Here is a 113,856-nt window from a genome sequence, read left to right as displayed (position 1 = left end):
CCTCACCGCGACCCGGGGCACCACCGTCGAGCACTGGTCGTCGGTCGAGCGCAAGCCCTTCTACCACTTCCGGCCCGGCCTGCCACTGCTGACGCTGGCCCCACCGGGCTGCTCGTTCCGCTGCGACTACTGCGTCAACCACCGTGTCTCGCAGTACGGCAGGGACCCGGACAGCCGCGTCGCCCCCCGCGACACCGACCCCGAGGCCCTGGTGCGCTCCGCGGCCGAGCGGGGCGCCGGCATCGCCCTGTCGTACTCCGAACCCTCCCTCGCCGCCGAGCTGACAATCGAACTCGGTGCACACGCACGTGAGTTGGCCGTCCCGGTGGTCTGGAAGAGCAACGGCTTCCTCACCCCCGAAGCCGTGGACCGCGTCGCACCCGTCCTCTCCGCCGTGAACATCGACCTCAAGGCGGCCGGCGAGGAGGAGCACCGCAGGCTCACGGGAGCGCCGCTCGCCCCGGTCCTGGAGACCCTGCGGTCGCTCACGGCCGCGGGGGTGTGGGTCGAGGTCAGCACCCCGCTCATCCCCGGGGCCAGTGCCGAGGACGAACAGCTCGCACGGATCGCCGAGTTCGTCGCCGGACTCGGCCCCGACATCCCCTGGCATCTGCTGCGCTTCACCCCCACCTACCGGATGAGCCGCCAACTCCCCACCTCACCCGAGCGGTTGGGGCGAGCGGTGCGGATCGGGCGGGAGGCGGGACTGCGGTACGTGTACGTCGAGCGGGCGCTCGGCGCGGAAGGGCGCGCCACCCGGTGCCCGGGATGCGGCGCAGAGGTGATCACGCGCGGGGTGTGGGGCGAGGCGGAGAGCCGGGTGCGGGACGGCGGCTGCCCGGGATGCGGGGAGCGGATCGCCGGTGTGTGGAACGCGGACCGACTGGAGGGGAGCCGAGGATGAGCACCGAGTACCGCTTCGTGGAGGATCTGCCGGACCTGATCGACGCGTCCGAGTACGACGACCATCCCGACGGACGGCTCGTACGGCTACGGATCACCTGGGACGAGCAGGGCGTCGAGGTGCTGGGCGACGCCTTCCGGCCCGACATGCTGGAAGCGCTGCTGGAGAAGATGGGACCGGACGAGGTGGAGCAGATGCTCTGCGGGTGACCCGGGGCATCGCCCGGCTCCGAAGCCGGATGCCCGTACCTAGAGCCGCCCCAGGATCTGCGTGAGCACCCGCCACAGCTCCTCCCCGTCCGGTTCCGGCGCCAGCACCCACGCGTCCGGCCCGTCGGGCGGCACCGGGTGCCGCGGATAGTGGACCCGCAGGGCCAGCGCGCCCGGCACGGGCAGCGGCGGCTCGTGGGCATGGGTCAGGAGCAGGGTGCGGGGCTCGCCCGTGTCCACCGCGGCCAGGTCGCGCGCCGCCTCCCGGGCCAGGGCCGCCGCCCGCCCCGGTGCCGCGGGCTCGGGCGGGACCGGCGTCCACAGGTGCCGCAGATCCCCCACCGACGTCAGCCGGGCGGGCGCGGCCAGCCCGTCGAGACGTACCAGGGCCACCGCCCGCTCGGCAGCCAGCAGCGCCGCCGCCAGCAGGTGTGCGCACAGCCGCAGACAGCTGCCCACCTGGCCCTGTGCCGGGGCCCCCGTGTCGAGGACGAGGACGGCGTCCCGCTCGGTCCACGGCAGCCGGCCCCGCCGTGTCCGGTACAGCAGGGCGTCCTGTGCCCACAGGGCGTTCAACAGCGGTGCCGGGAGCGCCATATGGCTCGGGACGAGACGGTCCGGCGGGCCGTGCCGGGCCCACTGGGCCGGGGCTCCTGCGGTGGTCGGGCCGGGGACGTCGTCGCCGAGCGGGACGGGCAGCCGGGACGGCAGACCCGGGAGCCGGGCCGCGGCCTCCGCGGCCGAGGCCCACGGCCCGTTCGCGAGCCGCAGCGGCAGTGCCGGGTCCTGGCACACCGCGTCGGGGCCCAACAGGGCGAGCAGCGGCAGGAGTTCGTGGTGCACCCGGTCCAGGGCCGCGGCCAGCCCGGCCGCCGTCACCGAGGGCCGCTCCGGCTGCTCGCCGCTGCCGCGCAGCCCCCACTCCAGCGTCGTCCGCAGCTCCTGGAGCGGGACGCCCGGCGGCGGGGCGTAGCGGGGGTCCGGGGGCAGGCGCGAGGCCACCACCGCGCTCAGCGCCGGGTGCGCGGCGCGCGGCCAGTCGAGGTCCCGCAGCGCGCGGGCGGCCGGGCTCTGGTGCACGAGCCGCCGGCCCGGAGGCGTCGCCGGTCGCAGCAGCGCCGAGACGTCCACGAGGGCGTCCAGCGGCACGGCCGCCTCGACCGCGGCGGCCATGGTCCCCAACTCGGCCAGATACTCGGGTGATTCGGGCAGCGGCGGGCCGGGCTCCGTGGTCTCCTCGGAGGTCAGCACCTCCCACAGGACGGTACGGCCGCCGCTGTACGTCGTCGCCAGCCGGCGTCCGTCGGGGGACCAGCGCACGGACCACAACGGCCCCGGCGGGGGACCGTCGGGCTCCAGGGCCATCGCCACCGTGCCCCGGCCCACGTCCCACACCTCGACCACCGTGGTCGCCTCACCGGGGCCCGGTGCGGCGAGCAGGGAGCCGTCCGGCGACCAGGCAAGCGCCGGTGCCCAGCCGCGGCCGCCGGGCGTGCCGAACTCCCGCTGCACCCGCCAGGTGAGCGTCGACCACACCACCAACGGCCCCTGCCCGGCGGGCGGGGACACGGCCAGCCGGCTGCCGTCCGGCGACCAGGCGACCCGTGCCCCGAACGCGCCGGAGGGCAGGGGGAGTCGACGGGCCCGTTCCAGGCGCGGCATGTGCCACAGCACCACCGCGCCCGCGGTGCCGGCCGCGAGCAGCGTTCCGTCGGGGGACCAGCCGGGGCGGCCGGTGCCCTGGGGGAGGTGCAGACTCCGGAGCGGCCGTGCCGGGGCGCCCCGGGCGTCCAGGGTGTGCACGTACAGATGGGTCGGTGCGGGTCCGGGCTCGGGGACCGCGAGCGTCGCCGTGCCCTCACTCGGAGCGGGGCACCACGCGGGTGCCTGGCCGCCATGGAGTACGGCGGGGGTCTCCGTGCCGTTCGGGGCGAGGACGGTGAGGCCCGTCTGTCCGTCGCGGGAGGCGCAGACGAGTAACTCGGGTGCTCCGGCGGAGAGTTCGAGGTCGTGGGCGCCGCCCGGTCCGGTGGCCGCCGTGGCCGTCCAGGCCGTGCCGGGCCGGCCGGGGGCAAGGGCGGCGAGGGTGCCCGGCTCCGTCTCCAGCAGGCAGCGGCCGTCCCGCGCCGACCAGGCGACGGCCGGGGCCCACAGCCGGTCCCCGCCATCGTGCAGCAGCGTCGGGCCGGTGATCCGGGGTGCGCGGTCGCGCAGCGACGGCAGCGTGCGGCCGACGGACCGGCACATCGCCGCGGCCCAGCCACGCAGTTGTATCCCGACCCGGCGCTCCGAGGGGTAGGGGGCCGCGTCCGGCAGCTCCCACAGCTCCGGTCCCACCAGCACCCGCCCGGTGGGCGACACGCTCAGGTCGCGGGGTGACGCAGCCCGCACGGGCAGCAGAGCCACGGGTTCCAGGGCGCGGTCGAGGATGTGCAATGCCCCCTGATCCGTGGCCGCCACCAGGAACCGTCCCGTGCGGCTGAACCCCAGACCGACCACCGCCCCGTCCGTCGCGGCATCCGCGAGCGGGCGGCCCGTGGCCCGGTCGACCAGGTGGACGCCGGTCGCGTCCGCGAAGGCGAGCGCGTCCCGGTCGGGGGACCAGGCGAGGGCGGTGACAGCGGTGCGGCCGGTACTGGGCGCGAAGTCCATCCGGACCGGCGAGACGCTCCACAACTGCACGGCGGTGGCGGTGGCCAGGCACAACTGACGGCCCTGCGGGTCCCAGGCCAGCGCGACCACCGGGTCCACGGTCGGCAGCGCGGCCGAGGCGAGGGTGCCCCGGTGGTGGACCAGCACCCCGCCGCCGGCGCAGGCCACCCACAGCCCGTCGGGCGACACGGCGAGCGTGTGGGCGCCGGTGGGCACCGCGAACCCGTCGTCGGCGGGGGCCCCGCCGTCCCCGTCGTACACAGCCACTCGCCCGCCCCGGAGCACGAACACCTCGCCGCCGTCCGGCCCCCACGCCACCGCCTCGGGCAGTCCCTCGCCGGGCGCCGACCACAGGACCCGGCCGGTGTCGTCACGGCAGGTCAGGGCCTGCTCCGCGAGCTGGAGGAAGGCGGTGCCGTCGCGGGAGAGCCCGGTGCAGGGGCCGTCGCCGGCGAGGGAAAGGAGACGTCGGGGGGCGGGTGGCGCGGGGGTGCCGGGAGGTTCGGTCGCCGACGTGATCGCGGTCGCGGTGTCGCGCGGGGCGCCCTGTGATGCGGGCGCCGTCACCGGTCCTCCGCCACGTCCAGGGCCGCCGCCTCGTACAGTCGCGCCGCCTCCAGCAGATCGCCCGCGGACCGGTAGGCCTCGGCCGCGCCCTCGTGGTCGCCCAGGGTGCGGAGGCGGGTCGCGCGTTCCAGGGCCTCGCCGGGGTCGTGCGGGGTGGTCGGTCCGGCGGGGTGGGGCGTCGGGCTCGTGCCCGCCAACACCTCCAGGGCGTCCAGGAGTTCACGGCCCGCCTTGGACAGGCCGGTGGAGACCTCGACCGGGTCCGGTGGGGCCCACAGGGTCCACAGGGGCACCATCGGGGCGAGCGGGAAGCGGTGCCGACCGCCCTGTCGGCAGACCACCGCCGACTCACCGTCCAGGGCGAAGAGGCGGGCGCGGGCCGACGGCGGCAGCGGCGGTGTCAGGGCGTGCCCGGACTCCAGGAACAGGGCACCGGGGCCGAGCCGGCGCAGCGGTACCCCGAAGGGCAGGTCCCGGGCCAGCCCCGCGGGTTCCAGGAGCAGATGGCAACCCGGCCCCGGCAGCAGGAACCCGGTCTCGCCCAGCGGACGGCCCGGCAGATAGCGCCGTAGCAGCGGGAGTTCGTCGTCGTGCAGCAGCACCGCGTCCACGGCCCTCTCCGCGTCCGCGTCCGCCACGACCCGCACCGGCACCGACGGTTCCCGCGCGCTGTCCGGCAGTCGGTGAGCGGCGGGCGGCGGTTCGGCGGGGACACCCACCAGTTCCGCCGGTACCGGCGCGGGCGGGCCGAGCGGCACCAGCCGCAGCGGGGGCCACTCCGCGCGGTCGCCGACGAGCCACAACTCCCCTTCGGGCACGGGGGAGTACAGCAGGGCGTCGGACACGGGAGAGTGCAGTCGTACGTCCAGCAGCAGCCGCTCGCAGGCCGCGACCGGACGGCACACCGCGGTGCGGGGGAGTGCCGACAGAGCCACCGTCAGGGCCGGCGGGACCGGCTCGGCATCCTCCAACGCCACCAGGACCGTCTCCCGTTCAGCCGGGTCCGTCCCGTCCAGGGAGCGCACGCGTACGGCGAGCGTGGACACCTCCACGCCGAACGCGAGCGCCTGGCGGACGACCGAGGGGAGCAACTCCGGTGCGGTGAGCACCTGGAGGGTGCGGTGGGCCGTGGTGCCGGGCGGGGCGAGCGGCAGCCGGGAGACCAGGTCCACCACGTCGAGCCGGGGCCAGGCCAGTACGTCGTCCAGCCGGCCCGCGCCGCCCGCGAGCGCTCCGTGCTCGAGCACGGGCCGGGAGGTGGCCCCGTGCAGGGTCAGCAGCTCGGTGCCGAGGGCCGGACCGATGGTGCTGAGCAGCCAGACCGCCCCACCGCCGGGCTCCGCGTGACAGCTCCACTCCACGGCCCCCGCGCCCTGAAGCGCCTCGATCGCGCCGAGGGCTCGATGCCCGGCCGGGAAGCGCCCGGCGAGCCGCCAGTCGACCACCGGGTGCGGCGAGTACGGCACCGGCGGTGGTTCCGGAACCTCCGCGTCCGGAGGGCTGGCCGGGCGCACGCTGAAGCGGATGCCGTGGTCGTGGTGGCCACTCGGCGGGTGCGCCGGCGGCGTCGGCGCGGGTACGCCGCGGGGCGCCGGGCGGGCGACGAGCGGGCTCGGCGGGGTGCCGTTCTCGGCGGCGGCGTCGCTCTCCGGGCTGATGCGGTTGAGGAGCCGGCGCAACGGACTCTCGGGACGGTCCATCCGTCAGCGACCCTCCGCCCGGCCCGGGGCCGGACCGGCGGGCGGTCTCGATGATGGTCGGGCCGTGGGAGCGAGGGGGTGTGTGGCCGCGGGCATCGCCGGGGACGTGTCGGGGTCTGCGGCGGTGGCCGAGGGGAGCCAGGACGTCGAGCCGAGGCGGTCGGTGGCCCAGTGGCGCCAGGTGTTCAGTACGTCGTCGCCGCCCTGGCCGTCGTAGGCCGCGCGGAACAGACGGGCGCCCCAGTCGAAGCGTTCGACGCGGTCCGCGGCCTCGACGCCCCAGTCCAGCATCAGCCGGCGTTCCGAGCGGGCGGCCAGGGTCGGCAGGCGGGCCTCGATGCGCGGGAAGAGGTCGAGCAGGGGGCCGGCGGGGCCGCCGCCGAGGCGGTCGGTGAGGGCGCGGGCGAGTTCGAGGCGCAACTGCTGCGGGCCCTTGCCGACGGCACCGGCGGCGGCCAGTAACTGTCTGGCCCTGGCGATGTCGCCGGCGAGCAGGAGCTCCCAGGCGGCTTCCAGTCGGCGGCCCCGCTCCTGCCAGCAGCGGGCGGCCAGTTCGGGCCGGCCGAGCAGGCGGTAGCAGCGGGCGGCCTGCTCCGGGTGCCCGGCCTGACGGTAGGTGCGGGCCGCGAGCTCCAGGTCGCCCGCCCGCTGGTAGGCGTCGGCCGCCGACCACTGCCAGCCGAGGAGGTCGTAGCAGCGGGCGGCCTCGGTGTGGGCCTGGGCCTCGGAGTAGCAGCGCGCGGCCTTGAGCAGCAGCCGGGTGCGCCGGCTCACGAGCGCTCCTGCTCACCCGGCTCGGGACCCTCGACGTCCTCGTCCGTGGACCGGAGCCCGGCCGCCGGTCGCGGGTCGTGCCGCCACAGCGGCGGCTCCTCCAGCGGGGAGACCTCCTCGACCTCGGGTCTGCGCGCAAGGACCTGCCCCAGTTCGGCGCTGATCCGGTCGTGTTCGGCTTCGTGCTCGGGACCGGAGCCGGCGCCGATGTCGTCCACCTGGAACAGCTCGACCTCTCCGGTGTCCGTGTTGAACCGGAACCGCACCCGCACCCGCATCGGTCAGTTCTCCATCCCGAGATCGAGCTCGAACTCGATCTCGATGTCGTCCTCGGACTCCTCGTGCCGGACCCCGGTCGCGCCGTGCTGCCGGGCGAAGTCGAGCAGCGCTCGCTGATAGGCCGTGGCCAGGACGCCGTTGACCGCGCGCAGTCCGTCCCGGCCGAGCGCGGTGATGCGTTCGCGGTTACGGGTGTCCAGGTCGGCGCGCACCCGGTCGCGCTCCTCGGCCAGCCGGGCCCGCGCGTCGTCGTCGGCGGCGCGCTGGAGCCGTGACTCCGCCGCGGCGGCGGCCGTCGCGGACTCCTGGTCCGCCTGCATCCGCAGCCGACCGGCCAACTCCTGCGCCCGGCGCACCGCGTCGGCCTCGGCCGCCACCTGGGCCTCGCGCTCGGCGACCTCGCGGGTCCGCCCGGCGAACCCGTCGGCGTAGTACCGCCCTTCGGCGCTGCCGGTCGCCTGTTCCCGCACCGCGCCCCGCAGGGTCTCGGAGGCGTGACCCTCGACGGTCACGGAGTCCTCCAGGCGGGCGGTGACGACGAGTTCACCGGTGCCGGGGTCGTAGCGGACCCGACCGTCCGGCAGGGTCAGTACATGACCGCCCTGTTCCTGGTGCCAGCCCTCGGCCGTGGTGAGCGTGTGCTCGAAGACCAGGCGGGTGGCCCGGCCCAGCGTGCCGCCGAAGGGATGGCGCACCTCCAACTCGCTGACCACGGAGTCGCTCGCGCTGGCGCGGCGTTCCAGCGCCAGCTCCCACGCCTCGACGACATCCCGGGTGGCCTCGACACGGACCCTGCGCGGATTGCACATCTAGCCGGCGTCCCCCTCATTCCACAGCGAGGCGTGCCAGCAGCGCGCCCTTCGGTGTGCGTCAGCCCTGGTCCAGCAACTTCAGAGTCTCGTCGATGATACGCGCGACCTCCCTCTCGCCCTCCTGATTGCCCGGAATCGCCCGCCTCAACTCCAGTCTCAGGGAGTTGAGTTGCCGCAGCACGCGTTCGACCGCGGCGGGCGGCGCGGCGGCGTCGACCTGACGCCTGAGGATCCGCGCCTCGGAGACCAGACGGCGGGCGGCGCGGGCGGGCTCGTCGGGGTCCTCGTCCGGTCGGCCGGTGCGGCGCCGTACCGCCTCCCGGACCACCGTGGCATGGGCCGGGTCGGACCAGAAGTGCTCCAGCGGCCACAGGTCGGCGGGTTCGGCCCGGACCCGCTCGGCGCGCAGGGCGGCGGCCGCCACCAGGCGCCGGCCGCGGATGATCCGGCGGTCCGACAACGTCACGCCCTGGCCGAGGAGTTCGCGGACGAGTTCGGCGTACTCCGGGGTGACCGCGTCGAGATCGGCGTGCGCCAGTTGACGGCCCAGTCGGCCCAGCGCGGCCGGCTCGACCCAGCTGTGTGCCTCGCCGTCGCCGGGGGTGCCCCGGGCGGGCGCGGACCCCTTCGCCAGCAGCTCGTCCAAACGGTCGGCGGCCACGGGCGGGATCGTCAGGCGCAGCAGGAAGCGGTCGGCGAAGGCCAGCAGCGACGGGTCCTGGGGCAGGCTGTTGGCGGCGCCGACGAGGGTGATGAGCGGGACGGACTCGACGGCGTGGCCGTTGTGGAAGACCCGCTCGTTCATCACCGTCAGCAGGGTGTTGAGGATCGGGCTGCCGCTCTGGAAGATCTCGTCGAGGAAGGCGACCTGTGCCGTGGGCAGCATGCCCTCGGTGCGGAACCGGTACTGGGCGCCGCTCTGGAACGCCGGCACGTCCAACGGCCCGAACAGCTCCGCCGGTTCGGTGAACCGGGTCAGCAGCCGGACGAACGGGCGGCCGCCCAGACCCGCCGCGAACCGGCTGACCAGGTCCGTCTTGCCGGTGCCCGGCGGCCCGAGCAGCAGCACGTGCTCATGCGCGATCACCGCGACCTCGAGCAGATCCAGGGCGAGCCGCCGCCCCACGAAGTGCTGCTCCACGCTCCGGCCGAGCGCCTTCAGCCGCCGTACGGCCGAAAGGTCCTCCTCGCTCCACGTGGCGGCGGGCGCGGTCGTCATGGGCGCTCCGGGGGTGTGGGGGTGGAAGTGGCGCTGGACAACTGCTCCGGCAGCGTCACGGTGGTCATCGGCGCTCCGAGATCATTTCCAGGCGCCCTTGCTGGAGCTGGCCCACCAGCCAGCCCAGGCGGCGCGCGTCCGGTTCCATGCCGTGCATGTGGCGGCCGACGAACGCGTCCCGCATCAGGGAGCGCAGTTCGTCGCCGTTGCGGCCCGCGGTGGCCTCCGCGATCAGCTCCAGCACCTCGTCGTCCAGGGAGATGTGATAGCGGCCGGCGTGGTGGCGCAGGATCGCCCGACGGGCCGTCACATCGGGCAGCGCGATGGCGATCGAGCGGAACCGGCTGGGCCGTAGCAGCGCCTTGTCGATGATGTCGATGCGGTTGGTCGTGCCGATCACCAGCATCGGCACCTCGGGCCGGAAGCCGTCCATCTCGGTGAGGATCTGCGCGACCACGCTGTTGCCGGCCCGGGTGCCGCCGTCCGGGCGGCTGCTGCGCTCCATCGTGATCGCGTCGATCTCGTCGAAGACGATGACGGAGGGCGCGCTGCGCCGCGCGGAGGCGAAGATCTCCCGCACCTTGCGCTCGCTCTCGCCGACGTACATGTCGGTGACCTCGGGCCCGGACACCACCTGGATGGTGGCGTTCATGCCGTTGGCGATGGCCTTGGCGAACAGGGTCTTACCGGTGCCGGGCGGGCCGTAGAAGATGATGCCGCGCGGGACGAGTTCGGAGCGCACCTCCTCCATGTCGTCGGGGAGGCTCTGCGCGCCGCTGATGATGGCGAGCGTGCGCCGGATCTCGTCCTTGACCTCCTCGTAGCCGCCGATGTCGTCCAGCGTCACATTGGGCACCTCGAAGTGGGAGGACTGCTGTGCCTTGAACGTCAGCAGCGTCTCCCGCAGGTCCTGGAGCGTGGCCCGGTCCTCGCGCTCACGGTGCCTCTCGTGGGCGTACCGCATGGCCTGCCGCAGTCGTACGGGGTTCATGCCGGCGACGTGCTTGTAGAACTCGCGCGGCTGGAACCCCGTGAAGGTCTCGGCCTCCTCCCGGGTGACCAGGGCGACGCCCAGCAGGGTCTCCTCGTGCTCCGGGGTGCTGATCTTCGGCGGCAGACCGCTGATCGGCACCCGGGCGCTGAAGCGCTCGGCCAGTACGTCCGGCAGCGGCAGGGTCGGGTCCGCGAAGGCCAGGACCAGCTGGTCGGGGAAGGCGTACAGCAGCTCGACCAGCTCGCGGGCCTCGGCGTGCCGGCCGAGGTCGGCGCTGCCGGCCAGCAGGTCCAGGTGGGTGAGGACGATGACGTCGCCCTCCTTCAACTCCTCCAGCTGGGCGCGGAGTCGGGCCAGTCGCCGCTGGCGGGTGTTCATCGACGCGGCGGACAGGTCCGCGACCGGATCGTCGGACGGGCGGCCACCACGGCCACGCCCTCCGCCTCCGTCACCGCCGCCTCCGCTGCCCCCGCCGCCGCTCCCGCCGCCTCCGCCTCCGTCCTCGGCCGAGTCGTCGTCGAGGCGGATGCCCCGGCATCCGGCGAGGGTGACCATCTCCTCCCACAGGTGGGTGACCACGAGCTTCTCGCTGATGACGAGGACGGGCAGTCCGCTGCGCAGCAGGGAGGCGATGGCCTCGATCTGCGGGTAGTAGGCGAGGCGGACGGCCTCGGCGTCGGTGATCTTCTCCGGGTGGGCGGCCGGTCCGGGGGCGGCGGAGGCCTCGACTCCGGTGGCCGACCCGATAGCCGTTTCGGTGGCAGTTCCGGTGGCCGTCTCCGGGAGGGCGCTGGACTCCACGCCGGTGGCCGGTGGCGGCGACTCCTCCTTGACGAGCGACCTCACTCCCGGCGGCGCGAACAGCGGGGTACCGGGCGGGAGTTCGGCCCGCAACCGGATGTCGGGGCCGAACTCCGACCAGGGCCGCTCCAGCAGCTCCGCGTCGAGCGGATCGAGGAGCCACACCGCGCAGCCGGCCAGCACCTGCCGCAGCGGGCGGTCGCCCGGGGCGCCGAGCAGGTCCATCCGGTCGCCGTGGTCCGCCGTGGCCAGGCGCAGGGGTCGGGTCATCGGTCCAGCACCTCGCGCAGTCCGTCGAACTCCCTCGCCCGGCCGTAGAGGTGGTGCAGTGTGACGCCCGCGCGGTACCCCTCGAGCATCCTGCGGCGGCGCAGCTCCCCGGGGTGGCGCCGGGCGACGACGGCCAGGGGTTCCCACCAGTCGAGCATGGCTCGCGCCCACTGTCCGCGCTCGTCGTCCGCGAGCAGCCGGGCCGGGTTGTCGCTCGCCAACTCCCTTATGCCGTTGGTGAGTCGGCGGTAGTGCGCGCCGTGGTGCAGCAGCGCCGTCTCGTACACCTCGTACACGACTGTTCTCTCCCCCGGGGTGAAGCGGAACTGGCGCAGCAGCGCCGCGCGGTGGCGGGCGGTCTCGGGCGAGCCCGGTGGTGCGGCGAGGGCGGCGACCGCCGTGCGCCGGCCCTCGGGGTGGTCGAGGAAACGGTCGAGGAGCTGCCCGCACCGCTCCCGGGCGTCCGATGGGGGATGGTCGAAGAGCGCGGTGACGGGGGAGGCACGCAGCAGGTCCGCCCGCAGCTCGGCGTCGACCGGCGTCGCCGACAGCGCACGCCCGACCAGACCGTGACGGCACATCAGATCACGCAGGGTGCCCGATCCGCTCACCTCGAACACCGCCTGGCGGGCGGTCGCCGGGTCGTCCCGCAGGGCCAGCGCGGCGGCGACCATCAGCGGCTCCAGGCCCGTCGGCCCGCGGTCGCCGAGGGGCGGGTCGGACAGGTGCAGCCGGGCCGCCGTGACCCGGGCCAGCCGCTCCAGCAGGACGACCGGATCGTCCGAGGTCGCGGACGGCGGTGCCGAGGTGGTCGGGGGCGGCGGGTGGGTGCCGCCGGGCGCCGGTTCAGTGATGGCCCAGTGAAGGATGCGCACTACGGTGCTTGTCAGCGTCGTCATCGAGGTTCCGGATCGGACAGGGGGCCATCCAGTCGTCGGAGGAGGCGTAGCAGGTCAGGATCCGCCGTCGCGAGGTGAGGTTGATGAGCGCGGCCACCTGCCAGGGGCGCCGGAAGGTGTCCCGGTGCAGGTCGATGTCGGTGCGGGAGAGGCCGATGGTGCGTTCGGTCTGGAACAGGTGCGTGTGGTACCAGCCGACCAGCTGACGGTCGCCGAGGGTCCGGTTCATCGCGCCGAACGAGTCCCCGGTGAACGTGAAGTGCGTCAGCGAGGCCCCGGAGTGCTCGGCCGGCAGCACCTCGTCGACGATCACCGCGTGCAGCTCCGGGGTGTCCGCCCGCCGGAAGGCCCGCCCGACCAGGAACCCGCCCTCCTCGATCTCGGTCGACAGCTCCATCTCCATCAGCCGACGCCGCACCCCGGCGCCGAGCAGCACGGTCACCGGCGCCTCGGTGTCGGTGAGTTCCACCCCGTGCTCCGCCAGATCGAGCAGCGGGATCTGGGGTTCGGCCGCCGGACGGATGCCGAACGCCAGCCGGGTGGAGCGCGAGGTGTCGATGTCGTCCGTACCGACCACCACGGGGGGCAGCCGCTGGGCCGACTCCTCGCCCTCGGGCATGTCCTCGGGCGAGGGCAGCCCCGCGATACGGAACGCCCACCGGCGCTCCTCGGGCGCGATCTGCCGGGCCAGCCGGGCGAGTACGGGGCCGACGAGACCGTTCACGGAGTAGGGCTTCTGGTAGACCACGCGTCCCTCCATGTGGATCGCGACATGGATGTACCCGAAGTCGGCCCGGAGATTGGTGAGTTGAGTCTGGTCCCCCTGGTAGGTGTCGGGCCCGGGGTCGTTGCGCAGCCTCAGGACGAAGCGGGGGCGGCCGCTGAACGGTGCCGTCTCCGCCTCGAAGACCGGCTTGAGCAGCGCGATCAGCGGTTCGGTGCGGACCAGCTGCCGGTCCTCGCCCTGGAAGAGCTCGACGTCAAGGGCCATCGGCCACCCCGTCCGTAGGCCGTATCCGCAGCGCGCCGACGCGCAGGGCGCCCTCGTCGGGAGGCGGGGCCGCCACCGGCGGCTTGCCCCCGATGGCCTCGATCATGGCCGCACCCTCCTCGGTCATGGCCCAATACGCCGCAATCGGGTTGAAACTGTCCGTGATCTCGTAGTTACGATACCCAGCCATGTCCACGAGCATCTGGCACAGTTGGCCGAAGTCCAGGGCGGGCCGCCAGGAGTGCGCCAGTACACCCAGGCACACCGCTCCTTCGGCCTGGGGGTACTGCGGATCGGGCCCCTTGATGTTCGGGTGGAAGATCGGGCTCAGCCAGAAGACGGCCGGCGCGACGAGTGGGAAGTCCGGGCCCAGCAGGATCAGGGCGTTGTGCTTGTCCTGCTGCTCGGGGCGCGGCAGCGCGTTCGCGCTCTGCTGGTCCGGCAGGCGCAGTCCGGGTCCCTTGAAGCGGATCTCGTAGTCGGTGGGGAACTCCGGGTCGTCGGTGTCGACGATCTCGAAGTCCGTGTGCTGGTCGGCGTAGCGGTGCATCTCCTCGCGGACCCGGATGATCGCCTGCATCCGTAACTGGGCGTTCCCGGCGGTCGCTTCGGGATAGACGTTGAGGGTGTCGCCCTCCCGGACCCCGGCGTCGTGCAGGGACTGCGCGGGGTCGAGGCGGCGGAAGCTGCCGTCCGGCTGCTGGTGGTCCACGACGGTGCGCGGACGGCGTCCCATCCGGCCCTCGTAGTGGGCCAGTACGGCGGCGGCGATGTCCCGCACCGGGGTGATCGACGGTACGCCCGCCAGGTCGTACGGCTGCTGGTCGGGGCCGTTGACCCGGAGCGCCTCCAGCAGATACGGCCGGTGGTCGTAGACCTCCTGGAGGAGCTCCAGATCCGCGGGGGCGCCCGCTCCGACCAACTGCCCTCGCAGTGCGTCGATCTGACCGGGCGCCAGTTCGGTGGTCAGCGACATCGCGATCTGTCCGACCTGGGCGTCCTCGCCCTGGCTCACGAAGAACATCTCGGCGCGGGGATCGAGGGCGCGCACCTCCTCGATGAACGCCGCGTGGTGCGTGCTGCACACGAAGACCAGGGTGGGGTAGGTCTCCGAGCCCGGCTCCGCGTGGGGCACCGGGCCGGAGGGCGTGGCGTGCGGTTCGGGTCTGCGCGGGGACGGCGGTTCGGTGACCGGCTCCAGCGCCTCGACGGAGGCCCGGAACAGGGCGTTGCCCGGGTACTCGTTGTGCACCGCGCGGGCCAGCAGGGCCTCGCCGTCCACGAGCACACCCGCGTCGATCAGCCGGCGTGCCTCGGACCAGTAGACCCGGGAGGTGGCGTCCACCGACGGCAGCCGGGCCTCCGGGAAGCCCATGGTCCGCAGGATGATCTCGCCCTCACGGGGGTTGATCACCCGCTCCAGCTCGTTGTACAGCTCGTCCCTCACCGGACACCCTCCGTTGTCGCAGCGTGTTCCCGGGCCGGCTCACCCGGCCGCGCGCCTGGTGGGAGCGAGCTCTCGGCCGACTGATCCCGCATGCCGTCCTGTTCCCCGGCTCTCCCGCCCAACTCGACGTACCGCAGCCCCGATCCGTCCCGTCGGGCCACGGGCAGCACTTCGCGCGGCGCCACCCCCAGTGCGCTCAGCCGCGCCGAGGCGGGCGCGGACCGCAGCCGGGTGGCGACGGCGCGCACCGCTGCCCGTCGCCGCACCGGCCTGCTGAATCCTGCCCAGGCGAGCGGCTCTTCGTGCATGTCCACGTGGTCCAACAGCTCGGCCACCGTCGCCCCGTGGTCCAGCGGCAGCACCGAGACCCCCTCGGGAAGCCGCTCGTGCAGCGGGCAGTCCGGGTCCGGCCGGTCGCGCGGCGCGGTCCCGGACAGCGGTACGGCGAGACCGGCGGCGTCGATCCGCAGCGGCGCGTCCGGCACGGACAGCCCGAGCACCAGTCGTACGGCGAAGTTCGCCAGCCAGGTGCCGACCAGCGCGGACACCGGGGCCGACGCGCCCACCGCGGCGGCCGGATCGGGCGCCGCGCACGACCAGGGGTCGTCCTGCACCGCCCGCTCGGCCGCCCGGAGCCCGCACGCCCAGCAGCGGCCCCCGGGCGGCCACCAGGAGACCTCGCCGCCCCACGCGTGCGTGCCGCCGTCGAGCATGCCCGTCCCGGCGAGGGCGCACCGCCCGGCCAGCGCGATCCGGGCCGCCCGGCTGTCCAGCGCGCTCACCACCAGGTCGGCCTCGCGCAGTTCGGCCAGCCCGGCTCCCGAGACATGGGGCGCCTCGCGTGCCTCCACGACCGTGCCGGGGGCCAGTTCGGACAGTGCCTCGGTGAGCACCCGCGCCTTGGGCCGGCCCACGTCCGCCGGGCGGAACAGCGGACAGCGGCTGAGATTGCTGACGGCGACCGTGTCCGGGTCGCACACCACCAGGCGGCCCAGGCCGGCCAGGGCGAGCGTCTGGGCCACCGTGTTGCCCAGCGCCCCGGCCCCCGCCAGCACGACCGTCGCCCCGGCGAGCCGCTTCTGGTCCCAGCCGGGGATCAGCGCGTGCCGGGCGAACCGGCCCTCGGTGGACGGCGGTTCGGCGTCGGCGATCCCCCGGGGCACCGCATGTCGAGCAGCCGGCCGCCCCGCGTTCCCCGTCACCGGCTGTCCCGCAGGGAGTTGAGCATCAGACAGGGCACCCCCGGATGCTGGGCCTTCCAGTCGTCGTAGCAGACCAGCCCGTGGTCCGGGTCGCGGTGGACGGCGCTGGCGCAGGTCGGGGCGTGCGGCGAGCAGGTGCAGTGGATGACCACCTCGTCCGGCCGGAAGGTGTGACCGCACACCCAGCACCGGTGGCGGGTGGGCGCCCCGTCGCCCGGGCCGGGGTGGAGCCGCAGCAACGGGTGGTCGCGGTGCAGCCGTACGGTGCACAGTTCCGGTGGCGGCGGGTTCGCCTCGTCGAGCCCCGCGTGGAACAGCGCGGCCGTCGCGGAGGACCGGGCGGCGGACTCGGGGTTGAGGCAGTCGAGGAGCCGGCTGCGGTGCTTGAGGACGACCCCGGGATCGGTCTCCGACCGCTTCTGCGCCCGTTCGATGGAGATCTGCTCGCCGAGCCGGAAGGAGTGGTGGCAGACGGGGCAGGTCGTGCCCGCCGAGCCGAGCTTGCGCAGCAGTTGGGAGGTGACCACGGTGACCTCCTCACCGGGCGCGTCGTCCCAGTCGGTGCCGGCTCCGGAGTCGCGACGCCCGCCCGCCTGCCCGAGCAGGAAGTCGTACGCCGCCTGGCTCGGTCCGCCGGCGGTCTGTGTCCCGGTCTCCGCGCGCTCCCGTTCCTGGCTGCGGCGGCGCCGCTCGGCCACGTTGACGCCCTGCGGGACGTGCACGCTCACGGTGCGGCGCGGCGGGTCCGTCATACCGTGTCGCCCTCCCGGGCTCGCACCTCGCGCCGCAGGTCCGGTAGGCCGCGCGGGCCCAGACCGGCGCCCGCCCGGCCCCGGTCGAAGGCGCCCTGCCAGGACTCGCCGAGGGCGAGCGCCGCGTAGTAGTTCCGGCAGAAGGCCAGTGCGTCCTCGTCCGCGAGCCGCTCGGGGGAGCCGATGACCTCCCGCGCGTGCGCGCCGATCACATCCAGATAGCGGCCCAGGTGGCAGGCGTTGAGGACCACCACGCTCACTCCGCCCACGGCGTCGAGGACCGCGGCGAGGGCCTCGGCGCCGACCGGGGCGACCGAGCCGTCGTCCTCCTCCAGCAGCAGATGGCCGCTCGGGGCGCCGTGCCCACCGAAGTGCAGTACGTCCGGCTTGTGTTCGGTGAGCGCCGGGATCACGTCCTGCCGACGGGTCGCGGCCGACAGCCGGATGTCGAGGGTGCGCTGTCGCCCACGGCGCGAGGCCTCCTCGATGGTGCGGTACTCGTGCCGCAGCTGGAGCCGCGAGGCCTCCTTGGGTCCCGCGAGCAGGCACAGCACGGTCAGTTCGGCCGGCGGGGCGTCGGCGGTGGCGCCGGGCCCGGCCGTCGCCGAGTGCAGGACCGCGTTGCCCGGATAGTCCCGGGCCGCCTCCGCCAGCAGATCCTCCAGGGTGAACCGGAACGCCCCGTGCTCGATCCTGCGGCAGACCTCGAACCAGGTGCTGAGCGGAGCCTGCGAGCCGCCGAAGTGCGGCAGCCGCGCCACGTCGGCACCGAGCCGGTACAGGAGCTGCTGGGCCTCGACCGGGTCCGCGTACAGCGTGGCGACCTCCCGCAGCACCCCGTCGCGGTGCAACTGCCCCGCCGTCAGTGCCGCCACGGGCGCCCCCTCCCTCGTCGTGCCTCGACTGTACCGGCCACGCGCGATCTCCGACTCGCCTTCGAGCAACCGAAGTTGATCAGCCGTCAGAGGTTTACGGACGGCAACCGCACTCGTTCAGATGCTCTGTCTGAAGCAGGGTCCGACAGGGCAGCGTTCTGTGATAGTTGGTCTTCAGCGTGGTCAACGGGGAGGGGACGCTGGGGTGGTGGAATTCCGGGGGCGACGGCCCGGATCCGGAGACGGGGAAGAGGCGGTCTTCGACCTCGAGGCGGAGACGGGGGAGCGCGCCGCGTTCGAGCTGCCTCCCTACCAGGTGCGGCGCTACCGCCGGATGCCCGGCCGGCACCCGGTCATGGTGCAGGAGGCGATGGGCCCCGAGGCCGAGCGGCAGATGCGCCGCCACTTCGAACTCTTCGGCAGCGTCGTCGACTTCCACGGCCCGCACGTCCCCCGGCAACTCGCCCACGTCCTCGCCCACTCCTGCGACGACCCCGAGCGCCCGCACCGGCTGCTGCTGGACTGCCGCGGCGAACGCCTGGCCGACCTCGCCTCCCCGGACCGGCTGCACGGCCCCCGGCTGCGCACCGTCGTACAGGACCTCTTCGAGGCCGTCGCGGCCCTGCACCGGGCGCGGCTCGTGCACGGCCGGATCAGCCCCGAGCACCTGTGGTGGGACGAGGCCGAGGGACTCCAACTCGCCGGTCTGGAGGGCGCGGTGTACGCCACCGAGCCGCTGCCCGACCGGCCGGTGACCCGCTGGGACGCCCCAGGTTTTCGGCCCGGCATGCTCGCCGCCGCCGACCAGGACGTGCTCAGCGCCGCCCTGGTCGCGTTCTGGATGGCCACCGGCGAGAACCTGCCGCGCGGCGCCTCGCACGCCTACCTGCACAGCCTGGCCGCACAGGGCCACGAGGACTGGCTCCAGGACCTGATCCGCTCGGCGTTCCCGCTGGGCTCCGACGTGTCCCCGCCCGCCCGCGAGCTGGCCCGCCGCCTCGCCGACGGCGCCGTCCCGCAGGGCCTGCTGGAGCGGCCGATCGCGGACCGGGAGCGGGAGCGCGAGAGCCGCGGCCGCGAGGAGTTCCGGGCCCTGCGCGCCCGGCAGCGGGCCGGCGCCGGGAGCCTGCGCTCCAGACGGTCCGCCACCGTCACCGGACCGCCCGCGTGGTGGCTCAGGGCGGCGCGGCGGCTGCGGATCCTGCCGGACCGCCCGCTGCACGGACTCGGCGCCGTCGAGTGCCCGATGTGCCTGCGGGCGCTGGACTGGGACACCGCCGAGCGGGTGGTCCCCGACGCGTCCGGCGACATGGTGCCCGAGGCGGACCTGCCCACCCACTCGGCCGCCGAACGGGACGCCCAGCTCGCCCGCACCTATGTCGTCTGCCCGGGCAACGACGACGTACCCCGCCACGAACTCCCCGACCGCTACCCGATGTTCGGCACCGAACCGGTGCGCATCGGGCTGGTCGGCGCCTCCTCCACCGGGAAGTCCCATCTGCTCGCCGCGATCATCGACCAGGCGCGCAAGACCACCGTCATGCGGCACTACGGGCTGCGCGTCGAGGCGTTGGACCCGCAGCGCTACCACCACTACCTCAACGAGGTCGTCGCGCCCTTCGTCGACCGCCGCGAGGAACTCCGGGCCACCGCCGATCGCCCCGACCTGCGCTACGCCACCGGTCTCGTCGTCACCGACGAACACTCCGGCCGATCGCACAGCGTGATCTTCTTCGACGTGGCCGGCGGCCGCCTCGAACGCCCCGGCCGGGAGGCCGACTTCCTCAACCGGCTCAGCGCCCTGCTGTGCGTCGTCGACCCCACCCGCATCCCCGGCCTGACCACACAGAGCGGTACGACCGGCCGCGACCCGGCGTTCGAGCACGTCCGCCAGCGGCTGCGCCAGCAGGCCGACCCGGCCGTCCCCCTGCTGTCGGTGCCGTGCGCGCTGGTCGTGACCAAGAGCGATCTGCTGCGCTTCCGCGGCTACCGCGAGATCGACGACTGGCTGCACGAGAAGCCGGACGCCGAGAGCGATCTGAGCACCGTCGAGCGGGAGAGCGAGGACGTGTACGCCTTCCTCGCCGCCCGCGGCGGCGGCGACTGGCTCCAGCTCGCAGGCGAGTGCCAGGGCTCCACCCTGCACCTCGCCTCCGCCACCGGAACCGGCCCCCGCGCCCAGACCGACCCGGCGGCGGCCCGTCGCTTCGACGAGACACTCTTTCGTCAACACCGGGTGCTGCGGCCGCTGTTGGCGCTGTTCGCGATGAAGGGCGTCATGACCGGACCGGCCGCGGACGCGCTGCTGCGCGCGGGAGGCCACGGCACATGAGCCCGCCCGCACCCGGCGGCCCGCGCGCCGACATCACCGTCTACCGCTGGTCCGAGCGCTCCCTGACCGGCCGCGGCGACGTCGGCCCCGTCACCACCTCCCTCGACCGCGAGGCGCTGCTGCGCTGGAACAGCCGTATCGAGAACATGGTGTGGGCCACCCAGGAGCACCCCGGAGACACCGCCCCCGGCTTCGTCTACCTGCGCTACGGCCCCGAGGCCGCCGTGCTGCGCAAACTCCCGGTGCGCGACCCGCACGGCCGCGCCGGCTCCACCCTCACCCACGTCCTGACCGGCCCCGCCACCGGCATCGACCTCCACCTCGCGCTTGCCGCCTGCCGCAGCGACTGGGACGACTGGCTGCCCCCACAGGTCCGCCAGGACGCCCTCCTCGACGGCGACGGACCGCGGGAGGCCGCCGCGGAGAACCCGCAGCGCGTCCCGCTGGACCTGCTGCGCCGACTGCTCCTGGAGGAGAAGCGGCTCCTGGACGCCCTCGACACGGCGGCCGCCGACCTCCCCGACGAACTCCTCCTGCGGCTCGCCGAGGCGCTGATGGAGGAGCCCGGAGCGCCCCTGACCGTGCTCGGCTCGCCCGTCGACGGCGAGGTCGTCGTCCACGCCCTGGCCGGGCTGCTGGGCCGGGTCGTCGCCGGCAGCTGGAGCTTCGCGACCCGCGAGGAGAACGACGGGGCCAAGGACCTGCCCCGGTTCGTCTTCGTACGACGTGACAGCGCCGGCACCCTGCAACCGGGCCGGCGCCGTATCGACGCCGAGGCCGCCGCGGGACCCGGCGGCCCGCTGCGCGACCAGGCCGCGCGACTGGTCGCCTTCCAGCGCCGCCGGGGTGGGGACGCGCTGTCCCGGCTGGCGCCCCCGCAGCCGATGGCCACCTCCGCGCAGATCCGCGACTGGGCCGCCGGGCACCAGGTGGCCCCCGGGCTGATGAGTGACGTCACGAGCCTGCTGGAGGCCGCCCCGGACGGCGACCTGTCGCAGAAGGAGGACGCCTATCTGCGCAGCCCCACCTCGCTTCCGCGCGTCCAGCTGGAACTGGACCGGATGACCGACGGGCAGCTGGCCCGCCTGGTGTCCCGGTGGCGGCCGGACATCCTCGCACTGGACCCCTACCGCCACCTTCGGCCGGAGATCCACACCTGGGCCCTGCACCGCTGCCTCGACTCGGCGGCCGGCGGCGCCCCCGACCTGGTGCGCGAGCTCGCCGTGCGGCCGCCCGAGGACCGGGTGGCGCTGCGGGTGCTGCACGAGCGGATGGAGCGCGCCGCGCACCGCCGGACCAGCTTCGACGTGCTTCCCCTGCTGCGCACGGCCCAGGAGATCGGTGTCTCCCGGACCGCGCTGGCCGACATGATGAAGGTGATGGTGGAGCGCTTCGCGATGGCCGCCCTGCTGAGCGAGGTCGACCGCATCAGCCGGGTCGCGCCGGACCAGGCCCGCACCCTGCTGGAGAACTGCACCCGGCGCCGCGACCTGGCCAGGGAACGCCGCGACCCCTTCGACGTACTGCGCCGCACCGGGTTCCTCGCCGACGCCGTGGACCGGATGGCACCCCAGAGCCCCTGGCGGGCGGTCCATTTGTACCGGCTCGTCCTGCTGTGCACGGTGGGGGAGTCGCCCGGCCAGCGCGAGGTGCTGGAGGTCCTGGACGCCGCCGGGCGCACCCCCTCGCCCTACCTCCTTCAGGCGCTCACGGACTGCTGCCGCCGGGGCAAGGCGCAGGACACCGTCCACGCCGCCGTCGTCCAGCAGTACTTCCGCGAACATCTGCCCGCCCGGCCGGACGACGGACACGGCCGTGACACGTCCCGCCGCGACCCCTGGTACTGAGGAGAGGTTTTGGCCAGCAGGAAACCCACCCGGCACCAGCCCGCGCCACCCACCCCGGAGCCGCTGTCCCCGCCGTCCGAGCCCGGGCATGCGCCGCCCGCCCCCGAGCCCTCGCTCGCCCTGCGCACGGCCGCCGACCGGCTGGCGGAGCTGGCCGAGGGGTGCCCCGAGGACAGCGCCGGCCGCTCCGTGCTGACCTGGATCGCCGACGACGCCCGGGCGGGCGGCCGCGCCCTGTCCGGCGTGAACCTGCTGCACGCCTATCCGCCCGACACGCTGGTGCCGGACGAACCGCCGCGCGACCGCGGCCTGATAGCCGTGGTGTCCACGCTCCGGGACGTGGCGGTCTTCCTGCCGATCGTGCTGACCTGGCTGTCCCTGTGGTTCGCGTTCCGGGACTTCGAGGACGCCGAGAAGGGCACCAACTTCCTCACCCTGTGGGCCTCGGGCCTCGGCGGCACCGCGGTCCTGCTCGTCGTCGTCCTCATCGGCGGTGTGGTCCTCGCGACCCTGTGGCTCCAGCGCCTGCAATGGGCCGCCGAACGCGATGGTTCCCGCGAGCGGTTACGCGGGCAGGTCGCAGGCCAACTGGCCGTCCTCACCATGGAGCTCGCCAAGTACGCGGTCCTGGAGGCGCAGGCCGTGCCCGCGGGCCAACTCGTCGGCATCGCACGGGACATCACCCGCAGCACCGCCGAACTCTCCCGCACCATGTCGGACAGCGCCGACCGGATGGCGAGGATCTTCGAGCCCGGTCCGGAGGGCAGGTTCGTCACCGCGATCGACAAGTGGACAGAGTCGGCGGGCGAGTTGGGGGCGATGGGCCGCTCCCTGACCGTCCCGCACGAGCTGTTGCGGGACTTCGCCGCGATGCGCGACGACCTGCGCGCCGACGAGGCGGCGACCCGGGAGTCCCTCACCCGGCTGCTCGGCGAACTGCGCAAGGCGGCGGGCAACTCCCAGGAGGCCAACCGGGTGCACGCCACGGTCGCCGACGAGGTCTCGGAGACCACCCGCAAGGTCGGCGTGGCCATGCAGTTGCTGAGCGACAACAGCGAGCGGATGTACTCCTACATGGACGCCCTGGAGCGGGTCCTCGCCCTGCTCCAGAACGACCGGCCGGGCGGCTTCGCCCCGCTGCCGATGTCCAACTCCGACGGTTCGCCGAACGGCTCGTACAACGGCCACGGCACGGGCGGACGCGGCAACGGCCACGTCGGCCCGCCGCCCCCGGCCGAGACCCCGCAGTCCAACGGCGGTGGCGCGACCCCGCCGCCGCGCCGCCCCGGAGACGACTGGTACGGCGAGGGCGGCCAGGGATGAGGCGCCGCCCGACGGGTACCGGCGTCGCCCCGCGCCATCTCGCGGGGTGGCTCTTCGCGGACCTGTTCCTGGTGCTGTTCCTCGTGGCGCTCGGCATGGTGGCGTCCGACGGCACGGACGAGGCGTCGGGCGCCGGAAAGTCACCGCGTCCGTCCGCCTCACCCTCGGCCGGGTCGCCGTCCCCCTCCGGAACGGCCAAGGGCCCCTTGGGACTCGACCCGAAACGGCACACCTTCGCCGTCTCCCTCTCCTCGGGAGCGACCGGCCGCGCCGCCGGCAAGGGAGGCCTCGACGCGGCCGACCGCAAGAAGGTCGTCGCGGCCCTGGACAGGGAGATCCGCGAGAGCGGCGACGGCCGCCGCATCGGCATGGTCATCACCTTCGGCGTCGCACCCCAGGCCCAGCTCGGCCCGGCGACCGACCTGGCCGAGGACGTGAACGCCACGCTCAAGTCCCGTCGCCCGGAGGCGTTCTGCGGGGGGAACGTGGGGACACGGCCGTTCTGGTCCGGGGGGTCGGCGGACCGGGTGGAGGTCGAGCTGTACTACATCAACGCGTGCGACGGGGGCCGCTAGCGACCGTGAGCACGGCGCGTCCGGTGTCGGCGACGAACTCGGCGTACCGCGCGTTGGTCACCGCGCAGGCGTCGATCCGGAAGGGCTCGACGCGTGGACCCGGCGGGGCGCCAGCGGGGGGCCGCTCCTTCAGGGCCGGGCCGCCCTCCGACGGCATGCGACAGGGGGCGGGGGACCTGACTCGTGCCTGCCGTGGGGCTGGGTGAGGTTGCTGTGTCAGCCGAGCCGGGGGATCTCGATGGCGGGGCAGAAGTCCATGACCATGTCGAGACCGGCCGCGCGGGTACGGTCGTACGCCGCCTCATCGATGACCCCCAGCTGGAACCAGACCGCCTTCGCGCCCCGGGCGACCGCCTCGTCGGCGACCGGGCCGGCCAGGTCGCTGTTGACGAACACGTCCACGACGTCCACCGGGAAGGGGATGTCCGCGAGGGAGGCGTACCCCTGCTCGCCGTGGACGGTCTCCGCCTTGGGGTGCACGGGCACGACGCGCTTGCCGTAGCGCTGGAGCACGTCCGCGACGCCGTAGGCCGCGCGCCGCTGGTTCGACGACAGGCCCACGATCGCCCAGGTGTCGCCGAGCTCGGTGAGGATCTTGCGGATCGTTGCTGGGTCGCCGTACACGCTCGGCCTCCTCGTGGGTCCTGCCAGGAATGGTGTGCGCGACAACAGCGCGCGCGGCGCGGGGATTCCCCGGGTGACGGGGCGGCGGCCGCTACCGGCGGAGCGGGGGGCGGTGACCGGAATCGGACGAAGCCCACCGGGACCGCGCCGAGGCCGCCGAAGCGTGCCTCGGCCCTGCCCGGCGGTCAGGGTCATGCCCCGTTCTTCGCCGCCATGCGCGTGGCGGCGTCGAAGACGAGCTCGGCGTGCAGTTCGAACATGGCGACGAGGTCGACGGCGTCGCCGTGGATCTCCCGGTGCACGAACAGACCGTCGGCGCCCGCCACGGCGTAGGTGGTCAGGGTGTGCACGGAGGCCTCGTCCAGCTCCGGGAACAGCAGGTGGCCTGGTGAGTGCAATCAGCGCCGAGGACAGAGCCGAGGCCGGCGCCGGGGACAGCGCTGGGGACAGCGCGTACGACGTGGCGGTGATCGGGTACGGGCCGACGGGTGTCGCGGCGGCGAACCTGCTGGGGTCGATGGGCCTGAGGGTCGTCGTCCTGGAGCGTGACGCCGACTTCCTGCGCGTCAACGAGCGCCACCACTCCATCGCCGTCGCCGCCGTCCGGGGCCTGCCGATCGACCCGATCCGCACCCGCGTCCAGCACCTCAACATCCAGGCCGCGTCCCTGGACGACCTGGCGCAGAGCTACGACCGCGTGCACGAACTCGGCTTCGACATGGCCCTGTCGGTGGGCCGGCACACCAACGACAAGGAGCTCTCCACCAGGGCATCAGCATCTGGGGCCACCGGCCCGTCGGCCGGACGATCGTCGACCTGCTCGACCCGTTCCAGTACGGCGCCCGCTCGCTCGCCCACCCGGAGGCGACCGTGCCCACGCTGAGCGGCAGCGGCATCCCGGACGACTGACCAGCGCGAACGCCGGGTCGGCCTGCTGTGGGGTGCAGCGGGTAGGGCGGTCGGCGGCGCGGAGGTGGCCGCTGCCGGGATACGCCGCGCGCGTCGCGCCGGGCCCGCCTGTACGAGGTCGGCTCGGGCAGTCGTATGCCCCGCGGAGCCGCCGCCGTGACCGGAATCCGTGCCACCTGCCTGCGCACGGCTCCCACCCCGCCTACGCTCACCTCGTGCTGAGCATCATCGACGCCCGAACCGGCGACCCCGTCCCCGCCCGCCGAGGCCTGACCCGCGTCGAGGCGCATGTGCCGGGGTACGACGCCACGGCCCTGCGCGTCCTGCTCGTCGCCGACGTCCTCGTCCGCGCCCTGGAAATCGGCGGCACCCAGGTCTGGACGCTGCTCGGCGCCGGACGGGACCGGGCGGAACTCCGCGCGGCCGGCGCGGCCCTGGGCATCCGGCCCTTCGAGGACGGCGGGGACACCGGCTCGGGACCGGGGGAGGGACGGGTCGTCCATGTGGTGAGCGAGGGAGGGGCGGCGCCGGACGGCGTACGGGTGGCGGTCGCACCCGTCGAACCGGCCGATGCCTTCGAGGACGCAGCGTCGACACCTGGAGTCCTGGCCGGCGCCGACCCGGGCGATCTCCGCCTGGCCCTGCTCGCCCGCCGCCACGGCCTCCCCGTGCGCCTCGACGCCGCCGCGCTGGACGACGCCCACGACACTCTCGCCCGCTGGCGCCGAGCCGTCGCCGGATGGGCGCGGCAGCCGTCCAAGCCGGTCCCCGACGAGGTGCGCGAGGAACTCCGCAGCGCATGGGAGGACGACCTGGACGTACCCGGCGTGCTCCGCGTCCTGCGCCAGGTCGAGACCGCCGACCTGCCCGAGGGTGCCCGCTTCGAGACGTACGCCTACGCCGACCGGCTCCTCGGCCTGGAGCTCACCCGCGACCTGGGAACCCTCGCGTGATCGCGCGCGCCGGAGCCGGTCCGCTGCGCCGTCTGGTCGTGCTGCGGCACGCCAAGTCCGCCTGGCCCGAGGGGGTCCCCGACCATCGGCGGCCGCTCGCCCCGCGCGGCCGTCGGGACGCGCCCGCCGCCGGACGCGTGCTCGCCGAGGCCGACTTCCTGCCCGACCTCGCGCTGTGCTCCACCGCCGTACGGGCCCGCCAGACCTGGGACCTCGCCTCCGCCCAGTGGGGCACCCCGCCACCGGTCCGCCACGACGCGCGCCTGTACGGCGCCGACGTCCCCGAACTGCTGGAGGTCGTGCACGAGGTCCCCGCCGAGGTCGAGACGCTGCTGCTGGTCGGCCACAACCCCGGCCTGGAGGAACTCGTCCTGCACCTGGCGCGCGACGGCCTCGACGACACCCTGGAGCGGGTCCGCCTGAAGTTCCCGACCGCGGCAGTCGCCGTACTGGCCTGGCGCGGCACGGCATGGGAGGCCCTCACCTCCGGCACGGCACTGCTGACATCGGTGACGGTGGCACGGGGCAGGAAGGAGTGAGGTGGCCGCGGCGGCACCGACCGGCGTGGTCCACAGATCATCCGCCCACCTGTGCCCCTCGCCCCCCTCCTCGGGGGCGGGCGACCCGGGACGCTCCGCATAGGGTGGCCGGATGCCGGACGAGTACCGCACAGTCGCCCACGCGGGCGTGCACGAGACCGAGGTCAACCGCTCCCGCTTCCTGTGCGCCCTCGCCCCCGCGGCCACGGAACAGGAGGCCCAGGACTTCATCGCGGGCATCCGCAAGGAGCACGCCGCCGCCACCCACAACTGCTTCGCCTACGTCATCGGCGCCGACGCCGCGATCCAGAAGGCGAGCGACGACGGCGAGCCCGGCGGCACCGCCGGCGTCCCCATGCTCCAGATGCTGCTGCGCCGTGACATGCGCTACGTCGTCGCCGTCGTCACCCGCTACTACGGCGGGGTCAAGCTCGGCGCGGGCGGCCTCATCCGCGCGTACGGCGGCGCGGTCGGCGAGGCTCTGGATGTCCTCGGCACCCGCACCCGCCGCCGTTTCCGCCTCGCCACGGTGACGGTGGACCACCAGCGCGCGGGCAAGGTGCAGAACGACCTGCGCGCCACCGGCCGCGAGGTCCGCGACGTGCACTACGGCGAGGCGGTCACAATCGAGATCGGCCTGCCTGACGCGGACGTACCCGCCTTCGAGACCTGGCTCGCGGACGTCACCGCCGGGACAGCCGGGTTCGAACTGGGCGGAGAGGCCTACGGCGATGCCTGAAAGGCGTGACATCGCGAGCCGGGACCGCGGAAAACCTGGTGTGCGGGGTCGACGGCACCGGGTAACGTCACGGTCATGTTCTTCCAGACGCCGATTTACGAGTGAGAGCGTGATGGGCCCCTGCTGACGTCCTTCGACGTCGCCGCGCCCGTCCCCCACCGATGAATCCGTAGATCACTTCACATCATTTCGGGAGAACCCGTGAGCAAGAACATCAACAACCCCGTGGGCATGGGCGGCGGCCAGCGCAAGAAGCTGTCCCGCGCCGAACGGCAGAACAACGGCCCGCACCGCAACCTCGACCGCCAGGGTGCCGCCGACCAGAAGGCGGAGCTGGTGCGCAAGATGCGCGAGAAGACAGGCGCAGCCGAGGGTGCCGGGCAGACGGGCGAAGACCCCGCACAGAGCTGACGCATCGCATGAGGCAGGGCCCGGACCGCGACACGTGGTCCGGGCCCTGCGGCAGTCCCGGGATCTCCGGAGCGCCGCGATGATCGCCTTGGCCGAAGGGATTCTGCCGGGCGGAGGGTGTACGCGTGGTGACGATATGCTCACATGCCGGCGCGGAATCCCCGGCGTGCCGTCGTCGACGGGTGTGGGGGACGGGGAAAAGTGCCGGCTGAGAGGAGCGCGGAGGCCTTGGGAGGCGATGGGATGCGGCAGGCAGGCGTGCTCGATGTCGGGTGCCACAGTGCTCTGCTGACGGTGGTGCGGCGGCGTCCGGGTACGGTGCTGGAGCCGGTGTTCTCCCGCAAGGTGCGGCTGAGTCTGCACGAGACCCTCGACCACGACGGGCGGCTGGAGAAGGCCGGCATGAAGAGTGTCGAGCGGGCGGTGGCCGAGGCCGTCGCCGCGGACCCGCGTCTGCGCGGCCCGGAGGTGTTCGCGTTCGCGACCTCCGTCATCCGGGACGCGCCCAACCGCGACGAGGTCATCGCGCGAGTGGCCCGGACCACCGGCACCCGCCTGCGTGTGCTGACCGGCGAGGAGGAGGCGCGGCTGGCCTACGTGGCCGCTCGCCAGTGGGCCGGCCCGACGGACGGGGAGTTGCTGGTCCTTGACATCGGCGGCGGCACCGTGGAGATCGCCTCCGGCACCGGAGACCGGCCCCGCGTCGTCAACTCGCTGCCGCTGGGCGCCCGGAGGATCACCCGGGACTGGCTTCCCGGCGGCACCGCGCCGTCCCCACGCCGCCTCACCAAGGTCCTGCAGCACCTCCGTGAGTCTCTGGAAGCCGTCCCCGACCTGCCGCGGGCCGAGCCGGGAGGGCGGGTGCTGGCCTGCTCCAAGACGTTTGAACAACTCGCCCGGCTCGCCGCCGCCCGGAGCAGGACACGGCGCACAGGGCGACGCCTGACGTTGCCCCAACTGCGCACGGCAGTCTCTCTGTTGGCCGATGCGCCACCGTCCCGTCGTGCCAAGCTGCCGGGCATCTCCCGGCACCGCGCCGAGCAGTCCCTGGCCGGAGCCTTGGTCGCGCAGGCCCTCATGGAAGCCTGCGGGGCCAAGAGCGTCGAGATCTGCCCCTGGTCCACCCGGGAAGGGCTGTTGCTCGAACACCTCGGCGTGACTCGCACCCCGGCCGACCGCCCCCGCCTCGCCGGCTGAGCCCAGCGGACCCGGCCTCCCTGGCCGATTACAAGGCCGCCGAGTCCGCGCGGCTGATCCACCGGCCTTGCCCGGGCGCCCGGCCTGACCCGGTCGAGAAGTCGGCCGCCCGGTCGTCGGGGAACGCGGTCGCTCGATCCCTGGGGTGCCGCCGGAACTGTCGCTTCGCCCGTGGCGCACGTCCGTGGTGCGATGGAAGGGGGGCGGAAAGGAGAGCGATCATGTCCGCAGCGAAGCGCACGGGTGTCGCCGCCTCGGTCCAGATCCGCCCGCTGGTCGAGCCGGACCTGGACCGGGCCGACGAGATCTTCAGGGTCGCCTTCGGGACCTTCCTCGGGTTCCCTGAACCGGAGACGTTCTTCGGGACCGCCTACTATGTCCGCACCCGCTGGGCGGCGGATCCACAAGCGGCCTTCGCGGCGACCGTCGAGGGCGAGGTCGTCGGATCGAACTTCGCCGCCGACTGGGGCAGCGTCGGGTTCTTCGGCCCGCTGACCGTTCGTCCGGATCTGTGGGACCAGGGCATCGGCAGGCACCTCATGGAACCGGTCATGGCCTGCTTCGACACCTGGGAGAACCGCCACCTCGGCCTGTTCACCTTCGCGCACAGTCCCAAGCACCTCGAGCTCTACCGGCGGTACGGTTTCTGGCCCCGATTCCTTACAGCCATCATGAAGAAACAGGTCGTCGCCAGTGCCCCGGTCCCCGGCCGCGTGCTGTACGGCGAGCTGACAGCCGCCGAGCGGCCCGACGCGCTGAGCCGCTGCCGCGTCCTGACGGGAGCCGTGCACGAGGGCCTGAGCCTGGAGCGCGAGATCATGGCCGCACAGGCGCAGGGGCTCGGCGACACCGTCCTCATCGAGGGCGCCGACTCCGGTCTCGACGGTCTGGCTGTCTGCCACTGCGGAGCGGGATCGGAGGCCGGCGAGGACGTGTGCTTCGTCAAATTCGGCGCCGTACGCCCTGGCCCGGGCGCCGCGGACCGGTTCGAACGACTGCTGGACGCGTGCGAGCAGCTGGCCGCCGAGAAGGGCCTGGGGCAACTGGACGCCGGAATGAACCTGGCCCGCCAGGACGCCTACCGGCGCATGGTCGACCGCGGGTTCCGTACCTGGCTGCAAGGCGTGACCATGCACAAGCCCAACGAACCCGGCTACAGCCACCCGGACGCCTACGTGATCGACGACTGGCGCTGAGTCGACCGCCCTGTCCCACCCGACATCGTCCCGGAGTCGGAGCGGCTGTCGGCCGTCTGGCGTAGGCGAGGTTTCATCTTGACCAACTCATGTGCCAAACAGGCGATTTGGGCAATAGTGGACTCATGAGCGGGGGGACACAGAACGGCATGCACGGTATTGGACTCGCGGAGGCAGTGGCCGCGTTGCGAGCGGAGCTGCTCACAGCCCTGAGCGAGGGCGACGGCTCACGGGTCCGGTTCCGGGCGAGATCCGTACAGGTGGAGTTCGAGGTCCAAGTGCAGCGCACAGCGGCAGCAGCGGGTGCCATCAAATTCTGGGTCGTATCGGGTGACGCGTCGGCGGCGTCCGGACGATCGGCGGCTCACCGGGTGGCCCTGGAACTGGAACCGGTGGACACCGGCGGCGCCGGCGATCCGCACGAGTTGATGATCGCGGGCGCGCCCACCCCGCTTCCCGATTGACGCCTGACTGATGCGCGGGCTGGATCCCGGACGCGTGGTCGAGCTGTGGTCGGGAGTCCCGGGTTCCGGGTACCTGGTGGGGCCTCGGGCGATCCTGACCGCACGGCATGCTGTCGCTTCCGGGCCGGCGGCCGACGGGGAGATACGGCTGCGGCTGCTGACACCGGCCGGCGCCGCGGTGCCACGCGGCTGGAGCCGGGGGCACGTGCTGTGGGAGAGCGAGGAACTCGACGCCGCCCTGGTCGTGGCCGGTATCGACGCGGTGCCCCGGTCGGTCCCGGAGGTCGCGTGGGGCCGGCTCGAGGATCCCTGGCCGTTGCCGTGCACCGCGGTGGGCTTTCCGGAGCGGGCCCGCGTCGGCGGCACCCGCGACGCGGACCAGCTGGAGGGCGTGATCGTGCCGGTCGCCCAGCACAAGCAGGGCCGGATCGCGGTCGATGTACGGGGCGCGGGACAGGGTGGCACGGACTCGTGGGGCGGCTTCTCCGGGGCCGGCCTGTTCGCCGTCGACCGGCTGATCGGCGTCGTGAGCGCCTTGGCGTCATCGCCGTCGTACGGGGGACGCCGCCTGCACGCCGTACCTGTGACGGCGCTCTGGGACGATCAGGGCTTCCGGGCAGCCGCGCGGGAGTTGGGACTGTCGGGGGCGATGACCGCGGTCGTCCCGGTACGTCCCTCGGCGCCGCCTGGTGACTTCGGGCCGAGCGCGGTTCCTCCTCCGTGGCGGCTGTCGATGCTCGACGTGGTGGACCGCCATTGGATCAAGGGATCACTGGAGCGGTCGTTTCAGGAGACCGTACAGCTCGATGTCGCCTGCTCCAGGGTGCCGGATCTGGAACCGGACCCCTGGGAGCAGGACGACGGCTGGGACAGCGGGGCTCCGCAGCCCGCGGCGCCCCTCACCGTGGATCAGGTGGTAGCCGAGTGTTTGGTCCCGCCTTCCGGCAAGCGGATGTTGATCGTCGGAGAACCCGGTTCCGGCAAGACCGCGCTCCTGCTGGGCATCGCGGAACGGCTGCACGGATATGCCCTGCAGGATCCGCGAGAGCCCCTCCCCGTTCCTCTGCTGCTGCAGAATTGGCGAGATCCGAAGGAGCCGTTCGCGGCCTGGGCAGCCCAGGAAATTGCCCGCCGGTACGGAGTTCCTCAGCCGCAGGCGGCCAAATGGCTGGCCGGCGGCGCGCTGTTCCTGCTGGCGGACGGCCTCGACGAGATTCCCGCAGGGTCTCGAGAACAGTGCCGTGCCGCGCTCGCGGCCTTCCTGGCCGACCCGTCCTATGCCCAGGTCGGGATGGTGCTCACCTCACGGGAGACCGAGTACCGCGACGGGCCGCCGCTTCCCGTCACCGCAGCCGTCCGTATCGAGCCGCTGAGCCGCCAGGCAATCCTTGACCGGCTCGCGGAAGCTCCGGGGGACTACCGCACCCTGTCGCAGGCCGTGGCCACTGACGACACACTCGCCGAGCTGCTCACCACACCGCTCATGCTCGGCGTTGCCACCGCGACGCTGCGGGACATAGACCCCGAGAACGCGCACGTGCTGCCGCACGGCAGCAGCGACGAGCGCCGCAGGCAGCTCTACCGCCGCTATCTCGAACACCTGCTGCGACGTCCTCGTGCCCTACGCCCCAGAGTGTCGACGGGATCCGCCCGAGCCACCCTCGCCGCCGTACGGCACCTGGTGCCGCTGGCCCGGATGATGCAGACCCGCAACGAGGCCGTGTTCCTCCCTGACTGGATCACTCCCGAGTGGAATGCCGCAGGCTATGCCGCCAGATCTCCCTGGCAGCCGGGGATACGCCACCGGGCGGGCACCCTCGCCGCCATGCTGATCGCTCCGGCCCTGTTCGCCCTGGTGGGTATGCCGCTGTTCACGGGCGCCGGCGTGCTGGCGCATCGAGGCACGGACATCGCGGTGCTCACAGCGGCAGCGGGCACCCTGGCCTTCGCGCTGGGCCGCGGTTTCCAGGTCGTGCCGGAACGGGCCTGGGCGAAATGGAGGTGGTACTGGGCGGCGGCGAGCGGCGGCGCGCTGATCGGGGCCGTCATCGCTCTCGGCGTGTGTCTGGTGTCCAGCATGACTCTGGGATCGGTATCGGACACCCCTCTCGTCCTCTACGCGGTCTGGGGGCTCGGCAGCGCCGTAGTGGTCGCGATCACCCTTGCCCTGAAATCGGACTGGGAGTCGATCGATCTGCTGCACCGGGCGCCGGCATTGGTGACGGGAGCACTGGTGGGCATCGAGACGGGCGGTGTCCAGTCCCCTTGGAACGATGCCTTCTCGTACGAGGGCCTTTTGGAGAACCGCGACGAACCAGGTCTCTTCGAAACGCTGGGGCACGTGATCGTTCATTTTCCGGACCCGTTCTTCGACGGCACCAACGTCGGTCTCGTCGCCGGGATACTCGGAGCGATCGCGGGCGGCTGGGCAGGCGGTGTCGCGTTCGGGTTCACGTATGGCCTCATGGGAGCCGTGCCGGGCGGGCTCTCCATGTGCATCACCTTCGCCCTCGTCAGTGGCCTGGTGCCGGACGAGGAGGCGGTTCCCTCCGCTCCTTCACAGGCACTGCGCGCCTCGGCCAAGGTGGCGTCGCGGTTGTGCCTGGGGTTCGCGGCCATTGCGCTGGCCGTGCTGGTGGTGACCGCGGGGCTGGATGGTCCGGCGGCCCAGGTCGGTGCCCTCCTGTTGGTCGCTTTCGCGCTGTTGGTCGGCAGCGGCCCCGGTAGGACGTGGCTGGCCTACTGGTCGACGCGTTGGGAACTGGCAGCCCGCCGGGTGCTGCCCTGGCAGCTGCGGACTTTCCTCTCGGATGCGTCGGAGAGAGCCTTGCTGACCCGGACAGGAGGTGGGTTCCGGTTTCTGCATGTGAGCTTCCGCGACTACGTCGCCGGCCTCGGCGAGGACGCGGTGACGCGAACCGGCAAGCTGACGGATCAGGCAGATCCTGCCTGGTCAGTACAAGCAGTACACCCCACGAGCTCGGCGGGCGGATCGGCGGCAGATCTGGCGGTGCTGCGCGCATGGTGGCAGGAATCCTCGACCGGCGCCCTGGTGGCCGCACTCGGGCGGGCACTGGGACACGGTCTGCTCCGGCTGCTGCCGTCCGTCGGCGGGGGATACCTGCTGACCTCCATCATCACCCTGCTCTTCGGCATCGGGGACGACAGTTTCTGGCTTCTCATGCTCCTGTGCACGCCGATCGCCGGAGCTATCCATCTCGCAGTGCGTTTCGGCCTACCGGCCCGACTCGGGGTTCAGCCGCGAGACGTCGGACAGCGTTTCAAGGGGTGGCTGAGCTCCTTGGACGCGCAGTACCCGGTCCTTTACCCGACAGCAGTGCGGACTCTGCTCGGCGCGTTCGTCGGCTACGTGCTCGGCGGTGTCGTCGCCGAGCTCACCGGCAGCGGCCCGAGCACCGGCGACATTCTCGGCTACCTACTGGCAGGAATGGGGGCAGCCGCAGCGCTGCTGCTCTCACTCCGGCGTCGGAACACAAGGCATCGATGATCAACATCACCCTCTACAACGGACGCCGGTTGCTGCACGGCCTCTAACGGTCGTCTCAGGTTCGCTCAATAAAACGTACGCATCAGATGAGCGACGCAACCCGTATGTAGGAGGCCAGTGATGGCAGTCGACGCAGTGCCGTCCCGGGAAGCACCGGCCGGTCGGTTGGCAGGTCGGTGGGTGCCGTGGTTAGTGATCGGCTTGTGGTTGGCGCTGGCCGTGTTCATGGTGCCGCTGAGCGGAAAGTTGAGTTCGGTCACCACCGACAGCGCCGTGGACACCCTGCCGGCCAGTGCCGAGTCCACCAAGGTCGCGGTGCTGGACGACAGTCTCCCCGAGGGTGACGCCAGCGAGTTCGTCTTCGTGTACCACCGCGACGGCGACATGACCGACGCCGACCGCGCGACGGTCGAGCGCCACTACGACACCCTTGCCAAGCGGTACCCGCCGAAGGCGACGGCGACGGCGGAGGCCGACGAGGACGACGAGGGCCCACCGGTGAGCCGCTCCGCCGACGGCAGGGCGATGACGTTCACCCTCGAGGTGAGCACGACCTACGGCGCACCGGAGGACATCGTCGGCCCGTTGCGTGACGCCGCGAAGGACCGCCCCGCCGGCCTGGAACTCGACGTGACCGGTCCGGGCGCGATCGACGGCGACATGGACGCCGTCTTCGACGGCATCGACGTGCAGGTCCTGCTCACCACCATCGCCGTGGTCACGCTCCTGCTGATCCTCACCTACCGCAGCCCGGTGCTGTGGATCATCCCGCTGGTGGCTGTGGGCGCGGCCGCACTGACCTCGATGGCGACCGTCTACCTGCTCGTCAAGGGCTTCGGCATCGTGGTCAACGACCAGAACTCGGCGCTGCTGACGATCCTGGTGTTCGGCGTCGGCACGGACTACGCGCTGTTGCTCATCGCGCGCTACCGGGAGGCACTGCACCACCACGAGAACGTCCGGGTCGCGATGGTCCACGCGCTGCGCGGCGCGGCGCCGGCCATCGTCGCGTCCGCGGCCACCGTGGTCGCCGGCCTGCTCTGCCTGCTCGTCGCCGACCTGAACAGCACCAGCGGGTTGGGCCCGATCGGCGCGGCCGGCATCGTGTGCGCGCTGGTGGCCATGCTGACGCTGTTCCCGGCGGTGCTCGTGGTGCTCGGCAGGCGGATCTTCTGGCCGGCCGTCCCGCGGGTCAGCACGGCCGTGGAGGAGAAGCCGGGGTTGTGGGGACGGCTCGGCACCGCCATCAGCCGCCGCCGGTGGGTGGCGACGCTCGGCTCGCTCGGAGTCCTCGGCGTGCTCGCCCTCGGGCTGGCGGGCAATACCGGCAACCTGCGGGAGCAGGACCAGTTCCTGTCCGCGCCGGAGTCGGTCACCGGCTTCACCGTTCTCCGCCAGCACTTCCCTGAGCTCGGCGGCCAGCCGATGACGATTTTCACGCGGCCGGCGCACCAGGAGCGGGTGCTCGACATCGTCAAGGACACTCGCGGTGTGGCCCAGGCCGTCCCGGAGCAGACCAGCGGTGGCTGGGCCAACATCTCCGTGTTCCCGAAGGACGCGCCGGACACCGTCGCGGAGTACGACACGATTCTGCGGGTGCGCACAGCCGTGCACGCGGTGAGCGGGGCGGAGGCGATCGTCGGCGGGCCGAGTGCGGAGAACCTCGACACCGAGGTGACCACCAAGAGCGACGAGAAGCTGGTGATCCCGCTGGTGCTCGTCGTCGTCCTGATCGTCCTCGGGCTGCTGCTGCGCGCGATCCTGGCCCCGCTGGTCCTGATGGCCACCGTGATCGTCTCGTTCGCCGCGGCCTTCGGCGGCAGCGTGTTCGTCTTCGACACGATCCTCGGGTTCAAGGGCATCGACAATTCGGTGCCGCTGCTGGCGTTCCTGTTCCTGGTGGCGCTCGGCGTCGACTACAACATCTTCCTGGCCAGCCGGGCCAGGGAGGAGACCGTGCGCCTCGGCACCAGGGAGGGCATGCTCAAGGCACTCTCCGCCACCGGAGGCGTCATCACCTCGGCAGGCGTGGTCCTGGCGGCAACGTTCGCGGTCCTCGTCACGCTTCCGCTGGTGATGCTGGTCGAGGTCGGGTTCCTGGTCGCCTTCGGCGTGCTGCTCGACGCCCTGCTGGTGCGGTCGGTCCTGGTGCCCGCCCTCACCCTGCTGATCGGCCGACGGATCTGGTGGCCGAGCCGGCTGTCCCGGCCGGCGGCGGAGCTGCCGGACAGCCAACAGCCGCTCGCCGACGCCGAGGAGGAGCCCGCGCTGCAACGGTGAGCGCGGCGGCACGGACGAGATCCGGGACGGGGCCAAACGCCCGTCCCGGATCTTTTCGTGGGCCCGACGGCCGCCGCCCCTTGGTCCTGCGCCACGCGCCGGGCTGGGATTGGCGCATCGCGGTGTCCTGCCCGGCGGTGGACCGCCTTGGTCCTGTGCCGCGCGGCCGGGCCGGGGTTGGCGCATCGCGGTGTCCTGCCCCGGCGGTGAGCCGTGCGGGGCCATGCCTGAGGGCGGCCGGTCCCTTGTCCTGTGCCGCGCCGCCCGAGGCGGGTCAGCGGGTCGCGGTGTCCTGCCCGGCGGTGAGCCGTGCGGGGCCATGCCCGAGGGCGGCCATCCCTTGTTCTGTGCCGCGCCGCCCGAGGCGGGTCAGCGGGCCGCGGTGTCCTCCCCGGCGGTGAGCCGTGTGATCGGGGCGGGCGGGGCCGCGGCCGGAAGCTCGACCCGAAGCAGCGCGCCACCGCGTGCGGAGCGGGCGACGCCGGCCCGGCCGCCGTGGGCCTCGACGACCCGCTGCACGATCGACAGCCCCAGACCGGAGCCCGGCAACGCCCGGGCGCTGTCGGCACGGTAGAACCGGTCGAACACCCGCGGTACGTCGGCGGCGTCGATGCCCGGCCCGGCGTCGTCGACCTCGAGCACCGCCGACGCGCCCTCGGCACGGAGCCGGACCTGGACCGGCTGGTCCGCGGGGGACCACTTGCCCGCGTTGTCGACGAGGTTGAGCACCGCCCGCTGGAGCGCGGCGGGACGCCCGCTCACCCACACGGAGGTCACGTCGAGCGCCACCTCGACGTCGGGCACACGGGAACGCGCCCGGGTCGCGGCGGCCACCACCACGTCGGCGAGGTCGAGCAGCTCGGTGTTCTCGTCGCTGACGTCACCGCGCGCCAGGTCGGTCAGCTCGGCGACCAGGGTGCTCAACTCGGCCACCTGGGCGCCGACATCGTTGAGCAGCCGGGTCCGGCTCTCCGCCGGCAGTGCGCTGTCCAGGGTGCCGCGCCGATCGAGCCGGATCAGCAGCTCGGCGTTGAGGCGCAGGCTGGTGAGCGGGGTCTTGAGCTCGTGGGCGGCGTCCTCGGCGAGCAGCCGCTGGGCCCGCCGGGAGTCCCGGAGCGCGGCGAGCATGTCGTTGATCGACCGGATCAGCCGCCGGATCTCCCCACCGCCCTCGTCCGGGATGTCGGCGTCGAGATCCCGGGTGTCCGCGACACGTACCGCGGCGGCGGTCAGCCGGTCGATCGGTGCCAGCCCGGTCCGCGCCACGGTCCGCCCGACCAGGGCGCCGCCGGCCACGCAGAACAGCCCGATCAGCAGCATGCCGAACCCGAACCGGTTGATCGGGCTGTCGTCGGCGAGGCGGGCCACCTGAACCGCGCCGTCGCCCGCCCGCAGCGTGTAGACGAGGTAACCTTCCTCGCTGTCGTCCGACTCCATCAGGTCGGCCGACGCGCCCCGCGCCACGCGCTCGGCCTGCTCGCTGACGGGGGGCAGCGCGGGTTGGCCGGCCGGCGTCCGGGTCGAGCCGTCGGGCAGGACGACCCGCACCAGCCGACCGGATCCGGGATACGGCGGTAGCTCGACCTGCGCCGGACCGGCGCGCCGCGCGTCCGTCGCAAGGACGCGGGAGTCGGCGCGCAGCTGATTCTCGGCGGTGTCCCGCAGCTCCCGGTCCATCAGCTCGCTGGCCACCTGGAAGGCCACGAACACGCTGACCGCGATGGCCGTCGCCGCGATCACCGTCAGCCTGGTCCGCAGGGACCGCCGGCGCCACCATCGGGTCAGCCGGCGCGGTTCCCGGCCGGCGCGCCCGCTCACGGAGGAGTCTCCCGCAACGTGTATCCCAGGCCGCGCAGCGTGTAGATCAATCGCGGTTCACTCTCGGCCTCCATCTTGCGGCGCAGGTAGCTCACGTACACCTGGAGGTTGTTGGCGGTGGCGCTCATGTCGAAGCCCCAGATCGCCTCGAACAGCGCGTCGCGGGTCAGGACCCGGGTCGCGTTGCGCATGAGGACCTGCAGGAGGGAGAACTCGGTCCGGGTCAGGCGCAGCGGCCGCTCGCCCCGCCACGCCTCGAACCTGTCGGGATCGAGCCGGACGTCGGCGAACGACAGGATCTGCGACTCCTCGTCGGTCGACGTGCGCCGGCGCAGCAGGGCCCGCACGCGGGCCAGCAACTCCTCGGTGGCGAACGGCTTGGGCAGGTAGTCGTCGGCGCCCGCGTCCAGCCCCGTGACCCGGTCGGAGACCTGGTCACGGGCGGTCAGCATCAGCACCGGCAGATCCCGACCCGCCGCCCGCAACCGCCGGCAGGTCTCCAACCCGCCGAGGCGGGGCATCATCACGTCGAGGATCAGCAGATCCAGCGTGTCACCGTCCGCCCCACCGACCCCGTCGAGCACGGCGAGACCGTTGGTGACGGTGCTGGTGTCGTAACCCTCCACCTGGAGCACCCGCTCCAGCGACTCACGGATGGCCGCTTCATCATCCGCGATCATGATTCGCACGCCGGCCCGCCCCCTTCCTGTCGACGTTTTTGCCGCCCATTGTTCCCGACCAACCTGAAGCCAGGATTAGCGCGTCGCCGGGTACCGCGCGGTGTGAGTGATCAGGGCGCGCAACTCGGCTGCCGCGTCCGTGATCTCCGCGGCGAGCGTCCACTTCGACCACGGTCGTCGTGGTCTGTAACATCGACCAACCTTACGAACAAGGCGAGTTGACCTTCGCCGCAGCCGAGTCTCAGGGGGATCGATGCGTAAATGGGGGAGTGCGGCAGCACTGTCGCTCGTGCTGACCACGGGAGCGATAGTTGCCGCTCCGCCGGCCGCGGCGGGTGGAATGGCGTGTGCCTCGGTCATCGCGTCGAGGCTGGACCCCGGTGGCGGGCGTCCGAACTTCATCACGGTCGAGAACTGCGGCTCTCAGACCCAGTCCTGGCGCTACAACCTGAACTCCACGGGCTGGAAGTACGTGTCGATCGCGCCGGACAAGCGGAAGACCACCAACTTCCCCGCCACATGGAGCAAGCTCCAGATCGACTTCAGCTGGTAGGCCCGGCGGGGACAAGAGGCTCCGGAGGGTTGTCCGGGGCCTCTTGCGTAGGGGGCGTCTGCTGGTCGGCGCCACTCCGTGGTGTGAGGTCGGTGAGGAATCGGGTGTCGGCAGGCGTTAGCGTGGTGGGTGCCGACCGGCGTGGTCGTGCTGGTCTGTGCTGGTTCTAGGGGCGTCGCGGGGGTAAATGTGCAGGTCAGGGTGATTTGATGAGAATCCTGCACACTTCCGACTGGCATCTCGGCCGGGCGTTCCACCGGGTCAACATGCTCGGGGCGCAGGCCGATTTCATCGGCCACCTCGTCGCGACCGTGCGTGAGCGCGGCGTGGACGCCGTGGTCGTGTCGGGAGACGTGTACGACCGGGCGGTGCCGCCGCTCGCCGCGGTCGAGCTGTTCGACGACGCCCTGCACCGGCTGGCCGAACTCGGCGTGCCGACGGTGATGATCTCCGGGAACCACGACTCCGCCCGCCGCCTGGGCGTCGGCGCCGGCCTCATCGACCGCGCGGGCATCCATCTGCGGACCGAGCCGGCGGCGTGCGGGACGCCCGTGGTGCTCCAGGACGCCGACGGCGACGTGGCCTTCTACGGGCTGCCCTATCTCGAACCCGCCCTGGTGAAGGACGAGTTCGGGGTGGTGAAGGCCGGCCACGAGAGCGTGCTCGCCGCCGCCATGGACCGCGTCCGCGCCGACCTCGCCGCGCGCGCGGGTGGATCGAGCAGGACGCGGTCCGTCGTCCTCGCCCACGCCTTCGTCACCGGCGGCGAGGCCAGCGACAGCGAGCGGGACATCACGGTCGGCGGAGTGGCCGCGGTGCCGGCAGGCGTGTTCGACGGCGTCGACTACGCGGCGCTCGGGCATCTGCACGGCTGCCAGACCATCACCGAGCGGGTCCGCTACTCCGGCTCCCCGCTGCCGTACTCCTTCTCCGAGGCCGACCACCGCAAGAGCATGTGGCTGATCGACCTGGACGCCGAGGGCGCGGTGACCGCTGAGCGCGTCGACTGCCCGGTGCCGCGCGCGCTGGCCCGGATCCGCGGGACGCTGGAGGACCTGCTCGCCGATCCGCGGCTCGCGCGGCACGAGGAGGCGTGGGTCGAGGCCACCCTCACCGACGCGGTCCGCCCCGCCGACCCCATGGCCCGCCTCACCGAGCGCTTCCCGCACACCCTCAGCCTCGCCTTCGACCCGGAGCGGGCCCCGGACGACCCCGACGTCTCCTACGCCCAGCGGCTCGCGGGCCGCAGCGACCAGGAGATCGCCGAGGACTTCGTCGCCCATGTGCGGGGCGCGGGGCCCGACGAGCGTGAACAGGGCGTGCTGCGGGACGCGTTCGACGCGGTGCGGGCGGACGAGGCCGTACGGGAGGTGGCGCGGTGAGGTTGCACCGACTCGAGGTCACCGCCTTCGGGCCCTTCGGCTCCTCCCAGACCGTCGACTTCGACGAGCTGTCCGCCGCCGGGCTCTTCCTGCTGCACGGACCCACCGGCGCGGGCAAGACCTCCGTCCTCGACGCGGTCTGCTACGCCCTCTACGGCTCCGTGCCCGGCGCCCGCCAGTCCGGCCAGGGCATGGCCCTGCGCAGTGACCACGCCACCGCCGCCACCCGTACCGAGGTTCGCCTCGAACTGACCGTCGCCGAGCGCCGGTTGGAGATCACCCGCCAGCCGCCCTGGGAGCGCCCCAAGAAGCGCGGCTCGGGCAGCACGCTCGACAAGGCCCAGAGCTGGCTGCGCGAGTACGACGCGGCGGCCGGCACCTGGAAGGACCTCAGCCGCTCGCACCAGGAGATCGGCGAGGAGATCACCCAGCTGCTCGGCATGAGCCGCGAGCAGTTCTGCCAGGTCGTGCTCCTGCCCCAGGGCGACTTCGCCCGCTTCCTGCGCGCCGACGCCGAGGCGCGCGGTCGGCTGCTGGGGCGGCTCTTCGACACCCACCGCTTCGCCGAGGTCGAGAAGCGCCTCGCCGAGCGCCGCCGCGCCACCGAGGCCCAGGTGCGCGACGGTGACACCGAACTCCTCGCCGACGCCCACCGTATGCAGCAGGCGGCCGGCGACGCCATGCGCCTCCCGGACGTGGCCCCGGGCGAGCCGGGTCTCGCCGACGCCGTGATGGCCGCGGCCGCCGTCGCCCGCAGTACCGCCCGGGAACAGCTCACGATCGCCCACAGCCGTCTCTCCGGCGCCGAGTCCGCCCAGGCCGGCGCCGAGCGCGCACTGGCCGACGTACGTGAACTGGCGCGGCTCCAGCAGCGGTTCACCCAGGCGCGGGAGCGGGCAGCGCTGATGGAGGAGCGCTCCGAGGGCTACCGGCAGGCACAGGTCCGCATGGAGCGGGCCCGTAAGGCCGAGGCCGTGGCGCCCGCGCTGGAGCTGCGGGAGGCCGCCGACGCCGAGCACGGCAGGGCGGCCGCCGCACAGGTGCGGACGCGTGCCCTGTTGCCCGACACCTTCGCGGACGCCGGCGCAGCCGGGCTCGCGGCCGCCGCACGCCGGGCCGCCGAGGAACTGGGCGGGCTGGAGTCGGCGCGCCGCGGTGAGCGGCGGCTGGCCGAACTCGCCGCGCAGCGCGCCGACTTGGACCGCCAGGAGCGGGCCGACGAGGACGTCCTCCAGGAGGCGGACGCCTGGCTCGCGGGCTGGGAGACGGCCCGGGCCGGTCTGCAAGCCCGCATCGACTCCGCCCAGGAGGCCGCGAGCCGGGCCGAGCAGCTCGGCGTCCAGCGCGACCCCGCGCAGAAGCGGCTCAACGCGGCACGGATGCGTGACCAGTTGGCCGGCGACACGGACACCGTCGCCGAACAGGTCCGCCTCGCCCGGGAACAGGCACTCACCGCCAAGGCACACTGGCTCGACGTCAAGGAGCAGCGCCTCAACGGCATCGCCGCCGAACTCGCCGCCCAGCTGGCCGACGGCCGGCCCTGTGCCGTCTGCGGTGCGACCGACCACCCCGCCCCGGCCCGCAAGGACGCCGGGCACGTCGACCGGGAGGCCGAGGAGCAGGCGCTGGCCGCCTACCAGCGGGCGGAGGAACGGCACAGCGAGCAGGAGCGGCGCCTGGGCGTCGTACGCGAGGCGCTGGCCGCCGCCACCGCGGAGGCAGGTGACACTCCCACCGTGCGACTGGCCGAAGCGGCGGAGGAGTTGGAGCGGCTCCACACCCTGGCCCGGCAGGAGGCGTCGGCGCTGCATCCCGCGCACGAGGAGCTGCGGCGGGCCGAGGCCGAGCACCAGCAGCGGACCGCCGACCGGCAGCAGGCGGCGGTGCGGGCCGCCTCCCGGGTGGGGCACCGCGACCGGCTGGACCAGGAACGAGCTCTGCTGGAAGCGGAGTTGGCGCAGGCGCGGGGTGCCGCCGACAGTGTGGCCGCGCGGGCCTCACAGCTGGAGCGGCAGGCGGCCCTGCTCACCGACGCGGCCGACGCCGCCCGTGCCGCCGAGGACACCGCCCAGCGGCTCAAGGACGCCGACGCCCGGCTCGCGGACGCCGCCTTCCGGGCCGGCTTCGAGACCCCGCAGGCCGCGGCCGCCGCCCTCCTCGACGACGCGGCCCACCGCGACCTCCAACGGCGGCTCGACGCCTGGCAGTCGGAGGAGGCCGCCGTGCGTGCGGTCCTCGCGGAGCCCGAGACCGCGGCCGCCGACCGGCAGCCGCCCGCCGACCTCGCCGCCGCCGAGCAGACGGCGGCCCGCGCGGACCTGCGGGTGCGCGAGGCGGCCTCCGCGCGCGACGCCGCCGCCCGGCGCTGCCACGACCTCGACCGGCTCTCCGCGCGCGCGACCGTCTCGGTCCGCCGGCTCGCCCCGCTGCGTGAGGAGTACGACCGGGTGGCCCGTCTCTCCTCGCTCGCCGCGGGCACCTCGGCGGACAACGAACGCAAGATGCGCCTGGAGTCCTATGTCCTGGCGGCCCGGCTGGAACAGGTCGCCGCCGCCGCGACCGTACGGCTGCTGCGGATGTCCGCCGGCCGCTACACCCTGGTCCACTCCGACGACCGGGCCGGGCGGGGCCGCAGTGGGCTCGGACTGCATGTCGTGGACGCGTGGACCGGCCGGGAGCGGGACACCGCCACGCTGTCCGGCGGGGAGACCTTCTTCGCCTCGCTGGCCCTCGCCCTCGGCCTCGCGGACGTCGTCACCGACGAGGCCGGCGGGGTGCGCCTGGACACGCTCTTCATCGACGAGGGCTTCGGCAGCCTCGACGAGCAGACCCTGGACGAGGTCCTCGACGTGCTGGACTCGCTGCGCGAACGCGACCGCAGCGTCGGCATCGTCAGCCATGTCGCCGACCTGCGGCGGCGCGTCCACGCCCAGCTGGAGGTCGTGAAGGGCCGGGCGGGGTCGGCGCTGCGGCAGCGCGGGGCCGGGTGAGTCAGCGGCCCAGCGGGCGGCGGGGGAGCGGTGAGGAGTAGACGACGCTCGTGGTCACCGAGCCCAGCGAGCCGATCTTGCCGGACACCTCCTCCAGGTGCTGCATGGAGCGGGCGGTGACTTTGATGACAAAGCAGTCGTCACCCGTGACGTGGTGCGCCTCCAGGATCTCCGGCGTCACCTCGACGAGGTCGTGGAACGGCTTGTAGTTGCCGTTCGGGTACCGCAGCCGCACGAACGCCAGGATCGGCAGGCCCAGTCGCTCGGGGTCCACGACGGCCGCGTACCCCCTGATGACGCCCGCCTCCTCCAGTCGCCGCACCCGTTCGGTTACGGCACTCGGGGACATCGACACGGCACGGGCGAGCTCGGCGAAACTGGCCCGGCCCTCCCGCTGGAGGACTTCGAGGATGTGCCAGTCGGTGGCGTCCGGGGAATACGCGGTCATGTCCGAGGAATAGCAGGGGAATCACCGGCTGATCAAGGACCACTCCGTGGAATGACCCTTCCTGTTGATGATCATCGACCGTAGATTTCTCGCCATGACGACTTCTGACACCCTCACCGTGAACCCCGTCCTGCGCGTCGCCCCCGCGGCCCCGGCCGAGGCCGCCGCCTACTTCCGCGCGAGCCTCGTCTTCCACGCCGACGTCTCCGACGTGGCCGCCGCCCTCGCCGCCGACGGCGACCCCGGCTTCGTCGTCCTCGACTCCCGCTCCACCGAGGCCTGGGACCAGGGCCACATCCCCGGCGCGGTCCACCTGCCGACCGCGCTCATCGCCGAGCAGGCCGAGCAGCTCCTCGACAGGAACGTGCCGGTCGTGACGTACTGCTGGGGGCCCGGCTGCAACGGCGCCACCCGCTCCGCGCTCGCCCTCGCCGAACTCGGCTACCAGGTCAAGGAGATGCTCGGCGGCTTCGAGTACTGGGCGCGCGAGGGCTTCGAGTTCGAGACCTGGGAGGGCAGGGAGCGCCGGGACGCCGATCCGCTGACGGCGCCCGTGGGCGCGGAGAACTGCGGGTGCTGAGCCTGGCGTTACGCCGTAGGGTCACGCTCCTGAACCGGGCGGTGCGTCATAGGGTCATGCTGCTGAATCGGGCATTCCGGATGGGGCTGCGGTAATTCGGGGCGCGAGGGCTGAATCCAGTGTTCCGGTTATTGGGATCCATCGGCGCGGGATGACATGCACGCGGTAGATTCCGCGCCATGGTGCGATACGCGGAGCCGGGCCTGGTGGAGTGGGTGGAGTCGGCCGGCGGGCCGCTGATAGCGGTGCCGGAGACCGTCCTGCCGTTCTGGGCGGGCGCCGACGGCGACGAGCTGGCCTCGGACTACGACCGGGCCTGCGAGGTGGACGGGTACGTTGGCCTGCTGCCCGTCGGCGACAGCGCGGCACTGGTCCTCGGCGACGAGCCCGCCTCGACCACCTATCTGGCGGAGCACGGCATCTTCGTACGGTGGTCCGCGGGGGAGTCCGAGGAGCAGCTGCTCGCCGAGGTGCCCGCGGCGCTCGAGACCGCGGTGTGGGGACCGGAGGTGGCCTGGAACGTGCCCGGCCCGGTGCTGCTGTTCGACGCCGCGTGGCCCGGCAACGACTCCCTGCGCACCGACCATGTGTGGATCGCGCTGGACCCCGGCCGCTACGCGGTGCGCGCGGCGCATGTGCGGCCCGGCCCGGAGACGTGGCTCGGACTCGTACAACTCAGGCCCCTGGCGCACGGATAACCACGTGCGCCGCACGGACGGCCCGACCATCATGGTCGTCCATGCCCCGACTTCCGCACCCCGCCCCCGAAGACCTCCGCCGCGACCCGCTGCCCCTGCGCGGGCGGACCGCCCTGGTCACCGGTGCCAGCAGACGCGGCGGCATCGGGCACGCGGTGGCCCGGCGGCTGGCCGCGTACGGGGCGAGCGTCTATCTGCACCACCATGTGCCGCACGACGCCGCCCAACCCTGGGGCGCCGACCGTCCCGAGCAGATCGTGGCCTCCGTACGGGCGGCTCGCACCGATCCTGAGGCCCGGGTCGTCGCGGGCCCCGGCGACCTGTCCGACCCGGCCGCACCCGCCGCACTCGTCGACACCGCCGCCACCGCGCTCGGCGGCGGCCTCGACATCCTCGTCGCCAACCACGCCCTCAGCGGCAGCGACGGCACCCTCGACGAGATCGACGCGGCGATGCTCGACGCCCACTGGGCCGTCGACACGCGCTCCGTGCTGCTCCTCGTGCAGGCGTACGCCCGGCATCGCAAGGACTCGTCGGGCGGCCGGGTCGTGATGATGACCTCCGGCCAGGACATCGCGAACGGCATGCCCGGCGAGATCGCCTACGCCCTCCAGAAGGGCGCCCTCGCCTCCATCACCCGCTCCCTGTCGACCACCCTCGCCGAGCGGGCGATCACGGTGAACACCGTCAACCCCGGCCCCGTGGACACGGACTACCTCACAGGCGAGGCGTACGAGGCGGTGGCCGCGATGTTCCCCGCCGGCCGCTGGGGCATGCCCGACGACCCCGCCCGCCTCATCGCCTGGCTGGCGACGGACGAGGCGGGCTGGGTCACCGGGCAGGTGATCGACTCGGAGGGCGGCTTCCGGCGCTGACCGGTGAGCGGTGACCGGGAGGGCCTACGGCTCGGTCAGAGCGCGGAGAGCTCGTCCACCAGGTCGTCGAGGCCGAGGGAACCCTGCGAGAGGGCCGCCATGTGCCAGGCCTTGAGGTCGAAGGCGTCTCCATGGCGGCTGCGCGCGTTCTCCCGGCCCAGCAGCCAGGCCCGCTCGCCCAGCTTGTAGCCGATCGCCTGCCCCGGAATCGTCAGATAGCGGGTCAGCTCGCTCTCCACGAAGTCCGCCGGACGACTGCTGTGCGCCCCGAAGAACTCCTGCGCCAGCTCCGGCGTCCAGCGCTCACCCGGGTGGAACGGCGAGTCCGCCGGGATCTCCAGCTCCAGATGCATACCGATGTCCACGATGACCCGAGCCGCCCGCATCATCTGCGCGTCCAGGTACCCGAGCCGCTGCTCCGCGTCCGTCAGGAAGCCGAGCTCGTCCATCAGCCGCTCCGCGTACAGCGCCCAGCCCTCGGCGTTGGCGCTGACGATGCCGACCGTGGCCTGGTAGCGGGACAGGCTGTCGGCGACGTGCACCCACTGTGCGAGCTGGAGGTGATGGCCGGGCACGCCCTCGTGGTACCAGGTCGACACCAGGTCGTACGCCGGGAAACGGGTCTGCCCCATCGTCGGCAGCCAGGTGCGGCCCGGGCGGGAGAAGTCCTCCGACGGGGGCGTGTAGTACGGGGCCGCCGCACCGCCGGGCGGGGCGATGCAGGACTCCACCTTCCGTACCCGCTCGGCGAGTTCGAAGTGCGTGCCGTCCAGCGAGTCCATCGCCTGGGACATCAGCCCCTGCAACCACTCCCGCACCTCGTCGACGCCCTCGATGTGCAGACCGTGCTCGTCGAGGTGCGCCAGCGCCACCCACGGCGTCTCGGCGCCCGGCAGGATCTTCTCGGCCTCCTTGCGCATCTCGCCGAGCAGCCGGTGGTACTCGGACCAGCCGTACGCGTACGCCTCGTCCAGGTCGAGGTCCGTGCCGTTGAAGTAGCGCGACCAGCGCGCGTAGCGCTCCCGGCCCACCGTGTTCGGCGCGCCCTCGATCGCCGGCACGTACACGTCCCGCATCCAGTCCCGCAGCTCGGCGACCGAGGCGGTCGCGGCGCGGGCGGCCTCGTCCAGCTCGCCCCGCAGTGCCTCGGGCCCCGCCGCCGCGAAGTCCTCGAACCAGCCGCGCCCCTCACCCGTGTCCGCCCACTCGGTGAGCTGCTCGACGAACGTGGCCGTCGGGCGCGGGGCCGCGTACAGCTTGCGCTCCAGGCCGAGCGCGAGGGAGGCGCGGTACCCGGCGTACGCGGTCGGCACGGCACGCAGCCGCTCGGCGATCGCGGCCCAGTCCTCGTCCGTCTCCTGGGGCGTCACGGTGAACACCTCGCGCACCGAGTGGGCGGCCGTCGCCATGTTGCCGACCGAGCGCAGACCCTCGTCCGCCTCGTGCACGGCGAGCTCCGCGGTCAGCCGCTCGCGCAGCAGCCGGGCGCAGCGCCGCTCGATGTCACTGTCCGCGCCGGGCCGCCGCTCGGCCTCGTCGAGCCGGGCGAGGGTGGCCCGCCCGAGCTCCGCGAGCGCCTCCTGGCCCGCCGGTGAGGTGTCGGGCAGCCGGCTCGAACTCTCCTTCACTCCGAGGTAGGTACCGGTGACCGGGTCGAGGGCGATGAGGGCGTCGACATAGGCGTCGGCCACCTCACGGGGCAGCGGGCTCTTGGTCTCTGACATGCGGACCATCCTCGTACGCTGGGCCGCCGCCCGTCACGCGGATTGAGCCGAGGGCGTAGGCGGCAGCATGGGCCCGCAGTCCCACTGCTGGAAGATCAGCCGGGTCTCCACCCGGGCCACTTCGCGATGGGCGGTGAACTCGTCAAGGACCAGCCGCTGCAGATCCGTCATGTCCGCCACCGCGACATGGACGAGGTAGTCGTCGGGACCGGTCAGATGGAAGACGGTCCGTGACTCCGGCAACGCCCGGATCCGCTCCACGAACGGTCCCACCAACTCCCGCCGATGCGGCCTGACCTGCACGGACAGCAGTGCCTCCAACCCCCGCCCGAGCTTCGCCGGATCCAGCCGCAACTGATGGCCGAGAATCACCCCGGCCCGGCGCAGCCGGGTCACCCGGTCCAGACAGGTCGAAGCCGCGACCCCCACCTGGGCGGCGAGGTCGCGATAGGTGGCCCGGGCGTCGTTCTGCAGCAGCCGCAGAAGATGAAGGTCCACCGGATCCAGTACGACAGATTCGGCCATCGGCCGAACGTAGCACGGTGTTCGATTCCCCTACCCCGGTCGGTGTTCACCCTTGCCCGCATGGAGACGACGCCTGTGCCCACCAGAGCCCTGGCCACCGAGGCCGTCCACGCCGGTCGCGACGACCTCGCCCGGCAGGGACTGCACGCCCCGCCCATCGACCTGTCGACGACCTACCCCTCGTACGACAGCCGCGGCGAAGCCGCCCGCATCGACGCCTTCGCCACCACCGGCGCCGACCCGGAGGGCCCGCCGGTCTACGGCCGGCTCGGCAACCCGACCGTGGCCCGCTTCGAGACCGCCCTCGCCCGCCTGGAGAACACCGAGGCCGCGGTGGCCTTCGCCAGCGGGATGGCCGCCCTCAGCGCGGTCCTTCTCGTACGGGCCTCCCTGGGCCTGCGCCATGTCGTCGCCGTCCGCCCCCTGTACGGATGCAGCGACCACCTGCTGACCGCCGGGCTCCTCGGCTCCGAGGTGACCTGGACCGACCCGGCCGGCATCGCGGAGGCGCTGCGTCCCGACACCGGCCTGGTCATGGTCGAGTCCCCGGCGAACCCCACCCTGGCCGAGGTGGATCTGCGGGCGGTGGCCCACGCCTGCGGCTCGGTCCCGCTGCTCGCGGACAACACCTTCGCCACGCCCGTCCTCCAGCGGCCGGTCGAGCAGGGCGCGCGGCTGGTGCTGCACAGCGCCACCAAGTACCTCGGCGGCCACGGTGACGTGATGGCGGGCGTGGTGGCCTGCGACGAGGAGTTCGCCGGACGGCTCCGCCAGGTCCGGTTCGCCACCGGCGGCGTACTGCATCCGCTGGCCGGCTATCTCCTGCTGCGCGGCCTGTCCACCCTGCCCGTCCGGGTCCGCGCCGCCTCCGCCAACGCCGCCGAACTCGTCGGCCGCCTCGCCGCCGACCCCCGGATCGCCCGGGTCCACTACCCGCGCATCGGCGGCGCGATGATCGCCTTCGAGGTCCACGGCGACCCGCACGAGGTCATCGCCGGCGTCCGTCTGATCACCCCGGCGGTGAGCCTCGGCAGCGTGGACACCCTCATCCAGCACCCGGCGTCCATCAGCCACCGCATAGTGGATCCGACCGACCGCCGAGAGGCCGGCGTGAGCGACCGGCTGCTACGGATGTCGGTGGGGCTGGAGGACGTGGAGGATCTCTGGACGGATCTTGACAACGCGCTGGGTATGACGCGCCCCGACAGGGGCGCGGGGAACTGCGCGACAAGCCACAGCGAACCCGCACCCGCAATCAGCCACTAGCCCCTACGGCGCTCAGGCGAACCTGCGCTCACCTGCTTCACAACCCCCTCAGAAGCCAACCGTGCAGTGATCACCAGGGTCCCCTCCTCGATCTGATAGTCGAGGGGGAGCCCCAACCCCCGCATCGCGGCGACCATGCCCGTGTTGGACGCCTGCGTCACGGCATACACACTCTCGCACCGCGCCGACACAGCCATCTCCACCAGCCTGCGGAGCAACTCGCTGCCGATGCCCCGCCGCTGCCACTCGTCCTCGACGAGCAGCGCCACCTCGGTCTCGTCCCCGTCCCACAGCAGATGCCCGAGACCGACGAGCCGTCCCGACGCGGTCTCCACGGCGAGCGTCCGCCCGAACCGCGGACTGAGCAGGTGGTTCAGATACCGGTCGGCGTCACCGACCGGTCCGTGGTACCGCATGCCCAGCGTCCGGGGAGTGCACCGCTCGTGCATCGCCTTCGCGGCGTCCAGGTCGTCGACATCGGCCCGGCGTACGGTGATGTCGTTGCCCTCGGGCAGCGTCAGCACGTCCTGGCTGCGCGGCACCCGCGGTCCGAGCACCGCGTCCAGCTCCACCAGCGCCCGCGCCCGCGCGAACTCGGTCGGGGTGAACGGCAGATACGGCCGCTCCACGGTGATCACTCCGCCTTCCGGCGCCCGCAGCCTCATCACGGAGTCCTCCAGCGTGCCCTCGGCGGGCACGTCCTCGGACCGCGCCCCGGCGGGCGACTGCCTGATGGTGCAGCGCCCCAGCAACTGCCGCAGCGCCAGCGGCAGTTCCGCGGCGTCCAGCGCGGTACGGGCCGCCAGGCCGAGCACCCGGGTCGGCGCGTCGACCAGGTCATGGGCGTCGGCCCGCTCGATCCACGTCCCGGTGCCCCCGGCCAGGGAGACCGCCCGGGTGATCCCGGACGCCTCGAGATCACCGGGGGCCCGCAGCAGGAACTCGTCCACCGTGCCCTCGGCCAGTGGATGCGTCTGGAGGCTCAGGATGTCCACCCGGTGGCCGGCGAGCGCCGTGCACAACGCGGCCAGCGAGCCGGGGGCGTCGCGCACGGTCGTCCGCATCCGCCACAGCGTGCTCGCCCCGGCGTCGGCGGTCGGCTGCCCGGTCTGCTCCGAGGGGAGCGACCGGGCACCGGTATCGGTGTCGCTCACCGGCGGTGCGTGACCGTGGTGGCGTGCCCACCAGGTGTGGAACGCCGCCGTCGCGACCAGCACGACCGCCGAGATCAGCAGCAGTGCCGGACCGTCGGGGCCGTGCCCGACCAGGTTGGCCACGGCGTCCGCCACCGCGACCGCCGTGAACAGCGCGGCCAGTTCGATGACATCCCGGCGCCAGTGGTGCACCGGACGTCCGTGCCTCGCACGCGTCACATCAGACATTTTTCGACTCATGCAGCCACTGTGAAGGAAAGGTGTTGCGTGATCACGAACGCTTTGTGACCGGGCGGTAAAGAGTCGATCCGGCCGTTTTGTTGTTCTTTGTACCTTCGAGGGGGTGAGGGTTACTGCCCCACGCGACCCGGCTGAAGCACCTGGGTGAACAGCACGGTGCCGTCCGACTCGCGCAGCCTGACCGTCAGCTCGCCGCTGTCACCGTCGATGTCGACCTCGCCGAAGAACTGGTAGCCGCCCGCGGGCGAGACGTTCGCGGCCGTCGGCGCCTTCACGAACACCCGCTCGGGACCGAACGTGCCGTCCAGCGTGTTGGCCGGGAAGGCACCGGCGTTGAGCGGCCCGGACACGAACTCCCAGAACGGCTCGAAGTCGGTGAAGGCAGCCCGGGACGGCTGGTAGTGCTGGGCCGAGGTGTAGTGGACGTCGGCGGTGAGCCACACCGTACCGGTGATCCGCCGGTGCTTGATGAACCGCAGCAGCTCCGCGATCTGGAGCTCACGCCCGAGTGGCGCACCCGGGTCGCCCTGCGCCACCGCCTCGATGTTCGCCTTGCCCTCGGTGGTGTCGGGTACGACGAGGCCGAGCGGCATGTCGGAGGCGATCACCTTCCACACCGCCCGCGAGCGCGACAGTTCCCGCTTCAGCCACTCGAGTTGTTCCCGGCCGAGGATGCCCTGTGGGTCCACGGTCTGGTCGTCGGCCGAGTTGGCGTTGCGGTACGTCCGCATGTCCAGCACGAACACGTCCAGCAGCGGGCCCTGCCGCAGCACCCGGTGGACGCGGCCCTCGCGGGCCCCGGGCCGCAGCGTGGAGATCGGGAAGTACTCGCTGAACGCGCGACGGGCCCGCGCCGCCAGCACGTCGATGCGCTTCTCGGTGTACCGGGTGTCGGAGTCCAGGATCGTCTGGCCCGGGTACCAGTTGTTGCGCACCTCGTGGTCGTCCCACTGGATGATCGAGGGGACCTGGGCGTTGAACCGCCGGAGGTTGTCGTCGAGCAGGTTGTAACGGAAGTTGCCGCGGAACTCGGCCAGGGTCTCGGCGACCTTGGCCTTCTCCTCGGTGGTGATGTTCCGCCAGGTGCTGCCGTCGGGCAGGGCGACGGACGCCGAGATCGGGCCGTCGGCGTAGATGTTGTCGCCGCTGCAGATGAAGAAGTCGGGGTCCAGCGCGGCCAACGCGTCGTAGATCCGGTAGCCGCCGAGGTCCGGGTTGATGCCCCAGCCCTGGCCCGCCAGGTCGCCCGACCAGACGAAACGCACTCCGTCGCGGCGCCGGGCCGAGGCAGTGCGGAACGTGCCGTCGACCGGCTCACCGGTGCGGCGCGGGTCGTCGGGGTCGGCCAGCAGCACGCGGTAGTGGATCTGCTCGCCGGGCGGCAGGCCATGCAGCCGGGTCGTACCGGTGAAGTCCGTGTCCGCCCCGAGCAGAGGACCGTGCCATCTGCGGGCGTTGCGGAACGACTCGGTCGCCGACGTCTCGACGATCATCCGTGCCGGACGGTCCGACCGCGCCCAGACCAGCCCCGAGTGGGCGGTCACATCGCCCGTCTGCACGCCCCACCCCGCCTCCGGGCGCCCCGACAGGGCGAACGCCGGTGCCGAGCCGGCCACTGCGGGCAGGGTCAGGGCCGCCGACGCGACGAGGGAACCGCGCAGGACGGTGCGGCGGTCGGGGAGCGGACGATGCGACATGGATGCGCCTCCAAGGACGGGATCCGGCCAGTGTGCGATGCCACAACTACTCGTGCGCCGCAGCGCACACGCAAACCACAAGTGAACAACTGACCGCAACCGCAGGGGAACCGACGCGCGGCCGGTCCTCACCTGGCCGAGGCCATCAGCCGTACCCCCTCGACGATGCGCGCGGGGGAGAGGTGGGCGTATCCGAGGACGAGCCGGGTCTGCGCCGACGTGTCGGTACGCGTGTGCGTGCAGTCCGACAGCGGGCGTACCGCGACTCCGGCCGCGACCACGCGCGCGAGGAACCGTTCCTCGGGCCCGTACCGCTCCGGCAGCGTGGCGATGACGTGCAGTCCCGCGGCGATCCCGGACACCCGCGAGCCGGGGAAGTGCTCCTCCAGCGCGGCCACGAGTGCGTCGCGCCGCTCGCGGTAGGCGCGCTGGCAGCGGCGCAGCTGGCGGTCGTAGTCGCCGCGCTCCACGAACCGGGCGAAGAGCGCCTGGTCCAGGGTGGGATGGCCGAGGTCCATGGTCCGCTTGCGCTCGATCACCTCCTCGGCGAGCGACTCCGGCACGAGCAGCCAGCCCAGCCGCAGCCCCGGGGCGAGGGACTTGCTGACGGACCCCGCGTAGGCCACACGGTCGGGGTCGAGCCCCTGGAGCGCGCCGACGGGGGCACGGTCGTAGCGGAAGTCGCCGTCGTAGTCGTCCTCCATGACGAACCCGTCCACGGACCGCGCCCAGTCGAGCAGTTCGGCACGACGGCGCGCGGAGTACGCGATCCCGGTGGGGTACTGGTGGGCGGGCGTGGTCACCACGGCCCGTACGCCCGAGGCCTTCAGCGGTCCGACGGCGAGCCCCTCGTCGTCCAGCGGCACGGGCACCGCGCTGACGCCGGCGGCGGCATAGAGGTCGTCGTGCTGCGGGCTGCCCGGATCCTCGACGCCCACCTCGCGCAGCCCGCGCGCGTGCAGCGCGAAGCCGAGCAGGGTCGACGCCTGCGCGACCCCCGACACCACCACGATCCGCTCCGGATCGGCGACCACGCCCCGGCGGCGGGCGAGGAGTTCGGCGAGGGCGGTGCGCAGCCGGGGCAGTCCGCGCGGATCGGGATAGCCGAGCTCGTGGTGCGGCAGCTCCGCCAGTACCCCGCGCTGCGCCGCGGCCCAGGAGGCTCGCGGGAACAAGGACAGGTCGGGCGTCCCGGGTACGAAGTCCGCGCGGGTGCCGGGGGAGCGCGGCGCGAGATCACGCGCGCGTGGCCGGGCGGACCGCACCGCACCGCCCACCCAGGTCCCCGCGCCCCGTCCGCTGCGCAGATATCCCTCGGCCGTCAGCTGTTCGTACGCCTCCGTGACCAGACCGCGCGACACACCGAGGTCCCCGGCCAGGTCCCGGCTCGACGGCAACCTGGTCCCCGGTACGAGCCTGCCCGATCGGACCGCCTCCCGCAGGGCCGCCTGAAGGGCCCGCCCACGCGCGCGTGCGGGCGCGGAGACGGCGGGGAGAAGCAACTCCCAGGCGACCGAGCCGGTTCGCTCGCCCGACGAGGAGGCGGCCCGGTTCCCCGCCCCGGCAGCTCGCTGTCGATTGGTCTCCGATGACGTCATGGAAATGGACCTTAATGCGGACCACCGTGCTCCCTAGCGTCGTTTCCATGAACGCCACCACCACCCGCGGAGCCCTCCTCGCCGCACTCGCCTGTGTTCTCGTGGGCGCCTCCTTCACGGCCAACAGCGTCCTCGGCGACTACCCCTACGCGGGCGGCCAGTTCCTGCGCTACGGACTCGCCTGTCTGTTGCTCGTGCCGCTGGCGGGACGCGGCGCGGTGGCCCGGCTGCGCTCGCTCGGACCCCGGCGGTGGGCCCGCCTCGCGCTGCTCGCGGCCGTCGGCATGGTCGGCTTCAACATGGCCGTCCTCGCCGCGGAGCGCACGGCCGAGCCCGCCGTACCCGGGGTCTTCGTGGGCTGCGCGCCGGTGGTGGTGGCCGTTCTCGTGCCCCTCCTCGACGGGCGCCGGCCGCAACGCGCGGTGCTGTACGGGGCGTTGCTCGTGGCCCTGGGGGCCTGCACGGTTCAGGGGTGGGGTCGGACGGACGGCGCGGGGCTCGCCTTCGCGGTGTGCGCGCTGGCCGGAGAGGTCGGCTTCGCGGTCCTCGCCGTGCCCGTGCTGCGGCCCCTGGGGCCACGGCTGCTGTCGGCGACGGTGTGCGGCGTCGCCGCGCTCGAGTCCCTCGCGGCCGGACTGATCGTGGACGGCACCGCCTGGCTGCGGCAGCCCGACCGGACCGAGACCGCCGCGCTGCTGTGGCAGGCGGCGGTCGTCACGGTCGTCGGGTTCGTGTGCTGGTACATGGGCATGCAGCGGATCGGCGCGGAGCGCGCCACGCTGTTCTCCGGTCTCATCCCGGTCGCCGCCGCCTGCACCGCTCCACTCGTCGGGACGGGTTCCTACGGCGCCGCGCAGGCCGTCGGCAGTGCCCTCGTCGGTACCGGGGTCGTCCTCGGCGCCTGTGTGTCGTCCAGGTCGGTGGCCGGGTCAGCGGCTGCCGTCGAGGATCACGCGCGCGACGAGCGCCGGGTCGTCGTTCATGGGGCAGTGCCCGCAGCCGGGCAGCCGCACGAGGCGGGCCTTGGGAATGATCTGCTTGGCGCGCACCCCCTGCCGGCGCAGGAGCAGCCGGTCCTTGCTGCCCCAGGCCACCGTGACCGGAAGACCGGGGACGTCGTCGACGAACTGCACGGAGCCACCCGCGCGGAGGGTGTCGGCGAAGCCCGTCGCCTGCACCAGGGCGAGCGTCTCGGCGACGACGGCCTCGGGTGAACGGCGGCCGGGACGGGCGTAGATGGTGCTGGTGAGCGCGGTGCGGCCGGCCGCCGAGCGGGACAGGCGCTCGACCATCGGCAGGGGCATCCGCAGGGCTATCCCGCGCATCGCGAGCAGCACGGCGAAGGCATAGCGCCGCTCCGCCTCCGACCAGAAGCCCGCAGGGGACAGGGCGGTGACGGATCGCACCAGCTTCTCCCGGCCGAGTTCCAGGGCGAGCAGACCACCGAGGGAGTTGCCCGCGACATGCGGACGGTCGAGCTCCAGGGCCTCGCAGAAGGCGCCGAACACGGCGGTCGTGGTGGACAGGTCGTAGGTCAGTCCGTCCGGGAGTCCCGGGGAGGCCCCGAAGCCGGGCAGGTCCACGGCGATCACGTCACGCTCGGTCGCGAGGATGTCCACGACCGGGTCCCAGGCCTGCCGGTGATGGCCGATGCCGTGCAGCAGGAGCAGCGGTTCACCGCTGCCCACGCGCGCGTAGTCGACGGTCACGGTCCGCGGGCCGTGCGGGGAAGGGACCTTGAACGAGACGGTGTCGGCCATGGGCGTGTGCTCCTCGTCGGGACCGGCTGACGGACGGTGTGTAGACAGCTTGTCAGCAATTGCTACCGACGGGTAGCCCCCTTCTGTGCGGTGTGGGCACGAGTCGCCTGGACAGTACGGGACGCGTCGGCTGGGATGGTCTCGTGAGCACCGACACCGTGACCGACGTTTTCGAAGAGCACCGTCCCGTCCTGCTGGGAGTGGCCTACCGCATGCTGGGGCGGGTGGCCGACGCGGAGGACGTGGTCCAGGAGGCTTGGCTGCGCTGGTCCGGCGCCGACCGCAGCGAGGTGCGCGAACCGCGCGCCTATCTGGTGCGCGTCACCACACGCCTCGCCATCGACCGGTTGCGCCAGGTCCAGGCGCGCAACGAGGCCTATGTCGGCCCCTGGCTGCCGGAGCCCTACGCCACCGACTTCGGGGACACCGTCCCGGACACCGCCGAGCGGGCCGTGCTCGCCGACTCCGTCTCCCTCGCCGTCCTCGTCGTCCTGGAGTCCCTGTCCCCGCTGGAGCGGGCGGTGTTCGTGCTCAGGGAGGCCTTCGGCTACCCGTACACCGAGATCGCCACCATGCTCGACCGGGGCGAGCCCGCGGTGCGCCAGCTCGCCGGCCGGGCCCGCAAGCACGTCGAGGAGCGACGGCCGCGGTACGACGTCGACCCCGTCCAACGCCGGGACCTCACCGAACGCTTCCTCGCCGCGGCCGCGGAGGGCGACCTGGCGGGGCTCATGTCGATGCTGGCCCCGGACGTCCGCCTCGTCGGTGACAGCGGCGGCAAGTCGCGGGCTCCGCTGCGGGTCATCGAGACGGCGGACAAGGTGGGCCGCTTCCTCATCGGCGCCGGCCGCAAGGGGGTCTCGGACCAGTCCTTCCGCTTCATAGAACTCAACGGCGGCCCCGCGGTGGTGGTCCTGTCCGGGGACAAGCCCGACTCGGTGTTCCAGCTGGACGTCGTCGACGGCCGGATCCAGTCGGTGTACATCGTGCGCAACCCCGACAAGCTCCAGTCGCTCGCCGCATAGCGACCCGCCCTTCGAAGCCCCCGTCCGAAGCCCTCGCTTCGCGACGGGGGCTTTGCCGTCGTGTCACGAATGCCGCCGCGTACGAACGCCGCATGAACCCTCCGCGACGCCGAGCCCGTGCGGTGCGCAAGCGATCGAGGATTGGTCTTGACCAAGGGTGGGGGCCGTCCTATGGTCGCAGAGAAGTGCAACAACCTTTAATAAACAAGGGCGCTAAAAAGCCGCCGGACCACGGCGATTGCGGAGGACAGGGTGGGGACCACGCAGCTGGAATCGGTGCCGGAACCGAAATACTGGCACCTCAAAACGGTGCTCACCGAGGCGCTGGACTCCGAGTTCTCGGTAGGTGAGATCCTGCCCAACGAGCGGGACCTCGCCGCCCGGTTCGGTGTCGCCCGCGCCACGCTCCGGCAGGCGCTCGAACAGCTCGAGCTGGAAGGCAGGCTCCAGCGCCGCCGCGGTGTCGGTACGACCGTCGCCCCGCCCCGCGTGGGCGTCGCCGTCGGCACGGAACAGCACGCCTGGCCGGGCACGGCCACGGACGCCTGGCAGTCCGTCGACAGCACGGTGGAGGTCCCGTCGGCAGCCGTCGCCGCGGCACTGGAAACCGGCCACGACGAGCCCGTGCACATCGTCCGCCGCTCCCGTATGACACACGGTCAGCCCGTCGCCGCGGAGCTGCTCTACGTCCCGCAGTCCGCGGTGCCCGACCTCTCCGCCATAGACGCCCCGTCCGGTGCGGCACGCGCGCGTGCCGTGCTGCGCGAGCTTCAGCGTCTTGAACTGGAGGGCCAGGACAGCGCCGTGGAGCTCGGCTCGGCCCGCGCCGACGACGCCAAGCAGCTGGACCGGCTGCCGGGGGCGCCCGTCCTCGTCGTGACGACCCGCTTCTTCTCGGCGGGCCGTACCGCCGCCCTGTCCGTCGCGACCTACCGCGCCGACACCTGCCGGCTGACCTTCGGGGACTCCGGCGGCGTGGAGATCCACGAGGACCCGGAACGCCGGGCGTCCTGACCGCCTTCTCGCAATGCGCCGTGTGCCCCGGAGCCACTCCGGGGCACACGGCGTTTCGACTTCAACGACAGAAACCCCGCCGCCGACAACAGCCCCGTCAGCGCCGCGCGGTCACCGTCCCCTCCACCGCGAAGAGTTGCTCCTCCACATGGTCCAGGGCCAGCCGCAGCGCGCCCGTCGCCACGGCCGCCTCACCGAGCAGCGACAGCGTCACCCGCGGCGGCCGCAGGCAGTAGCGCGCCAACTCCTGGCGCAGCGGCTCCAGTACGTCGTCCAGTCCGGTCGCCCAGCCGCCGATGACGACGAGTTCGGGGTCCAGGGCCAGCGAGAGGGCCGCCACGTCGTGGACGAGCCGCTGGATGAAGCGGTCGACCGCCGCGCGGGCCCGCTGGTCGCCCTCGCGCGCCTGGGCGAAGACCTCGGCGACGGCCTGCTCGTCGAGCGGGTGCAACGGCTCGTCGGTGGTGGACAGCAGCTTCTCCGGCGTCACCCCGCGCCCGAGCAGATGCAGCGCCCCGATCTCGCCGGCCGCCCCGCCGTACCCCCGGTGCAGCCGCCCGCCGATCAGCGCCCCCGCGCCCGGGCTCAGCCCCGCCAGCACGAACACGATGTCGTCGGACTCGGTCGCGGCACCCTTCCAGTGCTCGGCGACCGCCGCGGCGTTGGCGTCGTTCTCGACCAGCACCGGGCACTTGAAGGAGCGGCTCAGACGCTCGCCCAGGCGCAGCCCCGTCCACTGCGGCAGCGCGGCGCACAGCCGTACGGTGCCGTCCGCCTCGACGATGCCGGGCGAGGCGACGCCCACCGCCCGCAGCGACTCCCGTGCCACGCCGGCCCGCCGCAGCAGTTCGGCCACCGCGGTGCGCAGCCGCTCCAGCCGCTCGTCGGCGGACGCGGTCTCGGCGACGTCCTTGGCGACGGCGCCGAGCACCCGGCCGTCCAGGTCGGAGAGCAGCGCGGCGACCCGGTGGGGCCCGATGTCCAGCCCCAGCAGATGCCCGGCCTCGGCACGGAACCGGAACCGCCGCGCGGGCCGCCCCTGCCGCCGTACGACGCTCTCGTCGGCCGCCTTCTCGACGACGTAGCCCGCCTCGATCAGCCCCTCGACCACACCCTCGACGGTCGGCCGGGACAGACCGGTCACCCGCGTGATCTCGGTCAGCGTCGCGCAGTCCGTGGCGCGCAGCGCGTGCAGCACCACCGCGGAATTGATCCTTCGCAGCAGCGAGGGATCCCCGCCGGTCAGCCGCCCCAACGTCCGTCCTCCCAGCTCGTGCGCGTGTTGGCCGGATCGTACTCGTCGGGGCGGAGCCGGGCGAGTGCGGGGACAGCAGAGATCGCTTGCTGTCCGTGTCAGCCGGGTGCCACGAAGCCCGACTCGTACGCCGCGATCACCGCTTGGGTCCGATCGCGTGCCCCCAGCTTCGCCAGGACGGCGCTCACATGGGACTTCACCGTCTCCGTACCGACCACCAGCCGCTCGGCGATCTCCGCGTTGGACAGCCCCCGCGCCATCAGCCGCAGCACCTCCGCCTCGCGCTCGGTCAGCTGCGCCCGCTCCATCGCCGCCCGGGCCACACGATTCCCGCCACCCTCGCCGTACTCGGCGGCGAGCTGCCGCACCGACGCCGGGAACAGCAGCGACTCGCCCTCGGCGACCAGCCGGACCGCGTGCACGATCTCGGCCGGCCGGGCCCGCTTCAGCAGGAACCCGTCGGCGCCGGCCCGCAGCGCCTCGTACACGTACTCGTCGTTCTCGAACGTCGTCACCACGAGGATCTTCGGCGGCTCGTCGACCGACCGCAGCACCGCGCGCGTGGCCTCGATCCCGTCCAGCAACGGCATCCGTACGTCCATGGCGACCACGTCCGGCCGCAGCTGCCGTACCAGCGGGATCACTGCGGCCCCGTCCGCCGCCTCCCCGACGACCTCGATGTCGGGCTGCGCCTCCAGCACGGCCCGCAGACCCGCGCGTACCAGGGGTTCGTCGTCGACGAGGAGAACGGTGACCGGCATCCGGCCAGCGTAGATCAGCGCAGCGGCAGCTCCACCAGCACCTGCCAGTCGCCCAGGTCCGGGCCGGTCCGCGCGCGGCCGCCGAGCAGGGCCGCGCGCTCGCGTATGCCGCGCAGGCCGCTGCCGCGCCCAGGGCCGGGGACGTCGGCCGTCAGCGGGTTGCGGACCTCCAGGGTCAAGGTGTCCGGCGTGACGTCGACGCGGATCCGTACGGGGACGGCGCCCGCGTGCCGCAGCACATTGGTCAGCGACTCCTGGAGGATGCGGTACCCCTCGCGGGAGACCGGGCCGGGCACGGTGTCCACGGGGCCGGTCAGTTCGGCGTCCACCTTCGCGCCGGAGGCCCGCGCGGACTCCAGGAGCCGGTCGGAGTCCGTCAGTGTCGGCCGGCCGCTGACCGGCCGCTCGGACTCGCGCAGGATGCCGAGGACCCGTTCCAGATCCTCCAGGGCCGCCCGGCCCGTCTCCTCGATGGCGCCCAGGGCGCGGTCGGTGAAGGCGGGGTCACCGGCCGCGCGGGCGGCGCCCGCCTGCACGACCGCCACGGTCAGGGCGTGGCCGATGGAGTCGTGGAGTTCGCGGGCGATGCGGGTGCGCTCCAGGAGTTGCTCGGTGCGTTCCTCCAGGGCGGCGAGGCGGTCGGCGGGGGAGGGGCCGAGGAGCCGGTGGGCGAGCGCCGTGATGATCCGGCCCGGCACGACCACGGTCACCGCCAGGGCGGCCAGCGCCAGGGGCGCGAGCAAAACATGCCACCAGGCGTGGCCGTCGAGCGGGACCAGCAGGCCGTCCCCGACGGCACGGCCGAACCCCGACGACACCAGGTCGATGGCCGCCAGCAGGAGTTGGACGCTCAGCATCGAGGTCGCGCAGCCGAGGAGCAGCCGCGCCTCCAGCCACACGACGACCCGCCCCCGGTCGTTCCAGGACGCGGACGGCGCGACGACGATGTCGGTGCTCGCACTGTCGTGCCGGTCGTCGGTCAGCAGCAGCCTGGCCTGGAGCCCCTCCACGGTGCGCATCGCGGGCACCAGCCCGACGGGGGCGAGCAGCACGGCGGCCACCACCCAGGTCCACCAGGCCTCCTGGATGAAGAGCAGCATGCTCGGCCACACGATCGCGATGAACAGATGCAGCAATCGTGTGTACGTCACCGCCCGACCGAACGGGCGCAGCAAGCGGACCATTTGGTCATCGTGCCAGCCGCCACTGACACCGGGCCTCCCCCGCCCGGGGGAGACGATCTCCACCCACGGGGGAGGCCCGGCCCCCGCCCCACCGGCCAGGCTGCTGCCATGACCAGCATCGAAGTCCAGAACCTCACCAAGGAGTTCGGCAGCAGACGGGCCGTGGACGACCTCACCTTCACCGTCCTCCCGGGCCGCGTCACCGGCTTCCTCGGCCCCAACGGCGCCGGCAAGTCCACCACCATGCGGCTCGTCCTCGGCCTCGACCGGCCGACGTCCGGCACCGCCACGCTCGGCGGCCGCGCCTACGCCACGCTCGCCGAACCCCTGCGCCACGTCGGCGCCCTGCTGGACGCGCAGGCCGCGCACGGCTCCCGGACCGGCCGTGACCACCTGCGCACCCTGGCCGCGAGCAACCGCGTCCCGGACGGCCGTGTCGACGAGGCGCTGGAGGAGACCGGCCTCGCCACGGTGGCCCGGCGCCGGGTGAAGACGTACTCCCTGGGCATGCGCCAGCGGCTGGGCATCGCGGCCGCGCTCCTCGGCGACCCTGAGGTGGTCATGCTCGACGAGCCCTCGAACGGCCTCGACCCGGAGGGCATCATCTGGATCCGCGGGTTGCTGCGCCGGCTCGCGGGGGAGGGGCGCACGGTCCTGGTCTCCAGCCATCTCATGAACGAGACCGCCTCGTTCGCCGACCATCTCGTGGTCCTCGGCAAGGGGCGCCTCCTCGCCGACACCCCGATGCGGGAGTTCATCGACGCGCGCGTGCAGCCACGGGTACGGGTCCGCACCACCGACCCCACCGCGCTGAAGGCCGTCCTCGCCCACCACGGCCACGAAGCCGTCGCGCACGAGGACGGGCACTGGACCGTGCACCACGCGCGCGTGGACGAGATCGGCCGTCTCGCGTCCGGGGCGGGCATCCCCCTGCTCGAACTCGCTGCGGAGCAGGGGACGTTGGAGCAGGCCTATCTGGACCTGACGTCCGCCGCAGCCGAGTTCACCGCACAGCCGCAGGAGGCCTGACATGTCGTTCGCACCCGTTCTGCACGCCGAGTGGCTGAAGATCCGGACGCTGCGCTCGCTCCTCGGGGCGCTCCTCGCCCTGTTCGCGGCGACCACGGCGTTCTCCGCGATCGCCGGTGTCTCCGAGACGTCCGACCCGGATTTCGACCCGCTGTTCACGGCGTTGTCCGGGGTAGCGCCCGGTCAGATCGCCGCGATCTCCTTCGGCGCCATGGCCGTGTCCTCGGAGTTCCACGGGGGTGGACTCCGGCTCTCGCTCAGCGCGGTGCCGCGGCGCGGGCGGTGGTTCGCGGCGAAAGCGGTCGCGATCGCCGTACCGGTTCTGCTCGTGGGGTGGGTGACCGCTCTCGCCGCGCTCCTCGTCGCGAAGGCGGGACTGGGCGAGGCGGCCGCCGGCCTCACCGCGGGCGAGCAGGCGCGTGGCGTCGTGGGCTGCGGGGTCTACCTCATGCTGATGGCGCTGTTCGCGGCCGGTCTCGCGGCCCTGCTGCGCAGCGGGGTGGGCGCGCTGTCCCTGCTGATCCCGTTCGTCCTCGTCGTCTCGTTCGTGATCGGGGACGCGGCGGGCGGCGCCACGGACTTCCTGCCGGACCGAGCGGGACAGGTGGTGCTGTACCAGTCGCACGGGGGTCCGCTGGGACCGTGGACGGGGCTCGCGGTGACCGCACTGTGGACGCTGGGCGCCCTGGCCGCGGGCGCGTGGAGCGTACGGAGCCGGGACGCCTGACGGAGCGCCTGACGGAACGCCAGTTGTCAGTGGGGCGGGGTTTACTGGATCGCATGGACATCGCGCAGTGCCTCGCCACGATCGACCTGCTGTGCACCCGGGACTTTCCCGCGGTGCACCGCAGGACGGACCTCGGCACGGCGGGACCCGGCTACCACATAGCCGAGTTAGCGACGAGCGGCGACTTCCACGAGGACGACGGGACCGAGCGGGAGGAGACCGAGGCGCAGTACGAGTCGTACCGGGACGGTCTGGCCGAGCGCTTGACCGAGCGATGGGGCGCGGCACAGGAGGTCAGTCTGTACAGCGTGTTCGAGCGGTCCACACAGGGCGAGGAACTGGTGGAACCCTGGGCATCGCTCAGCGCGCACGTGCCCGACGTCCACCTGTGGAAGTGCACGGACACGGGCCGCTGGATAGCGCTCGGCGTCTCCCAGTGGGACACGGAGCTGCCGTTCCAGCTCCTGGCCGTCATCACGGAGATCGACCCGGAGTGACCCGCTGAGCCACCGCCCCGAGGCACAGCCGGCGTACCTCTCTAGGCCTCTCTAGGCCCTCGAGGCCCCTCTAGGCCTCCGCCGCCAGCCGCAGCCGGGCGAACTCCTCGGCCATGGTCGCCGCCGTCCAATGGGCGTTCAGTCCACTGGGGTTGGGCAGCACCCACACGCGCGTGTCCCCGAACACCCGCTCCTGCGGGCCCACTCCGGCCTTCTTGTCCTCGAACGCCGCGCGGTACGCGGTGACGCCGACCACCGCCAGCCACCGCGGACGCAACCGCGCCACCTTCGTCGCCAGCAGGCGCCCGCCCTCGCGATACTCCTGCGCGCTCAGCTCGTCCGCCCGCGCGGTCGCCCGGGCCACGACGTTGGTGATGCCGAGCCCGTAGGAGAGCAACTCCTGCTGCTCGGACGGCTTCATCAGACGAGGTGTGAAGCCCGACAGATGCAGCACCGGCCAGAAGCGGTTGCCGGGACGGGCGAAGTGATGGCCCGTCGCGGCGGTCATCAGGCCGGGGTTGATACCGCAGAACAGCACACCGAGGCCGTCCGCGACCACGTCCGGGACGAGCCGGTCGCGGGCGGCCTCCAGTTCCGCCTGAGTGAAGCGCGTCATCGCGTCGGACGCGTCAGAGGATCGCCCCGGGCGTGTAGCCCGCGGCCTCCGGGTGCTGCTTCACGATCTCCTCGATACGCCCGACGACCACGCCGACCTGCGCGGCCGCGGCGCCCGTGAAGGACAGCTTGTCGGCCATCAGCGCGTCCAGCTGCGCACGGTCGAGCGGGATGCGCTCGTCGGCGGCCAGCTTGTCGAGGAGCTCGTTGCGCTCGGCGCCCTGCTCGCGCATCGCCAGCGCGGAGGCGACGGCGTTCTCCTTGATCGCCTCGTGCGCGACCTCACGGCCGACGCCCGCGCGCACCGCGCCCATGAGCACCTTGGTGGTGGCGAGGAACGGCAGGTAGCGGTCCAGCTCACGGGCCACGACCGCCGGGAAGGCGCCGAACTCGTCGAGCACCGTCAGGAACGTCTCCAGCAGACCGTCGAGCGCGAAGAACGCGTCCGGCAGCGCGACCCGGCGCACCACCGAGCAGGACACGTCGCCCTCGTTCCACTGGTCGCCCGCCAGCTCGCCGGTCATCGAGGCGTAGCCGCGCAGGATGACCATGAGGCCGTTGACGCGCTCGCAGGACCGCGTGTTCATCTTGTGCGGCATCGCGGAGGAGCCGACCTGGCCGGGCTTGAAGCCCTCGGTCACCAGCTCGTGCCCGGCCATCAGCCGGATCGTCTTGGCCAGCGAGGACGGCGCCCCCGCCAGCTGCACCAGCGCGGTCACGACCTCGTAGTCCAGGGAGCGCGGGTAGACCTGGCCGACCGAGGTGAACGCCTGCGAGAAGCCCAGGTGACCGGCGATCCGGTCCTCCAGGTCCGCGAGCTTCGCCGCGTCGCCGCCGAGCAGGTCAAGCATGTCCTGCGCGGTGCCGACCGGGCCCTTGATGCCACGCAGCGGGTAGCGGCCGAGGAGCTCCTCGACGCGGCCGTGGGCGACGAGCAGCTCGTCGGCGGCGGTCGCGAAACGCTTGCCGAGGGTCGTCGCCTGCGCGGCCACGTTGTGCGAGCGGCCGGCCATGACCAGCTCGGCGTACTCGCCGGCCAGCTTGCCCAGACGCGCCAGCACGGCCACCGTACGGTCGCGCATCAGCTCCAGGGAGAGCCTGATCTGGAGCTGCTCGACGTTCTCGGTGAGGTCGCGCGAGGTCATGCCCTTGTGGACGTGCTCGTGCCCGGCGAGGTCGTTGAACTCCTCGATCCGCGCCTTCACGTCGTGCCGCGTGACCTTCTCGCGCTCGGCGATGGAGGCCAGGTCGACGGTGTCGAGGACACGCTCGTAGTCGGCGATCGCCGCGTCCGGAACCTCGATCCCGAGGTCCTTCTGGGCGCGCAGCACGGCGAGCCAGAGCTGCCGCTCCAGCTTCACCTTCTGCTCGGGCGACCAGAGCGTGGCGAGCTCGGCGGAGGCGTAGCGTCCGGCGAGGACGTTCGGGATGCGGGGCTTGGCGGGAGCGGAAGTCACGTGACCAGATTCTACTGGCGATTCGTGCAGGCCAGCGCCGGGGTTCCGTTCGGCGGAACCTACGAGACCCGCGTCACGCCCCCGGCTCCTCGTACGGCAGCAGCTCGGCCCGCTTCGGCGGCAGCCCGTCCCCGGACGACCGCCCGGTCAGCCGCCGTCCGATCCACGGCAGCAGATGCTGCTTGGCGAACCGGGCGTCGGCGATCCGGCGGGCGACCCACTTCGGCGGCACCGTGGCCGCCATCGGGGTACGCCACTCCGTGTCCTCGGGGTCGTAGCCGAGCGCCTGCCAGACCGCCTCGGCGACCCGGCGATGCCCCTCGGCCGTGAGATGCAGCCGGTCCACGTCCCACAGGCGCGGATCGCCGAGGGACGGCGCCCCGTACAGGTCGACGACGATCGCGCCGTGCTTCTCGGCCAGCTCGTCGACGCAGGCGAACAGCTCCTCCATACGCGGCCGGAAGCGCGCCAGGACCGGTCCCTGGCGGCCCGGGCTGCGCATCAGCACCAGCTGCTCGCAGGCGGGGGCGAGCCGCTCCACGGCCTGCGTGAGGAGGTCGCGGACCCGGACCATGTCGCACTTGGGCCGCAGGGTGTCGTTCAGCCCGCCGACCAGCGTGATCACGTCGGGCTTCATGGCCGCGGCCACATCCACCTGCTCCTCGACGATCTGCTGGATCAGCTTCCCGCGCACCGCGAGGTTCGCGTACCGGAAGCCGGGGGTGACGGCGGCCATCCGGCCGGCGAGGACATCGGCCCAGCCCCGGTAGGTGCCGTCCGGGAGCACGTCCGACATGCCCTCGGTGAAGGAGTCGCCGACCGCGACAAGGCTGGTGTGTGTGGGGTTCGTCTGCATGGCGGAGAAAATGCTAACCCGTTCACATACCCGACGGTCGGTCGCCCCGGTCGATCCAGTCACCTGGCCACCCCGGTCGCCCGGGGCTACGCGCGCTGCCCGAACAGCTCCCGCAGCACGTCCTCCATCGTCACCAGCCCCGCCAGCCGCCCGTCGTCACCGAGCACCGCCGCGAGATGCGTACGGCTGCCCCGCATGGCCGTGAGCACGTCGTCCAGTGGCGTGTTCTCCCGTACGCGCGCGATGGGCCGCATGTCCCGCACCTGGAACGGCAGATCCCGCGGGGAGGCGTCCAGGGCGTCCTTCACGTGGAGGTAGCCGAAGAGGCGCCTGCCGTCGTCCACCACCGGGAAGCGGGAGAACCCGGACTCGGCCGACAGGCGCTCCAACTGCTCCGGAGTGACGCCCACGCGCGCGTAGACGACCCGTTCCAGCGGGAGCACCACGTCCCGGACCGGCCTGCGGCCCAGTTCCAGGGCGTCGTGCAGCCGCTCCCGGGTCCGGTCGTCGATCAGGCCCGCCTCGTCGGAGTCCTTCACCAGCCGGGCCAGCTCGGCGTCCGAGAAGGTCGCCGCGACCTCGTCCTTGGTCTCGACCCGCAGCAGCTTCAGCAGCGTGTTCGCGAAGGCGTTGATCGCGAAGATCACCGGGCGCAGCCCCCGGGACAGCGTGACCAGCGGCGGGCCGAGCACCAGCGCGCTGCGCACCGGCTCCGCGAGCGCGATGTTCTTCGGCACCATCTCGCCGAGCAGCATGTGCAGATACGTGGCCGCGGTCAGCGCGATCACGAACGACACCGCGTGCCCGGCGCCCTGCGGCACACCGAGCGCGTGGAACACCGGCTCCAGCAGATGCGCGATCGCCGGCTCGGCGACCACACCGAGGATCAGGGTGCACAGGGTGATGCCGAGCTGCGCCGCCGCCATCAGCGCGGACACGTGCTCCAGACCCCACAGCACACTCTTGGCACGCCGGTCGCCCTCTTCGGCGTACGGCTCGATCTGCGAACGCCGCACGGAGATCAGCGCGAACTCGGCGCCCACGAAGAAGGCGTTGACGACGAGGGTCGCCAGACCGATCAGCAGTTGGATCGCGGTCATTTCCCGGCCTCCCCTTCGAGCGATGCGGACGGATCGTCGAGCGGCGCGTGCAGCAGCACGCGCGCGGCCCTGCGCCCCGAGGCGTCGACCACGTCCAGCCGCCAGCCGACGACCTCCACCGTGTCGCCGACGACCGGGATCCGGCCGAGCTCGGTCGCCACGAGACCGGCCAGCGTCTCGTACGGCCCCTCGGGCGCCCGCAGCGCCACGCGCGCGAGCTGGTCGATACGCGTCGAGCCGTCGGCGGAGTACAGCACGCGGCCCTCGTCGTCGGTCCCGGCCGGGGCGAGGTCGGGGGTCTCGTGCGGGTCGTGCTCGTCACGGACCTCGCCGACGACCTCCTCGACGATGTCCTCCAGCGTGGCCACCCCGGCCGTACCGCCGTACTCGTCGATCACCACGGCCATCGTGCGCTTGCCGGAGAGCCGGTCGAGCAGCCGGTCCACGGTCAGCGACTCGGGGACGAGCAGCGGCTCGCGCATCAGCTCGGACACGGGCACCCGGGCCCGCCGCTCGGCCGGGACCGCCAGGACGTCCTTGATGTGCGCGGTGCCCACGACCGAGTCCAGGTTGCCGCGGTAGACCGGGAACCGGGACAGCCCCGTCGCGCGCGTTGCGTTCGCGACGTCCTCGCAGGTCGCCTGGGCGTCGAGGGCGATGACCTGGACGCGCGGAGTCATCACGTTCTCCGCGGTCAGATCGGCGAGGTTCAGGGTCCGTACGAAGAGTTCGGCGGTGTCGGCCTCCAGCGCGCCCTCCTTGGCGGAGTGCCGGGCAAGCGCCGCGAGCTCCTGCGGTCCGCGCGCGGCGGCCAGCTCCTCGGTGGGCTCCACGCCGAAGAGCCGCACGATGCGGTTCGCCGTGTTGTTGAGGTGCGTGATGAACGGGCGGAAGGCGGCACTGAACCAGCGCTGCGCGTTGCCCACCCGCTTGGCCACGGCCAGGGGCGAGGAGATCGCCCAGTTCTTCGGCACCAGCTCGCCCACGACCATCAGGACGACCGTCGACAGGGCGGTACCGAGCACCAGTGCGACGGACGAGGCCGCCGAGCTCGATATGCCGAGGGACTCCAGGGGACCGGCGATCAGCTTGGCGATCGACGGCTCGGAGAGCATGCCGACCACCAGGTTGGTGACGGTGATGCCGAGCTGCGCCCCGGAGAGCTGGAAGGTCAGGTTGCGCACGGCCTTCAGGGCGCCCGACGCGCCCCGCTCGCCGCGCTCGGCGGCCCTTTCCAGGGCGCCCCGCTCGACCGTGGTCAGGGAGAACTCCGCGGCGACGAAGGCACCGCAGGCCAGCGAGAGCAGGATCGCCACGAGCAGGAGGAGCACTTCGGTCATCGGGTCACCTCCGTCCCATGATCGGACAGGGTGCGGGGGATCGCGCGATCTCGCGTACTACTGGGAGGCTCGCCCATGGGCGGACGCTCACACCTTTCATTGGAGGACCGAGTGGTCCCCCAATGGTAAAGGACGGGCAAAGGGCCCGGCCGATGAGGGGCCCGGCGGCCGGAGGTTACAGCGGCTTGACCCAGCGTCGCCAGTGGTCTTCGCGGTGGTAGCCGCCCGCGGCCCAGGCGTGGTGGGCCTGTTCGTTGGCCTCCAGAACCATGGCGTCGACACGCCGTCCACCGAGAGCGGCGAAGCGTTGTTCGGCTGCTTCCAGGAGGGCGGTGGCGATGCCCTGGCGGCGGTGGTGGGGGTGTACGGCGAGTCGGTAGGCGGAGCACCGCCATCCGTCGAAACCGGCGATGACGGTTCCGACGAGCACGTCGTCGCGTTCCGCGAGCAGCAGGGCCTCGGGGTCCCGGGTGATGAGCCGGGTCATACCGTCGTGGTCGTCACTGATGCTGGTTCCTTCGGCGGCGTCGCGCCAGAACCGCAGCACGGTGTCGATGTCGGCGAGGGCGGCGTGGCGGATGTGGAGATCGCTCATGGGGTGAGCCAAGCAGAGCGCCCATCTGTCGGGCGACCGGTTTCCCTGAAGATCGACGGCGCCTTACTGCGTCGATCATCTGTTTCCGCAGCTGGGCAGGACCGCTTTGTCGATCCTTGGTATGTGCCTTGCTTTCCCGTGAATCTGTCCGGCCTAAGGTCGCAAGGTTGGCATGTGCACATAGCGAAATGCGGGGGGTTCGGGTTCATGGGGGATCTCGGCAAAGACGCGGCCTCGCTGCACAGGGCCGCCGTAGGGCTGCGAGCGGTGGGGCTGCACACGGAGAAACCGTTGCAGGAGTTCAAGGCCGAGTCGCACGACTTGGACGCCCTGGGGGCCCTGGGCTCGCTGCTGGGCGCCAAGGAGGAGATACGCGAGGGCATGACCACTCTGGCCAAGCTCACTCGGGATCTGGAGGAGGAGTGGGAGACGGAGGCGAAGTTCATGGGTGACGTCTCCGATGCCTTCGACCTGCTCGACATCCTGCTGACAGTCGCGGCCCGCGCGAAGAAGGGCTGAGCCGAGCGTGGTCGACCTCAACCCCTTGCACTACGTCAACAAGTTCAATCACATGTTCGGCGACAACCTCGCCAGCGGCCTGGAGTTCCTCGGGATCACCGACCCGGCCGTGGATCCGGACGGCGTGCGCGAGGTCGCCAAGAAGTGGCGGCACCTGGCCACCGGCCTGGACGACGCGGCAGAGGCCGCCCGCAAGGCCCTGGCGGACGTCGAGTGGGAGGGAAAAACCGCCAAGGCCTTCCACAAGCGCTCCAAAGCCGCCCGTGAACAGGCTACTGACATGGCCGACGCCCTGCGCGAGGGCGCCAAGGCACTGGACGACTTCGCCGACCAGGCCCACGAGTTGCTCACCGAGATGGGCGTGCTGGTCGCGGAGATCGCCGAGTTCGAGATCGCCGGCCTCGCGTTGTCCGTGCTGACCGGCGGCACCTCCGCGGTCGTCTCCTCCCTGATGGCCGGTTCGCGAGCGGTCAAGGTGGTGGCGCTCGTCGCGCGGATCGAGAAGGAGGGCACGGCACTGGCCTCCGCGGTCCGCGGCGTCATGGAGGTCATCCGTGCGGTGGAGCGTGCACTCAAGGCGCTCAAAGAGATCCGCGGCGTCGCGGCGGCCGGCCGGATGGCCAAGGAGGGGATGAAGTTCTCCGCCTTCGACACGCTGCTGCAGGATCCGGCCGCATTCCGGGATCCCGAGAAACTGGCAGGCATCCTCACCGAGGGCGCGCTCCTCGGCGTCGGCACCGGGGTTCTGTTCAAGGGGCTCGGAAAGGGGCTCAAGGCCCTCAAGCCAAGCGAACTGTCCAAGTTGGCCAAGGCGTTGAAGCTGGATGGTCCGGGCCTGTCCAGGCTCAGGCTGCGCCCCTCTGAGTTGGATGAGCTGCCCGCGTCCATCCGGTCGGCGTTCAAGAAATGTGATCTCGATCCGATCGACGTGGCCACCGGCGACATGCTGCTGCCCCAGGTGGATGTGCAGCTGTCCGGGGCGCTTCCACTGGTGCTGAGCAGGACGCACCTCTCCTCCTATCGCTGGGGCGGCTGGTTCGGCCCGACGTGGGCCTCCGTGCTCGACCAACGCCTCCAGGCCGACGACGACGGTGTCGTCTATGCCGCCCCCGACGGCGCCCGCCTGGTCTTCCCGCTGCCGGCGCCCGAGAGCGCGGAGCCCGTCCACCCGAAGACCGGTACCCGCCTCGCCCTGTCCTGGGACACCGAGGTCGACGGGGCGCTGCGCCTCACGGACCCCGACACAGGGCTCGCCCACGTCTTCCACTCTCCGTGGCCGGTTGCCGATGAAGAAGCTCTCGACCTGCCATTGCAGTTCATCGAAGACCGCAACGGGCAGCGAATTACAGTCACTTACGCTGCCGACGGCTGTCCGGCGGAGATCGTCCACTCCGGCGGCTGTCGCATAGCGATCGAACACGATCCCGACCTGCCCCGGATCAGGGCCTTCCGGCTCCTCGATCCCGAACGCCCCGAGGCCGCAGGCACGCCGCTCGTCTCCTTCGGCTACAACGCCGACGGGCACCTCGCCGAGGTCGGCAACTCCTCCACCCTGCCCATGCGTTTCACCTATGACGCAGCTGGGCGGATCACCTCCTGGACCGACCGCAACGACACCCTCTACACCTACGCCTACGACGATCGAGGGCGGGTCGTGCGCACCGAGGGCAGCGACGGCTTCCTCTCCGGCACCCTCGCCTACGACGATGCCACCCGCACCACCACGGTCGTCGACTCCCTGGGGCACGCCACCCGGTACGAGCACAACGGAGCGCTGCGCCTCATCCGGGAAACCGACGCGCTCGGTCACACCACGCACCAGGAATGGGACTCTCAGCACCGGCTGACGGCGGTCACCGACCCCCTTGGACATACCACCCGGTTCTCCTACGGCGAGAACGACCGGGTGACCACCATCGTGCGCCCCGACGGCCACACGGCGCGTGCCGAATACAACCATCTCGGCCTGCCCGTCACGGTGACCGGACCCGATGGTGCGACATGGCGCCAGGAGTACGACGAACGCGGCAACCGCACCACCGTGACCGACCCCATCGGCACGACCGCTCGATTCTCGTACGACGCGAGCGGCCACCTGAAGATGTTGATCGACGCCCTGGGCCACACCACCCGGATACGGTGCGACCGGGCCGGACTGCCCGTCGAGGTCACCGATCCGCTCGGTTCGGTGACCCGCTTCGAGCGTGACGGGTTCGGGCGCACCGTCGCCGCCACGGACGCGTTGGGCGCTGTCACTCGCCTGGAGCGGGGAGTCGAGGGGCAACTGATCCGCCGGGTCGCCCCGGACGGCACGAGCGAATCATGGACCTACGACGCCGAAGGCAACGTCACTTCCTACATCGATGCCATGGGCGCGGTCTCCCATGTCGAGTACACGCACTTCGACCTGGCCACGGCCCGAACCACCTCGGACGGAACCCGCTACCGCTTCGCCTTCGACACGGAGCGGCGCCTTACCGAGGTCACCGATCCCCAGGGCCTGACATGGCATTACGGCTACGATCCCGTGGGGCGGCTCGTCTCCGAGACGGACTTCGACGGGCGGACCGTCACCTACACCTACGACCCGGCAGGCCGGCTCACTTCCCACACCAACGCCCTGGGCCAGACCGTCGTGTATGAGCGCGACGTACTGGGCCAGGTGATCCGCAAGGACGCCGGGGAAACAGTCACCACCTACCGCTACGACCTCGCAGGCCGGCTGGTCCGAGCGGTCGGCCCGGACGCGGTGCTGGAACTGCAACGCGATGCCCTCGGCCTGGTGACGGCGGAGACCGTGAACCGTCGCACCACGACCTACACGCACGACGTCCTCGGTCGTCGCGTCCGCCGAACGACGCCCAGCGGCGCCACCAGCACCTGGAGCTACGACGGGGCCGGCCAGTGCACCGCACTCGCTGCGGGCAGGCACATCATCGGCTTCGAGCACGACGCGGTGGGCCGCGAAACGGGCCGCCACATAGGAGACACACTCACGCTGGCCAATGGGTTCGACCCCCGAGGCCGGCTGACCACGCAGGCGTTGTCCGACGCTGCGGGCCGTGACATCCAGCGGCGTGAGTACGACTACCGGGCCGACGGCGGTCTGGTGCGCGTAGAAGACCAGTTGAACGGCAGCCGCCGCTTCGACCTCGATCCCGCAGGCCGCGTCACCGCAGTTCACGCCGCCGGTTGGACCGAACGCTACGCGTACGACGCGGCGGGCAACCAGCGCGAGGCAGCGTGGCCCGAAACGCACCCCGGACATGAGGCCACCGGCACCCGTACCTATGTCGGCACCCGTATCACTCATGCCGGCAGCGTTCGCTATGAGCACGACCCCCTCGGCCGCACCACCCTGCGCCAGAAGACCCGCTTGTCCCGCAAACCGGAGACCTGGCGCTACGCCTGGGACGTCGAGGACCGTCTGATCTCCGTCACCACGCCGGACGGAATCCACTGGCGCTACGCCTACGACCCGCTCGGCCGCCGCATCGCCAAACAACGGCTGCTTGCGGAGGACGGGGCCGTTGCCGAGGAGGTGCGTTTCACCTGGGACGGGACCACACTCTGTGAACAGACCTCCGTGGACCCGCGGTCGCCGAACTCCACCATCCTCACCTGGGACCACCGGGGCCTGCACCCCATCGCCCAGACAGAGCGCATCCTCGGGGGAGACAGCACCCAGGACGAGATCGACTCGCGCTTCTTCGCCATCGTCACCGACGTCGTCGGCACCCCCACCGAACTCCTCGACGAGTCCGGCAACATCACCTGGCGCGCCCGCAGCACCCTCTGGGGCATGACTGCCTGGGCCTCAGGCGGCACCGCATACACACCCCTCAGGTTCCCCGGACAGTACTTCGACCCCGAAACAGGCCTCCATCACAACCATTTCCGCCACTACGACCCTGAGACCGCCCGCTACCTCACTCCCGACCCCCTCGGACTCTCACCGGCGCCGAATCCCGTCGCCTACGTCCACAACCCTCACACCTGGGCCGATCCTCTTGGGCTGAAGTGCCCCGACCTGCGGGAGGGATACTCCTCGCAGCCGGCCTTCAACGACCCCTACCACCCGAGTGTCGTCGACGAGCGCATCCGGGACATGCGCAAGCTGTACGGGATCAAGGAGCCTCCGCCCGCTGCCGCCCCCAGCGGCATGATCGGCGCCAACGGCACCCAGGTGACCAGCAAAACGATGTGGAACCACGGTCCATACCGCATCGACGTCGAGAACCCCAACCCCGGGCAGCGGGCCGGACAGTTGCACTTCCAGGACCAGAGCAACCTCACGGCCAAGTACCAGTACAATTTCGAAACCGGCATATTCGAGGGACTCCCGCGTTCGATCGAGAAAGAAGTCGGCAAGCACCCCGGATTCCAGGCCGGAATCGACAAGGGGCTGAAAATGCTGGGAGAGAAAAGACCGTGAGAACCAACGCCCAGATGTCCGAGTTCCTGCGAGCGGTGGAGATCCGCGTCCGGGAGGAGGACATGCCGGATCAGTTTCGCGCGGTCGTCGAGGCCGGCTGGACCCTCGAAGAGGAGGCACGCCTCCTGAGGGCCCTGTATTCCGGCTATTCCGGAGTCGGTCGAGCCGAATTCGATGACGTTGTCCACTTCGAGGCCGTTGTCAACGGACGCGGCATGATGGACTACGACCTCCCGGACGCGGGCTCCGAGAGGCTCGGACCACTGTTGCGTCGCTCCCTCGGTTACGCCTGCACGGCTCTGCTGTCCGTGCCGTCTGATGGGCTCTGGCCGGTACTCGGCTATATCTCGCTGTCAGAGGGAGGACTGAATGACGACATGCTCACCGCACATGTCACTTTCTGCTCACAGCGCCCGGATCTGCCTCCCTACGTGCCGGATGTGGAATCGCATAAACAGGGGGCATTGATGGAGATCTCCGAGAGGGACGCGGCGGACCTGCTGAAGAGATAAGGAGGCCCGACAGGTCCCGTGGCACCGCAAATACGCCCAGTTGGAGCGCGGTGTCAGGAGATCGATGAGGCCGGTGGGGTCCAGCGGTGGGTGCGGGGGAGTGTGGTGGGCATGCCGTAGTCCTGCTTCAGCTGTTCGGGGATGGCGTAGTGCATGACGCGGCCGCGAGTGAGGGAGGACAGTTCGAGGACGCTGGTGAGGTGGCCGAGGCGGTCCAGGGCCCAGGCGCCGAGCGGGGAGCGGTCCTCGATGGTCTCCAGGATGCCCAGGAGGTGGGGGACGGCCTTGACGAGGGTGTCCCAGGGGGTGCGGGGCACCTGGAGCCAGTCGGAGCAGGTGTCGCCGACGAGGTGGCGGATCAGCGCGGAGACGATGGGGTCGAAGAGGGTGCCGGGTACGACCTCCTCGTAGAGGTCGATGAGCTGGCGGGTGAGGTGCGCGCCCTCCTCCGAGGGCCCCATGTGCCGGATCATGTACTGGTCGAGGAACCGGCGTGCTTCTTCGAGGGACTTGGGGACGGCCTCCTGATCGACGCCGAGCATGGCACCGACGACGCGCCAGGCGTAGTAGTAGGCTTCCGCGCCCTCCTGGGACATGTGGATGCCGAGGCGGTCCAGGCTGTCCAGCACGAGCAGGGAGAAGAACATCTGCCCGCCGATCATGTCCTCCTGACAGATCGGCGTACCGAGCGCGGCGGTGTCCCAGCGGTTCTCCCGGGTCAGGTGGTGGCGGATCGAGGCGTGCAGGAGACGGACCTTCTGCGCGGCCGGGATGAAGCGGCCGCCGGCCTCGAAGGCGTCGGGCTGCATCAGGTAGACCGTGAACTGGCCGGTCTCCGCCATGCGTTTGGAGGGGTACTTCAGTCCGTGCGTGGCCGACAGGAGCTTTGCCACGTGCGGGACCACGTAACAGGCCGGCATCGAGGCGAACGACAACGCCGTGGAGATGTGCACGTTGTTGTCGATGAAGAACAGCCGGGCCTTCTCCATCTCCGCCCAGTCCACCCAGGCCGGCGGGGTGCGGGTGGCTTCCAGGTACTCCCGTGCGGCGTCGGGCAGCCCGTCCGGGAGGGGAGCGCCGGCGGTGGAGACGTAGCGCATCAGGGTGTTGAACGTGCCGACCTCGCCGCGTTCGAAGAGGGCGGCGACGGTGGCGTCGGCGAGTTCGTCGCCGGACTGCCGCAGGGAGTTCATGGAGGTCTCGGTGGGGTTCATGCGGAGTTCCTTGTCTCGCGCGGCTGAGCGTGGGGTCAGGACAGACGGACCGTCGCCGAGTGCGCCAGCGCGGTCAGGGCGGCGACGGCCGGTACCGGTACGTCCAACTGGTCCAGAACGTCCAGGGCTTGTGCGACCCGCGCGGTGATCATGTCCTCGATACGGTCGGGGGCCCCGACCCGGCGCATCGTCGCGCGTACCGCGTCCAGGCCCTCGTCGGCCAGGTCGTGGCGGCCCAGGAGGGCGCGCAGGTGCTCCCGTTCGTCGTCGTCGGCGAGGTGCCAGGTCTCGGCCAGCAGAGTCGTGGGCCGGTGGCCGCGTACGTCGTCGGCGTTGTCCTTGCCCGTGTGTTCCCGGTCGCCGAACAGGCCGAGCAGATCGTCCCGGAGCTGGAACGCCTCGCCCAGCGGCAGCCCGTACGCCGAGTAGCCCTCGCGCAGCCGCGCGCCCGCGCCGGCCAGGGCGCCGCCGATCAACAGGGGTTGCTCGACGGTGTACTTGGCGGTCTTGTAGCGGATCACCTTCAGCGACGCCGCGGTGTCGGGGTCCGCTCCGGTGCGCAGGATCTCCAGGCACTCACCCGCGATCAGCTCACGGGCCAGCACCCCCCACAGCGGGCGGGCCCGCGCCAGATACGCGGCGGGCAGACCGCTGGTGGCGAACAGCTGCCCGGCCAGCGACATCAGCAGGTCCCCGACCAGCATCGCCAGCGACCTGGCAGCCGCGGCCGCGCGCGGGCGACCGTCCACGGCATCGCGCAGGGCGATGTGCGCGGTCGGTCTGCCGTGCCGCAACGGGCTGTCGTCGATGAGGTCGTCGTGCACGACGGCGGCGGCATGCACCAGCTCCATCGAGGCCGCCGCACGCACCAGCGCGCCGCTGTCCGGCTGCCCCACCGCGCGCCAGCCCCAGTAACAGAACGCCGCCCGCAGCCGTTTGCCGTCCGCGACCGCCGCTTCCAGTTGCTCGGCCACCGGGTTCAGGGCCGCGTCGATCGCCGCGAACCGGTCGGCTTCCTGGGCCACCACCTGGTGCAGTACCTCGTCGACACGAGCCTTGAACGCGGCCGGTTCCCACCGGTCAGACGTCATCCGCGGCCTTCCGGGCCATCGCGTGCCGGGCGAGTACCTCCAGATGCGGCGGCGGTGCGGCCGTGTACCGGTCCATCACCAGGCGCCCGCGCGCCATCAGGTCCCGCTCCGCCGCCGTCGCCAGCTCCGCCGCGTCCGAGCGGCGGAACAGCCCCCGCACGGTCCCCAGGACCGAGCCGGCGGTACTCACCGCCAGGTCCGCCAGCCCGGCGACCAGCAGCACCGCCCGCTCGTCCAGACCCCCGCGCCGTCCCGCATCTTCCGTCATGCCACTCCCGCACTACAGCCCGCCCGGTCGGAGCCGGTCACACTCCGTCCGTCCCAGCATCGCGACAGACCGGACACAGGAGCGGGTGAACTCACGATCGAGTGATCACATCGCTAGACCGTACGGATTGGGGTCGTACGGCGAATTCCGGTGTGCGGACGGTCACTTGCCGCTCAGCTCGGCGACGACCGGGGCGAACGCCTCCATGTACGGCTCCAGGACGGTCAGATAGGTGAAGCCGTACTTCTCGCGCTGGGCCAGCACCTGCGTGGTGATCTGTTCCAGGGTGCCGACCAGCAGGATGGGCAGGTCCAGGGCCTCTTCCACGGTGGCGTCCCGCACGCGCTCGACGAGGGGTGCCACGGCCGCCGCCCGGTCGTCGGTGACGACCACCATCTGGATCAGCAGGTTCAGCTCGGCCGGCTCCTCGCGGCCCGCCGCCAGCGTCCGGTACCGGACGAGGCGTGCCTCGAAGTCCTCGTTGCCCAACGGGACCAGCTTTCCCTCGGTGTTCCCCGGCACCAGGTGCGCGCCCGTGAACGCCGCGATGTCCGCGTACTCGGCGGTGAGCCGCAGCATGCGTTCGCCGTTGCCGCCGATCATCAGCGGCACCCGGTCGTCGAGCAGCCGCTCCAACTCCTCGACCGTGCGCCGGAGATGGTCCACACGCTCGCGTGGCGAGCCGAAGGGCAGCCCGGCCGTGTCGTGTTCGGCCTGTACGTACCCGGTGCCGAGGCCCAGTTCGAGACGCCCGTCCGTCAGCGCGGCCGTGGTCGCCACCTCGCGGGCCAGCAACGCGGGGTTCCAGAAACCGGCGTTGAGCACGAACGTGCCGAGCCGCGGCCGTTCCGTCACGGCGGCCGCCGCCACCAGGGCCGGGAACGGCGCGGGCATGTCCAGATGGTCGGGGACCAGGATCACGTCGTAGCCGAGCCCCTCGGCCCGGCGGCACTTGGCCCGCCACTCCTCGGCGGGAGCCGGGTCGATGAGGCTGACTCCGAACCGGAACGGACGCGCCATGAACTCTCCTCGGACGAAGACGACTTGGGATCCCGGTGATTCCCTTACCCGCGTCCGACCGCCCCTCTCACCCCTGCCCGTGCCGACCACCTCACCCGCACCCGGCCGCCCCCTCACTCGTGCGCAATCGCCGCCAACACGTTCATCCGCGACGCGCGCAACGCCGGCAACAGCGCCGCCACGACGCCCACCACCGCCGAGCCGACCACGACCGCGACGATCGTGCCCCAGGGGATCGCCAGCGCCGACATGCCCTGCAACGCCAGTACCTGCTGGATGCACACCCCCCACACCAGGCCCAGCGCCAGCCCGAGGACGGCGCCGAAGACGGCGATGACCACGGACTCCAGGCGGATCATCCGGCGCAGTTGTCGCCGGGCGAGTCCGATCGCGCGCAGCAGCCCGATCTCCCGGGTGCGCTCGACCACCGACAGGGCCAGGGTGTTGACCACGCCGAGCACCGCGATGACGATCGCGAGGCCCAGCAGCGCGTACACGAGATAGAGCAGGACGGCGATCTGGTCGTGGACCAGGTCCTTGTAGTCGGCGATGTCCCGCACCTGGACCTGCGGATACGGGTCGAGCGTCTTCTCCAGGTTCGCGCGCAGCGTGTCCGCCCCGGTGCCGGAGGCGGCGTTCACGTAGAGCCCGGAGTCCTGGCCGCCCGGTGCGTACCGGCGCAGCGTGTCCAGGCCGAAGTAGATGCCGCCCTGCGTGCCGAAGCCGTCGGCGGACTCCTGGTCCGTGAGGGCGCCCACGGTCAGCTCGGCCGTCTTGCGGGTCTGGAACTCGACCGGGATCGTGCTGCCGACCTTCACATCGTGGTCGCGCGCGAAGTCCGCGTCCATGGCGATGTGCCCGGGGGCCAGCGCGGCCGCCGTGTCGCCCTGCGCGTACTTGATGTTGGCGACCTCGTCGAGCTGCGGGTCGTAGGCCGCCGCGGTCGTCTTGACGCGGTCGCCGTCCGGCAGTCGTACGGCGATCGGGGCGAACTGCGAGCCGACCACGAGCCCCACGCCTTCCGTGGCGCGGACCTTGTCCGAGACCTCCTTGGGGAAGGGCACGAAGTTGCTGTTCTGGATGACGAAGTCGGCGCCCAGGGTGTCGTCGATCTGCTGGTCGAAGGACTTGGTCATGGAGGCGCTGGCGACGGACATCCCGCCGACCAGGGCGAGCCCGACCATGAGCGCGGCCGCGGTGGCGCCCGTGCGGCGCGGGTTGCGCAGGGCGTTGCGCTGGCTCATCCGGCCGATCGAGCCGAACAGCGCGGGGAACGCCCCACCGAGGACCCGGATCACCGGACGCACCAGCAACGGGCCCGCGATCACGGTGGCGAGGAGGGTGAGGACGACACCGAGGCCCAGCAGGGAGGCCGCGGACGAGGTGTCCGACGACAGCACGCAGCCCAGCAGCGCCGCCGCCCCGGCCGCCCCGATCACGCCGCCCACCCAGGCGCGCGTCTTCAGCGGCCGACCCACGCCCGCGATCTCGGCGTCCGCCAGCGCGGCCATGGGGGAGACGCCCGCCGCGCGCCGGGCCGGCAGATACGCCGCCACGAAGGTGACGCCCACGCCGACGACGTACGCGGCGACGGGCGTGCCCCAACCGATCACCATCTCGCTCGACTTGATGTTCATGCCGAGCGTGTTCATCAGCGCGATGAGCCCGGCGGCGAGCCCGATGCCGGTGGCGAGCCCCAGGGTCGAGCCGACCACGCCGAGCAGCATCGCCTCGGTCAGCACCGAGCGCCGGACCTGACGCCGGTCGGCGCCCAGGGCCCGCAACAGGCCGAGCTCACGGGTGCGTTGGGCGATCAGCATGGAGAAGGTGTTGACGATGAGGAAGACGCCGACGAGGACGGCGATGCCCGCGAAGCCGAGCATGACGTACTTGATGACGTCGAGGAATCCGCCCAGGGAATCGACGTCGGACTTCGCCTGTTCGTCGGCGGTCCGGATCTCGTAGTCGCCGGTGCCGATCGCGGCGGCCACGCGCTGCTTCAACTGCGCGTCGCTGACGCCCTCCTTCGCGTCCACGGAGATACCGGTCGCCGCGTCGGCGTCACCCAGCAGCTTGCTCTGCGCGGTCGGGGTGTCCAGGAAGAGCAGCGTCGCCCCGGGGTTGGTGGTGGTGAACGTGGCGATACCGACGAGCCGGACCTTGAAGGTGCCCTGCGGGCCGATGACGCTGAGCGTGTCACCGATCTTCAGGTCCTTGCGGTCGGCGGACTCCGAGTCGAGCAGGGCCTCGCCCGCGCCGTGCGGGGCGTGACCCGAGGTGAGCTCGACGGGACTGCGCGGACCGGGGCTCCAGTCGGTGCCGATGGTGGGGGCACCGGTGGTCGAGCCGACCGCCTCGTTCTCGCTGTCGGCGACGGTGATGTTCTGGACCTCGGCCTCCAGACGCGCGTCGGCGACCCCGTCGATGCGGGACACCCGGTCCAGGAGCGAGGCGGGCAGGGTGGGCGTCACGCCCGAGGGGATCGCCTCGTCGAGTTCCTCGCGCGGGCTGACGGTGACGTCCGGCGCGGTCGAGGCGAAGAGCCGGTCGAAGGTACGGCTGAGCGTGTCCGAGAAGATCAGGCTGCCCGCGACGAAGGCCACGGACAGGACGACGGCCAGCGCGGACAGCAGCAGCCGTCCCTTGTGGGCGAGGAAGCTGCGGAGCGTCGCCTTCAGCACGGCCTCAGTCCTTGTCGAGGGAAGGGGCGTCCGCGGTCGCGGTCCCCGGTGGCGGGCTCTGCTCGGACTGCCCGCGATGTACGTCGAACCGCTTCATGCGTTCCAGCACCGCCTCCGCCGTGGGTCGTTCCATCTCGTCCACGATCCGTCCGTCCCCGAGGAAGAGCACCAGGTCGGAGTGGGCGGCGGCGCCCGGGTCGTGGGTGACCATGACGACGGTCTGGCCCAGCTCGTCGACGGCCTCCCGCAGGAAGCCGAGGACCTCCAGACCGGCCCGTGAGTCCAGGTTGCCGGTCGGCTCGTCGGCGAAGATCAGCTCGGGCCGGGAGGCCAGCGCCCGGGCACAGGCCACGCGCTGCTGCTGGCCGCCGGAGAGCTGGGACGGCCGGTGCTTGAGCCGGTCCCGCAGGCCCAGGGTGTCGATGACCTGGTCCAGCCACTTCTCGTCCGGCTTCTTCCCCGCGATGTCCATGGGCAGGGTGATGTTCTCGGCCGCGTTCAGGGTCGGGATCAGGTTGAACGACTGGAACATGAACCCGATCCGGTCCCGGCGCAGCCGTGTCAGCTCGCGCTCCTTGAGCCCCGTGATCTCGGTGTCGCCGAGCCAGACCTGCCCGGCCGACACGGTGTCGAGCCCGGCCAGACAGTGCATCAGCGTGGACTTCCCGGAGCCCGAGGGCCCCATGACCGCGGTGAACCGGCCGCGCGCGATCGCCACGTCCACCGAGTCCAGGGCGAGCACGGTCGTCTCGCCCGAGCCGTATGCCTTGGTCAGACCGTGGGCGCGGGCCGCGATCCCGTCGGCCGACGCATGGCCCGGGGCGTGCTCCGCAGCAGGTGTGGACAAGGCCGCCTCCTCGTGGCTCCCGACTGACTCGCTGGTCCCCGCCGAGGGTAGTGTGATCCACCCCACACCCGAAATCCCCCTGTGGTCCCGGTCGGCCTCCGTCCCAGGTCGGGTCCCTGATATCGATGTAAGGGGCACTTTCCACCTGTGGGTGGACTCCCGGCGCCCTTGCCTCTGCTAGCGGTTCGGCGCTAGCGTCGAAGTATGGCGAAGACCCAGCTGAACGTACGAGTGGACGAGGGCACCGCCCGCGCCGCTCGGGAGCGCGCCCTGGCCCGCGGGATGAGCGTCAACCGCTACATCGAAGAGCTGGTCAGACAGGACACCGGGGAGGTCGGCCACACCTTCGTGGAGGCCGCCGCCGACTTCATGAAGCAGTACGAGAGTGTCTTCGCCGAGGAGTTCGGCGCGGAGCGCGAAGGTCGCCGCTGATCCCTTGAGCGAACTCCGGATCGACCTCGCCTGGCTCCTCATGCTCGCCGAACACCACACCCCGGGAGACCCCCAGGTCAGCGACTGGGGCGCCCTCGTCGCCGCCGTCGCGCGCCACGAGGCCGAGATATTCGACGTCCCGGTCTACGACAGCCCGCACGCCCGCGCCGCGGCCCTGCTCCAACTCCTGATCCACGTACCGGCCCTGGAGCGCTCCAACGCCCTGTTCGCCTCCGCCGTCGCCTACGCCTATCTGGCGGCCAGCGGTCTGAAGGTCGTCACCTCGCCCGAGCAGGTCCGCGACCTGGCCCGGCTGGTCAAGGGCGGTGAGGCGTCCGTGCACGACATCGCGCGGGAACTGCGCCAGTGGAGCCTGTGATCAGCTCTCGGCGGGGCGCCACGCGGTGCCCAGCACGCAGTAGGAGGAGGGCAGCTTCGGCCCCTTCTCCGGCATCAACACCTGCCGGTAGGGGCCGAGTTCGAAGCCGGCTTCCCGCAGGGCCGCGATCGGATCGCGGGACAGGTGGCAGCCACCGCTCAGGGGCGGCCACACGGTCCGGTCCAGGGTGCGCTGGGTGAGACGCATCGCCTGCCCGCCGCCCCGGCCGTGCTCGAAGAACCGCACGACACCCCCCGGCCGCAGCACCCGCCGTATCTCCGCCAGGGCACGTGGCAGGTCCCGCACGCTGCACAGCACCAGCGAGACCACGACGGCGTCGAAGGCCTCGCTCTTGACCGGCAGCGCCTCCGCCGCACCCGGTACGACGTCGACGGGCACTCCGGAACGCAGGGCGGCGTCCACCGCCAGCCTGCGCAGCGTGCTTTCCGGTTCGATCGCCACGACCTCCGAGACGGTGCCCGGATAGTGGGCGAAGTTCAGCCCGTTGCCCGCGCCGATCTCGATGACCCGCCCGGACAGTCCGGCGAGCAGTCGTTCCCGCACGTCGGCCATGCCGGCGCGGGTCTCGGCGGCGACGCTGACACGGGCGTAACAGCGGGCGAAGAGCGGGTGGTGCACGGGATCGTGCGGCAGCTTGCCGGAACCGGCGGACCGTAGCGGCATGACGACCTCCCGGACGGGACGGGGTCCACTGTGATTCTCCCCCGGATACGTCCCGCGCACCCCCGCTCGCGCGCTACGCGACGAAGTCGCGGACCTGCTCGTACACGCCGTGGTCGTTGTTCATGTCGGTGTGCGAGATGCATCCGACCTCGACGTTGGTCGCACCGCTGAGGATCGCGGTGGTGTCCGGGGTGAGCGCGTCGTCGCAGTTCGACCAGTAGCTGGCGTACGAGACGCTGCCCGGTGTCTCGTCACCGGAGTTGAGCGAGGTGAGGAACGAACTGCCCGTGTACATCTGGGCACATGACGTGTACAGCCACGAACACCAGGAAGCGGTCGTCGTGCCGTGGTTGACGCCCGCGGTCGACACGAAGTCGTCCACGTACGCCGTCCCGCCGAGGTTCTTCAGGTAGTAGCGGGAGTTGAGCGCGCCCATGGAGTGCACGACGAGGTCGACCTTGGAGGCGCCGGTCTGGGAGAGCACGCTCTGGATCTTGGTGGACAGCTGCTGGGCGGTGGTGACGTTCGACTGCGTCCAGTCGTACGACCACGCGAACAGCTCGGAGGACGAGTAGCCGTCGGCCTTGAAGTCCGCGATCCAGTCGTCCCAGCTGTCGGCCGAACTGCTCAAGCCGTGGACGAAGACGATCGGATTGTGGGTCGCGGCCTGAGCGGGGGTCGCGGACAGGGAGAGTGCCAGAAGGAGCGACGAGACGACGGCCGACACGGCCGCTGAGATGCGACGCTGGGGGCGCTGCATGATGCCTCCTGATACGGGTGGGGTTGTCAGGAGTGTCAAGCGGGATCTACGCGCGCCGCATCGGCGAAATCGCCGGTCTTTACGTGTCAATTAACTCGCCAGTAACGTCGAAGGCGTGCTGACTCCTGTAACCCCACCGCCCCTAGAGGGCACTTCGTCACCGCGACGCGCGGAGACGTGGCAGGACCTGGCCTCCGGGCTCCCCGAAGGCGTCCGGGTGCGGCTGCTCCATGCGGTGTACGGCGATCCGCGCGCCGCCGCCGAGGCCGTACGGCTGCTCGGCCCACGTCAGTCGGCGGGCCTGGACCCGCTGCCGACCGAACCGGCGGAACTGGCCCCGGCGTTGCTGCGGGCCCACCGCGCGGAGGTCAGGAAGCTCCCCGACGACACCCGGCTGCTGCTGCTCCTGGCCGCGGCCGACCAGTACCCGGTCGCCACCCACGCCTTCCTGCGCGCGGTCGCCGCCGCCCGGCTCGACACCCGGCCCCTGGAGGCCGCGGAGGCGGCCGGCATCGCGTACGCCACGGCGGCCGGGGTCGTCTTCCGGGACACCTGGACGAGGATCGCCGCGTACGAGACGGGCTCGCCCGCGGACCGCCGGGATGTGCACCGCTTGCTGGCCCGGGTCCTGCGCACCGACGGCGAAACGTCTCTGCGCTCCTGGCACCGCGGCGCGGGAGCGCTCGGCCCGAGCGCCCGGCTGGCCGCGGAACTCGGCGCGGCCGCCGCCCGGTCCCGGGACGGAGGCTTCCCGCACCTCGCACGCGCCCTCGCCGAACGAGCGGCCGCGCTCTGCCCCGACCGGCCCGGCCGCGACCGCCTGCTGGCCGGAGCCGCGGTCTACGCCTGGCAGGCAGGGGAAGGCGACCGGGCCCGCCGGCTCGTCGCACTCACCGACGACGACGCACTGACCGGCGTGCTCGCGCTGCGCGCGGGCAACTCGGCGGAGGCGTTCGACGCCCTGCTGACGGCCGTGGTGACGGAGGAGGACGCGGGTGTGCAGGGGGAGGTGGAGGGCCGGTCGCTGACAGACAGCCGGTCACCGGAAGGGGGCCGGTCGCGGGAAGGGGGCCGGTTGTCGGGAGGGGGCCGGGCGCAGGAAGGGGGCCGGTCGTCGGAAGAGGGCTGGTCGTCGGACGGGAGTCGGTCACCCGAAGCGGGGCGGTTGCCGGAAGAGGGCCGTGCCGCGGTCGGCGGCTTCGAGGCGTCCGTCCCGAGCCCGGGCCGCGAGCCGGCCGTGCGTACGGCACCCCTGCCGCTGTCCGTCCTCCCGGAATCCCCGGTCCCCCTCCCGCCACGCCCCCTCACCGCGGTCCTCGACATGCCCGACCCTGCCCTCCATCTCCTCGCCCGCGCCACCGAGGCCGCCATCTACACCGGCGACCTGCGCCGCTGCCGGGAGGCGGCGAGGGTGGCCCGGCGGATGGGGATCGTGCCGCCGGGCACGCTCGGCGGGCTCGCGGCGGCGTTCGAGGGGCGGTACGAGGACGCCCGGGACCTCCTCGCGGCGGCGGCCGGCCGGTGCGGGCCCGGCGGCGACCCCACCCTCCTCGTCCACGCGGGCATAGCCGCGCTGCTGCTGGGCGACCACACCCGCGCCACCGCCGCGACCGTACGCGCGGCCGCCTCCGCCCGGATGCGCGGCGAGACGGTCACCGTGGCGCAGGCGATGGAGTTCCGCGCCTACGCCGACTTCTGGACCGGACGCCCCCGCACCGGGGAGGCCGCCGCCACGGACGCCCTGTGGCAGGCGCACGTCACCGGCCAGGACAACGGCGCCTGCCATCTCCAGGCCGCCCTCGCCATGTTCGCGGCCCTCACCGGCGACGCGGACGTCTGCCGGGAACGCGCCGCCACCGCACGGTCGTACGCCCTCGCCCGGGGCCTCGGCCTGCCCGCCGCCCTCGCCCAGTGGGCGCTCGCCTATCTCGACCTCAGCAGCGGCAGGTTCGCCGCCGCGGCGGCCCGGCTGCGCGCCCTCGCCGGCTTCGGCCCGGGCCACGGCCACCGGGCAATCCGCCATCTGGCCACCCCGCACTACGTCGAGGCGGCCGTCCGCACCGACGACACCCGGGTCGCCCGGGTCGCGCACGCCGACTACGACCGCTGGGCGAGCGTCGTCCGCAGCCCCGACGACCTGGCGCTCAGCGCCCGCTGCCGGGCCCTGCTCGCCCCCGGCGCCGAGGCCATCGAGCACTACCGCACCGCACTCGACCTGCACGCCCGCGGCACCCGTGACTTCGAACGCGCCCGCACGGAGCTGCTGTTCGGCAGCGCGCTGCGCCGGCTGCGGCACCGCACCGAGGCCCGCGACCGGCTGCACAGTGCCCTGGAGGCCTTCGAGCACTTCGGCGCCCCGCACTGCGCCGCCCAGGCCCGCACCGAACTCCGCGCCCTCGGAGCCCCCGCGACCCCCGCCCGGGGCGCCGCCGAGGACCCCACCGTCCGCCTCACGGCCCAGCAGCTGATGGTCGCCCGCATGGCCGCCGACGGCGCGACCAACCGCGAGATCGCCACCCGCCTCGCCCTGAGCCCACGCACCATCGACCACCATCTGCGGGGCGTGTTCACGCGGTTGGGGATCCGCTCGCGGATCGAGCTGGTGCGGTTGCTCGGGGAGGGGGAGGGAGTGTGATGATGCGCCGATGCACTACGAGGATCTGACGGCCTACGACTACTTCGACGCGGACGCCTTTCGCAGGAGGGCGGGCGAGCACGTCGAGTACGTCAGCTTCCGTCCCGACTACGCGCGGCAGAACGTCGGCTGGCTGGAGGCCGGGCAGCCGTATCCGACCGGCCCTGTCCCCGAGGCTTTCGTCGAGAAGTTGGCAGCAGTGCAGGCCGTCCAGTGGATGAACGTGTGCCGGGGCTTCCACGTCTGCGACCTGTGCCCATGGGGTGAGGGGCCGACGGGCAACGGCGAGATCCGGATCCCGGGGGAACCCGGAGCCGCCTTCGCCGCGCCCTTCCTGATCGGCCACTACATCGGCGCGCACGCCTACAGTCCGCCGCAGGCCTTCGTCGACGCCGTCATGGCCGTGGACCTCGACGCCTGGGCGGCCGCCGAGGTGCCGTTTCCCTGGATCCCCGGCGACGCCCGGCGCGTCTAGTCAGCCGGCCTCCCGGCCCCGGAACGCCTCCGCGTCCCACGTCCCGTGCAACCGCGGGGCCAGCCAACCCGGCGCCGCCGCACGGAAGTCGGTCGGGACGAGCCCTCCGGCGCCCGCGGGCAGCGCCCCGAGCAGCGGAGCTCCCGCGACCACCGGCAGGTCCGCCAGATTGCAACGCGACGCCAGATCCGGTGAATCGGGCCAGCTGCCGATCACGACACCGAGCAACTCCACCTCCCGGGCCCGGAGTTCACGCGCCGTCAGCTCCGTCGTGTTCAGCGTGCCAAGCCCCGCCGACGCCACCAACAGCACCGGCGCGCCCAGCAGTTGCGCGGCGTCCGCGAGCGTGCCGCCCGCCTCGTCGAACCGTACGAGCAGTCCGCCGGCCCCCTCCACCAGTACCAGGTCGTGCTCGGCGGCCAGCTTGGCGGCCGCCTCGGCGACGTCCCGGGGTCGCACCGCAGCGCGTCCGGCCCGCCGGGCCGCCGTGGCCGGGGCCAGTGGCTCGGGGTAGCGGGCGACCTCGGCGGTCGTCACCGCGCCCGCCAGCCGCGCCACCTCCTGCGCGTCCCCCGGCTCGCCCGGACGTACGCCGGTCTGCGCCGCCTTGAGCACGGCCACCGACCGGCCCGCCGCGACCGCCGCGGCGGCGACCGAGGCGGTGGCGATCGTCTTGCCGACCTCGGTGCCGGTGCCCGTGATCACCAGTACAGCCATCTCAACCCTCCCGAGCCGCGGCGCACACCGCGCGCGCGATCCGTGCCACGTCCGCGTCGCCCGTGACGAACGGCGGCATCGTGTAGACCAGGTCGCGGAACGGCCGCAGCCACACACCCTCGCGCACGGCCGCCTCCGTGGCCGCCTTCATGTCGACCTCGTGGTCCAGCTGGACGACCCCGATGGCGCCGAGGACGCGGACGTCCTTCACGCCCGGGATGTCCCGCGCCGGGGCCAGCCCCTCGCGCAGGCCCCCCTCGATCCGCTTGACCTCGGCGAGCCAGTCCTGGCCGAGCAGCAGCTCGATCGAGGCGCAGGCCACCGCCGAGGCGAGCGGGTTGCCCATGAACGTCGGTCCGTGCGCGAGCACCGGGACCTCGCCCCGGGAGATGCCGTCGGCCACCTTCGACGTGCACAGCGTCGCCGCCAGTGTCAGATAGCCGCCGGTCAGCGCCTTGCCCACGCACATCACATCCGGTGTCACCGCCGCGTGGTCCGCCGCGAACAGCGCGCCGGTGCGTCCGAAGCCGGTCGCGATCTCGTCGAACACCAGCAGCACGTCATGTGCGTCGCATGCCTCGCGCAGCACCCTCAGATACGCGGGGGAGTGGAACCGCATCCCGCCCGCACCCTGCACCACCGGCTCCACGATCACCGCGGCCAGCTCGTCGGCGTGCCGCGCGATCGCCGAGCGCAGCTCCTCGGCGTACGACTCCTCGTACTCGACCGGCGGGGGCCCGACGAAGACCTGGCGCTGGAGCACCCCGGTCCACAGTTCGTGCATCCCGCCCTCGGGATCGCACACCGACATCGGCTGCCAGGTGTCGCCGTGGTAGCCGCCGCGCCAGGTCAGCAGCCGCTGCTTCCCGGGGCGCCCGAGGGAACGCCAGTACTGGAGGCACATCTTCACCGCGACCTCGACCGACACCGACCCGGAGTCGGCGAGGAAGACATGCTCCAGGCCGTCGGGCGAGATGTCGACAAGGAGCTTCGCCAGCCGTACGGCGGGCTCGTGGGTGAGCCCGCCGAACATCACATGACTCATCCGCCCGAGCTGCTCGCGCGCGGCCTCGTTCAGCACCGGGTGGTTGTAGCCGTGGATCGCCGACCACCAGGACGACATGCCGTCGACGAGCTCGCCCGAGCCGTCGGCCATCCGGAGCCGCACCCCGCTCGCCGACTCCACGACGAGCGGCTCGACGCGCCCGGGCATCGGACCGTACGGATGCCACACATGCCGCCGGTCGAGCTCCAGCAGCTCGGCGACGGGCAGATCAGGCATTGGGCGCGAGATCCGTACCGGCACCACGGCGGCGTACCGCGACCAGATCCGGACGGGCCTCGTTCACCTGCGGCTCGGGAGCCGAGCCGCAGACGGACCCGCAGCCGGCGCTCTCGTGGGAGCCGCACCCGCCGCCCTCGTGCGATCCGCAGCCCGCGCTCTCGTGCGAACCGCACCCGCCCGCGGCGGCGGCCACATCGGCCCGGTGCTCGGGCAGCGTGACCTCGCCCGCGCCCTCCACCTCGAAGCCGGCGTCCGCGATCATCTCCAGGTCGGCCTTGCCGGCCTGGCCCTCGCTGGTGAGGTAGTCGCCCAGGAAGATCGAGTTGGCGAGGTTCAGGGCCAGCGGCTGCATCGTGCGCAGATGGACCTCGCGGCCACCCGCGATCCGCACCTCGACGTCCGGGCACACGAACCGGACCATCGCCAGGATGCGCAGACAGCGCTGCGGGGTGAGGTTCCACTCCTTGGCCAGCGGGGTGCCCTCGAACGGGATCAGGAAGTTGACCGGCACCGAGTCCGGGTCCAGCTCGCGCAGCGAGAAGACCACGTCGATCAGGTCCTCGTCCGACTCGCCCATGCCCGCGATGAGACCCGAGCACGCCGACAGACCGGCCGCGTGCGCCTTCTGCACGGTGTCCACGCGGTCGGCGTACGTGTGCGTCGTCGTGATCTCGCCGTACGTCGCCTCGGACGTGTTGAGGTTGTGGTTGTAGGCGTCGGCGCCCGCCTCGCGCAGCCGCTCGGCCTGGCCGTCGGAGAGCAGGCCCAGGCAGGCGCAGACCTCGACGGCCTCGTTCTGGTCCTTGATCGCCTTGATGGTGTCGGAGACCCGGTCCACGTCCCGGTCCGTCGGCCCGCGGCCGCTCGCCACCAGACAGACCCGCTTGGCGCCGCCCGCGAGCCCGGCCGCGGCGGCCTTGGAGGCCTCGTCGGGCTTCAGCCAGGTGTACTTCAGGATCCCGGCCGTCGAGCCGAGGCGCTGCGAGCAGTAGGAGCAGTCCTCGGGGCACAAGCCGGACTTGAGGTTGACGAGGTAATTCAGTTTCACCCGTCGGCCGAACCAGTGCCGGCGCACCTTTCCGGCCGCGGCCACCACATCGAGCAGGTCGTCGTCGGAGGTGGCGAGGACGGCGAGTGCTTCCTCGCGGGTCGGCAGCTCGCGCCGAAGCCCCTTGTCCACCAGCGTGTTCAGCAGGTCCATGAAAACTGATCCTGTCCTAAGGAGCCGTCTCGGGCCAAGGAGAGTTCGTACAACAGCGGCCATTCGCTGTGTGGGTATTGCCACACAGTGGGGGGCTGCTTGTCCCACTAGTGTCTGTTCGCTGCCTACAAAACCTCCGGAGGACCCATGGCGTTCGGCTGGATCGACGAGCAGGCGCGGCTGCGCCGCCGCGCCGGACTCGTACGCACCCTGCGCCCCCGCCCCGCCGACTCCCCGCTGCTGGACCTGGCGAGCAACGACTACCTCGGTCTTGCCCGCCATCCGGAGGTCACCGAAGGTGCCGCGCGAGCCGCCCGGACCTGGGGCGGAGGCTCCACCGGATCCCGACTCGTCACCGGTACGACCGAGCTCCACTCCGAACTGGAACGCGAGCTGGCCGAATACTGCGGGTACGAGGCGGCCCTCGTCTTCTCCTCCGGCTACGCGGCCAACCTCGCCGCGGTGACCGCACTGGCCCCGCACGGCTCACTGATCGTCTCCGACGCCGGCAACCACGCCTCGCTGATCGACGGCTGCCGGCTGGCCCGCGGCACCACCCAGGTCGTCGGGCACGCCGACCCGGACGCCGTGCGCAAGGCGCTCCAGACGCACGAGGGCCCCGCGGTCGTCGTCTCCGACACGGTCTTCTCGGTCGACGGCGACGCCGCCCCGCTGGCCGCGCTCGCCGGAGCGTGCCGGGAGCACGGCGCGGGACTGCTCGTCGACGACGCCCACGGCCTCGGTGTGCTCGGCGACGGCGGCCGCGGTGCCCCGCACGCGGCGGGACTCGCGGGCGCCGACGACGTCGTCGTGACGGTCACGCTGTCCAAGTCGCTCGGCAGCCAGGGCGGCGCCGTGCTCGGCCCCACCCGGGTGATCGACCACCTCGTCAACGCGGCCCGGACCTTCATCTTCGACACGGGGCTCGCCCCCGCCGCGGCGGGCGCGGCCCTCGCGGCCCTGCGGTTGCTGCGCCGCGAGCCGGAGCGCGCGGCGCGAGCCCGTGAGGTGGCCGCCGAACTGCACGCACGGCTGACCGCCGCGGGTCACGAGGCGGTACGCCCCGACGCCGCGGTCGTCTCCGTGCGCGCGCCGTCCCCGGATCAGGCCGTGCGGTGGGCGGCGGACTGCCGTGCCGAGGGCCTGGCCGTGGGCTGCTTCCGTCCTCCTTCCGTGCCCGACGGCATCTCACGGCTCAGGCTGACCGCCCGTGCGGATCTCTCCGAGGCGCAGATCGAACGCGCTGTACGTGTGATCGGTGAGACACGACCATGAGTCGGCGTGACACGGCCGTGTACCGGACGGAAGGGGTCAGAACGCGGCCGTGAACTCCGCCCAGCTCCCGGGGGAGAAGAGCAGCGCGGGTCCGGACGGGTTCTTGGAGTCGCGCACGGCGAGCAGGCCGGTCCCTGGACCGGTGTGCGGCCGAGCCGTCTCGACACAGTTGTTGGCTCCTGTGCTGTAGCTGCTGCGCAGCCATCGCACACCGTGCAGATCTGTACTGATGGGTACGTTCCGAGGCATTGCGGACATGGTGCCTCCTTACGCGCCGTCACCTATCCCGGCGATGTAATCCAACGAGTCCTCGGGCGAAAGGGCGTGGATCTGAAGGGCGTTGAAGGCCTCGGTATAGGCCTGGAGGTCTTCTTTCCGCTCGAGGTAGAGGCTACTCGTCAAGTGGTCGAGAACAACCACGTCCAGATCAGATGTGCTCGAAAAAGAGAAGATTACGAAAGGCCCGGTGATGCCGATGTGCGCTCCCGCGGCGAACGGCAGCACCTGAATCCTGACTTGGGGCAACCGGGCCGCCTCCGCGAGCCTTTGCAGCTGCCTTGCCATGACGTCGGGCCCGCCGATGGCCCGGCGCAGCACCGCCTCGTCCAGCACCGCGCTGAGCTCCAGCGGAGGCTGGGCGCGCAGTACGTCCTGTCTGGCCAGCCGCACCTCGACGAGCGCGTCGAGCCGTTCGTCCAGGTCCGCATCGAGTCCGCCCACGGCGGCCCGGGTCACCGCGCGCGCGTACTCGGGTGTCTGCAACAACCCGGGCACCACGGAGGTCTCGAGCGTGCGCATCGCGTCGGCCTGTGACTCCAGACTGATGAAATCGCGGTACGTCGGTGGCAGTACCCCGCGGTACTGGTGCCACCAGTGGTGCCGTCCACCACCCTCGTCGGAGCCCGCCAACACCAGCAGCAACTCCCGCAGTTGGGTGTCGTGCACCTCGTAGGCGTCCAGCAGTAACCGCACATCGGCCGGTTTGACGCCGCTCGCGCCGGTCTCGATCCGGCTCACCTTCGACTGGTGCCAGCCCACCAGCCGGGCCGCCTCACCACTGGTGAGCCCCGCACTCGTGCGCAACGCACGCAGTTCGGCGCCCAGTTTCCGGCGGCGTACCGCGGGACCGTGCTGCATGGGCTACTCCTTACTCCTTCCGGGCCGCCCAAATACGGTCTTCCGTCGGAGAGTTCACCGCTTCGAGCGACAGATATATGCATATCTTGGTGGATCGGCACCGTGACCGGCCCGGTAATGGCAGTCTGGCGAAGAAGCACCAGTCCGGGACCGTACTCGAACCAGCCGCTCCGTGTCGGACTGCGGTCCCGTGGGAAAAGGACGGCGTCGCCATGGCAGACCATCTGGAAGCATCCGTCACTCTGCCGAGCGATCCCGCCTCGGTCTCCGCGGCCCGCACATACGTCATCGGCACCCTGGTGGAATGGGGTCTGCCGGCGGACACGGAGGTGGCCGACACCATCCGGCTCATCGTCTCCGAACTCGCCACCAACGCCGTACAGCACACCTTCGGGCAGTCACCCACCTTCACGGTGGACATCCAGCTCGACCGTGACGAACAACTGCGCATCGGGGTCACCGACAGCCACCCCCGCTTCCCCAAGCGGCTGCCGGCCGCGGTTCAGCAGGACAACGGCCGCGGCATGGTGATCATCCGCTGGCTGACCGCGGAGTGCGGCGGCAAGCTGAGAGTCCGGCCGACCCGGGAGGGCGGCAAGACCGTCTCCATCGAACTCCCGTGGACGGTGCCGGCCGAGCCGGTCTCCGCGGCGGGACAGCAGGAGCCGTAGAAAAGGCGCCCCCGGAACTCGGAGGCGCCTTTCAGGGGTCACTGCCGGCCCCGCGAGGGTGACGGCGGGTCAGGTCGCCGCCACCCGTACGAGGCAGGTCACTTGACCCGGCCGTACCAGACGCTCTTGGTCCAGATCTTCTGCAGCTTCACGACCTCCCCGCTCTTCGGGGAGTGCCAGATCTTCCCCTTCCCGGCATAGATGCCGACGTGGTACACGCTGGAGCCGGAGTGGAAGAACACGAGGTCTCCGGCCTTGCGGTTCCCCGCGGAGATGTGGCGGGTCTTGTTGTACTGCTGGGCCGCCGTACGGGGCAGGCTCTTGCCCGCCTTCTTGTACGAGTACAGCGTGAGCCCGGAGCAGTCGAACCGGTGCGGTCCCGAGGCGCCCCACTTGTACGGGGAGCCTTTTTTGGAGGCCGCGACCTGGAGTGCCTTCGTCGCTGGTGCCGCGGCCTCGGCGTCGGACGCGATGCCCGGGACCACGATCGAGCCGCCCACTGCGGCGATGGTGAGAGCCGAGGCCGTACCGGCCCGGACCATGAGCGACGGGACACGATTGAGCGCAGACATGCGCAACCCTTCGTCAGCCGCCTGTGAAGGATGACCTGTCGGATTCGGGCTGGCGAAGTTGCCCGGCCGCGTACTGCGGCTTCACCCCAAGGGCTGCTCGGAACGGCCGTTGACGGCTGTTCCGGCGACCCGTCGTGCTTGGGTCCTCCACTCCTGCCGATCCACTCCTGTCGACCGGTCATCCGGGCGGCGGCAGGACTCGGCGTCCGCCCGGATCGCCCCGCCGCTGCGGCGGGGTCTTGTCGTCAGACAGGGATCTTCACGCACTCCACGCCGAAAAACCCAATGGAATCGGGGATTTGTGGTGTTACTCACCACTCACCCGTTCGGGTGGACACTCGACTGTTCGAGGGACCGTCGAGGGGGTTGGGGACCCCCGGACCAGCACCGGAGGTACTCATTCCGGACTCGGGCTACGCGCGTTGCGCAACCTTTACGGCCCTGTCAAAGGAGACGTGTCTACTCCAAACGGGGGTACGTCATTTGGTCCGTTTGAAGGCCTGTCCGGACGCATCGCCACGCGGTCGGGTGCGCCGGAGCGGCCACCGGCACGTCAACTGTCGGAGTCGGGCGGCAGGGTGACCCGGCCCGTGCGCCGCTCGCCGTCGAGCACTCGAAGCGCCCGCGCCAGGGTCGGGGCGTGCAGCTCGGTCTCGCCGCGCTGATGCATGGTCGCCAGCGCGTCCCGCAGCTCGGCGGCCTTCGCCACCAGCGCCTGAGCCGCCCGCAGTCCGCGGTAGGTGTCCCCGTGGTGCGCCGGGTTGATACGACCGAGCAGATCGACCACGTCGAGGTAACGGTCGATCAACTCGCCCTCGGCGCGGGTCAGAGCGGGCAGCGGAGGGAGCTCCGGTGGCAGCATCGCTCGCTCACCGGGCGCCGGGCGCGGTGCGGGACGCCTTGCGGCTGGGGATGATCCGGTCCACCAGGCCGTACTCCAGGGCCTCTTGCGCGTCCAGGATCTTGTCCCGCTCGATGTCCGCGGTGACTTGCTCGTGGGTGCGCCCGGTGTGCGTGACGAGCATCTCCTCCAGGCGGGCGCGGACGCGGCCCAACTCCTCGGCCTGGATGGCCAGATCGCCGGCCTGTCCCTCCACCGGCTGCGGCAGCGAGGGCTGATGGATCACCATGCGGGCGCCCGGCAGCGCGAACCGCTTGCCCGGGGTGCCCGCCGCGAGCAGCACCGCGGCCGAGGAGCCGGCCTGCCCCAGGCAGATCGTCTCCACGTCGCAGCTGACGAAGCGCATCGTGTCGTAGATCGCCGACATCGCGCTGAACGAGCCGCCGGGGGAGTTGATGTAGAGGGAGATGTCCCGGTCCGGGTCCTGGTACTCGAGGTGCATGAACTGGGCCATCACGTCGTTCGCCGAGATGTCGTCGACCGGCGTCCCGAGGAAGACGATCCGCTCCTCCAGCAGCTTGGAGTACGGGTCCATCGTCTTCTGGCCGGCACTCGTGCGTTCCGTGAACTCGGGCAGGACATGGCGGGCGGACGGTCGGGTCATGGGTACCCCTCCTTCGACGTCTGTAAAAAATGTACAGGACGTACGTGACGTTATGATGGGGGTATGGCCTACGAGATTCCGGTGACGCAAGCCAGGGCTGAGCTCGCCGACCTGATCAACCGGGTGGTGTACGGCGGTGAGCGCGTCGTCGTGACCCGTCACGGCAAGCCCCTCGTCGCCCTTGTCTCCGCGGCCGACCTGGAACGACTGGAGAAGCTCGCGGAGCCCGCCGGTCCGGCCGAGCTCGCCGAGGAGCAGGTGATCACCGCGGTCTCCGCCGTCCGCGAGGTCGCGTCCGCTCCACGCGAACAGCAGCGCTTCGGCATCACGGCGCACCATCGGGCGCCGGGCGCCTCCTGAGGCTTTCGGGACTCTGAGATTCTTGGGGCTGGGACACAGAACGACCGTGCACCGGTGAGGGTGCACGGTCGTGGTTGCGTGGCGGTCCGTCAGCCGACGGGTGCGAGCTCCCGCTCGATCGCGGGCTCGACGCTCTTCTTCCGGTCCTTGAGCGCGCTTCCGAGCAGTACGGCGCCCAGGCCGAGCGCCGCCCACCAGGCCAGCGTCAGGGCGGGGCCGGTCGCGGCCGCGCCGTCGAAGTAGGCGACCGAGCGGGTCAGGGTCGCGCTCGCGCCCGGCGGCAGCCACTGGCCGATCACGCCGACCGGGTCGGGCAGCATCTCGGGTGCCGAGGCCGCCCCGGACCACGGGTTGCCGAACAGCATCACCACGCCCGCGACGATGCCCACCCCGGCGGTGCCGAGCAGTGCGGCGAGCCCGGCGACCGCGCCGCTCACGGCCAGGACCGTCAGTCCGAGCGCCCCCGCCTCCGCCCACCAGTCGCCCGTGAGCGCCCCCAGCCAGCTGTCGGCGACACCCGCGCCGACCGCGCCGACCAGTGCGGCGGCGCCCACCAGGACGGCCACGGCACGGGTCCCGCGCAGCCCGGTGAAGGTCACCACGGCACCGGCCGCCATGCCGGCCAGGGCCAGCGGCAGCACGCTGGCGTTGAGGGCGGCACCGCGCGGGTCCGCCGCCGGGGTGGCCACGACGTCGACGATCCTGACCTGTGCGCCCTCGGCGGCCGCCGGTTGGGCCACCGCCTGCTGGAGCAGCTGGGCGACGACCGGGCTCGCCGCCGACGCGGTCAGCAGCTTCGGACCACCCGCGGTCACGACGACCGCCCCGTATACGGTCCGGTCCTCGATGGCGTCCCGGGCCGCGGCCTCGTCCGGATAGTGGTGGATCTCGAACGCGCCCTCGTGCTGAGCCAGTCGTGCCTCCACCTGGGCGGTCGCGGCGGCGGGTCCGGCCACGCCGAGCGGCAGGTCCCGGGGCGCGGTGCGGGCGGCGGGCCAGGCGAAGGCCCAGAGCGCGAGTGCCGCGATGACCGGGACGAGGACGGCGACCGCGATCATGCGACGGGCGGTCCCGGCGGGTGCGGTGGACATGGTGGTTCCCTCCGAGCGGAATCCAAAAAGAAGGATCGTTCGTTTTAGATGCGACACCACCGTCCTGCGATCCGCGACTCTTGTCAAGAAGGAACGTTCGTTTTAAGTTGGGGGTCATGGCCCGCGTATCCCAGGAACACCTCGACGCCCGCCGCCGGCAGATCCTCGACGGCGCCGCGATCTGCTTCGCCCGCAACGGCTTCCACGCCACGTCCATGCAGGACGTGCTGAAGGAGGTCGACCTGTCGGCGGGGGCCGTGTACCGCTACTTCAGCGGCAAGGAGGAGTTGATCGCCGCGGTCGTCGGCGAGGTGCTCGGCTCGGTCCGGGGGGCCTTCGAGGAGGCGGTGCACCTCAGTCCGCCGCCGGCGCCGGACGTCCTCATCACCCAGGTCCTCGGCCGGACCCTCGCCGCCCGGGCGAACCTGACCGTCGACGGCGAGCCGGCGTTCCCGCGGCTGGTCATCCAGGTGTGGGCGGAGACCCTGCGCAACAAGGAGCTGGCGGTCGTCCTGCACGAGGGCTACGCCGGGGTGCGCGGGGCGTGGTCACGGATCGTCCAGGGATACCAGGACGCCGGGATGATGCGGTCCGACGTGGACCCCGACCATGTGGCCCGCACGATGATCGCCGGCGCGATGGGCTTCCTCGCCCAGCAGTCCCTCTTCGGGCCCGCTCCGGCCGAGGTCCTCGGGGACGGACTGCGCGCACTGATGGGCATGACGGACGTGCCCGCCGCGACCGGAGGATCACAGCTCGGTTAACTTGCTTGAAATGCGGTCCAACTAGCCTGCCGCCACGCCACCAGGGACTTTGCCCGGCGGCTGAGGCAACCGGACCCCGCACGGTCCGGAGCGAGGACTGTGAGGTGGGACGTGCAACTGACCCCGCACGAGCAAGAGAGGCTGCTCATCCACGTGGCGGCCGACGTGGCCGAGAAGCGCCGGGCCCGTGGGCTCAAGCTCAACCACCCGGAGGCGGTCGCCCTCATCACGTCGCACATCCTCGAAGGCGCCCGTGACGGCCGTACGGTCGCGGAGCTGATGTCCTCCGGGCGCAAGCTGCTGACCCGGGACGACGTCATGGAGGGCATCCCCGAGATGATCCACGACGTCCAGGTCGAGGCGACCTTCCCGGACGGCACCAAGCTCGTCACCGTCCACGACCCGATCGTCTGACGGGGGCCGCCGTGATTCCCGGAGAGATCCTGTTCGCCGAAGGATCGGTCGTCTACAACGAGGGCCGTGAGGTCACCCGGCTGACCGTCCTCAACGCCGCCGACCGGCCCGTCCAGGTCGGCTCCCACTACCACTTCGCCGAGGCCAACCCCGGCCTGGAGTTCGACCGCGCCGCCGCGCGCGGCAAGCGCCTCAACGTCGCCGCCGGCACCGCCGTCCGCTTCGAACCCGGGATCCCCGTCGACGTCGAACTCGTCCCGCTCACCGGCGCCCGGATCGTGCCCGGACTGCGCGGGGAGACCGGAGGTGCCCTCGATGCCTGAGATCTCGCGTGCCGCGTACGCCGACCTGTTCGGCCCGACCACCGGCGACCGCATCCGGCTCGCCGACACCGACCTGATCGTCGAGATCGAGGAGGACCGTTCCGGCGGCCCCGGACTCGCCGGTGACGAGGCGGTGTTCGGCGGCGGCAAGGTGATCCGCGAGTCCATGGGGCAGTCGCGTGCTACGCGCGCAGACGGCACCCCGGACACCGTCATCACGGGCGCGGTGATCATCGACCACTGGGGGATCGTCAAGGCCGACGTCGGCATCCGCGACGGGCGGATCACCGGCATCGGCAAGGCAGGCAACCCCGACACGATGGACGGTGTCCACCCGGACCTCGTCATCGGCCCCGAGACCGAGGTCATCGCGGGCAACGGGCGGATCCTGACGGCCGGCGCGGTCGACGCGCACGTCCACTTCATCTGCCCGCAGATCGCCGACGAGGCCCTGTCCAGCGGTGTCACGACCCTGGTCGGCGGCGGCACCGGACCGGCCGAGGGCTCCAAGGCCACGACTGTGACGCCGGGCCCCTGGCACCTCGCCCGGATGCTGGAGGCGATGGAGCAGTACCCGCTCAACATCGGCTTCCTCGGCAAGGGCAACACCGTCTCGCACGAGGCGATGCTGTCCCAGATCCGGGGCGGCGCCCTGGGGCTGAAGCTGCACGAGGACTGGGGCTCGACCCCGGCGGTCATCGACGCCTCCCTCACGGTGGCGGACCAGACCGGCATCCAGGTCGCCATCCACACGGACACCCTGAACGAGGCCGGGTTCGTCGGGGACACGCTCGCCGCGATCGGCGGCCGCGGCATCCACGCGTACCACACCGAGGGTGCGGGCGGTGGGCACGCGCCCGACATCATGACCGTGGTCTCCGAGCCGCACGTGCTGCCCAGTTCGACGAACCCGACGCGGCCCTTCACCGTCAACACCGCCGAGGAACACCTCGACATGCTGATGGTGTGCCACCACCTCAACCCGGCGGTGCCGGAGGACCTGGCCTTCGCCGAGTCCCGCATCCGTCCCTCGACGATCGGCGCGGAGGACATCCTCCACGACCTCGGCGCCATCTCGATCATCTCCTCCGACGCCCAGGCCATGGGCCGGGTCGGCGAGGTCATCATGCGGACCTGGCAGACCGCCCACGTCATGAAGCGGCGGCGGGGCGCCCTGCCCGGGGACGGACGGGCCGACAACCACCGGGTGCGGCGCTACGTCGCCAAGTACACGATCAACCCGGCGGTCGCCCAGGGCCTCGCCCGCGAGATCGGCTCGGTCGAGACCGGCAAGCTCGCCGACCTGGTCCTGTGGGAGCCCGCGTTCTTCGGGGTCAAGCCGCATCTCGTCGTCAAGGGCGGCCAGATCGCCTACGCGCAGATGGGCGACGCCAACGCCTCCATCCCGACCCCGCAGCCGATCCTGCCGCGCCCGATGTACGGCGCGATCGGACGGGCGCCGGCCTCGAACTCCTTCAACTTCGTGGCCCCGCTGGCCATCGAGGACGGGCTGCCGGAGCGGCTCCAGCTCGGCAAGCGGTTCGTGGCGATCGAGTCGACCCGCGGTGTCACCAAGGCGGACATGCGCGAGAACGACGCGCGGCCCCGGGTGCAGGTCGACCCCGACAGCTTCGCCGTGCACATCGACGGAGAGCTGGTCGAGGCCACGCCCGCCGCCGAACTGCCCATGGCCCAGCGTTACTTCCTGTTCTGATGTCCAGGGGAGCGCTACTCGTTCTGGCCGACGGCCGGTTTCCCGCCGGGGGGCACGCGCACTCCGGCGGGGCCGAGGCGGCCGTCAAGGCCGGGCGGATCACGGGGGCGGCGAGCCTGGAGGACTTCTGCCGGGGCCGGTTGCACACGGCGGGGCTGGTCTCCGCCTCGCTGGCCGCGGCGGCCGTACTCGGGGTCGATCCCGGGGAGTTGGACGCGGCGGCGGACGCCCGGACACCGTCCCCTGCCTTGCGGGTCGCTGCACGGAAGCTCGGCCGCCAGTTGATGCGGGCGGCGCGGGCCACCTGGCCCTCGGCGGAACTCGACGCTCTGGCGCGGGAGTTCCCCAAGGGGGCCCATCAGCCGGTGGTGTTGGGCGTCGCTGCCCGGGCGGCGGGCCTCGACGCGGTCGATGCCGCGTACTGCTCCGCGTACGAGAGTGTGAGTGGGCCGGCTTCGGCGACGGTGCGGTTGCTGAGTCTGGATCCGTTCGATGCGACGGGGGTGCTGGCGCGGTTGGCGCCGGAGCTGGATCGCGTCGCGGATCGGGCGGTGGAGGCGGGGCGGAGAGTGGTCGACGAGGGGGTCGATGCACTGCCCGCGGCTTCCTCTCCGTTGCTGGAGATCTCTGCGGAGTTGCATGCGGCTTGGGCCGTGCGGCTGTTCGCGTCGTGAGTTTCCTCGCCCCCGCCGCCCTTACCCGTTCCCATCCCCAGGGGCTCCGCCCCTTCGACCCCGCTGGGGCTCCGCCCCAGACCCCGATCGGCCCGAAGGGCCTCGTCCTCAAACGCCGGACGGGCTGAGACACGCACCCGCACCCGACCCCCACCACCAGGAGCCGCACATGCACCTCGACCATCACCACGACGGCCCCGCCGCCCTCAGCGCCGACGCGCACCGGCCCGACGGATCTCGCCGTGCCCTGCGGATCGGGCTCGGCGGGCCCGTGGGCTCGGGCAAGACCGCCACCGTCGCCGCGCTCTGCCGTGCCCTGCGTGACGAGTTGTCCCTCGCGGTGGTCACCAATGACATCTACACCCGCGAGGACGCGGAGTTCCTGCTGCGGGAGGCCGTGCTGCCGCCCGAGCGGATCACGGCCGTGGAGACGGGGGCCTGTCCGCACACGGCGATCCGGGACGACATCTCGGCGAACCTCGAAGCGGTGGAGGACCTGGAGGACGAGATCGGGCCGCTGGATCTCGTGCTGGTGGAGAGCGGTGGGGACAACCTGACCGCGACCTTCTCCAGGGGGCTCGTCGACGCGCAGATCTTCGTGATCGACGTCGCCGGCGGGGACGACATCCCGCGCAAGGGCGGTCCCGGCGTGACCACCGCCGACCTCCTCATCGTGAACAAGACCGACCTCGCCCCCTACGTCGGCTCCGACCTCGCGCGGATGGCGGCGGACGCCAAGGCGCAGCGGGCCGAGCTGCCGGTCGTCTTCCAGTCGCTCAGGAGCGAGGCGGGCGTGGCGGACGTCGCCGCGTGGGTGCGGGCCCAGCTGGCCGCGTGGACGGCATGACAGCGGGGGTGAAGGCCACCGCGCGGATCGGGGCGCGGGACGACGGACGTGGCGGTACGTCGCTGCCGGTGCTGGAGGGCGACGGGCCGCTGGCGTTGCGGCGGACCCGGGGGAGTGCCGGCGAAGCGCGGGTCATGCTCGTCGGTGCGATGAGCGGGCCGCTCGGCGGGGACCACTTCACCGTCGAGGCCGATGTGGCGGACGGGGCCCGACTGCGGGTCGGGTCGGCCGCCGCCACCATCGCGCTGCCGGGACAGGCGAAGGGGGAGGCCCGCTACGACGTACGGCTCACCGTCGCCGACGGGGCGGAACTGCACTGGCTGCCCGAGCAGTTGATCTGCGCGCAGGGCAGCGAGCTGTACGTCAGCACGCGGGCCGACGTGGCGGCGTCCGGGCGGCTCGTGCTGCGTGAGGAGCAGGTGCTCGGGCGGGTCGCCGAGCAACCCGGCAGGCTCAGCAGCCGTCTCACTCTGCGCGTGGCCGGGCGTACCCTGCTGGATCAGGAGCTGGCCTGCGGGCCGGGGGCGCCCGGCGGCTGGGACGGTCCCGCCGTGCTGGGCGGGCATCGAGCCGTGGGGCAACTCATCGTCGTACGGCCGGAGTTCGCTACGCAGCCGGTCGCCGCGCGGGTGCTCGGAGACGGTGCCGTGGTCGTGCCGCTCGCCGGGCCCGCCGTATTGGTGAGCGCGGTGGCGCCGGACGCGCTGAAGCTGCGGAGGCTTCTGGACGAGGCTCTGGCCTCGCTCGGGTAGCGAACACCCCGCTCCGTTTATCGGATTGGTAAAGAAGAGGCTGCCACCCCTGTTCTCAGGCAACCCACAGCCGCGAGGATCCCCGTGTCATCAACGACGTATGGGGAGGTCGCAGTTGAGGCACCTTAGATCGACAGGGCGGGCCGCGGCATTCGGCTCGGCCGGAGTGCTGGTCACGGCGACCCTGATAGCCGGGGCCGTCGTGGCGCCCACCGCGAGCGCGAGTGCGGACAGCCGACACGGCCAGGACCGAGAGGCCCGCGGCGCCGCCATCGCCGCGGCCCGTGCCGAGAAGGCCGGGATCGACTGGCAGGACTGTCCCGCCGATTGGGGCCTGGAGAAGCCCATCCAGTGCGGCTGGGTCACCGTCCCGATGGACTACGCCAAGCCCTACGGCAAGCAGATCAAGCTCGCCGTCGACCGCATCGGCAACACCGGCACCAAGTCCGAGCGGCAGGGCGCGCTCATCTACAACCCGGGCGGTCCGGGCGGCTCCGGCCTGCGCTTCCCGCGCCGGGTCACCACCAAGGCCCCCGTGTGGGTCAACACCTCCAAGGCGTACGACTTCGTGGGCTTCGACCCGCGAGGCGTCGGCAAGTCGGCGCCCATCTCCTGCATGGACCCGCAGGAGTTCGTGAAGGCACCCAAGGCGGACCCGGTGCCCGACTCCGAGGCCGACAAGAAGGCCCAGCGCAAGCTGGCCCGTGAGTACGCCGAGGGCTGTGCCGAGCGCAGCGGCGAGATGCTGCCGCACATGACCACGCCGAACACCGCACGGGACCTGGACGTCATCCGGGCCGCGCTCGGCGAGAAGAAGCTCAACTACCTCGGCGTCTCCTACGGCACCTACCTGGGCGCCGTCTACGGCACGCTGTTCCCGAAGCACGTCCGCCGCATGGTCGTCGACAGCGTCGTCAACCCCTCGAGGGAGAAGATCTGGTACGAGGCCAACCTCGACCAGGACGTCGCCTTCGAGATGCGCTGGAAGGACTGGCAGGACTGGGTCGCCGCCAACGACGCCGTCTTCCACCTCGGCACCACCCGTGCCGCGGTGCAGGCCAAGTGGCTCGAACTGCGCGCCACCGCCAAGAAGAACCCCATCGGCGGGGTCGTCGGTCCGGCCGAGCTGATCGGCTTCTTCCAGGGCGCGCCGTACTACGACTCCTCGTGGATCCCGGTCGCCACCGTGTTCAGCAAGTACTTCGCCGGTGACACCCAGGCGCTCGTCGACGCGGCCGCGCCCGACCTGTCCGACACGGCGGGCAACGCGACCTCCGAGAACGGCAACGCGGTCTACACGGCCGTCGAGTGCACGGACGCCAAGTGGCCCACCAGCTGGAAGAAGTGGGACCGCGACAACACCCGGCTGCACAAGGACTACCCGTTCCTCACCTGGGCCAACGCCTGGATGAACCTGCCCTGTGCGACCTGGCCGGTCAAGCAGCAGACGCCGGTGGACGTCCGGACCGGCAAGGGTCTGCCCGGTGTGCTGATCGTCCAGTCCGAGCGTGACGCGGCGACGCCGTACGCCGGTGCCGTCGAGCTGCACCAGCGGTTCAAGGGCTCCCGTCTGATCACCGAGAAGAACGCGGGCTCCCACGGTGTGACCAGCCTGGTCAACCCGTGCATCAACGAGCGGGTGGACGCCTACCTGCTCAGCGGCAAGCTGGACGCCGCCGACGTCACGTGCGCCCCGCACGCGACGCCGAAGCCGTAACACCCGAGGGGGCGGCCCGTGCTCGGGCCGCCCCTATTCTTCCGCTCAAAGGCTCCCGAACCAGGCGTCCTCCGCCGCGTAGTCGAAGAGGTCGCCGTACGACCGCAGCATGTCCGGGTAGGCCTCCCGCCAGTCCCGCCCGGCCAGGTGTGTCTCGATCCAGGCGACGGTCCCGGGCAGCGAGTCCGCGTACCCGCCCACCGCCCGGTAGCCCAACTCCCGTTCGGCGGCGGTCATGTCGCACACCACGGGCACGGGCACCGACCACGGGGTGGCGCCGACCGTGGGTGCCGGCGGCGGCCCGTCGACCAGCACGTCCTCCCGCTCCACACCCATCACCGCGTCGATCGCCCGGGCGATCTCCGCTACCGTCGGCGCGTCCGGGTCCACGGCGTTGAGCACCCTGGAGCCCGGCCGCGCGGCGGCCAGCCGGATCAGCTCGGCGATGTTGTGGACGCTCGCCGGATGGAACCGGCTCTCACCGCCGTAGGCCAGGACGCGCCGGGTGCGCCCGTCCAGGTTCCGCTTGACGAAGTAGAGCTCGCGCGGGGTCCGGCAGTGCGCCCCGTGGATGGCTCCGGCCCGCAGCAGCGTGGTGGGCAACCGCTCCCCGGCCGCGAGCAGTTCGCGCTCCAGCGCGGCCTTGCGGGTGCTGTACGTCCCCTCACCCGGCGGGACGGTCCGCTGGTCCTCGGTGATCGGCACCGGGTACTCGGGGAAGCCGTCCGGGTCGTCCTGGGTGTCGAAGTTACGTCCCTTGTCGTCCTCGTACACCGAGACGCTGGAGATCACCACGGCGGACCCGACCCGGTCGGCGAGCGAGGTCAACTGCCGTGCGTGGCCCGCCCCGTAGGCGACCACGTCCACCACGACCTCGCAGCCGTCGCCCACCGCGGTCGCCAGCGCGGCGTCGTCCTCCCGGTCCGCCCGGACGACCCGCACGTCCTCGGGCCAGCCCTCGTCCCGTCCGCCGCCCCGGGAGACGGCGGACACCTCCCACCCGTCCCGGGCGAGCGCACCCACCGCCGCCCGGCCGATCTGCCCGGTCGCTCCGATCACCACAGCTCGTCGAGTCATACGGCGACGGTACGACGGTCAAGTCCCCCTGCCCCAGGGCCTTCTGCCGACAGCAGAGGTCAGCGCAGCGGCATCCGGGGGAACCGGCGGTCCTTCTCGGAGCGCTCGGCGGCCTCCGCGGCCTTGGCGACGGCCGCGTACTCGTCGACGTACTCCTGCCCGGAGAGGTTGAGGATGGCGTAGATGATCTCGTCGGTGATGGCGCGCAGGATCGCCTTCTCGTTCTCCATGCCTTCGTAGCGGGAGAAGTCGAGGGGTTCGCCGAAGCGGATGGTCACGGGGTGGATGTTGGGGATGACCTTGCCCGGGGGCTGGGCCTCGAAGGTGCCGATCATCGCGCAGGGGATGACGGGCACGCCGGCCTTCAGTGCCATCACCGCGACGCCGACCTTGCCCTTGTAGAGCCGTCCGTCGTGGGAGCGGGTGCCCTCGGGGTAGATGCCGAGCAGTTCGTCCTTGCTCAGCACCCCGAGGCCCTCGCGGATGGCGGCCTGGCCGGCCTCCTTGCCGGTGCGGTCGACCGGGATCTGTCCGGCGCTGCGGAAGAAGAACGCGGTGAGCCGGCCCTTCACGCCGGGGCCCGTGAAGTACTCCTTCTTCGCGAGGAAGGTGATGCGCCGCTTGAGGATCGCCGGCATCAAAAAGTGGTCCGAGAAGGACAGGTGGTTGCCGGCGACGATGGCCGCGCCGGTCGCCGGTACGTTCTCCAGCCCCTCGATCCGGGGGCGGAAGACCAGTCTCAGCAGCGGTCCCAACAACACGTATTTCAGCAGGTAGTAGAACAAGGGGGACGCTCCTCACTCCGGCAAATCGGTTCAACCGCCGCGTTCCAGCAGGTCAACCGGCGTGTCGTGGGGGTGCCAGTGTAAGTGCATACAGGTTCGCGGGGAACTGGGTCGCGGATGGGGAGGGCCGCCGCCCCAGCCTGGTCCGTGGCGGACACCCACAGCAACCCGGCACGCCAGGGTGACGCAATCACGCTGATCACTGGCAAGCGGGCGGCACTTGAACTCCGGATCCCACCTGCGCTACCGGCCCGGCGGACACGGAAGGGCCCGGAGCCGCTCCTCGGCTCCGGGCCCCGCGTCTCGCCTACGCCAGCACGGACCGCAAGGTGTCCAGTGCCGAGCGGAGTTCGTCCGCCGTGATCGTCAGGGGCGGCGCCAGCCGGATCGTGGAGCCGTGGGTGTCCTTGGCCAACACGCCTTCCCGCATGAGCCGTTCACCGATCTGCCGACCGGTGCCGAACGCCGGGTCGATGTCGACCCCCGCCCACAGCCCGCGGGCCCGGAAGCCCAGGACGCCCTTGCCGATCAGCTCCGACAGCCCGTCCCGCAGCACCACGCCCAGCTCGGCGGCGCGGCTCTGGAACTCGCCCGTCTCCAGCAGCTCGACCACGGCCGTGCCGACCGCCGCGGCGAGCGGGTTGCCGCCGAACGTCGAGCCGTGCTCGCCCGGCCGCAGCACACCGAGCACGTCCCGTCCCGCGACCACCGCGGAGACCGGGACGATGCCGCCGCCCAACGCCTTGCCGAGGAGCAGCATGTCGGGGACGACCCCCTCGTGCTCCACGGCCAGCGTCCGGCCCGTGCGGCCCAGGCCCGACTGGATCTCGTCGGCGATGAACAGGCAGCCCTTGCGGCGGGTCAGCTCGCGGACGCCGGTCAGATAGCCCTCGTCCGGGATGATCACGCCGGCCTCGCCCTGGATGGGCTCGATGAGCACCGCCGCGGTCGTCTCGTCGACCGCCGCCTCCAGCGCCGCGAGGTCGTTGTACGGCACGATCCGGAAGCCCGGGGTGAAGGGGCCGAAGCCCGCACGGGCCGTCTCGTCCGTGGAGAAGCTCACGATCGTCGTCGTACGGCCGTGGAAGTTCTCCGCGGCGACCACGATCGTCGCCTGGTCGGCGGGGACGCCCTTCACCTCGTAGGCCCACTTGCGGGCCACCTTGATGCCGCTCTCGACCGCCTCGGCGCCGGTGTTCATCGGCAGCACCATGTCAAGGCCGGTCAGCTTGGCCAGCCGGTCGGCGAACTCGGCGAGCTTGTCGTTGTGGAACGCCCGGGAGGTGAGGGTCAGCCGGTCCAGCTGGCGGTGTGCCGCCTCGATCAGCGCCGGGTGGCGGTGGCCGAAGTTCAGGGCCGAGTAGCCGGCCAGCATGTCCAGGTAACGGCGGCCCTCGACGTCCTCCACCCAGGTGCCCTCGGCGCGGGCGACGACCACGGGCAGCGGGTGGTAGTTGTGCGCCAGCACCGGCTCCTCGGCCCGGATCAGGTCGGCGGAGGAGTGCGTGTGAACGGCAGCGGTCATGAGCGGATCTCCTGGGTGCAGCACTTGATGCCGCCGCCGGCCTTGTGGAACTCGGAGAGGTCGACGGGGACGGGGACATAGCCGTGGTCGTCGAGGCGGGCGGCCAGCGCCTCGGCCTGCGGCGCGATGAAGACATGGCGGCCGTCGGACACCGAGTTCAGTCCGAACGCCATCGCGTCGTCGCGGGTCGCGAGCACCGCGTCCGGGTACAGCCGGGCGAGTACCCCGCGGCTGCCCGGGGAGAACGCCTCCGGGTAGTACACGATGTTGTTTCCGCCCCGCGAGTCGTCGAGGACGAACAGCGCGGTGTCCAGGTGGTAGAAGTGCGGGTCCACCAGCGTCAGGCTGATCACCGGGTGGCCGAAGAACTCCTGGACCTCGCGGTGCGCCTCCCGGGTCGTGCGGAACCCGGTGCCGGCCAGCACGTACCGGCCCGTCCAGACGAGGTCGCCCTCGCCCTCGCAGACCGACGCGGGGCGGTGGACCTCGTAGCCCGCCTTCTTGAACCACAGGTCGTAGTGCGTGGACTCGGGGCGCCGCTCGGGCGCGTGGAACAGGGAGCCGAAGACGCGGCCGTCGACGACGACCGCCGAGTTCGCGGCGAAGACCATGTCCGGGAGACCGGGGGCCGGCTCCACGGCGTCGATGTCGTGGCCATGGGTCCGGTAGGCGCCGATCAGGGCCTGCCACTGCTCCTGGGCCAGGTCCACGTCGACGTGGGTGTCGGGATGCATCCAGGGGTTGATCGCGTACTGCACGGCGAAGTGTCTGGGTTCGCAGACGAGGAAACGCCGTCGGCGCTGCACACGGGAGTCGGACACAGAGGGGTTCCTCCGCTTCCTGCGCTGTCGACTGAGGGTTGACACCAAGGTAGGAAGTGACGGTCACGCCCGACAAGCAACAAGAATTGCGTGTCCGCGCAGGAATGCTGCGTCTTTTACCGGTTCAGCGCAGTTCTGGTGCGCATATTCACGGCCCGGCCGGTGCGGGCTGGCTCGCGCCCGCCTCCGGGCTCTCCGGAATCAGATGGGACAGCACCATCACGCTGATCGTCTTCCGGATGAACGGCTCGATCCGGATCCGCTCCAGCACCTCCTCGAAGTGCTCCACGTCCCGCGCCCGCACATGCAGCAGCGCGTCCGCGCCACCCGTCACCGTCATCGCCGCGGTGATCTCCGGATGGTTGCGCACCACCTCCGCGAGCCGTCGCGGCGGCGCCGCGCCCTCGCAGTACACCTCGACGTACGCCTCCGTGCGCCAGCCCAGCGCCGAGGGCTGCACCGTGGCCGTGAACCCGGTGATCACGCCCGTCTCCCGCAACCGGTCCACGCGACGCTTGACCGCCGTGGAGGACAGCCCCACGGCCGTGCCGATCTCGGCGAAGCTCGTCCTGGCGTTCGCCATCAGAGCGGTGATGATCTTCCGGTCGAGCTCGTCGAACGGAGCGGGCGTGCTGTGCATGTCGGCACTGTATCCAGCGGGAACGTCCATACCTCGGCACGTGTGCAGACGTGCGAATTGCTCCTACACTCCGGGTTCATGCTGCGCGCCCTGGCTGTCGACGACGAACGCCCCTCGCTGGAGGAGTTGCTCTACCTCCTCAACGCCGACCCCCGGATCGGCACCGCGGAGGGCGCCGGCGACGCGACCGAGGCACTGCGCCGCATCAACCGGGCCCTGGAGTCGGGACCTCACGGGCCCGAGGCGATCGACGTCGTCTTCCTCGACATCAACATGCCCGGCCTCGACGGCCTCGACCTGGCCCGGCTGCTCACCGGGTTCGCCCGGCCGCCGCTGGTCGTCTTCGTCACCGCCCACGAGGACTTCGCCGTCCAGGCCTTCGACCTCAAGGCCGTCGACTACGTCCTCAAGCCCGTCCGCAAGGAACGCCTCGCCGAGGCCGTCCGCCGCGCCGCCGAGATCCGGGCCACCGAGATCCGCGACGCCGGCCCGCGCATCCCGGTGAGCGAGCCCGACCCCGACCACATACCCGTCGAACTCGGCGGAGTGACCCGCTTCGTCTCCGTCGAGGACATCACCCACGTCGAAGCCCAGGGCGACTACGCCCGTCTGCACACGACCAAGGGCAGCCACCTCGTCCGCATCCCCCTGTCCACCCTGGAGGAGCGCTGGCGCTCCCGCGGCTTCGTCCGCATCCACCGCCGCCACCTGGTCGCCCTGCGCCACATCGGCGAGCTCCGCCTGGACGCCGGCACCGTCAGCGTCCTGGTCGGCTCCGAGGAGCTCCAGGTCAGCCGCCGCCACACCCGCGAACTGCGGGACCTGCTGATGAGGAGGACGTGACGGTGCCCCAGAACCAGAACCCGGCCGAACGCCGGGTCGTCGTCACCGGCCCGCCCCGCCAGACCCGCCGCGCCCCCGGCTACTACCGCCCCCGCACCGAGATCGACGAGCAGACCACCCTCGGCCACACCTACGTCCGCTCCCTCATGCGCTCCCAACTGCGCGCCGCCCTCACCGTGTTCGCCGTCCTCGGCCTCCTCATCGGCCCGCTGCCCCTGCTGTTCGCCGCGATGCCGGACGCCCGCCGGGTGGAATGGGCGGTCCTCGGCTTCGGCCTGTACGCCCCACTGGTGCTGCTCGCCCGCTGGTACGTGCGACGGGCGGAACGCAACGAACGCGACTTCGTACGCCTCGTCGAGGACCGATGAGACACGAGGACCGATGAGACGCGCACCGACGAGACGCGAGCACCGATGAGGCACGAAGGCCGATGAACTCCAGTTACGCCGTCCCCGCCGTCGCCCTCGTCGTCGTCGCGACCGTCCTCGTCGGCGCCTTCGGCCTGCGCATCTCCCGCACCACCTCCGACTTCTACGTCGCCTCCCGCACCGTCGGCCCCCGCCTCAACGCCGCCGCCATCAGCGGCGAGTACCTCTCCGCCGCCTCCTTCCTCGGCATCGCGGGCCTCGTCCTGGTCCAGGGCCCCGACATGCTCTGGTACCCGGTCGGCTACACCGCCGGCTACCTCGTCCTGCTCCTGTTCGTCGCCGCCCCGCTGCGCCGCTCCGGCGCCTACACGCTGCCCGACTTCGCCGAGGCCCGGCTCGCCTCACAGGCGGTACGGCGGCTCGCGGGGGCCTTCGTCGTCGGCGTCGGCTGGCTGTATCTGCTGCCCCAACTCCAGGGTGCGGGGCTGACGTTGACCGTGCTGACCGGAGCGCCCGACGAGCTCGGCGGAGTGATCGTCGCCCTCGTCGTGGTCGCCACCGTCGCCGCCGGCGGCATGCGCAGCATCACGTTCGTGCAGGCCTTCCAGTACTGGCTCAAACTCACCGCCCTGCTGGTCCCCGCCCTCTTCCTGGTCCTCGCCTGGCAGGGCGACGGCGCCCCCACCCACGCCTTCGAGGAACCGGCGACCTTCCGCGAACAGGCGGTCGTCCGCGTCGACGACAGCCTCGACCTGAAACTGGACCGCCCGCTGACCGTCACGGTCGACGGCACCGTCGACGGCCGCGCCCACGAGAACACCGAGCTGCGTCTCCCCACCGGCACTCACCACATCGAGGCCGGCACCCGGCTGACCTTCGCCGAGGGCGCCCACGTCCCCGAGGCCGACCGCGGCGGCGGGGCCGGCCTGTCGCCCTCGCAGGCCGAGACCCGCGGCGAACGCCCGCTGTACGCCACGTACGGACTGATCCTCGCGACCTTCCTCGGCACCATGGGCCTGCCGCACGTCGTGGTCCGCTTCTACACCAGCCCGCACGGCGTCGCCGCCCGCCGCACCACCGTCGCCGTCCTCGGCCTCATCGGCGCCTTCTACCTCCTGCCGCCCGTCTACGGCGCCCTGGGCCGCCTGTACGCCCCCGAACTCACCCTCACCTCGGACGCGGACGCCGCCGTCCTGCTGCTGCCCGACCGGATGATCGGCGGCCTCGGCGGCGACCTGCTCGGCGCGCTGGTCGCCGGCGGCGCCTTCGCGGCGTTCCTGTCGACCGCGTCCGGGCTCACCATGGCGGTGGCGGGCGTGCTCACGCAGGACGTCCTCCCGTCGCGCGGCGTACGGCACTTCCGGCTCGGCACGGTCCTCGCCATGGCCGTGCCGCTGGCGGCGAGCGTCCTGGTCGGCGGGTTGCCGGTCGCCGACGCCGTCGGCCTCGCCTTCGCCGTGTCGGCGTCCTCCTTCTGCCCGCTGCTCGTCCTCGGCATCTGGTGGCGCCGGCTGACCCCGCCCGGGGCGGCCGCCGGGATGCTGGTGGGCGGCGGCTCCGCCCTGGTCGCCGTGGCCGCGACGATGGCCGGCTTCCCCGGCACCGGCGCCCTGCACGCGCTGCTCGCCTGGCCGGCCCTCTGGTCGGTGCCGCTGGCCTTCCTCACCATGGTCCTGGTGTCCCTGGCCACCCCGGGCCGGGTCCCGGCCGGGACGGCGGCGATCCTGGCCCGGTTCCATCTGCCCGAGCAGCTGCGCGCGGAGGTGAAGGCATGAGCGGATTCCTGGCCGGACTGTGCGTGGCGATCCTGCCGTTGCTGGCCGCGGGCTTCTGGCTGGGCAGGCGGACCGCCCACCCCCAGAACCTCGGCGGCCTCGGCACGCCCGTGGAGCACGCCACCTTCGAGACCCTGCACACCGCCTCCCTCGCCGCACCCCCGCTGCGGGCCGGCCTCACCGAGGAGACCGCCCGCCGATCGGCCCGGCGACTGCGCACCCTGCTCGGCACGGACGCCCTGTGCCTGACCGACCAGGAACGGGTCCTGGTCTGGGACGGCGTCGGCGGCCACCACCGCGACGAGATCATGAAACGGATCGCCGGCCCCCTGGAGACCGGCCGCGGCGAGGCCTTCCCGCTCACCTGCGACGCCCTCGACTGCACGGCGAGCTGGGCCGTGGTCGCCCCCCTCACCGTCGACGACCGGGTCCACGGTGCCCTCGTGGCCTGCGCGCCCCGGGAGTCCGCCGTCCTGGTCAGGGCCGCCGGAGAGGTCGCCCGCTGGGTCTCCGTGCAGCTCGAACTCGCCGACCTGGACCGCTCCCGCACCCGCCTCATCGAGGCCGAGATCAAGGCCCTGCGCGCCCAGATCTCCCCGCACTTCATCTTCAACTCACTCGCGGTGATCGCCTCGTTCGTGCGCACCGACCCCGAGCGCGCCCGTGAACTGCTCCTGGAGTTCGCCGACTTCACCCGCTACTCGTTCCGCAGGCACGGCGACTTCACCACCCTCGCCGACGAACTCCACGCCATCGACCACTACTTGGCGCTCGTGCGGGCCCGCTTCGGCGACCGACTCTCCGTCACCCTCCAGATCGCCCCGGAGGTCCTCCCCGTCACGCTGCCCTTCCTCTGCCTCCAGCCGCTCGTCGAGAACGCCGTCAAGCACGGCCTCGAGGGCAAGGCCGACAAGTGCCACATCCAGATCACCGCCCAGGACGCGGGCGCCGAGGCACTGGTCGTCATCGAGGACGACGGCGCCGGCATGGACCCCGCCCTGCTGCGCCGCATCCTCGCCGGCGAGGTCAGCCCCTCGGGCGGCATCGGACTGTCCAACGTCGACGACCGGCTCCGCCAGGTCTACGGCGACGACTACGGCCTCGTCATCGAGACCGCCACGGGAGCGGGTATGAAGATCACCGCCCGGCTGCCCAAATACCAGCCGGGCGTGCACTAGAACACCGGAGCACCGGACGCGGGCTCAGGTGCCGCGGGTGACGACCATCCCGAGGGTGATCAGTCCCAGCACGACCCAGCCGAACCACAGCCAGCCGTTGCTGCCTAGCGCCACCGTGTAGGCCGTCACCATCACGAGACCGCCGACGGTGAGCACCCCCATCGTTCTGGTCGAGCCATCCGTGGA

Annotated in this window: 105 protein-coding genes, 2 pseudogenes and 1 riboswitch (2 of these 108 only partly in view); of the genes and pseudogenes, 51 read left to right on the top strand and 56 right to left on the bottom strand. The window is 72.1% G+C overall.

Annotated elements, in window-relative coordinates:
- Both amrS and ABKA17_RS38995 read left to right on the top strand, forming a co-directional pair.
- Positions 1–904: the 3' portion of an AmmeMemoRadiSam system radical SAM enzyme gene (gene amrS, locus ABKA17_RS39000; RefSeq protein WP_353697122.1), read on the top strand. 149 nt of this gene lie to the left of the window's left edge; the window shows 904 of its 1,053 coding nt (coding positions 150–1,053); its start codon lies beyond the left edge, outside the window; it ends in the stop codon at positions 902–904.
- Positions 901–1,113, top strand: coding sequence for a radical SAM-modified peptide, FtsH ternary system-associated (locus ABKA17_RS38995; RefSeq protein WP_353697121.1), 213 nt, complete (start codon positions 901–903; stop codon positions 1,111–1,113). Before amrS ends, ABKA17_RS38995 begins: the two co-directional genes overlap by 4 nt.
- A 39-nt stretch (positions 1,114–1,152) precedes the next feature.
- Here the strand turns inward: ABKA17_RS38995 and ABKA17_RS38990 are convergent, their stop codons facing one another.
- The 13 genes from ABKA17_RS38990 to ABKA17_RS38930 all read right to left on the bottom strand — a co-directional run bounded on the left by ABKA17_RS38990 (position 1,153) and on the right by ABKA17_RS38930 (position 17,347).
- Positions 1,153–4,332, bottom strand: a complete 3,180-nt coding sequence (locus tag ABKA17_RS38990; RefSeq protein ID WP_353697120.1) for a hypothetical protein — start codon at positions 4,330–4,332, stop codon at positions 1,153–1,155.
- Complete coding sequence (locus ABKA17_RS38985) at positions 4,329–6,032, bottom strand: DUF8588 domain-containing protein (protein WP_353697119.1); 1,704 nt, start codon at positions 6,030–6,032, stop codon at positions 4,329–4,331. The genes ABKA17_RS38990 and ABKA17_RS38985 overlap by 4 nt, the downstream gene beginning before the upstream one ends.
- Positions 6,033–6,035: 3 nt before the next feature.
- Positions 6,036–6,806: a soluble NSF attachment family protein gene (locus ABKA17_RS38980; protein ID WP_353697118.1), complete on the bottom strand. Its 771-nt coding sequence runs from the start codon at positions 6,804–6,806 to the stop codon at positions 6,036–6,038.
- Positions 6,803–7,084, bottom strand: a complete 282-nt coding sequence (locus ABKA17_RS38975) for a hypothetical protein (protein ID WP_353697117.1) — start codon at positions 7,082–7,084, stop codon at positions 6,803–6,805. The genes ABKA17_RS38980 and ABKA17_RS38975 overlap by 4 nt, the downstream gene beginning before the upstream one ends.
- A gap of 3 nt (positions 7,085–7,087) precedes the next feature.
- On the bottom strand, positions 7,088–7,894 hold the full coding sequence (locus ABKA17_RS38970) for a hypothetical protein (RefSeq protein ID WP_353697116.1): 807 nt from the start codon (positions 7,892–7,894) through the stop codon (positions 7,088–7,090).
- 61 nt (positions 7,895–7,955) lie between these two features.
- Positions 7,956–9,116, bottom strand: a complete 1,161-nt coding sequence (locus ABKA17_RS38965; protein WP_353697115.1) for an AAA family ATPase — start codon at positions 9,114–9,116, stop codon at positions 7,956–7,958.
- Positions 9,117–9,180: 64 nt separating this feature from the next.
- Positions 9,181–11,181, bottom strand: coding sequence for an ATP-binding protein (locus ABKA17_RS38960; protein ID WP_353697114.1), 2,001 nt, complete (start codon positions 11,179–11,181; stop codon positions 9,181–9,183).
- Positions 11,178–12,056, bottom strand: a complete 879-nt coding sequence (locus ABKA17_RS38955; protein WP_353697113.1) for a hypothetical protein — start codon at positions 12,054–12,056, stop codon at positions 11,178–11,180. The genes ABKA17_RS38960 and ABKA17_RS38955 overlap by 4 nt, the downstream gene beginning before the upstream one ends.
- Positions 12,028–13,071: a JAB N-terminal domain-containing protein gene (locus ABKA17_RS38950; RefSeq protein WP_353697112.1), complete on the bottom strand. Its 1,044-nt coding sequence runs from the start codon at positions 13,069–13,071 to the stop codon at positions 12,028–12,030. Before ABKA17_RS38950 ends, ABKA17_RS38955 begins: the two co-directional genes overlap by 29 nt.
- Positions 13,061–14,518, bottom strand: a complete 1,458-nt coding sequence (locus ABKA17_RS38945) for a ubiquitin-conjugating enzyme E2 (protein WP_353697111.1) — start codon at positions 14,516–14,518, stop codon at positions 13,061–13,063. The genes ABKA17_RS38950 and ABKA17_RS38945 overlap by 11 nt, the downstream gene beginning before the upstream one ends.
- The gene (locus ABKA17_RS38940; RefSeq protein ID WP_353697110.1) at positions 14,515–15,681 is read right to left on the bottom strand and encodes a HesA/MoeB/ThiF family protein; all 1,167 of its coding nucleotides are present in this window, start codon (positions 15,679–15,681) and stop codon (positions 14,515–14,517) included. Before ABKA17_RS38940 ends, ABKA17_RS38945 begins: the two co-directional genes overlap by 4 nt.
- Positions 15,682–15,716: 35 nt before the next feature.
- Positions 15,717–16,472 (bottom strand): hypothetical protein, encoded by a 756-nt coding sequence (locus ABKA17_RS38935; RefSeq protein ID WP_353697109.1) that lies wholly within the window; start codon positions 16,470–16,472, stop codon positions 15,717–15,719.
- Complete coding sequence (locus ABKA17_RS38930; RefSeq protein ID WP_353697108.1) at positions 16,469–17,347, bottom strand: effector-associated domain EAD1-containing protein; 879 nt, start codon at positions 17,345–17,347, stop codon at positions 16,469–16,471. The genes ABKA17_RS38935 and ABKA17_RS38930 overlap by 4 nt, the downstream gene beginning before the upstream one ends.
- A gap of 208 nt (positions 17,348–17,555) precedes the next feature.
- Here ABKA17_RS38930 and ABKA17_RS38925 point away from each other — a divergent pair, with 208 nt between their 5' ends.
- The 4 genes from ABKA17_RS38925 to ABKA17_RS38910 are packed head-to-tail and all read left to right on the top strand — an operon-like array spanning position 17,556 to position 23,424.
- Positions 17,556–19,679 carry a serine/threonine-protein kinase gene (locus tag ABKA17_RS38925; RefSeq protein WP_353697107.1) on the top strand — a complete coding sequence of 708 codons (2,124 nt, stop codon included), beginning with the start codon at positions 17,556–17,558 and terminating at the stop codon, positions 19,677–19,679.
- Entirely contained in the window at positions 19,676–21,526 is a 1,851-nt protein-coding gene (locus ABKA17_RS38920; RefSeq protein WP_353697106.1) for a hypothetical protein, read from the top strand. The genes ABKA17_RS38925 and ABKA17_RS38920 overlap by 4 nt, the downstream gene beginning before the upstream one ends.
- A gap of 9 nt (positions 21,527–21,535) precedes the next feature.
- The gene (locus tag ABKA17_RS38915) at positions 21,536–22,849 is read left to right on the top strand and encodes a hypothetical protein (RefSeq protein ID WP_353697105.1); all 1,314 of its coding nucleotides are present in this window, start codon (positions 21,536–21,538) and stop codon (positions 22,847–22,849) included.
- Positions 22,846–23,424 (top strand): hypothetical protein, encoded by a 579-nt coding sequence (locus tag ABKA17_RS38910; RefSeq protein WP_353697104.1) that lies wholly within the window; start codon positions 22,846–22,848, stop codon positions 23,422–23,424. The genes ABKA17_RS38915 and ABKA17_RS38910 overlap by 4 nt, the downstream gene beginning before the upstream one ends.
- A 216-nt stretch (positions 23,425–23,640) precedes the next feature.
- Here ABKA17_RS38910 and ABKA17_RS38905 read toward each other — a convergent pair whose 3' ends face one another.
- Together ABKA17_RS38905 and ABKA17_RS38900 are read right to left on the bottom strand one after the other, a co-directional pair.
- A complete protein-coding gene (locus ABKA17_RS38905) occupies positions 23,641–24,048 on the bottom strand; it encodes a CoA-binding protein (protein ID WP_353697103.1) in 408 nt (135 codons plus the stop codon).
- 191 nt (positions 24,049–24,239) lie between these two features.
- Positions 24,240–24,425 (bottom strand): annotated as a pseudogene (locus ABKA17_RS38900) (TetR/AcrR family transcriptional regulator); the annotation flags it as partial.
- Between the two features lie 11 nt (positions 24,426–24,436).
- Between ABKA17_RS38900 and ABKA17_RS38890 the strand changes: the two are divergent.
- From ABKA17_RS38890 to ABKA17_RS38845, 10 genes are all read left to right on the top strand, one after another.
- Positions 24,437–24,931 (top strand): FAD-dependent monooxygenase, encoded by a 495-nt coding sequence (locus tag ABKA17_RS38890; protein WP_502994515.1) that lies wholly within the window; start codon positions 24,437–24,439, stop codon positions 24,929–24,931.
- Between the two features lie 202 nt (positions 24,932–25,133).
- Complete coding sequence (locus ABKA17_RS38885) at positions 25,134–25,910, top strand: hypothetical protein (RefSeq protein ID WP_502994519.1); 777 nt, start codon at positions 25,134–25,136, stop codon at positions 25,908–25,910.
- Complete coding sequence (locus ABKA17_RS38880; RefSeq protein ID WP_353697101.1) at positions 25,907–26,449, top strand: SixA phosphatase family protein; 543 nt, start codon at positions 25,907–25,909, stop codon at positions 26,447–26,449. The genes ABKA17_RS38885 and ABKA17_RS38880 overlap by 4 nt, the downstream gene beginning before the upstream one ends.
- Before the next feature lie 112 nt (positions 26,450–26,561).
- Positions 26,562–27,188, top strand: a complete 627-nt coding sequence (locus ABKA17_RS38875) for a YigZ family protein (protein WP_353697100.1) — start codon at positions 26,562–26,564, stop codon at positions 27,186–27,188.
- A gap of 201 nt (positions 27,189–27,389) precedes the next feature.
- The gene (locus ABKA17_RS38870) at positions 27,390–27,599 is read left to right on the top strand and encodes a DUF6243 family protein (protein ID WP_353697099.1); all 210 of its coding nucleotides are present in this window, start codon (positions 27,390–27,392) and stop codon (positions 27,597–27,599) included.
- 243 nt (positions 27,600–27,842) lie between these two features.
- A complete protein-coding gene (locus ABKA17_RS38865; RefSeq protein ID WP_353697098.1) occupies positions 27,843–28,796 on the top strand; it encodes a Ppx/GppA phosphatase family protein in 954 nt (317 codons plus the stop codon).
- Positions 28,797–29,017: 221 nt separating this feature from the next.
- On the top strand, positions 29,018–29,992 hold the full coding sequence (locus tag ABKA17_RS38860) for a GNAT family N-acetyltransferase (protein WP_353697097.1): 975 nt from the start codon (positions 29,018–29,020) through the stop codon (positions 29,990–29,992).
- A 125-nt stretch (positions 29,993–30,117) separates the two neighbouring features.
- A complete protein-coding gene (locus tag ABKA17_RS38855; protein ID WP_353697096.1) occupies positions 30,118–30,456 on the top strand; it encodes a trypco2 family protein in 339 nt (112 codons plus the stop codon).
- Between the two features lie 34 nt (positions 30,457–30,490).
- Positions 30,491–33,964, top strand: coding sequence for an NACHT domain-containing protein (locus ABKA17_RS38850; protein ID WP_353697095.1), 3,474 nt, complete (start codon positions 30,491–30,493; stop codon positions 33,962–33,964).
- Between the two features lie 120 nt (positions 33,965–34,084).
- A complete protein-coding gene (locus ABKA17_RS38845; RefSeq protein ID WP_353697094.1) occupies positions 34,085–36,244 on the top strand; it encodes an MMPL family transporter in 2,160 nt (719 codons plus the stop codon).
- A gap of 369 nt (positions 36,245–36,613) precedes the next feature.
- On the opposite strand, the gene ABKA17_RS38840 is transcribed toward ABKA17_RS38845, so the two are convergent.
- Entirely contained in the window at positions 36,614–38,062 is a 1,449-nt protein-coding gene (locus ABKA17_RS38840) for a HAMP domain-containing sensor histidine kinase (protein ID WP_353697093.1), read from the bottom strand.
- Complete coding sequence (locus ABKA17_RS38835) at positions 38,059–38,751, bottom strand: response regulator transcription factor (protein WP_353697092.1); 693 nt, start codon at positions 38,749–38,751, stop codon at positions 38,059–38,061. The genes ABKA17_RS38840 and ABKA17_RS38835 overlap by 4 nt, the downstream gene beginning before the upstream one ends.
- Before the next feature lie 331 nt (positions 38,752–39,082).
- Between ABKA17_RS38835 and ABKA17_RS38830 the strand changes: the two genes are divergently transcribed.
- The 3 genes from ABKA17_RS38830 to ABKA17_RS38820 all read left to right on the top strand — a co-directional run bounded on the left by ABKA17_RS38830 (position 39,083) and on the right by ABKA17_RS38820 (position 43,667).
- A complete protein-coding gene (locus ABKA17_RS38830) occupies positions 39,083–39,295 on the top strand; it encodes a hypothetical protein (RefSeq protein ID WP_353697091.1) in 213 nt (70 codons plus the stop codon).
- Positions 39,296–39,504: 209 nt separating this feature from the next.
- Positions 39,505–40,677 (top strand): exonuclease SbcCD subunit D, encoded by a 1,173-nt coding sequence (locus ABKA17_RS38825; RefSeq protein WP_353697090.1) that lies wholly within the window; start codon positions 39,505–39,507, stop codon positions 40,675–40,677.
- Positions 40,674–43,667, top strand: coding sequence for an AAA family ATPase (locus ABKA17_RS38820; RefSeq protein WP_353697089.1), 2,994 nt, complete (start codon positions 40,674–40,676; stop codon positions 43,665–43,667). The genes ABKA17_RS38825 and ABKA17_RS38820 overlap by 4 nt, the downstream gene beginning before the upstream one ends.
- A 1-nt stretch (position 43,668) precedes the next feature.
- Here the strand turns inward: ABKA17_RS38820 and ABKA17_RS38815 are convergent, their stop codons facing one another.
- On the bottom strand, positions 43,669–44,115 hold the full coding sequence (locus ABKA17_RS38815; RefSeq protein ID WP_353697088.1) for an Lrp/AsnC family transcriptional regulator: 447 nt from the start codon (positions 44,113–44,115) through the stop codon (positions 43,669–43,671).
- A 94-nt stretch (positions 44,116–44,209) separates the two neighbouring features.
- Between ABKA17_RS38815 and ABKA17_RS38810 the strand changes: the two genes are divergently transcribed.
- From ABKA17_RS38810 to ABKA17_RS38800, 3 genes are all read left to right on the top strand, one after another.
- The gene (locus ABKA17_RS38810) at positions 44,210–44,695 is read left to right on the top strand and encodes a rhodanese-like domain-containing protein (RefSeq protein WP_353697087.1); all 486 of its coding nucleotides are present in this window, start codon (positions 44,210–44,212) and stop codon (positions 44,693–44,695) included.
- A gap of 179 nt (positions 44,696–44,874) precedes the next feature.
- Positions 44,875–45,393 carry an immunity 21 family protein gene (locus ABKA17_RS38805; RefSeq protein ID WP_353697086.1) on the top strand — a complete coding sequence of 173 codons (519 nt, stop codon included), beginning with the start codon at positions 44,875–44,877 and terminating at the stop codon, positions 45,391–45,393.
- A 41-nt stretch (positions 45,394–45,434) separates the two neighbouring features.
- Positions 45,435–46,268, top strand: a complete 834-nt coding sequence (locus tag ABKA17_RS38800) for an SDR family oxidoreductase (protein ID WP_353697085.1) — start codon at positions 45,435–45,437, stop codon at positions 46,266–46,268.
- 35 nt (positions 46,269–46,303) lie between these two features.
- On the opposite strand, the gene ABKA17_RS38795 is transcribed toward ABKA17_RS38800, so the two are convergent.
- Both ABKA17_RS38795 and ABKA17_RS38790 read right to left on the bottom strand, forming a co-directional pair.
- Positions 46,304–47,992, bottom strand: coding sequence for a DUF885 domain-containing protein (locus ABKA17_RS38795; protein WP_353697084.1), 1,689 nt, complete (start codon positions 47,990–47,992; stop codon positions 46,304–46,306).
- Between the two features lie 33 nt (positions 47,993–48,025).
- Positions 48,026–48,517 (bottom strand): Lrp/AsnC family transcriptional regulator, encoded by a 492-nt coding sequence (locus tag ABKA17_RS38790; RefSeq protein WP_353697083.1) that lies wholly within the window; start codon positions 48,515–48,517, stop codon positions 48,026–48,028.
- A gap of 60 nt (positions 48,518–48,577) precedes the next feature.
- Here ABKA17_RS38790 and ABKA17_RS38785 point away from each other — a divergent pair, with 60 nt between their 5' ends.
- Positions 48,578–49,783: a trans-sulfuration enzyme family protein gene (locus ABKA17_RS38785; RefSeq protein ID WP_353697082.1), complete on the top strand. Its 1,206-nt coding sequence runs from the start codon at positions 48,578–48,580 to the stop codon at positions 49,781–49,783.
- Here the strand turns inward: ABKA17_RS38785 and ABKA17_RS38780 are convergent.
- The 3 genes from ABKA17_RS38780 to pdxR all read right to left on the bottom strand — a co-directional run bounded on the left by ABKA17_RS38780 (position 49,780) and on the right by pdxR (position 54,472).
- On the bottom strand, positions 49,780–51,165 hold the full coding sequence (locus ABKA17_RS38780) for a GNAT family N-acetyltransferase (protein ID WP_353697081.1): 1,386 nt from the start codon (positions 51,163–51,165) through the stop codon (positions 49,780–49,782). The genes ABKA17_RS38785 and ABKA17_RS38780 overlap by 4 nt on opposite strands.
- Positions 51,166–51,287: 122 nt before the next feature.
- Positions 51,288–52,874, bottom strand: coding sequence for an alkaline phosphatase D family protein (locus tag ABKA17_RS38775; RefSeq protein WP_353697080.1), 1,587 nt, complete (start codon positions 52,872–52,874; stop codon positions 51,288–51,290).
- Between the two features lie 128 nt (positions 52,875–53,002).
- Positions 53,003–54,472: a MocR-like pyridoxine biosynthesis transcription factor PdxR gene (pdxR, locus tag ABKA17_RS38770; protein ID WP_353697079.1), complete on the bottom strand. Its 1,470-nt coding sequence runs from the start codon at positions 54,470–54,472 to the stop codon at positions 53,003–53,005.
- Between pdxR and ABKA17_RS38765 the strand changes: the two are divergent.
- A pseudogene (locus ABKA17_RS38765) lies at positions 54,463–55,308 on the top strand (DMT family transporter); the annotation flags it as partial. The gene pdxR and the pseudogene ABKA17_RS38765 sit on opposite strands and share 10 nt — an antisense overlap.
- Positions 55,309–55,401: 93 nt before the next feature.
- Here ABKA17_RS38765 and ABKA17_RS38760 read toward each other — a convergent pair.
- Positions 55,402–56,232 carry an alpha/beta fold hydrolase gene (locus ABKA17_RS38760; RefSeq protein ID WP_353697078.1) on the bottom strand — a complete coding sequence of 277 codons (831 nt, stop codon included), beginning with the start codon at positions 56,230–56,232 and terminating at the stop codon, positions 55,402–55,404.
- 143 nt (positions 56,233–56,375) lie between these two features.
- Between ABKA17_RS38760 and ABKA17_RS38755 the strand changes: the two genes are divergently transcribed.
- Both ABKA17_RS38755 and ABKA17_RS38750 read left to right on the top strand, forming a co-directional pair.
- Complete coding sequence (locus ABKA17_RS38755) at positions 56,376–57,257, top strand: RNA polymerase sigma-70 factor (RefSeq protein WP_353697077.1); 882 nt, start codon at positions 56,376–56,378, stop codon at positions 57,255–57,257.
- Between the two features lie 252 nt (positions 57,258–57,509).
- Positions 57,510–58,271 (top strand): GntR family transcriptional regulator, encoded by a 762-nt coding sequence (locus ABKA17_RS38750; RefSeq protein ID WP_353697076.1) that lies wholly within the window; start codon positions 57,510–57,512, stop codon positions 58,269–58,271.
- Between the two features lie 97 nt (positions 58,272–58,368).
- Here the strand turns inward: ABKA17_RS38750 and ABKA17_RS38745 are convergent, their stop codons facing one another.
- The 3 genes from ABKA17_RS38745 to ABKA17_RS38735 form a co-directional block, all read right to left on the bottom strand.
- A complete protein-coding gene (locus tag ABKA17_RS38745; protein ID WP_353697075.1) occupies positions 58,369–59,526 on the bottom strand; it encodes an ROK family protein in 1,158 nt (385 codons plus the stop codon).
- 98 nt (positions 59,527–59,624) lie between these two features.
- Positions 59,625–60,287, bottom strand: coding sequence for a response regulator transcription factor (locus ABKA17_RS38740; protein WP_353697074.1), 663 nt, complete (start codon positions 60,285–60,287; stop codon positions 59,625–59,627).
- Between the two features lie 14 nt (positions 60,288–60,301).
- Positions 60,302–61,471 carry a sensor histidine kinase gene (locus tag ABKA17_RS38735; protein WP_353697073.1) on the bottom strand — a complete coding sequence of 390 codons (1,170 nt, stop codon included), beginning with the start codon at positions 61,469–61,471 and terminating at the stop codon, positions 60,302–60,304.
- A gap of 108 nt (positions 61,472–61,579) precedes the next feature.
- Between ABKA17_RS38735 and ABKA17_RS38730 the strand changes: the two genes are divergently transcribed.
- From ABKA17_RS38730 to ABKA17_RS38720, 3 genes are read left to right on the top strand one after another with little or no spacing between them, the layout of a single operon-like run.
- Entirely contained in the window at positions 61,580–62,500 is a 921-nt protein-coding gene (locus ABKA17_RS38730; protein ID WP_353697072.1) for an ABC transporter ATP-binding protein, read from the top strand.
- 1 nt (position 62,501) lies between these two features.
- Positions 62,502–63,227, top strand: a complete 726-nt coding sequence (locus ABKA17_RS38725; RefSeq protein ID WP_353697071.1) for an ABC transporter permease — start codon at positions 62,502–62,504, stop codon at positions 63,225–63,227.
- Positions 63,228–63,280: 53 nt separating this feature from the next.
- Positions 63,281–63,724 (top strand): hypothetical protein, encoded by a 444-nt coding sequence (locus ABKA17_RS38720; RefSeq protein ID WP_353697070.1) that lies wholly within the window; start codon positions 63,281–63,283, stop codon positions 63,722–63,724.
- 70 nt (positions 63,725–63,794) lie between these two features.
- On the opposite strand, the gene mug is transcribed toward ABKA17_RS38720, so the two are convergent.
- The 6 genes from mug to ABKA17_RS38690 form a co-directional block, all read right to left on the bottom strand.
- Entirely contained in the window at positions 63,795–64,340 is a 546-nt protein-coding gene (mug, locus tag ABKA17_RS38715; RefSeq protein WP_353697069.1) for a G/U mismatch-specific DNA glycosylase, read from the bottom strand.
- A 13-nt stretch (positions 64,341–64,353) separates the two neighbouring features.
- Positions 64,354–65,796, bottom strand: coding sequence for an adenylosuccinate lyase (gene purB / locus ABKA17_RS38710; RefSeq protein WP_353697068.1), 1,443 nt, complete (start codon positions 65,794–65,796; stop codon positions 64,354–64,356).
- Positions 65,797–65,869: 73 nt separating this feature from the next.
- Entirely contained in the window at positions 65,870–66,652 is a 783-nt protein-coding gene (locus ABKA17_RS38705; RefSeq protein ID WP_353697067.1) for an SGNH/GDSL hydrolase family protein, read from the bottom strand.
- Positions 66,653–66,738: 86 nt separating this feature from the next.
- On the bottom strand, positions 66,739–67,752 hold the full coding sequence (locus tag ABKA17_RS38700) for a hemolysin family protein (RefSeq protein WP_353697066.1): 1,014 nt from the start codon (positions 67,750–67,752) through the stop codon (positions 66,739–66,741).
- Positions 67,749–69,092, bottom strand: coding sequence for a hemolysin family protein (locus ABKA17_RS38695; RefSeq protein ID WP_353697065.1), 1,344 nt, complete (start codon positions 69,090–69,092; stop codon positions 67,749–67,751). Before ABKA17_RS38695 ends, ABKA17_RS38700 begins: the two co-directional genes overlap by 4 nt.
- A 175-nt stretch (positions 69,093–69,267) precedes the next feature.
- Positions 69,268–69,687: a GNAT family N-acetyltransferase gene (locus tag ABKA17_RS38690; RefSeq protein WP_353697064.1), complete on the bottom strand. Its 420-nt coding sequence runs from the start codon at positions 69,685–69,687 to the stop codon at positions 69,268–69,270.
- A 207-nt stretch (positions 69,688–69,894) separates the two neighbouring features.
- Here ABKA17_RS38690 and ABKA17_RS38685 point away from each other — a divergent pair, with 207 nt between their 5' ends.
- Genes ABKA17_RS38685 through ABKA17_RS38675 form a run of 3 tightly spaced genes read left to right on the top strand, consistent with a single transcriptional unit; the run spans position 69,895 to position 75,153 of the window.
- The gene (locus ABKA17_RS38685) at positions 69,895–70,206 is read left to right on the top strand and encodes a hypothetical protein (RefSeq protein ID WP_353697063.1); all 312 of its coding nucleotides are present in this window, start codon (positions 69,895–69,897) and stop codon (positions 70,204–70,206) included.
- Between the two features lie 7 nt (positions 70,207–70,213).
- Positions 70,214–74,641, top strand: a complete 4,428-nt coding sequence (locus tag ABKA17_RS38680; protein WP_353697062.1) for a DUF6531 domain-containing protein — start codon at positions 70,214–70,216, stop codon at positions 74,639–74,641.
- On the top strand, positions 74,638–75,153 hold the full coding sequence (locus tag ABKA17_RS38675) for a hypothetical protein (protein ID WP_353697061.1): 516 nt from the start codon (positions 74,638–74,640) through the stop codon (positions 75,151–75,153). Before ABKA17_RS38680 ends, ABKA17_RS38675 begins: the two co-directional genes overlap by 4 nt.
- Before the next feature lie 53 nt (positions 75,154–75,206).
- Here the strand turns inward: ABKA17_RS38675 and ABKA17_RS38670 are convergent, their stop codons facing one another.
- From ABKA17_RS38670 to ABKA17_RS38645, 6 genes are all read right to left on the bottom strand, one after another.
- Entirely contained in the window at positions 75,207–76,367 is a 1,161-nt protein-coding gene (locus ABKA17_RS38670; protein ID WP_353697060.1) for an oxygenase MpaB family protein, read from the bottom strand.
- Between the two features lie 35 nt (positions 76,368–76,402).
- Positions 76,403–77,458, bottom strand: a complete 1,056-nt coding sequence (locus tag ABKA17_RS38665; RefSeq protein WP_353697059.1) for a polyprenyl synthetase family protein — start codon at positions 77,456–77,458, stop codon at positions 76,403–76,405.
- Positions 77,448–77,726: a polyprenyl synthetase gene (locus ABKA17_RS38660; protein WP_353697058.1), complete on the bottom strand. Its 279-nt coding sequence runs from the start codon at positions 77,724–77,726 to the stop codon at positions 77,448–77,450. The genes ABKA17_RS38665 and ABKA17_RS38660 overlap by 11 nt, the downstream gene beginning before the upstream one ends.
- Positions 77,727–77,888: 162 nt before the next feature.
- Positions 77,889–78,746, bottom strand: coding sequence for an LLM class F420-dependent oxidoreductase (locus ABKA17_RS38655; protein WP_353697057.1), 858 nt, complete (start codon positions 78,744–78,746; stop codon positions 77,889–77,891).
- 113 nt (positions 78,747–78,859) lie between these two features.
- Positions 78,860–81,427 carry an ABC transporter permease gene (locus ABKA17_RS38650; RefSeq protein ID WP_353697056.1) on the bottom strand — a complete coding sequence of 856 codons (2,568 nt, stop codon included), beginning with the start codon at positions 81,425–81,427 and terminating at the stop codon, positions 78,860–78,862.
- Between the two features lie 4 nt (positions 81,428–81,431).
- Complete coding sequence (locus tag ABKA17_RS38645; RefSeq protein ID WP_353697055.1) at positions 81,432–82,274, bottom strand: ABC transporter ATP-binding protein; 843 nt, start codon at positions 82,272–82,274, stop codon at positions 81,432–81,434.
- Between the two features lie 204 nt (positions 82,275–82,478).
- Between ABKA17_RS38645 and ABKA17_RS38640 the strand changes: the two genes are divergently transcribed.
- Both ABKA17_RS38640 and ABKA17_RS38635 read left to right on the top strand, forming a co-directional pair.
- Positions 82,479–82,706, top strand: coding sequence for an antitoxin (locus ABKA17_RS38640; RefSeq protein WP_186282588.1), 228 nt, complete (start codon positions 82,479–82,481; stop codon positions 82,704–82,706).
- Positions 82,707–82,710: 4 nt separating this feature from the next.
- Complete coding sequence (locus ABKA17_RS38635; protein WP_353697054.1) at positions 82,711–83,085, top strand: fic family toxin-antitoxin system, toxin component; 375 nt, start codon at positions 82,711–82,713, stop codon at positions 83,083–83,085.
- Here ABKA17_RS38635 and ABKA17_RS38630 read toward each other — a convergent pair whose 3' ends face one another.
- On the bottom strand, positions 83,086–83,769 hold the full coding sequence (locus tag ABKA17_RS38630; protein ID WP_353697053.1) for a class I SAM-dependent methyltransferase: 684 nt from the start codon (positions 83,767–83,769) through the stop codon (positions 83,086–83,088).
- A 73-nt stretch (positions 83,770–83,842) separates the two neighbouring features.
- A complete protein-coding gene (locus ABKA17_RS38625) occupies positions 83,843–84,529 on the bottom strand; it encodes an esterase/lipase family protein (protein ID WP_353697052.1) in 687 nt (228 codons plus the stop codon).
- 115 nt (positions 84,530–84,644) lie between these two features.
- Between ABKA17_RS38625 and ABKA17_RS38620 the strand changes: the two genes are divergently transcribed.
- Positions 84,645–87,164: a helix-turn-helix transcriptional regulator gene (locus ABKA17_RS38620; protein ID WP_353697051.1), complete on the top strand. Its 2,520-nt coding sequence runs from the start codon at positions 84,645–84,647 to the stop codon at positions 87,162–87,164.
- A 10-nt stretch (positions 87,165–87,174) separates the two neighbouring features.
- On the top strand, positions 87,175–87,639 hold the full coding sequence (locus ABKA17_RS38615; RefSeq protein WP_353697050.1) for a DUF7919 family protein: 465 nt from the start codon (positions 87,175–87,177) through the stop codon (positions 87,637–87,639).
- Here the strand turns inward: ABKA17_RS38615 and bioD are convergent, their stop codons facing one another.
- From bioD to bioB, 3 genes are read right to left on the bottom strand one after another with little or no spacing between them, the layout of a single operon-like run.
- A complete protein-coding gene (bioD, locus tag ABKA17_RS38610) occupies positions 87,640–88,356 on the bottom strand; it encodes a dethiobiotin synthase (RefSeq protein ID WP_353697049.1) in 717 nt (238 codons plus the stop codon).
- A gap of 1 nt (position 88,357) precedes the next feature.
- Entirely contained in the window at positions 88,358–89,638 is a 1,281-nt protein-coding gene (locus ABKA17_RS38605; RefSeq protein WP_353697048.1) for an adenosylmethionine--8-amino-7-oxononanoate transaminase, read from the bottom strand.
- Positions 89,631–90,842: a biotin synthase BioB gene (gene bioB / locus ABKA17_RS38600; RefSeq protein WP_353697047.1), complete on the bottom strand. Its 1,212-nt coding sequence runs from the start codon at positions 90,840–90,842 to the stop codon at positions 89,631–89,633. The genes ABKA17_RS38605 and bioB overlap by 8 nt, the downstream gene beginning before the upstream one ends.
- A gap of 147 nt (positions 90,843–90,989) precedes the next feature.
- On the opposite strand from bioB, the gene ABKA17_RS38595 reads away from it, so the two are divergent.
- The gene (locus ABKA17_RS38595) at positions 90,990–92,117 is read left to right on the top strand and encodes an 8-amino-7-oxononanoate synthase (protein WP_353697046.1); all 1,128 of its coding nucleotides are present in this window, start codon (positions 90,990–90,992) and stop codon (positions 92,115–92,117) included.
- Positions 92,118–92,153: 36 nt separating this feature from the next.
- Here ABKA17_RS38595 and ABKA17_RS38590 read toward each other — a convergent pair whose 3' ends face one another.
- Together ABKA17_RS38590 and ABKA17_RS38585 are read right to left on the bottom strand one after the other, a co-directional pair.
- Positions 92,154–92,375 (bottom strand): DUF397 domain-containing protein, encoded by a 222-nt coding sequence (locus tag ABKA17_RS38590; protein WP_353697045.1) that lies wholly within the window; start codon positions 92,373–92,375, stop codon positions 92,154–92,156.
- A gap of 9 nt (positions 92,376–92,384) precedes the next feature.
- Positions 92,385–93,254 (bottom strand): helix-turn-helix domain-containing protein, encoded by an 870-nt coding sequence (locus ABKA17_RS38585; protein ID WP_353697044.1) that lies wholly within the window; start codon positions 93,252–93,254, stop codon positions 92,385–92,387.
- A gap of 212 nt (positions 93,255–93,466) precedes the next feature.
- Between ABKA17_RS38585 and ABKA17_RS38580 the strand changes: the two genes are divergently transcribed.
- Positions 93,467–93,925: an ATP-binding protein gene (locus ABKA17_RS38580; RefSeq protein ID WP_353697043.1), complete on the top strand. Its 459-nt coding sequence runs from the start codon at positions 93,467–93,469 to the stop codon at positions 93,923–93,925.
- Positions 93,926–94,023: 98 nt separating this feature from the next.
- On the opposite strand, the gene ABKA17_RS38575 is transcribed toward ABKA17_RS38580, so the two are convergent.
- The 3 genes from ABKA17_RS38575 to ABKA17_RS38565 all read right to left on the bottom strand — a co-directional run bounded on the left by ABKA17_RS38575 (position 94,024) and on the right by ABKA17_RS38565 (position 96,002).
- Positions 94,024–94,497 (bottom strand): C40 family peptidase, encoded by a 474-nt coding sequence (locus ABKA17_RS38575; protein ID WP_353697042.1) that lies wholly within the window; start codon positions 94,495–94,497, stop codon positions 94,024–94,026.
- Positions 94,498–94,500: 3 nt separating this feature from the next.
- Positions 94,501–94,696, bottom strand: a riboswitch (cyclic di-AMP (ydaO/yuaA leader).
- A 354-nt stretch (positions 94,697–95,050) separates the two neighbouring features.
- Entirely contained in the window at positions 95,051–95,359 is a 309-nt protein-coding gene (locus tag ABKA17_RS38570) for a hypothetical protein (RefSeq protein WP_353697041.1), read from the bottom strand.
- A 7-nt stretch (positions 95,360–95,366) separates the two neighbouring features.
- Positions 95,367–96,002: an ATP-dependent Clp protease proteolytic subunit gene (locus ABKA17_RS38565; protein WP_353697040.1), complete on the bottom strand. Its 636-nt coding sequence runs from the start codon at positions 96,000–96,002 to the stop codon at positions 95,367–95,369.
- Between the two features lie 63 nt (positions 96,003–96,065).
- Here ABKA17_RS38565 and ABKA17_RS38560 point away from each other — a divergent pair, with 63 nt between their 5' ends.
- The gene (locus tag ABKA17_RS38560; RefSeq protein ID WP_353697039.1) at positions 96,066–96,362 is read left to right on the top strand and encodes a type II toxin-antitoxin system Phd/YefM family antitoxin; all 297 of its coding nucleotides are present in this window, start codon (positions 96,066–96,068) and stop codon (positions 96,360–96,362) included.
- A gap of 89 nt (positions 96,363–96,451) precedes the next feature.
- On the opposite strand, the gene ABKA17_RS38555 is transcribed toward ABKA17_RS38560, so the two are convergent.
- Positions 96,452–97,453, bottom strand: a complete 1,002-nt coding sequence (locus ABKA17_RS38555; protein WP_353697038.1) for an ABC transporter permease — start codon at positions 97,451–97,453, stop codon at positions 96,452–96,454.
- 116 nt (positions 97,454–97,569) lie between these two features.
- Between ABKA17_RS38555 and ABKA17_RS38550 the strand changes: the two genes are divergently transcribed.
- The 8 genes from ABKA17_RS38550 to ABKA17_RS38515 all read left to right on the top strand — a co-directional run bounded on the left by ABKA17_RS38550 (position 97,570) and on the right by ABKA17_RS38515 (position 104,658).
- Entirely contained in the window at positions 97,570–98,217 is a 648-nt protein-coding gene (locus tag ABKA17_RS38550) for a TetR/AcrR family transcriptional regulator (RefSeq protein WP_353697037.1), read from the top strand.
- A gap of 111 nt (positions 98,218–98,328) precedes the next feature.
- Positions 98,329–98,631, top strand: a complete 303-nt coding sequence (locus ABKA17_RS38545) for an urease subunit gamma (RefSeq protein ID WP_010988499.1) — start codon at positions 98,329–98,331, stop codon at positions 98,629–98,631.
- An 11-nt stretch (positions 98,632–98,642) separates the two neighbouring features.
- Entirely contained in the window at positions 98,643–98,954 is a 312-nt protein-coding gene (locus ABKA17_RS38540) for an urease subunit beta (RefSeq protein ID WP_353697036.1), read from the top strand.
- Positions 98,947–100,668: an urease subunit alpha gene (locus ABKA17_RS38535; RefSeq protein ID WP_353697035.1), complete on the top strand. Its 1,722-nt coding sequence runs from the start codon at positions 98,947–98,949 to the stop codon at positions 100,666–100,668. Before ABKA17_RS38540 ends, ABKA17_RS38535 begins: the two co-directional genes overlap by 8 nt.
- Complete coding sequence (locus ABKA17_RS38530; RefSeq protein WP_353697034.1) at positions 100,668–101,342, top strand: urease accessory protein UreF; 675 nt, start codon at positions 100,668–100,670, stop codon at positions 101,340–101,342. Before ABKA17_RS38535 ends, ABKA17_RS38530 begins: the two co-directional genes overlap by 1 nt.
- Before the next feature lie 169 nt (positions 101,343–101,511).
- A complete protein-coding gene (ureG, locus tag ABKA17_RS38525; RefSeq protein WP_353697033.1) occupies positions 101,512–102,189 on the top strand; it encodes an urease accessory protein UreG in 678 nt (225 codons plus the stop codon).
- Positions 102,186–102,941 (top strand): urease accessory protein UreD, encoded by a 756-nt coding sequence (locus ABKA17_RS38520; protein ID WP_353697218.1) that lies wholly within the window; start codon positions 102,186–102,188, stop codon positions 102,939–102,941. Before ureG ends, ABKA17_RS38520 begins: the two co-directional genes overlap by 4 nt.
- Positions 102,942–103,056: 115 nt before the next feature.
- Complete coding sequence (locus ABKA17_RS38515; RefSeq protein ID WP_353697032.1) at positions 103,057–104,658, top strand: alpha/beta hydrolase; 1,602 nt, start codon at positions 103,057–103,059, stop codon at positions 104,656–104,658.
- A 45-nt stretch (positions 104,659–104,703) separates the two neighbouring features.
- On the opposite strand, the gene ABKA17_RS38510 is transcribed toward ABKA17_RS38515, so the two are convergent.
- The 5 genes from ABKA17_RS38510 to ABKA17_RS38490 all read right to left on the bottom strand — a co-directional run bounded on the left by ABKA17_RS38510 (position 104,704) and on the right by ABKA17_RS38490 (position 109,506).
- Positions 104,704–105,720: an NAD-dependent epimerase/dehydratase family protein gene (locus tag ABKA17_RS38510; RefSeq protein ID WP_502994518.1), complete on the bottom strand. Its 1,017-nt coding sequence runs from the start codon at positions 105,718–105,720 to the stop codon at positions 104,704–104,706.
- A 74-nt stretch (positions 105,721–105,794) separates the two neighbouring features.
- Positions 105,795–106,520 (bottom strand): lysophospholipid acyltransferase family protein, encoded by a 726-nt coding sequence (locus ABKA17_RS38505; protein ID WP_353697030.1) that lies wholly within the window; start codon positions 106,518–106,520, stop codon positions 105,795–105,797.
- A 307-nt stretch (positions 106,521–106,827) separates the two neighbouring features.
- The gene (gene rocD, locus ABKA17_RS38500) at positions 106,828–108,045 is read right to left on the bottom strand and encodes an ornithine--oxo-acid transaminase (protein ID WP_353697029.1); all 1,218 of its coding nucleotides are present in this window, start codon (positions 108,043–108,045) and stop codon (positions 106,828–106,830) included.
- Entirely contained in the window at positions 108,042–108,866 is an 825-nt protein-coding gene (ddaH, locus tag ABKA17_RS38495) for a dimethylargininase (RefSeq protein ID WP_353697028.1), read from the bottom strand. Before ddaH ends, rocD begins: the two co-directional genes overlap by 4 nt.
- A 148-nt stretch (positions 108,867–109,014) precedes the next feature.
- Positions 109,015–109,506 carry an Lrp/AsnC family transcriptional regulator gene (locus tag ABKA17_RS38490; RefSeq protein WP_353697027.1) on the bottom strand — a complete coding sequence of 164 codons (492 nt, stop codon included), beginning with the start codon at positions 109,504–109,506 and terminating at the stop codon, positions 109,015–109,017.
- A 78-nt stretch (positions 109,507–109,584) separates the two neighbouring features.
- On the opposite strand from ABKA17_RS38490, the gene ABKA17_RS38485 reads away from it, so the two are divergent.
- The 4 genes from ABKA17_RS38485 (at position 109,585) to ABKA17_RS38470 (ending at position 113,670) form a co-directional block, all read left to right on the top strand.
- Positions 109,585–110,349 carry a LytR/AlgR family response regulator transcription factor gene (locus ABKA17_RS38485; protein ID WP_353697026.1) on the top strand — a complete coding sequence of 255 codons (765 nt, stop codon included), beginning with the start codon at positions 109,585–109,587 and terminating at the stop codon, positions 110,347–110,349.
- A complete protein-coding gene (locus ABKA17_RS38480) occupies positions 110,346–110,717 on the top strand; it encodes a hypothetical protein (protein ID WP_353697025.1) in 372 nt (123 codons plus the stop codon). The genes ABKA17_RS38485 and ABKA17_RS38480 overlap by 4 nt, the downstream gene beginning before the upstream one ends.
- Before the next feature lie 62 nt (positions 110,718–110,779).
- Positions 110,780–112,492: a sodium/solute symporter gene (locus ABKA17_RS38475; RefSeq protein WP_353697024.1), complete on the top strand. Its 1,713-nt coding sequence runs from the start codon at positions 110,780–110,782 to the stop codon at positions 112,490–112,492.
- Entirely contained in the window at positions 112,489–113,670 is a 1,182-nt protein-coding gene (locus ABKA17_RS38470; protein ID WP_353697023.1) for a sensor histidine kinase, read from the top strand. Before ABKA17_RS38475 ends, ABKA17_RS38470 begins: the two co-directional genes overlap by 4 nt.
- Before the next feature lie 24 nt (positions 113,671–113,694).
- Here ABKA17_RS38470 and ABKA17_RS38465 read toward each other — a convergent pair whose 3' ends face one another.
- Positions 113,695–113,856 carry the 3' portion of a hypothetical protein gene (locus ABKA17_RS38465; RefSeq protein ID WP_353697022.1) on the bottom strand. Its footprint extends 15 nt past the window's final position, so 162 of the gene's 177 nt are visible here — the last part of the coding sequence; the start codon falls outside the window, past its right edge; its stop codon occupies positions 113,695–113,697.

The organism is Streptomyces sp. RG80, assembly GCF_040446465.1.
Lineage (GTDB): Bacteria > Actinomycetota > Actinomycetes > Streptomycetales > Streptomycetaceae > Streptomyces.
This window is presented reverse-complemented; position numbering and strand designations above follow the sequence as displayed.

Coding starts and splice junctions, on each gene's coding strand:
- ABKA17_RS38995 (WP_353697121.1), top strand. CDS start 901: ATGAGCACCGAGTACCGCTTCGTGGAGGATCTGCCGGACCTGATCGAC.
- ABKA17_RS38985 (WP_353697119.1), bottom strand. CDS start 6,032: ATGGACCGTCCCGAGAGTCCGTTGCGCCGGCTCCTCAACCGCATCAGC.
- ABKA17_RS38975 (WP_353697117.1), bottom strand. CDS start 7,084: ATGCGGGTGCGGGTGCGGTTCCGGTTCAACACGGACACCGGAGAGGTC.
- ABKA17_RS38970 (WP_353697116.1), bottom strand. CDS start 7,894: ATGTGCAATCCGCGCAGGGTCCGTGTCGAGGCCACCCGGGATGTCGTC.
- ABKA17_RS38965 (WP_353697115.1), bottom strand. CDS start 9,116: ATGACGACCGCGCCCGCCGCCACGTGGAGCGAGGAGGACCTTTCGGCC.
- ABKA17_RS38960 (WP_353697114.1), bottom strand. CDS start 11,181: ATGACCCGACCCCTGCGCCTGGCCACGGCGGACCACGGCGACCGGATG.
- ABKA17_RS38950 (WP_353697112.1), bottom strand. CDS start 13,071: ATGGCCCTTGACGTCGAGCTCTTCCAGGGCGAGGACCGGCAGCTGGTC.
- ABKA17_RS38935 (WP_353697109.1), bottom strand. CDS start 16,472: ATGACGGACCCGCCGCGCCGCACCGTGAGCGTGCACGTCCCGCAGGGC.
- ABKA17_RS38920 (WP_353697106.1), top strand. CDS start 19,676: ATGAGCCCGCCCGCACCCGGCGGCCCGCGCGCCGACATCACCGTCTAC.
- ABKA17_RS38910 (WP_353697104.1), top strand. CDS start 22,846: ATGAGGCGCCGCCCGACGGGTACCGGCGTCGCCCCGCGCCATCTCGCG.
- ABKA17_RS38875 (WP_353697100.1), top strand. CDS start 26,562: ATGCCGGACGAGTACCGCACAGTCGCCCACGCGGGCGTGCACGAGACC.
- ABKA17_RS38865 (WP_353697098.1), top strand. CDS start 27,843: ATGCGGCAGGCAGGCGTGCTCGATGTCGGGTGCCACAGTGCTCTGCTG.
- ABKA17_RS38860 (WP_353697097.1), top strand. CDS start 29,018: ATGTCCGCAGCGAAGCGCACGGGTGTCGCCGCCTCGGTCCAGATCCGC.
- ABKA17_RS38855 (WP_353697096.1), top strand. CDS start 30,118: ATGAGCGGGGGGACACAGAACGGCATGCACGGTATTGGACTCGCGGAG.
- ABKA17_RS38845 (WP_353697094.1), top strand. CDS start 34,085: ATGGCAGTCGACGCAGTGCCGTCCCGGGAAGCACCGGCCGGTCGGTTG.
- ABKA17_RS38830 (WP_353697091.1), top strand. CDS start 39,083: ATGGCGTGTGCCTCGGTCATCGCGTCGAGGCTGGACCCCGGTGGCGGG.
- ABKA17_RS38825 (WP_353697090.1), top strand. CDS start 39,505: ATGAGAATCCTGCACACTTCCGACTGGCATCTCGGCCGGGCGTTCCAC.
- ABKA17_RS38815 (WP_353697088.1), bottom strand. CDS start 44,115: ATGACCGCGTATTCCCCGGACGCCACCGACTGGCACATCCTCGAAGTC.
- ABKA17_RS38810 (WP_353697087.1), top strand. CDS start 44,210: ATGACGACTTCTGACACCCTCACCGTGAACCCCGTCCTGCGCGTCGCC.
- ABKA17_RS38805 (WP_353697086.1), top strand. CDS start 44,875: ATGGTGCGATACGCGGAGCCGGGCCTGGTGGAGTGGGTGGAGTCGGCC.
- ABKA17_RS38800 (WP_353697085.1), top strand. CDS start 45,435: ATGCCCCGACTTCCGCACCCCGCCCCCGAAGACCTCCGCCGCGACCCG.
- ABKA17_RS38795 (WP_353697084.1), bottom strand. CDS start 47,992: ATGTCAGAGACCAAGAGCCCGCTGCCCCGTGAGGTGGCCGACGCCTAT.
- ABKA17_RS38790 (WP_353697083.1), bottom strand. CDS start 48,517: ATGGCCGAATCTGTCGTACTGGATCCGGTGGACCTTCATCTTCTGCGG.
- ABKA17_RS38785 (WP_353697082.1), top strand. CDS start 48,578: ATGGAGACGACGCCTGTGCCCACCAGAGCCCTGGCCACCGAGGCCGTC.
- ABKA17_RS38780 (WP_353697081.1), bottom strand. CDS start 51,165: ATGTCTGATGTGACGCGTGCGAGGCACGGACGTCCGGTGCACCACTGG.
- ABKA17_RS38775 (WP_353697080.1), bottom strand. CDS start 52,874: ATGTCGCATCGTCCGCTCCCCGACCGCCGCACCGTCCTGCGCGGTTCC.
- pdxR (WP_353697079.1), bottom strand. CDS start 54,472: ATGACGTCATCGGAGACCAATCGACAGCGAGCTGCCGGGGCGGGGAAC.
- ABKA17_RS38760 (WP_353697078.1), bottom strand. CDS start 56,232: ATGGCCGACACCGTCTCGTTCAAGGTCCCTTCCCCGCACGGCCCGCGG.
- ABKA17_RS38740 (WP_353697074.1), bottom strand. CDS start 60,287: ATGCCGGTCACCGTTCTCCTCGTCGACGACGAACCCCTGGTACGCGCG.
- ABKA17_RS38735 (WP_353697073.1), bottom strand. CDS start 61,471: ATGGTCCGCTTGCTGCGCCCGTTCGGTCGGGCGGTGACGTACACACGA.
- ABKA17_RS38730 (WP_353697072.1), top strand. CDS start 61,580: ATGACCAGCATCGAAGTCCAGAACCTCACCAAGGAGTTCGGCAGCAGA.
- ABKA17_RS38725 (WP_353697071.1), top strand. CDS start 62,502: ATGTCGTTCGCACCCGTTCTGCACGCCGAGTGGCTGAAGATCCGGACG.
- ABKA17_RS38720 (WP_353697070.1), top strand. CDS start 63,281: ATGGACATCGCGCAGTGCCTCGCCACGATCGACCTGCTGTGCACCCGG.
- mug (WP_353697069.1), bottom strand. CDS start 64,340: ATGACGCGCTTCACTCAGGCGGAACTGGAGGCCGCCCGCGACCGGCTC.
- ABKA17_RS38705 (WP_353697067.1), bottom strand. CDS start 66,652: ATGCAGACGAACCCCACACACACCAGCCTTGTCGCGGTCGGCGACTCC.
- ABKA17_RS38700 (WP_353697066.1), bottom strand. CDS start 67,752: ATGACCGCGATCCAACTGCTGATCGGTCTGGCGACCCTCGTCGTCAAC.
- ABKA17_RS38695 (WP_353697065.1), bottom strand. CDS start 69,092: ATGACCGAAGTGCTCCTCCTGCTCGTGGCGATCCTGCTCTCGCTGGCC.
- ABKA17_RS38690 (WP_353697064.1), bottom strand. CDS start 69,687: ATGAGCGATCTCCACATCCGCCACGCCGCCCTCGCCGACATCGACACC.
- ABKA17_RS38685 (WP_353697063.1), top strand. CDS start 69,895: ATGGGGGATCTCGGCAAAGACGCGGCCTCGCTGCACAGGGCCGCCGTA.
- ABKA17_RS38670 (WP_353697060.1), bottom strand. CDS start 76,367: ATGAACCCCACCGAGACCTCCATGAACTCCCTGCGGCAGTCCGGCGAC.
- ABKA17_RS38665 (WP_353697059.1), bottom strand. CDS start 77,458: ATGACGTCTGACCGGTGGGAACCGGCCGCGTTCAAGGCTCGTGTCGAC.
- ABKA17_RS38660 (WP_353697058.1), bottom strand. CDS start 77,726: ATGACGGAAGATGCGGGACGGCGCGGGGGTCTGGACGAGCGGGCGGTG.
- ABKA17_RS38655 (WP_353697057.1), bottom strand. CDS start 78,746: ATGGCGCGTCCGTTCCGGTTCGGAGTCAGCCTCATCGACCCGGCTCCC.
- ABKA17_RS38640 (WP_186282588.1), top strand. CDS start 82,479: ATGGCGAAGACCCAGCTGAACGTACGAGTGGACGAGGGCACCGCCCGC.
- ABKA17_RS38630 (WP_353697053.1), bottom strand. CDS start 83,769: ATGCCGCTACGGTCCGCCGGTTCCGGCAAGCTGCCGCACGATCCCGTG.
- ABKA17_RS38625 (WP_353697052.1), bottom strand. CDS start 84,529: ATGCAGCGCCCCCAGCGTCGCATCTCAGCGGCCGTGTCGGCCGTCGTC.
- ABKA17_RS38615 (WP_353697050.1), top strand. CDS start 87,175: ATGCACTACGAGGATCTGACGGCCTACGACTACTTCGACGCGGACGCC.
- bioD (WP_353697049.1), bottom strand. CDS start 88,356: ATGGCTGTACTGGTGATCACGGGCACCGGCACCGAGGTCGGCAAGACG.
- ABKA17_RS38605 (WP_353697048.1), bottom strand. CDS start 89,638: ATGCCTGATCTGCCCGTCGCCGAGCTGCTGGAGCTCGACCGGCGGCAT.
- bioB (WP_353697047.1), bottom strand. CDS start 90,842: ATGGACCTGCTGAACACGCTGGTGGACAAGGGGCTTCGGCGCGAGCTG.
- ABKA17_RS38595 (WP_353697046.1), top strand. CDS start 90,990: ATGGCGTTCGGCTGGATCGACGAGCAGGCGCGGCTGCGCCGCCGCGCC.
- ABKA17_RS38590 (WP_353697045.1), bottom strand. CDS start 92,375: ATGTCCGCAATGCCTCGGAACGTACCCATCAGTACAGATCTGCACGGT.
- ABKA17_RS38585 (WP_353697044.1), bottom strand. CDS start 93,254: ATGCAGCACGGTCCCGCGGTACGCCGCCGGAAACTGGGCGCCGAACTG.
- ABKA17_RS38580 (WP_353697043.1), top strand. CDS start 93,467: ATGGCAGACCATCTGGAAGCATCCGTCACTCTGCCGAGCGATCCCGCC.
- ABKA17_RS38575 (WP_353697042.1), bottom strand. CDS start 94,497: ATGTCTGCGCTCAATCGTGTCCCGTCGCTCATGGTCCGGGCCGGTACG.
- ABKA17_RS38570 (WP_353697041.1), bottom strand. CDS start 95,359: ATGCTGCCACCGGAGCTCCCTCCGCTGCCCGCTCTGACCCGCGCCGAG.
- ABKA17_RS38565 (WP_353697040.1), bottom strand. CDS start 96,002: ATGACCCGACCGTCCGCCCGCCATGTCCTGCCCGAGTTCACGGAACGC.
- ABKA17_RS38560 (WP_353697039.1), top strand. CDS start 96,066: ATGGCCTACGAGATTCCGGTGACGCAAGCCAGGGCTGAGCTCGCCGAC.
- ABKA17_RS38555 (WP_353697038.1), bottom strand. CDS start 97,453: ATGTCCACCGCACCCGCCGGGACCGCCCGTCGCATGATCGCGGTCGCC.
- ABKA17_RS38550 (WP_353697037.1), top strand. CDS start 97,570: ATGGCCCGCGTATCCCAGGAACACCTCGACGCCCGCCGCCGGCAGATC.
- ABKA17_RS38535 (WP_353697035.1), top strand. CDS start 98,947: ATGCCTGAGATCTCGCGTGCCGCGTACGCCGACCTGTTCGGCCCGACC.
- ABKA17_RS38530 (WP_353697034.1), top strand. CDS start 100,668: ATGTCCAGGGGAGCGCTACTCGTTCTGGCCGACGGCCGGTTTCCCGCC.
- ureG (WP_353697033.1), top strand. CDS start 101,512: ATGCACCTCGACCATCACCACGACGGCCCCGCCGCCCTCAGCGCCGAC.
- ABKA17_RS38520 (WP_353697218.1), top strand. CDS start 102,186: ATGACAGCGGGGGTGAAGGCCACCGCGCGGATCGGGGCGCGGGACGAC.
- rocD (WP_353697029.1), bottom strand. CDS start 108,045: ATGACCGCTGCCGTTCACACGCACTCCTCCGCCGACCTGATCCGGGCC.
- ABKA17_RS38490 (WP_353697027.1), bottom strand. CDS start 109,506: ATGCACAGCACGCCCGCTCCGTTCGACGAGCTCGACCGGAAGATCATC.
- ABKA17_RS38485 (WP_353697026.1), top strand. CDS start 109,585: ATGCTGCGCGCCCTGGCTGTCGACGACGAACGCCCCTCGCTGGAGGAG.
- ABKA17_RS38475 (WP_353697024.1), top strand. CDS start 110,780: ATGAACTCCAGTTACGCCGTCCCCGCCGTCGCCCTCGTCGTCGTCGCG.
- ABKA17_RS38470 (WP_353697023.1), top strand. CDS start 112,489: ATGAGCGGATTCCTGGCCGGACTGTGCGTGGCGATCCTGCCGTTGCTG.